Origin of the sequence: Salinicoccus halodurans, from assembly GCF_900114445.1 — a bacterium.
GTDB classification, from domain to species: domain Bacteria; phylum Bacillota; class Bacilli; order Staphylococcales; family Salinicoccaceae; genus Salinicoccus; species Salinicoccus halodurans.
In genome coordinates this window covers 1-114,219 of record NZ_FOTB01000002.1, presented here as the reverse complement: position 1 = coordinate 114,219, position 114,219 = coordinate 1, and the positions used below count along the sequence as shown (strand labels likewise).

Genomic DNA, 114,219 nt, shown 5'->3' with positions numbered 1-114,219 from the left:
GGTGGCAGCGAGCAAAGGGTATAAAGCAACGCTCGTCATGCCGGATACGATGAGTAAGGAACGCCGCAACCTGCTTAAGGCATACGGGGCGGAACTGATCCTTACACCGGGTGCCGAAGGCATGAAAGGTGCAATCAAAAAAGCGGAAGAGCTTGTTGAAAAGCACGGTTATTTCATGCCGCAGCAGTTTGAAAATCCTGCGAACCCTGAAATACATGCGAAAACGACAGGTAAGGAACTCGTAGAGCAGACTGAAGGACTTTCGGTTGACGGGTTTATATCCGGCATTGGTACAGGTGGAACGATTTCCGGTGCGGGCAGAGTCCTCAAAGAGGCGCATCCTGAAGTAAGAATATATGCCCTCGAACCTGAAGACTCAGCAATACTCAGCGGCGGTAAACCGGGGCCGCACAAACTGCAGGGGCTTGGTGCAGGATTTGTCCCTGGGACACTGGACACTGAAATCTATGACGAAGTCGTTACAGTAGGCAACGAAATCGCCATGGAAAGAGCGCGCGAAATGGCAGCCAAAGAAGGAATCCTCGGCGGAATTTCTTCCGGAGCGGCAGTCGAGGCAGCCATCCAGGTTGCTAAAAAGCTGGGTAAAGGGAAGAATGTCATTACAGTTCTGCCTTCCAACGGGGAAAGATATCTTTCCACGCCACTTTTCAACTTCGAAGATTAAAACCAATAAGAGCCGAAGCTTAAATACCATGTCCCACAGCGGGGTATGGTATTTTATTTTCTGTATCAGCCATTATAATTCACCCGCGAGTCGTGTTATAATATGTCTATTATTATGGAATAGAGGATGATAGTATGGAGCGGCTCAAAATAATGGGCATTCTGAATGTTACGCCGGATTCATTCAGTGATGGCGGGAAGTATAATTCTGTGGAGGACGCTGTACTTCACGCACGCCGAATGACGGATGAAGGTGTGGATATCATCGATGTCGGAGGCTATTCAACACGCCCTGGATATACGGAGATCACGGAAGCGGAAGAAATCGATCGTGTTGTGCCCGTGATAGAGGCAATCCGCGACTTCGGACCCGGAATTTCCATTGATACTTTCCGCGGCTCTGTTGCACGCAGGGCACTTGAAGCCGGTGCAACGATGATCAATGACCAATGGCGCGGGACATACGATGAAACCATCCTCGATGTTGCGCGAGACTTCGATGCACCGATCTTCCTGATGCACAATAATGACCATGCAAAATACGGTGATGTTGTGGAAGACATGATCCATGAGCTTTTGGAATCGGCTGAATTGGCTAAATCCCACGGTGTAAAAGAAGCGAACATCTGGCTCGATCCGGGGATAGGTTTTGTGAAATCCCGCGAAGAGGAGCTAGAGGTCATGAGGCGGCTCGATGAGCTGGTTGCTGTTGGCTACCCCGTACTGCTTGCGACAAGCCGTAAACGGATGATTAAAGAACTGATGGATGAACAACTGCCCCCAAGCGCACGTGATGAAGCGACAGCGGCAACAACTATCCATGGCATCGATAAAGGCGTTGCAGCTGTGCGTGTCCATAACGTTTCATTAAACCGCAGATTGTCGGATGCGTATGTCAGGCTGAAGGGGGACCTTGATGGATAATATTAAAATCAACGGCATCAAGACATATGCCTATCATGGTGTGTTTGATGCCGAACGACAGCTCGGACAGTTTTTCATTACCGATGTGGCCATGTATCTGGATCTGAAAGGTGCCTCGAAAACCGATGATCTGGAGCAGACTGTGCACTACGGGGAAGCCTATGCAATGATTGAAGGAATCATAAAGGGGGAATCAGTGGATCTGATTGAACATCTGGCAGAAAAAGTGTCGGAGGCGCTATTTGACCGATATGATAAAATAATAAAGACAGAAGTGACAATAACGAAACCGAACCCTCCGATCGAGGGTAATTATGATAATGTGAGCATTACACTGAATAGAAAGCGGGAAGAATAATGGCAGTTGCATATTTGGGTCTCGGGAGTAACCTGGGAAATCGCAGGGAGAACCTTGATTCTGCCGTCCGCAGGCTCGATGAACAAAATGAAATCAGTGTGACGAACCGTTCGTCACTGTATGAGACAGAGCCTTATGGAAAGACGGATCAGCCGGACTTTATCAACATGTGTCTAGAAATTGAGACACGTATTTCACCTCTGGAGCTTCTGGAGAATGTGCTTTCGATCGAACATGAACTCGGCCGGGTACGCACGGAGGTCTGGGGACCGCGCACGATAGATATTGATATTTTATTGTATGAAGACCTCGAACTTTCGCTGGATGATCTGAGCATCCCGCATTCGGAGATGCATAAGCGGGCATTCGTTCTGGATCCGTTGTCTGAAATTGCCGGCGGACGGGTGCATCCGGAGCTGAACAAGACGATACAGACTTTGAAGGAAGAATTGGAAGCCGGTGAAAAGAATGTTTAAAATCGGAGATGTGGAGATCGGGAACCGGGTTGTACTGGCACCTATGGCGGGTGTATGCAATGCGGCATTCAGATTGACTGTCAAAGAATTTGGCGCTGGTCTGGTATGTGCTGAAATGATCAGTGACAAGGCACTTTTGTTCGGCAATGAAAAAACGATGCGAATGCTGTATATCGATGAAAACGAGCGTCCCTTGTCTCTCCAGATATCCGGCGGAGAGAAGGATACTCTCGTTGAAGCTGCGAAATATGTCGACCGGAATACAACAGCGGACATCATCGACATCAATATGGGATGTCCGGTATCCAAAATTATCCGCTGTGAGGCCGGTGCACGATGGCTGCTTGATCCGGAGAAGATTTATGATATGGTCAGCGCCGTAGTCGAAAATGTCTCGAAGCCGGTAACGGTTAAAATGCGCATCGGCTGGGACAGCGCCCATATTTATGCTGTAGAGAATGCTAAGATGGCGGAGAAAGCCGGCGCTGCTGCCATCAGCATGCATGGCCGTACGAGAGAGCAGATGTATGAAGGCACAGCGGACTGGGATATAATCCGGCAGGTCAAAGAAGCGGTCAGTATCCCGGTCATCGGCAACGGGGATGTCACATCTCCTGAGCTTGCTGAAAAGATGCTTGAGGAAACAGGCGTTGACGCAGTCATGATCGGCCGTGAGGCGCTTGGCAACCCCTGGATGATCTACAGGACGGTACACTATCTTGAAACGGGCGACCTCGCGGGTGAACCCGAAGTGGAAGAGAAGATGGAAGTGCTCAAGCTTCACATGGACCGCCTGATTCATCTCAAAGGTGAGAAGGTGGCAGTCATGGAAATGCGCAAGCATGCTTCATGGTACTTAAAAGGCATCAAAGGCAATGGCAATATGCGCAAGGCTATCAACCAGGCGGAAACACGTGAAGCGCTTGCGGGCATCATCGATGGATTCATCGATGAGCATCAGGGAAATAATAAACAAATGACAGTATAGGAGAGAGATAAGTGAGTGAAGAACTGAATGACCAGATAGCGGTCAGACGTGAAAAGATGCAGCAGCTGATCGATCTTGGAATCGATCCATTTGGTGAAAAATTTGAACGGACAGCGTATACGGATCAGCTTAAAGAGGATTGGGACCAGTTTACGAAAGAGGAATTGGCTGAGAAGGAAGACGAATCCGGTACAGTGATTGCAGGCCGTCTAATGACAAAGCGCGGCAAAGGCAAGGCGGGATTCGCGCATATCCAGGACATCAAAGGGCAGATTCAGATTTATGTCCGAAAGGATCAGATCGGTGATGACGCTTTTGATATATGGAACCAGGCGGATCTCGGTGATATTGTCGGTGTCAAAGGTGTTATGTTCAAGACGAATACAGGAGAACTTTCTGTAAAAGCGAAAGAATTCAAATCACTTACCAAAGCCCTCCGACCACTGCCGGATAAATATCATGGTCTTAAAGATGTTGAGGAACGCTACCGCAAACGTTATTTGGATCTGATTACAAGCGGTGATTCCAAAGAGACCTTCATCAAGCGCAGCCTCATCATCCAGGAGATGCGCAATTATCTGAACCAGCGTGGTTTCCTGGAAGTGGAAACACCGATGATGCATACAATTGCAGGAGGTGCGCAGGCGCGTCCTTTCGTAACACACCATAATGCGCTCGACATGGAACTGTTCATGCGTATTGCGATAGAGCTACATTTGAAACGTCTGATTGTCGGCGGACTTGAAAAAGTATATGAAATCGGCCGTGTATTCAGAAATGAAGGAATCTCCACGCGCCACAATCCTGAATTTACAATGATCGAGCTTTATGAGGCATATGCGGACTTCCACGACATCATGGATCTTACAGAGGAAATGATTGCGCATATCGCCAATCATGTAACAGGATCGATGGCTGTTGAATATGACGGACAACAGATTGACCTGACGCCAAAATGGAAACGCGTGCACATGGTGGATGCTGTCAAAGAGAATACGGGTGTGGATTTCTATGAAGTGAAGACAGATGAAGAAGCGCATTCACTTGCCAAAGAGCATGGTGTAGAAGTGCAGCCGACTATGGTATACGGACACATCCTTAATGAATTCTTTGAGCAGAAAGTGGAAGAGACACTGATCCAGCCAACGTTTGTATTCGGGCATCCGATCGAAATCTCACCGCTTGCGAAACGAAACCCGGAAGACCCGAGATTTACGGACCGTTTTGAACTTTTCATTGTCGGCCGTGAGCATGCCAATGCATTTACAGAGCTCAACGATCCAATCGATCAGAGAAAACGTTTCGAGGCACAGGTTGCGGAAAAAGAAGCGGGCAACGATGAAGCCCATGAAATGGACGAAGACTTCCTGGAAGCATTGGAATACGGTATGCCGCCAACAGGCGGACTCGGTATCGGCATCGATCGTCTGGTCATGCTGCTGACGGACTCCGCATCCATCAGGGACGTACTGCTGTTCCCTTATATGAGAATGAAATAAAATCATTGAAGAAAAGGTGCCTGGTTTTGATTCAGGCACTTTTTTCTGATATGATATATAAAGATCGGGCGGATGAAAGCCGGTCCCCGGGTTGAAATATTACATCAATCTGAATTATTAGAGTGAATTTACTCTTTATATTAAAAATCTGTTAAGATTGTGTTGACTTTAACAGTGGATATAGTATATTATATAAAAGTCGACGTTATTAATAAGCCTTACAGGAGAATTAGCTCAGCTGGGAGAGCATCTGCCTTACAAGCAGAGGGTCGGCGGTTCGAACCCGTCATTCTCCACCATTAATAGTCGCCGGCCTAGCTCAATTGGTAGAGCAACTGACTTGTAATCAGTAGGTTGGGGGTTCAAGTCCTCTGGCCGGCACCATTACTATAATGCGGAAGTAGTTCAGTGGTAGAACATCACCTTGCCAAGGTGGGGGTCGCGGGTTCGAATCCCGTCTTCCGCTCCATTTTTTATTAAGCGGTCATTTGCCGTTTTATTTTTTTGCAAACAAACAATATTGATTATATATGCGCCCGTAGCTCAATTGGATAGAGCGTTTGACTACGGATCAAGAGGCTAGGGGTTCGACTCCTCTCGGGCGCGCTTGTACAGCCACGGGAAGTAGCTCAGCTTGGTAGAGCACTTGGTTTGGGACCAAGGGGTCGCAGGTTCGAATCCTGTCTTCCCGATTTTTATTATTACGCGGGTGTGGCGGAATTGGCAGACGCGCTAGAATCAGGATCTAGTGTCTTTATCGACGTGGGGGTTCGAGTCCCTTCACCCGCATTATCTTATGTTATCTTATACATTTCATGGGGGCTTAGCTCAGCTGGGAGAGCGCCTGCTTTGCACGCAGGAGGTCAGCGGTTCGATCCCGCTAGTCTCCACTTATTTTTTAATTTTGAATTACATATTGAGGGCCTATAGCTCAGCTGGTTAGAGCGCACGCCTGATAAGCGTGAGGTCGGTGGTTCGAGTCCACTTAGGCCCACTCAAAAAGCACAGAAATATCTGTGCTTTTTTATTTTGGGAAAATATCTTCCAGAAATGCCGCTAGTATCCCTTTGATTTCATGCACATCCTTTTCCCCGATTCCGACGAGTACCGTGTCAGCAAGGTTCCTCGTATGGGAATAGGTGTTGCCGTGGACCATACTGTGTTTTTCAGCAGCTCTGCTGAGATCCCTGTCCGGGACCCTTATCAGGAAATGCATGCCGGTGTGTTCACCATATACTTCGACTTCATCGAATTCAGAGTATATCCACTCCGTGATCGTCTCCATTTTTGTCCTATAGATCTTGCGTATCCGGTTGATGTGCCGGTTCAGATAGCCCCGTTCCATGAAAGACGCCACAATATGCTGCATCTGTCTGGACACATTGCAGGAAAGAGCTTTCTGATAATAAAGTTCGGCAAGCGGCTTCGGCAATACCATGCAGGAGAGTCTCAGAGAGGGATAGAGGGATTTTGAGAACGTGCTCATATAAATGGTCCTGTCGTTCTGATCCAGCCCCTGCAGCGAGGATAAAGGCCTTCCGGTGTATCTGAACTCACTGTCATAGTCATCTTCAATGATGTAACTGTCTGTGACACTTGCATGATTCAGTAATTGAATGCGTTTCTTTAAAGATAAAACCACGCCGCTTGGAAATTGATGTGAGGGGGTTACATGGACCACCGGGTTATTCAGTGCCCGCACGGCTTCAACATCCACGCCGTCTTCAAGAACCTCGGCAAAATCCACTTCACTCTCAAGGCGGTTCAGAACCTTTTTAATGACAGGATAGCCTGGGTCTTCAATTGTCATGCTGGGATATTTCAACAGATAAAGTACCTGCTCGAGCAGAAATTCAGTGGAGGGTCCTATAAAGATCTGATCGATCGCACATGTGACGCCGCGGTTGATATGCAGATAGTGTCTGATCTGTTCTTTGAGCTCCTTTTCCCCGCTCTCATCCCCGAGATTCAGCAGTTCATTATCTGAAAAGACTTCCCTGGCGATCTGTTTCAGCACATCACTCTGGACGATTGTCGTATCGATGGTACCGAGAGGGAGGGCGTATTTCTTTTTCTCTGCTCTTACTATATCCGGGCCGGGAGTTTTATTCCCAAGTTTGAGCTGCTCGGTCGGTGTGACGAAATAACCACTTTTTTCCCTGCTGTATATCAAATCTTCATCCGCGAGACGGCCATAGGCATTCTCAATCGTTGTCTGACTGATGGAGAGATCGCGCTGCAGCTGACGTTTACTGGGAAGTTTATCATCATTCACAAGTTCTCCATCGATGATCTGCTGCTTTATACTGTTATAAATCTGTTCGAATAAAGGGACATCCGAATGTTTATCCAAGCTGATTAGCATAATCTGACCTCCTCAATATTTTTCAAACTGATACTTTAGAGTATTCAGATTTCATTCTATACTATTTTAATATAATCGCAAACAGGAAAGGGAGTTGTATAGAATGCAACAGACAGGTACAGAAAGAGTCAAAAGAGGAATGGCGGAAATGCAGAAAGGCGGCGTAATCATGGATGTCGTCAATGCAGAGCAGGCAAAAGTCGCAGAAGCGGCGGGCGCAGTCGCTGTCATGGCGCTTGAACGTGTGCCTTCCGACATCCGGGCGGCAGGCGGTGTTGCGCGGGCATGTGATCCGCGGATCGTTGAAGAAGTTGTCAGCGCGGTATCCATTCCGGTAATGGCAAAATGCAGAATCGGTCATATTACAGAAGCGAGAGTATTAGAATCGCTCGGAGTGGACTATATAGATGAATCTGAAGTACTTACACCGGCAGATGAAGTATTCCATCTGAAGAAAGACGATTACACTGTCCCGTTCGTATGCGGATGCCGTAATATCGGTGAAGCGGCAAGGCGCATCGGGGAAGGTGCATCCATGCTGAGGACAAAAGGGGAGCCGGGTACAGGCAATATCGTCGAGGCAGTGAGGCACATGCGGATGGTGAATCAGGAAGTGCGTCAGATTTCAGTGATGAGTGATGATGAACTTATGACTGAAGCGAAAAACCAAGGAGCACCATACGATGTCTTACAGGAAATAAAAAGACTGGGCAAGCTTCCAGTAGTGAATTTTGCAGCAGGGGGTGTCGCAACACCGCAGGATGCGGCACTCATGATGGAACTTGGTGCAGACGGCGTGTTTGTCGGGTCCGGAGTATTCAAATCGGAAAACCCTGAAAAATTTGCCAAAGCAATTGTGGAAGCGACCACGCATTACCAGGACTATGAACTGATCGGAAGACTCGCAAAAGAACTCGGTTCTGCGATGAAAGGAATCGATATCAACCAGCTGTCTCTGGAAGAAAGAATGCAGGAACGCGGATGGTAATGCGGATCGGCATACTTGCACTGCAGGGGGCGGTAAGGGAGCATTTGAAACTCGTCGAGGCATGCGGACATGAAGCCCTGCCGATCAAAAGGGTGGATGAACTCGAGCAGATAGACGGGCTCATTCTTCCGGGAGGAGAGTCCACTGCAATGCGCCGCCTGATGGACCGCTACGGATTCACTGAAGCGCTCCGCGCGAGTGACCTGCCGATGTTCGGTACATGTGCCGGCCTGATACTGCTTGCTGAAAATGTCGTCGGGCTGGAAGAAGGGCATCTGGGCAAACTCAACATTACGGTCGAAAGAAATTCATTCGGCAGGCAGATCGACAGCTTTGAAGCGGAGCTCGATGTAGAAGGTATCGATGAAAAAGCGACTGCAATCTTCATCAGGGCGCCGCACATCGTCTCTGCCGATACGGGCGCAGAGGTGCTTTCCTGGGTTGATGATAAGATTGTTGCGGTACGGTCGGACAGGCATCTGGGTATTTCATTCCATCCCGAACTCACAGATTCAACGGTCTTTCATCAATTTTTTATAGATATGGTACAGAAATATGCGGAAGCAGGATTCTCAGTAGGAACATAAATGATAAGAGTGCCGCCCCGATTCAGGGAACGGCGCTCTTATCATTTCACGGATGGTTTAAAAAGTTGTCTGTCTTATCCGTTTGATGCTCCGGTGATGACAATGGTCAATCCACTGCGATTCTTCTTCACCATTATAGGCGACTCCATTTATATGGTTGGTCGCCTTTATTTCTCGATACAGGAGAGAATATTCTTAATCATGATCAACTGCATGTTCTGTGGCAATCTGATGAACAGCTTCAACAGATTTTTAAATCTCTGTATCTTACGCTTTGTATACATCCGGCAGACCGTTCAAAATTATACTCAGGTGGATTCTTTTGACTTTAAAACTTCTGATATGACCTTGCTCAGTATATAAAGTGACAATTGCGACTCTCTGGCATATTGACAATGTTTATAAAAGTCTTATAATTAATTCAGATATTTAACTGAATATGCCCCGGAAGAACCTTTTTGGATGAACAGGAAAATCAGAGAGCTGCTGGCAGGTGTAAAGCGGCCGAAGTTGATTCGAAATATCAATTCTTTTTCGGGTGAATTGCTGAAAGCGAGTAGGCGATTCCGTGTTGATGACACGTTATCAAAATCTATATTGAACGGTTCCTTTCAATGAATTGGGAATCGGAGATTATTAAAGGTGGTACCACGGTGATACAGCCGTCCTTTATTAAGGGTATTTTTTTTGTTGAGGAGGATTTTGATGAATCGTTTAGTATTGATATCGGGCCTGATGCTGTTTTCACTTTTCTTTGGTGCGGGAAACTTAATTTTCCCGCCGATGCTCGGCCATCTGGCAGGTGAGAAGATGTGGGTTGCGATGACAGGATTCGCAATCACCGGAGTGTTGCTGCCGTTTCTTACAGTGATAGTAGTCGCCTATTACGACGAAGGTGTCGAAAGGGTGGGTAAACCGGTGCATCCATTGTTCGGCCTGGTATTCGCTATTCTGATCTATATGTCCATCGGTGCATTTTATGGCATCCCGAGGGCTGCGAACGTCGCTTATGAGATTGGGACAAGGAATCTTCTGCCCGTACATAATTCTTTTACTTTGATTATATTTTCCATAATCTTTTTCATCGTTGTATACACCGTTGCGCTGAATCCCACGAAAATAGTGAATAACATAGGAAAGCTGCTGACACCTTTGCTGTTGATTGGGATTGCACTGCTGTCCATATACGCAATTTTCCGCCCGGAAGCGCCGCTCCAGGCCCCAGAGGGCAAGTACGTTGGGATACCTTTTATTTCGGGGGTCCTGGAAGGGTATTTCACGATGGATCTGGTTGCAGCACTGGCCTTTTCGATTGTGATTGTCAATGGTTTTAAATATGCAGGTATCACGAATAAGACCAAAATTATCTTTTCTGTAATAAAAGCCGGCATCCTTTCATCTGTCCTTCTGGTTACGGTTTACTTTTCCCTCGCCTATATCGGCGGGACAACGGGCAGGGATAGTTATCAGGATGGCACAGATATACTCACGTATAATTCTCTGCGTATTTTTGGCGGTTTTGGAGATCTGCTGTTCTCTTTCATTGTGGTTCTGGCATGCCTGACGACGTGCATCGGCTTGGTCAATGCGTGTGCGGAATTTGCCTGCAGGCACTACAATAAGGTGTCATACAAAATGTATGTCACGGCTTTTACTGCTGTAGGGTTTTTCTTTACAACACTTGGGCTGGAGACGATACTCAGTCTGGCGGTCCCTTTGCTTACGTTCCTTTATCCGCTGGCCATTGTGCTGGTTCTGGTTTCATTTATAAATATCTTCATCAGTTTCGAATTGAAATATGCGTATATCCTGCCGGTTATTGTGACGCTGGTGATCTCCGTACTGGAAATCATCTATACAAATAGTCTGCTTAACAGTGAACTCATAGCTGCTGTATATCTGATGATTCCATTATCAGGTGACGGGCTCGGCTGGCTGTTGCCTTTTATGCTGTTGACACTGGCCGGTCTGGTGACAGACCGATTGAACAAAAAAGAAAACGTCCAATCGCAGGAGCGGACGATCTGATGTATACGACAGGGGATTAAAAACCATAAGAAAGGCAGGATGTGAAATTTTCACATCCTGCCTTTCTTATAGTCTATTCATTTTCCAGTACTGCATCCAGAAATTCCGTATTGACGAGTCCTTCGATATCGTCTGATGGCGTATACTCCGCTTCACTGCTGATTGTTGCCATCTCCTGCAGGACTTCCTCATTGATTTCATATGTCGGGTTCAAGCGGTTGCTTGCCTCGAGGGTCTCTTCGAAATCAAGTTCCTGGCCGGAGATTTCCGCAATGTGATCGACGAATATCTGTACGGCATCTTCCTGATTTTGCTCGAAGAATTCAATTGCTTTCATATGAGCACGGATGTATGCCTCAGTCAGTTCCGGGTTACTGTCTGTAAATCCCTGACGGGCCGTTACAACTGTAGTCGTGGATTCAGTTCCCCATGCGAATTCTTCTTCATCGAGGAGGATATCTGCATTTGCCTGATTTTCCAGGAATACACCCCAAGGTTCCTGCGTAGCCGCTGCTTCAACATCTCCCTGGAGGAAGAGTGTGGAAGTGTCAGCAGGCGCCTGCGGCACCATTTCCACGTCTTCGGCTGTAAGGCCTGCGTCCTCAAGGACTTTGCGCAGCATGATGTCCTGCGTGGAACCGATTGTCGGGATGGCGACTCTTGCGCCTTTTAAATCTTCTGTATTTTCTATGCCGGAATTCTCAGCTGTCGCAAGGACGGCCCCTCCGTTTACAGCCCCTGCGATGATTTCATGGGCAGGGTTTCTTAAGTAAGTGTTTGTGGTAGGAGAGGGCCCTACTGTGCCGATGTCAAATTCATCGGTTGACATTGCTTCCATAAATGCACTGCCGTTGGGGAATGTCATCGTATCGATTGTAATATCTTCTCCGAATTCTTCCTGGAAATAGCCATTTTCAAGAGCGATGATGGTTGTAATATGTGTGAAGTTTGGGAAATAGCCGATGCGCACTTCTTCTGCAGCATCTTCTGAACCGCCGCCTCCGCATCCTGCAATGATAAGTGTCAGCATCATCAAAAAGCCGGTCAGTGTTTTTTTCATGTGATCTATCCTTTCCATTATGTTCTGAGTCCCCATTTTCTTGCAACGGAGCGTTCCATTCTAAGAAATACCTGGTTATCTATGATCGTACCGATGACACCGATGACAATCATGATTGAAAGGACGAGATCCATTGCCTGCGTAGAACGTCCGAGATCGAGCAGGTAACCGAGTCCACCGGCTGCCCCCAGCAGTTCACCGGCCATGATGGCACGCCATGCGAATGCCCAGGCCACCCGGAGACCGGAAATGATATGGGGGACTGAAGCGGGCAGTATGACGGTTTTCAGAAGATGGGAACCTGATGAACCGAGTGTTCTTGCCGCATTGATATAAATGTCCGGGACATTTTTAAACCCTGCACTGGAATTGACTGTCATCGTCCATGTGGCTCCAATGGCTACTATGAATAAAATCGCCGTGTTCCCGAGCCCGAACCACACGATTGCGAGCGGGAACCAGACGATGCTTGGAATGGACTGGAGGGCTGTTACGAAAAAGCCTAATGTATCATCCACCCATTTGTAGCGGGCGATCAGAAAACCAAATGTGAGTCCAAGCACCACTGCAATGAAAAAGCCTATGAGCAGACGGCTGAGTGTCACCCCTGTGGCAGCCAGTATCTGTCCGGAAAATATTCCGCCGATCAACGTTTTGAAAACTGTGACGCCGCCGGGGACGCTTGGAATGATCAAGGGCGGGAACATGAATGTCGGGAAAATCCCAAGCTTAGATATGACTTCCCATATCGCTATGATCACTGCTACGAACATGACTCTTCTCAAGATGGTAGTCATTGCCAAATTCCTCCTTCAGCACTTTTTCCATTTCTTCTTCCAATTCCTCCATCACACGCCGCTCCAGATCGACAATGTTGCTGTCGGATGGATCTCTGGGTCTTGCAGCCTGAACAGTGAACTCCTTCTTCACTGCACCGGGTCTTGTGCTCATGAGCAACACCCTGTCTGAAAGTGTCAGAGCTTCACGGATATTATGTGTGATGAATAGAATCGTCTTGCCTGTTTCCTGCCAGATTTTCTGGAGTTCTCTATGCAGAACAAGGCGGGTCTGTTCATCAAGTGCTGCGAACGGCTCATCCATCAGGAGGACATCCGGGTCCATGACCAGTGCACGTGCGATGGCTACACGCTGCTTCATACCGCCTGAGAGCTCGTGGGGATATGATTCTCTGAAGTTTATAAGATGAACCATTCTGAGACCGTCCATCGCTTTTTCTTCAGCTTCTTTTTTACTCATTTTCTTACGTAAAAGTCCATATGTAACATTTTCAAACACTGTCATCCAGGGAAATAAGCCGCCTTCCTGAAATACAACGACGCGGTCTGTACCGGGTCCTTTGACTTTATTGCCATTTACAAGCACTTCTCCTGAAGTGGGTGAATCCAGTCCGGCAATCAATTTCAATATTGTAGATTTACCGCAGCCCGAGGGACCGGCCAATGATACAAATTCACCTTCCTCGATATTGAAATCAATATCATTTAAAACTTTCAGCGTGTCGTCCTTCCCTTTTTGAAAGGATTTATTAACTTTTTTCAGACTTACTTTCATAGTGCACACCGCCCCTTCTAAATCCCACTAAACATATATGGATTATATGTTAGTTTTAAACGTTCTGTCAAGGAGGGTAATGGAGATTGATTGAAAATATGAAGATGAAAACCGGAACGATTAAGCAGGGCCAGACAAAAGCATGGTTAAAATAAAACAGTGTAACGGGGATTATGGACAGGAGACATGTAAAAAGATCACCTGGTTTGGGGACACCTTCACACACTACAGCTGAATTATCAAAGGCAGCGTCAATTGTCGGCACTCCGGTTCTAATTCATAAATTTCGATAATTTCGAACTGAGCAAAGAAAAAGATGAAGAAGCTGTAGATTTGGAAAGGCCTAAATTACTGTGGTTCAACTTTGCACTTACAATCGCTGTGGTTGTATTCCTTATGTGGGGCGTACTTCCGGCCGGACTCATATTCATGCTGGCTGTCAGTATCGCACTGCCGGTAAATTATACAAAGATGAATGTGCAGATGGACAGAATCAAGGGGGATGCTCCAAGCGCCCTGATGATGGCAGCCATCATTCTGTCTGCAGGTTCATTCCTGGGCATACTGGAAAACAGTGGCATGTTAAATTCACTTGCAGAAGATATTGTGGTAATATTACCTGCATTCCTGGTACCATATCTGCATTACATCATAGGTATTTTTAGAGCACCGCTCGAACTGGTGCTTAACACTGATGCATATTATTTTGCATTGCTTCCGGTTGTTGATCAGATTGTAACCCGCTATGGGATTGACAGCATCACAGCAGCATATGCAATTATGATCGGCAACATCATTGGAACATTCATCAGTCCGTTTTCACCGGTCCACTGGCTGGCTGTCGGACTTGCAGGCATTGAAATGGGCCGTTATATAAAGTATGCAATATTCTGGGTGTGGGGATTCAGTCTGCTCGCAATGGCAGCATTTGTAATGGGAATCATCTAATTTGAATATGATAAGAACTTCATCGAAATGCGCCGGGATGTGATTAAAGTAATGAAGAATACGGTAATCAACAAGGTGAAACACGCTATTTTAATGACCGATATTACATCGCCGTCGTAGTTCACGATGAGAAATGGGCTGAAATAATCATGGAATGTGAAAATGATGAAAACTTTCGTAATTCCGAAAAGCAGGAGAAAAGTAATGGTGGTGGATGTCTGGGACGCAGGGCCTTTAAATGCCTGCTGTCTGATGCCTTTATTCATCATGGGTATCATGAGAGCAATAAGCAACGGGAGTGCCAGTAGAAGCCATGACACTGTGAATGATCCCGCAATGAGCACACAGAGCGAATAGATGAAAGTATAATAGGCGAACAACATTCCAAAATCTTTCCAGTAGCGGCTTTTTCCTTTCTCCATGCTTGTGCCGAGCTCCAGTGCGTAATTTTCCGGCTGTTTTCCAAACAAGGATTTGAAGGATTCACCTTCTGATTCGTAAAGGTGCGTCATCATTTCATGCAGCACATCCCATTTGTCTTCAGTCCGGGAATGGTGGGAATCGATAATCCCTTCCAGTTCCTCGAAGAGCATCTGGTCTTCTTCGTCCAATGTCTGGTACATATACTTATATTCTTTTTCGAGCAGCTTCATCCTTACCCTCCCCAAAAATGTCATTTACAGCAATGTCCAACTGCTCCCAGTGCATCTGGAACTCTTTCAGATAAGCAGTCCCGGCTTCTGTGATTTTATAGTATTTCCTCATCGGACCCTCTGAAGATTTAACGCGTCTGCCTGTGATATATCCTGATTTTTGGAGTTTTAACAGCAAAGGATAGATGCTGCCTTCGCTCACCATGCCCAGGTTGAATTCCTGGAGACGGATGATGATGTCATAACCATACAGTGTCTCTCTGTCAATAAGTTTCAAAATACATCCTTCCAGTATCCCTTTGAGCATCTGAGATTTCATCTTCCCACTTCCTTGTCTCACAACTTAGTAACAGTATAGAATACATCCAATAGATTGTATAGCAAGTTACCAGATGAAAAAAAGACGAAAGGGTCTACAGCCTTTCGTCGTCCTCTGTGTCTGCGTCCTCTGACATTTCTTTTGCAGACTGGTTTCTGCCTTTCACCATCGGTATAGCGAGGAGGATGCCAAATATAATGCCGATTGGAATACCGACTGCCCATATATAGACATAATTTCCTGTCAGTATGGAAATCATCAGACCGAATACCAGACCGACTGGTATACCAATAACAAACGCAGTTACAATCGTTTTGAAATCAAATTTTCCACTCATCTTGATCTCCTTCCATCTTTTAAGATCTTCCGGCTCAACTCAAAGAAAACTGTACGCTGCTGGATAACAGGTCTGCCGTATGATTTTTGAATGTATTATTATTCTACCCGAATTCGAATTATCTATGCTTAATCAGACAGGAATAAGAAAATGGCCCGGGGTCGCAGTGAGGTGCCCCCGGGCCATTTCTATAAACGGATATTCTATTTTTTGTTCTGGAATCCCGGGAGATGATCCAGACGGTCCCCCCCTTTTGCCATTTACCACTCTTTGATTTCTCCGCGCACTTTATATGACAGGTTTTCCCCATGGCGTTCCTCCAATGTGGTTTCAACATCCTTCAGGGAAACCCCCTGATTTTTCAGGAGGACGAGAAGGTGATAGAGCAGGTCGCTTGTTTCATTGATAAGTTCTTTTTGATCATTATTTTTTGCTGCAATCACAACTTCGGTCGTCTCTTCCCCGCATTTTTTGAGTATTTTATCTATACCTTCATCTGTCAGGTATTTGGTATAGGACCCTTGCTGCGGATTTTCGATTTTCTGATCCACAATCTTTTCGAGCATCTGTAAATTGAAAAATTCATCCCCGAAACAGCTCTGTGTCCCCAAATGGCATGTGGGTCCTTTGGGATCGACCTGGATGAGGAGGGCATCCTGATCACAATCGAGTGCCATATCTTTCACAGCCTGGACATGGCCGCTTGTTTCCCCTTTTTTCCAAAGTCTCTCTTTCGTGCGGGAATAAAACCACACGACTTCGTTTTCGAGCGTCTTCAGGTAGGCTTCTTCATTCATGAAACCATTCATTAATACTTGCTTTGTCCTGTAATCCTGGAGGATGACGGATAATAGGCCGCCTCCTTTTTCAAAGTTCGGTTTCACGTAAGTCTCACCTCGAATCCTTCATCATGAAGCTTGTGCTTCAAATCTTCTATTTCCACTTCTTTGTTGTGGAATATGGAAGCTGCGAGTCCTGCGGAAACATCGGTTTCACGGAAGAGTTCAATGAAATGCCCTTCATTGCCGGCACCGCCGCTCGCGATGATCGGAATATCGACGAGAGCATTTGCCTTTGTCAGGAAATCGAGATCGAATCCCTGTTTTACACCGTCATGATCCATGCTTGTGATCAGGAGTTCTCCGGCACCAAGTTCCGCACATCGGACAATCCAGTCGTATGCACGGATTCCGGTGTCCTTTGAACCGCCGTGTGTGAATACGAAGCAGTCCTCTTTCGCGGGATCATATTTTACATCGATGGCAATGCATATGCATTGACTGCCGAATACTTCTGATGCCGTTTCAATCAGTCCCGGGTCCTTCAATGCAGCGGAATTGATGCTGATTTTATCCGCTCCCGCATTAAGCAGCTGGCGTATGTCACTGACGGATGATATTCCGCCGCCGATCGTCAGCGGAATGAAGAGCTCTTTTGCTGTATCCCTGATGATATCTATCATCAGGTCATGGCCGTTCTGTGTTTTTGATATATCCAGGAAGACGAGTTCATCTGCGCCTTCTTCGTTGTATCTTTTGGCGAGTTCGACCGGGTCACCGATATCTCTGAGACCTACGAAGTTCACTCCTTTTACGACACGTCCGTCTTTGACATCCAGACAGGGTATGATTCTTTTCTTGATCATTTGATATCCCTCCAAAATGAATCAGTGTGGCTGGCCTTACCGACAATCGCATCATTGATGCCCAGTGACTCAAGTTCATCCAGGTCGGCTTTGTTCCTGACACCGCCGCTTGCGATGACAGTATGGTGCGTCAATTTGTTTATACGCTGTGTATTTTCAAAGTTCGGTCCCTGGTTCATTCCATCTTTATTGATATCGGTATAGATGATGCCCGCGATATCCAGGACCTCGATTTCCTTAATGTATTCATCAATGGTAATGTTGCTGTTCTCAGTCCAGCCGTTGACATAAATATCATTTTCTTTAGCGTCTGTCCCCACAAATATGCGTCCGGGGAATTCCCGCACTGCTTCTTCCAGCCAACGGATATCCAGAATCGCTTTTGTACCGAGAATGAAATAATCAATGCCGATTGCATCATATTGACGTATCGTTTCGATGCTTCTCAGTCCGCCGCCGATCTGGAGGGGGAGGTCTGTCAGTGATTTGAGCTTCTCTATCACTGTCGATTCCTGGGCATCCTGTTTGAGGGCGCCCATGAGGTCGACGATATGGATGCGTTTGACCTGTTCAAAGCCGGAGTAGAACCGTATCGCTTCCTCTGGTGTGCGTTTCATGGATGTTTTCTGATCGTAGTCCCCCTGGGTCAGGCGGACGTTTTTACCGTCGATGATGTCGATGGCAGGGATGATGTTCATATTAAAATCCTCCTAGGATGGCCTGTTCCAATATTTTAAGTCCGGCATCTCCCGATTTTTCCGGATGGAACTGGATGCCGATGATATTATCTTTTTGAGCGACCGCAGGCACCTGGGGGCCATACTCGCTCGTTGCAACGATGTCTTTGGCGTCCTCCACCATATAATTGTGTATGAAATAAACATCTTTGCCTTCCAACGCTGCTTTGCTGCTCTCCAGTGTATTCCATCCGAGATGCGGAATAACATGGGGAGTATCAATCTTGCGGACATGGCCTTTCAGCAGTCCCAGACCTTTTGCATTTCCTTCCTCGCTGGATTCGAACAACAGCTGCATACCAAGGCAGATGCCGATGATGCGTTTGGAAGCGGCAATTTCAAGCAGCGCGTCCTTTATTCCAAGTGCATTGATGGTGCCGGCGGCACTTCCGAAATGACCGACGCCCGGCAGGATGATGACATCGCAGTCTCTGAGTTCAGCAGGGTTGCCGGACAGTATATAGGGAAACTCCAATTTTTCAAGTGCATTTTTGATATTCTGGATGTTTCCCAAAGAGTAATCGACGATGCCGATCATTCAATGACACCCTTGGATGAAGGAATGCCGGATCCGCCCGGCAGAAGTGCCGCTTTAAGACTTCTGGCGAACGCTTTGAAAACCGCTTCGATTTCGTGGTGGGTGTTCCCGCCTTTGAGCAGATCGATATGCAGAGTCATCCGGCTGTTCATGCTGAGTGCATTGAAAAATTCCATGACGAGTTCCGTATCGAATGATCCGACCTTCTCTTTGGAAAATTCAGCTTGGAAGTTCAGATGAGGCCGGCCGGACAGGTCCAGTACAACACGCGCCAGCGATTCATCCATCGGGATGTATGTCGTTCCGTAGCGTTGATAGGACTGCTTTTCTGCATAGAGTTCCCGGATCAGCTGACCGAGTATGATTCCCACATCTTCAACTGTATGGTGGTCGTCGACTTCATTGTCGCCATCGGCTTCTATTTCGAGGTAGAGCTCCGAGTGGAAGCTGAGAAGTGTCAGCATGTGATCGAAAAAGCCCACATTCGTAGAGATTTTTGATTCTTTGAATGATTTTTTATCATCGAGTGAAATTGAAATCCGTGTTTCCTGTGTCGATCTTTCTTTTCTGATCATATTGGTTGCTCCATTCATTGATTAGTTTTTGCAAGCCTGCGTAATCTTCAAGTTTGATGATAGAGTAGCGGACCACATCGTTTAGCGGATCAATATGATACATTCTCGGCTGATAGCCGTTGTCCCGCAAATATTGCCCGAGAGATCTTGCATTCTCTCCGTAGGTGAAGATGAAATTGGTACTGGATTCGATGATATTCACTTTATCACCGACCGTTTCAAAAACTGCTTCAAGCCGTCTTTTTGATTCGAGCTGATAATCTGTAAATTTTCCGAGTTCAGCCCGGTCCTCAAATATTCTGGATGCCAGATTTAAAGACAGCGAGTTTACAGGATACGGGTGGTTGAGCCTGGTTATTTTCCTGAATGTTTCCCCATCTGCAATCGCCACGCCGACTCTCAGGCCGGCAATGCCGAAAATTTTGCTCAGCGTCCGTATGATGACAACATGCTCTCCTTCCGGTCTCTTGTACCGGGGCGCAAATTCGGCGTAGGCTTCATCGAGCACCAGGTAGCCGCCGGCTGATTTCACCGCTTCTGAAAGGCGTTCCAGTTCTTCATCGTCAAACAGCTGCCCCGTTGGATTATGCGGCATGGAAATCAGGAATAAAGACGGCCTTTTCTCATTGATGGTTTTTATTACCCTGTCGAAATTGAACCTGAAATTTTCATCACAGGGGATGGTATCAAATGGAGTATCCGCCTGAGCGGAGTATTCCTCGTACATGACAAAGTCGGGGGAGAGGGCCATGACTCCATTTTGTCCAAGTGTCATGATCGTCTTTTGGATCCATTCATCAGACCCGTTGGCGACTTCCACCTGATCCGGACTGATATTATAATAATCGGCGTAGAGTCGCTTGAACCGTATGATTTCATCACTCGGGTATTCATACAGGACAGTATTTCGGACGACTTCCCCGACAGCCGCCTCAGACAGCGGGGAAATCGGGCTGGTATTCCGATCCATGTGAATCATCTGATCACTCCGTTCTAATTTTCAATGATTGATAATGTGCATCCAGCTGTTCGCGTCTTGCGACCGCCATCGCCGGTTCTGCAATATCGTCAAAAGTGCTTTCTTCAAGTGAAATGACCGCATGGCTCGTCAGGAAATCGTTGACATTTAACCCGTGGCTGAAACGTCCCGTACGGTCCGTCGGCAGCACGTGGGACGGCCCCGCTGCATAGTCGCCGATGGCTTCCGGAGAGTAGTAGCCCTCAAATACCGCGCCGGCGTATTTGATATTGCGGATGATCATTTCAGAATCTTTGTGCTGGATGGAGACGTGTTCCGGAGCGATATGATTTATCAGTTCAAGAAGTTGTTCGCGCGAATCCACGACTGCGTAGTGATTATTTTCCAGGGACTTCTTTATGATTTCAACGCGTGGCTGGCTGTCTATGAGCATATTAATCCTGCTTTTGATCGTGTCGATGATTTCCTGATTTTCACTGAGCAGGAATGTGCGGGCATTCGCATCATGCTCGGATTGTGCGAAAATGTCATACACGATTGCGTCTACATTGACGTCAGAATCGATATAGATCAGGATTTCACTCGGGCCGGCAATCATATCGATCCCCACTTCGCCGAATAAAAGCCGTTTGGCCAGCGCAACGTAGTAGTTGCCCGGTCCGACGATCTTATCCACTTTTGGAATGGATTCCGTACCATAGGCCAGGGCCGCAATGGCATGGGCGCCGCCGACGGTATAGACATTTTTGACACCGCATATATGGAGCGCTGCGAAAGTGATATTATTTTCTTCGAATGTCGGTGTCACTACATGGATTTCATCCACACCGGCAACAAGGGCAGGCACTACAGTCATGAGCACGCTGGATGGATAAAGCGCCGTTCCGCCGGGTACATAGACGCCCACCTTTTCCAGCGGATGATAGACATATTTGAATTCCCCGTCATCCCGGTTCTGGTATCTGATCGTTTTCTGGTAACTTTCAATTCTTTCCCTGATCTTTTCCAGTGCCTGTTTTTCCGCCTCCGGCAGCGCATTATAACTCTCTTCCAGATGTTCTGCCGGCACTTGGAATGAGGCAGGGGAACGTCCGTCAAACTTTTCAGTGTACTGTCTGAGTGCGGCATCTTTATTCTGCCTGACTTCTTCGATGATGGCCATGACATCACCCATGCCCTCAAATCCTGCTGTCTCTGTATTATTTTGAAACACTTCCCTGAATTCCGATGCTTTCATCAGACCACCCCGATTTCCTGTAGAAATTCATATATTTCGTCTTCTTTAGTATAGAACGTCCGTTTATTCGCAATGAGCCGGGCATGGATTTCCATGATCTTTTCATATTCGATCAGACCGTTGTCTTGCAGCGTGCCGCCGGTCTGTACAATATCAACGATCGCATCAGACAGTCCGAGAAGCGGAGCCAGCTCGACAGAACCGTTGAGATGGACGAGTGATACATCCTTCTTCTTATTTTTAAAGTGTTCAAAAGCGACATTCGTATATTTTGTTGCGATGGTATTGAATGATTCCTGGCCGGGCAGGGCGGCGACAGAGAAATGACAATCGCCGAACGGCAGCTGGGAGACGTTCAGAATATTGAATTCGTCCTCTGTAATGATATCCGATCCGACGATTCCGATATCCGCGACACCACTCTCGACGTATGTCGGTACATCCGGCCCTTTGGCGAAGATGAACTTCACATTATCCACGACTGTATAAAGTGAACGTGTTTCACCGGTCAGCGCCCCGATATAATCATTCAGGTTATTTTCTTCCATATATTTGATGAAGTCTTTGAAAAGACGACCTTTGGTCAGAGCGACAGTAATCATAGGAGACCTCCATTGGACAGATTCACTGCAATGCCGAATGCACTGCTGTTGTACTCCCCGCCGCTCAACAGCGGGTAATCATGGTTCAGGAAAACCTGGAAATAAAAGCCGTTATAGTATGACTGCGGCGAGCGGAATGACAGATCCAGAATGAATTTCATGTTGTATTTTTCAAGATATCCATTCAGATGATTGAGGAACTGCATGATGTCGGTCTTCCCGAATTCCTCATTCACCAGGTGGATCTGATCACTGACTTTGGCAGTCATCAGAATGTACAGCGGGTGCTCGCCGCCAAGTTTTTTACGCAGTTCAGACAGGTTCTTTTCATAAACGAGCCTGCGTACACCAGCGTCCAGTTCGTATTTTTCGATATAAAGATCCAGGAGCTTATCATCATTGACGACGATGGACCTGAATTCCCGTCCATTCCTTTCTTCGATGAATGATAGGTGCATGTCGATGCTTTTCAGCACTTCCGCCTCAGTCGGTCCGTAAAGCTCGACCCCCGCCTGATAGAATGTTTTATAGTTCCTCACCACAGGGCCGAAGTATCCGAAGAAACGATGGCTGAGATAGTAGTTCTCATTATAATTCAGTAATGATCTCGTCCAGTCACTGCGGATTGAGAAGAGCTGCTCATTCTTTTCAAAGATGATTGTGGAAGAATGATGCCGCTTATCATCTATTTGAAAAGGCTCGGCCATATTCATATCAATCAGCTGATATCCTTCCCGGTCAAGCAGCTGGGTATAATCCTGTGCAAATTTCAGACGGTTCATAATCAATTCGTTCTTCATAGAGTGCCTCCTTTAATACTTTAGTGTGATAAAGAATAATCAATAAATAAAATAGTAACAAATAAAATAAGCGGATGCAAGACATTTCAGACAATTGATTTAACACTTTAAATAGATAAAGTGTTTTGTTATGATGGTCGTATTACTGGAGGGGATCAATATGCAGATAGATAAGTTAAAAGGAACAGAACTCGATGACCTGTTCGAAGGGATACTGAAACTCGAAAACCTGGACGACTGTTATCATTTCTTCGACGATCTGTGTACAACAAATGAACTGGTATCCTTGAAACAGCGGTTCCAGGTGGCCAAGAGGATCAAAGAAGGGCAGACATATCAGAAAGTCCAGGATGAGACCGGCGCATCCAGCGCTACAGTCTCGAGAGTGAAACGGTGTCTGGATTACGGCAGCGACGGATATCACCGGATAATAGACCGGATGGAATAAAAAAACGCAGGCAGCCGGTGAATCAGCCGCACTGCGTATGTCCCATGACTGCAGGTCATATTTCCATCACCTGAAGCGTATTCTTCATCTCCGCTTTAATATCATCCGTCTGCCATTCCCGCGGATAGCCGAGACATGCGCAAATATACGTAAGCCCATTCTGCCTGAATTGATGGCGGAAATGGACGTGCCCCATGATGCTGTATTTTATGGGGTATTTTTTATACAGCGCATCAAAGTCGGAAGTTCCGATGAATGCATTGAAATAATCAAAAAGACGATGGGGCATGGGAACCGCATATCTTTTATGTGTGACGACATGGGTCATCAGAATGATATTCCTGCCCTCTACTTTTTCCATGTCATCTTCCACTTTTTCTGCGAATATTCTGGACAGTTCCCTGTCTTGGAGTTGCCAGTCTATCTTCAGCTTATCCTGCCATGTCCCGCCGTAGAATTTACCTCTTTCGAGCTTCTCCATACTGAAACGTTCGTCTGCATAAGTATAGTCATACCAGCCGCTGTGTCCGACAATCGCCCAGTCGTCATTAATGATGTAGGGTGTTTCCAGAAGACTGCCCGGCATATTTTTGTAGAATTCATAAACTTCTCTCGTCGTTTTTTCGTCCTCTTCCCTGAGCCAGTAGTCATGGTTTCCCGGTACAAACAGGATTTCAACGTTTGTAAGATTGGTCATGTTCTTTAAAAAATCTGCCGTCATCTTATAGTGGCTCGAGACATCTCCAGCAATAAGAAGCAGGTCCAGTTTCTGTGACTTCACTTCTTTTGCGAGCACTTCTTCGTATGTGTTTTTGCCAATATTTCCCCGATCGATGTGCAGATCGGAAATAATGCCTATTTTCATAATGAATCTCTCCGTCTTCCTATTATTAACCTTAATATTATCATTCTGAGCTTCAAATGCCATTTCGGACAGTTCTGTTGACGATGTAAAGAGCTGTCGTTATACTGATAACCATTCCTATTGTCGAGGTATGAATTGGATGGCTTATATAAAAAATTATTTTCAGGAGGTGCAGCATGTCAGAAGATATTATCAGAGTGGCGGTAAAAGAAGATGCGGAGGAATTCCTGACTCTGATGCAGTCAGCATTTAAACCGCTCAAAGACCTGGGGATTGAATGGCCGTCTGTGAATGTCGGATTGAAAGAGGTCACTGACAACATAATGAATTCGACCGCCTATGTTCTGGAGCGTGACGGTGAACTCATTTCTACGATAACGATACGTTTCCCGTGGGATGGAGATATAAATGTTTCAGGATATCCTTTTCTCTGGTGGTTTGCGACCAAACCGGAATACAAGGGGCAGGGTAAAGGAGATAAACTGCTTACTTATGTTGAAGAGGCAATTTTAAGGGATACTGTAAAAGCGCCTGCTGTTGTGCTCGGAACTTCGCTGAAGTTCCATCCATGGCTGAGGGGCATCTATGAAAGAAGAGGATACGAACTCTATTTTGAACATGAGCAGGAATATGGAGACATAGATGGTTTGATGCATAAAGTACTCATTCCTGAGCGATTCGATAAGAGGGTCCTGGGCGTACCCATATTGGATGAGGAATAGAAAAATGCCCGGGATCATTACCATCCCGGGCATTTTTGATGAATTTTATCGGATTATTTATGCAAAGAAACCGACAATTGTCGCTGTAAGCAGACTTACAAGGGAAGCACCATAGACGAGTTTCAGGCCGAATTTTGCAACTTTGTCTCCGCTTTCGTTATGGAGGCCTTTAACAGAACCTGCAATGATGCCGATACTTGAGAAGTTGGCGAATGAAACAAGGAATACGGAGATCATTGCCTGTGTCTTCTCACTGAACTGATCTGCGACCGTTGTATAATCGAGCATCGCAACGAATTCATTTGTAATAAGCTTTGTTGCCATAAGAGCTCCGGCCTGCTGTGCTTCAGACCAGGGAATTCCGATGAGGAATGCAATCGGCATGAAGATATAGCCGAGAACATCCTGGAATGTAATGCTCATTCCAGGGATGAGCAGGAATGCCTGGTTCAAAATTGCAATCAGGGCGATGTAACCGATCAGCATTGCTGCAACAGTCATTGCCACTTTGGCGCCGTCCATGATGTAGTCGCCGAGGATCTGGAAGAAAGATTTGCCATCATCCGGGCTTTCTCCGATATCAGTGGCTTCTTCCTCCTCCTCAGTCAGTGTATAAGGGTTGATGACGTGAACGATGACATAGGCACCGAACAGGTTGAGCACAATCGCTGCCACCACATACTGCGGTTCCAGCATCGTCATATATGCTCCGACGATGGATAATGAAACAGAACCCATGGATTGTGCGGAAAGTGTGTACAATCTGTGGGTTGTAAGTTTCGGAAGCTGGTTTTTCAGGGAAATGAATACTTCGGATTGCCCAAGAATCATGGAAGCTGCACCGTTGTAGGATTCAAGATAACCCATGCCTGTGATTTTGGTCAGCAGGATTCCCATTCCGCGGATGACCAGCGGAAGAATCTTTGTAAACTGCAGAATCCCGATCAATGCTGAAATTACAATGATAGGTAAAAGGACATTAAAGAAGAATACATTTGCGGGACTGCCGTCCTCAAGGGTTGTCAGATCCCCCATTACGAATGCGACTCCTTCTGCTGCGAAGCCGAGCAGAACATTAAATCCATCAGCAAGAACGCCGATGACTGCCTGTCCTGCACCTGTGGAAAGCAGCAGGAAGGCGAATAACAGCTGAATGACGAGAAGAACGAGAATGTTTTTCCAGTTTTTGAAGGCAAGTCTACGGTTGCTGCTGGCGAGCCATGCTAAAAACAGTGTAAAAGCAATACCGATAATGCCCAGTAGAATACTCAATACGGTCACCTCATAGTTTTTTATTTACATATGTATCATGTCTATTATGTGCGTTTTTTGTCTGGTTGTAAAATGCTCCCTAGTTATTATAATGCGAACGTTTACAGAAATAAAGGGAGAATTTATAAAACTTTCCATTTGCCTTATTTTAAATGAGATTATATAATTATAGTCAAAGAAGGTCAAAAGAGGTGATGAAATGCGTAACATGTCGGACATCATCGAACAATATTTGAAACAGCTGATCCAGGATTCCGGCGGTGAAGTTGTTGAGATAAAAAGGGCACATATTGCAGAAAAATTTGATTGCGTTCCTTCTCAGCTGAACTATGTCATCAAGACACGCTTTACTAATGAGCATGGTTACACCGTAGAAAGCAAGCGCGGCGGCGGAGGGTATATAAGGATTACCAAGGTGGAAACGCATTCCAAGACGGAATATCTTGCTCATTTAAAGAAACTCATCGGTGATGGTGTATCAGAACAAAATGCAAACCGTCTTGTACAGTCGATGTTTGAAAATGAAGTCATTACTATAAAAGAAGCAAAAATCATAAATGCTGCAGTGGAGCGGGAAACACTGATGCTGGAGCTTCCGTTTCGTGATACATTAAGAGCGAGTATTCTCAGAAGAATCATAGACGTTATTCTATACAGCGAGGAGTGAGCGGATGAAATGCGAATCTTGCAACGTGCGTGAAGCGACGATTCATATTACTAAAGGCAGCGGGTTGGATAAATCGGAGAAGTTCTTGTGTGAGCAATGTGCAAATGCCTCATTTGAGAGTGACTTCAGTTATCCGGATGATTCATTTAACATCCATCAATTGCTGAAATCACTTTCCCAGCAGCAGTCGATGCATCAACAGCAGGGAAAGCAAAAAGAATGTGAGACGTGCGGTTCGACTATTGATACAATTGTGAAGAACGGAAAATTCGGTTGTCCGGACTGCTATACTACATTTGATAGACAGGTGCCTGAAATCATCGCGCGTGTCCAGGCGCACCAGACAGAGCATATCGGCAAAGTGCCGAAAAAGTCCCGTTCACAGATAAAGGTCAAGAAACAGATTGAAACGTTGAAAATGAAACTGTCGGAACTCATAGAATCCCAGGAGTTCGAAGAAGCGGCAGTGATCCGTGATGAAATAAGAGAATTGGAAAAGGCAGGTGGAATGGATGGCGCAGAATAATGTGAGTCCCTGGATTGAAAATGCCGCCGAGGCCCCTGTTGAAATGTCTGCAAGAATAAGGCTTGCGAGAAACATCAGACACATTCCTTTTCCACACATGGTGAGGGATGGTGATGCGCTGGACGAAGTGCTTGAAAAGTTGGGTGCGGCATTTGATGAGTATCAGAAAGTCTCCATGAATATGCTTAAGTTTGAAGACAAGGCGCTGCTTGTAGAAAAGCATCTGATCAGCCCGCTTTTTACGAGACAGGGACTTCACAGTTACATCAACGAAGAGGAATCAGTTTCCATCATGGTCAATGAAGAGGATCACATCCGCATCCAGACGATGGGCGCGGGAATCCCCATACAGGATCTGTACAGAGAAGCTGAAGCGATAGATGAATCTCTGGAAGATGTGGTGGATTATGCGTTTGATGAAAACTTTGGATATTTGACTGCATGCCCGACCAATGTGGGCACAGGAATGCGAGCATCCATCATGCTTCACCTGCCGGCTTTGACACTCGGGAGGAAAATTGAACGCCTTTCAGGCAATTTAAACCGTTTTGGATTCACGTTAAGAGGTATATATGGAGAAGGGTCCGTCCCTCTCGGCCAGATATATCAATTGTCGAATCAGCTCACACTGGGACAGACGGAAGAGGAAATCATCCAGAACCTGGATGAGCTGAAATCGCAGATCATCGAAGAGGAACTCGAGATGCGCTCGCGCTTACAAAGCGAACATCTTCTTGAAGTAAAAGATTCAGTACACCGTTCGTACGGGATATTGAAGCATGCATATAAAATGTCTTTAAAAGAAGCTGCCAAATGCCTGAGTGATGTCAAACTGGGCATTGACCTGGGAGTTTTGGAACAGAAGAATTTCAAATTCCAGAAATGGATCCAGCTGATCCAGCCGGCTTTTCTGAAAATGAGACTTAATGAACAGCATAAACACTATACATCTCTTGAACAGGCGGTTGATGAAGAACGTGCAACGCTTATGAGAGAGTTATCAGGAGGGAAATAATATGCTATTTGGCAGATTGACAGAACGTGCACAAAAAGTCCTTGCATACGCGCAGGAAGAAGCGATTAGCCTAAAACATTCGAACATTGGTACGGAGCACCTGCTCCTGGGTCTTGTTAAAGAAAACGAAGGTATAGCAGCAAAAGTCCTGGAATCATTCAATATTACAGAAGACAAGGTGAAAGAAGAGGTATTCAACCTTATAAATGAGGGATCCGAGTCCTCTTCTTCCATCCATTACACGCCAAGGGCAAAGAAAGTCATCGAACTTTCAATGGACGAAGCAAGAAAACTGCATCATAATTTTGTCGGCACTGAACATCTGCTTCTGGGACTGATCCGTGAAAGTGAAGGCGTCGCTGCGCGTGTATTATCAAACTTGGATCTGAATATTACCAAAGCACGTGCTGCAGTGATCAAGATGCTTGGAAATCCGGATTCACTGCAACAAAAAGACAATATGAAAAAAGACCATAATACACCAACGCTGGATTCGCTGGCGCGTGATCTGACACAGATTGCACGCGATGACATGCTGGATCCTGTAATAGGACGTTCCAGCGAAATCACACGTGTAATTGAAGTGCTGAGCAGAAGAACGAAAAACAACCCGGTATTGATCGGTGAACCAGGTGTCGGTAAAACGGCCATCGCCGAAGGGCTGGCACAGCAGATCGTTAAAAATGAAGTGCCTGAAACACTCAAAGATAAGCGTGTCATGTCGCTGGATATGGGTACCGTGGTTGCAGGTACCAAATACCGCGGTGAATTTGAAGAGCGCATGAAAAAAGTTATGGAAGAAATCCACAAAGCAGGCAACGTAGTGCTGTTCATCGACGAGCTGCACACACTTATCGGTGCCGGCGGCGCTGAAGGTGCAATCGATGCGTCCAACATCCTTAAACCGGCGCTCGCCCGCGGTGAAATGCAGTGTATCGGCGCGACGACACTGGAAGAGTACCGCAAGCATATCGAGAAGGATGCAGCACTGGAACGCCGTTTCCAGCCGGTGCAGGTCGACGAGCCTAATGTGGAAGACGCAATGCTTATCCTTAAAGGACTTCGTGACCGTTATGAAGCACACCACAGAATAACAATCACCGACGAAGCGGTGGAGGCTGCTGTAACAATGAGTGACCGTTATGTACAGGACAGGTTCCTGCCGGACAAAGCAATCGATCTCATAGACGAGGCGTCCTCCAAAGTAAGGCTGAGAAGCTATACTTCCCCGCCCGATTTGAAAGATCTTGAAAACAAACTTGAGGAAATTAAAAAAGAGAAGAACGCCGCGGTTCAGAGCCAGGAGTTTGAAGCAGCGGCGAATTTCCGTGATCAGCAGACAAAGCTTGAAAAAGAGCTCGAAGACCGTGAAAACAATTGGAAGAAAGAGCAGGGCCAATCTTCACAATCTGTGACCAGAAGTGACATTGAACTTGTCATCAGCAGCATAACGGGCATACCATTGTCCAAGATTGCTGAAGAGGAGTCGGAAAAACTGCTGAATCTTGAATCTCTCCTTCACAACAGGGTGATTGGTCAAAAGGATGCGATTGGATCCATCTCCAAAGCGGTCAGGCGTGCACGCGCAGGTCTTAAAAATCCTAAACGCCCAATAGGAAGCTTCATCTTCCTGGGGCCTACAGGCGTTGGTAAAACCGAGCTTGCCAGAGCGCTGAGTGAAGCGATGTTCGGTGAAGAAGACGCAATGATCCGCGTTGATATGAGTGAGTATATGGAAAAACATTCCGTGTCGAGACTTGTCGGTTCCCCTCCGGGTTATGTAGGTTATGATGACGGCGGACAGCTTACTGAAAAAGTGAGAAGAAAACCTTATTCACTCATCCTGTTCGACGAGATTGAAAAAGCACATCCTGATGTATTCAACATGCTGCTGCAGGTGCTTGATGACGGACGTCTGACAGATTCCAACGGACGTACTGTGGACTTCCGCAATACGATCATCGTCATGACATCCAACATAGGTGCTCAGGAACTAAAAGATCAGAAATTCGCAGGGTTCGGTACGACAGAAAATGTGAGGGATTATGATACCGTCAGAAATACAATGATGAAAGAACTGAAAAACACATTCCGCCCGGAATTCATCAACCGTGTTGACGACATCATTGTTTTCCACAGCCTTGAAAAAGAGCATCTGAAAGAGATCGTATCACTCATGATCGATCAGCTTAAAACGAGACTTGGTGAGCAGGAAATCCATCTTGAAGTGACGGAAGCGGCAAAAGAAAAAATTGCTGACGACGGTTATGATCCAGAGTACGGCGCAAGGCCGCTCGCACGTTCCATCCAGCGTCATATCGAAGACAGATTGAGTGAGTCACTCCTGTCCGGGGAACAGCTGGAAGAAAGAGTTGTAACGATCGACTACAAAGATGATGAATTTGCTATTCGGACTGAAGAGAAAGAAGCAATTGAAAAATAAATAAAAAGCGGGTTCCGATTTTTCGGAATCCGCTTTTTATTCGGGTTTGAACAATTGATGAAAATCAGTTTGGTTTCTTTGAGAACGGTTCTAATCCGTATCCTTTCCAAGCCTGACGAATCGGACGTGCTCGAGAAGAGTGGTCTGGATATTGCCATCCCTGTCTTTTTCGAGCAGTCTGAGCTCCTGGCTGAAGGTGCCGCCGACAGGAATGATCATTTTTCCTTCCGGAGCAAGCTGAGAGATGAGGGTTTCTGGTAATTTCTCTGCAGCCGCTGTGACCATGATCCTGTCATAAGGAGCATTTTCTTCCCAGCCCTGGCTGCCGTCCCCCAGATGAAAATGGATGTTGGTATATCCTTCCTTATCAAGTCTTTCCCTGGCTTTATTGTGAAGGGTTTCGATCCTTTCGACTGTATAGACGTTTTTTGAGAATTTTGCCAGAAGAGCGGTCTGAAAGCCGGATCCTGTACCGATTTCCAGCACTTTGCTGTCATTTTCAAGATCCAGATGCAGTGTCATATTCAACACGAGTGAAGGTTGGGAGATGGTCTGACCATGTCCGATCGGAAACGGTCTGTCCATGTTTGCTGCATCTTTATAGTCGTCCATGTATCTTCCCCGGTCCAAGCTGCGGAAAAATGCAGTGATTTCCTCTTTTGAATATTTCATGAAAACTCACCTGCCTTTTTATGCAAGTACCCGGAATGATATAAAATAATACACCGTTTGAGAGTAGTATGGGGTATCTGGTGACCGTCCTGCGTTCACTTATATCGGACAATGCTGCTGAATCCCCCGTTTTCATGAAATATTCCAGCCATATGAATAGTGCATGCTTTAAAATCATGCTGAATAGTAATACAATAGTAATAATAAACAAAAATAAAATTGGAGGAATTGTGCCTGATGGCTAAAGCAAAAAACGTATTCGAATGTATGGCCTGCGGTTATGAATCACCGAAATGGGCAGGGAAATGTCCCAACTGCGGCGCCTGGAACCAGATGGAAGAAAAACTGGTCCATAAAGAGACCACTGGCAGGGGAACATTCGGTAAACCTGAACAGCAGGAGCGGCAGCGCAGCCGGAAGCTCGACCGTGTCAAACAGAGTCATACGCCAAGGACACTTACCCAGAGCGGCGAGTTCGACCGTGTGCTTGGCGGCGGTATTGTGGACGGTTCACTGATACTCATCGGCGGAGACCCCGGCATTGGTAAATCTACAATTTTACTGCAGACTGCTTTGAAATTATCTGAAGAACATGAAGTGCTTTATGTTTCTGGTGAGGAATCACTCGAGCAGATAAAATTACGGGCTGACCGTCTGCTTGAAGCAAGTGATAATCTTAATGTATACAGTGAAACGAACCTCTTCCATATCCACGATGAAATCAAAAATACCAAACCCGATTTTCTCATCATTGACTCCATACAGACAATATTCCATCCGGATGTCACAAGTGCCCCGGGCAGTGTCTCCCAAGTCCGTGAATGTACACAAAGCCTTATGAATATCGCAAAGAGCGGCAATATTGCAACGTTCATCGTCGGCCATGTGACGAAGGAAGGTCAGATAGCCGGTCCGAGGATGCTGGAGCATATGGTGGACACAGTGCTCTATTTCGAAGGGGACCAGCATCATACCTATCGTATTCTAAGGGCAGTCAAAAACCGTTTCGGTTCAACGAACGAAATGGGCATGTTCGAAATGAAGAACGTCGGCCTTGCGGAAGTATTGAATCCGTCGGAAATCTTTTTGGAGGAGCGTTCCAAAAACGTACCGGGTTCAGCGATTGTTGCAACAATGGAAGGAACACGGGCGATGCTTGTGGAAGTGCAGGCCCTCGTCACACCCACGCATTTCCATAACCCGAGGCGGATGGCGACGGGGATAGATCACAACCGGCTGTCGCTTCTCATGGCGGTGCTGGAGAAAAGCGAAGGGCTGCTCATGCAGCAGCACGATGCCTATATCAAAGTTGCCGGCGGTGGGAAGCTGGAAGAGCCGGCGGTGGACTTGAGCATCATTGTCAGCATCGCATCGAGCTTCAAAGGTGCAGCCGTACGCGGCGACGACTGTTTCATCGGTGAAGTCGGACTGACCGGTGAGGTAAGAAGAGTAACGAAAATTGACCAGAGATTGATCGAAGCGGCGAAACTCGGATTTAAACGCGCAATCATTCCGTCTTCGAATATGAAGGGGCTGGATGTCCCTGATGGGATTGAAGTCATCGGTGCGCGCACGTTGAAGGATGCCTTGAAAGCGGCAGTGAAATAAAATCATAAGGAGGTGAAGTCAGTATGCTGAAATATCTGTTATATGTACTTTATTTTCTTATAGGGATTTCACTCGGAGTCTGGCTGTTCCCGGAACTGGTTCAGGTACTCCCGTTGGCTGTGCCCGCGATAATAGGCAATGTTCTTGTGTATGGCATCGTCGGAGGCCTGCTTTTCCTGCTGCTGTTCCTTTGGACAGTGCCGAAATTTGAATCGCTCATAAGAAAAGGCGAAGGGCTGATCATGAACCGCAACCTTTCGGAAATCGTATTTGCCACTTTGGGAATGGTCATAGGACTTTTAATTGCCGTCTTAATTTCATTGTTGATAAACACTATGGACATCCCGATTTTTGGTGATATCATTCCGTTCGTCCTTGCTGTCGTCCTGGGCTATCTCGGTTTTCAGATCGGTCTTAAGAAAATCAGTGAAGTGCTCGATCTTTTCCCGAGAGGCAATGCCGGAAAAGAGACCGGCGAAGCGTTCCGGGGCCAGAAGAAATTTCTTGATACGAGCGCGATTATAGATGGTAGAATAGTGGATGTGATGAAAACAGGATTTGTTGAAGGCGAGCTTGTCATCCCGCAGTTCGTGCTGGATGAACTTCAGCTCATTGCAGATGCAACAGATCCGATAAAGCGTGATAAGGGTCAGCGTGGACTCGATATGCTCAATGCTTTGCAGGATTTGAGCAAAAACGTTAATATCATGCCCGTTACCTATGAAAAACTGGATGTGGACCATCAGTTGATAGAACTGGCAAAAGCGGAAAAAGGCGCCATCATCACGACAGACTACAATCTCAACAAGATCTGCCAGCTTCATCAGATCAAAGTACTCAACGTCAATGAACTTTCAGACGCGATTAAAATGGTCGTCATACAGGGTGACTCGTTCAATCTGCTTGTATCAAAAGCGGGTAAAGAGGAAAATCAGGGCGTTGGTTATCTGAAAGATGGTACAATGGTTGTTGTAGAAGAAGGGAAATCATTGATTAACCAGACGGTCACCATTGAAGTGACAAGCGTGCTTCAAACAAATTCAGGTCGAATTATTTTTGCTAAGAAAGCGAGAAAGAAATGAAATATACAGCAATAATTCCAGCTGCGGGAATGGGCAGTCGTATGGGAATTAATTTTAATAAAATATTCATCAAAATCGGAGAGACACCGATTATTCGTATGACTGTCGAGAAGTTTCAAAATGACCCCAACTGTGAAGCGGTTCATCTCGCTGGAAGAGAAGGTGAAATTGACAGCCTTCATGAAATGCTGGCCGGTCTTTCCAAAGTGAAAGGGATTCATATCGGCGGAGCAGAACGGCAGGACAGTATTTTTAATGCCCTGAAGGCGCTCTCCCCGACAGATTATGTATTTATCCATGATGGGGCACGGCCATTTGTCAGACAGGAAACGCTGAGTGCCCTGTCTGAGGCAGTCGTGAAAAATGATTCTGTAATCTGTGGTGTGAAACCGAAAGATACGCTCAAGATGATTTCAGACAATCAGGTGCAGGAGACGGTTGATAGGGAGAATGTAATAATCGTTCATACACCCCAGGCTTTCCGCTACGATCTGATCATGGACGCACATGAAAATGCTGCTGAACAGAATCTCGCAGTCACAGATGACTCGATGATGATGGAAGCGCTGGGTTACCGGGTGCATGTCGTTCCGTCAAGCTATGATAATATTAAGATAACTACAGAAGAAGATCTAAAAGTTGCTGAATCCATTCTGAAGAAAGAGAGTGAATTAGATGTTTAGAATTGGCCACGGTTTTGATGTCCACGCTTTCGCAGAGGGGAGGCCTCTTATCATCGGAGGGATTGAAATCCCGCATGAGCTTGGATTGAAAGGCCACTCGGATGCCGACGTTCTGCTGCATACAATGGCGGATGCCATCCTCGGTGCACTGGCGCTTGGGGACATCGGCAAGTTTTTCCCTGACACGGATGAGGCGTACAAGGATATGGATTCTAAAGTGCTGCTGTCTGAAGTTGTGGATATGATGGAACGAAAAGGATACAGGCTCGGTAACATTGATGCTGTGATCATGGCTGAAAAACCGAAGTTCAGACCTTATATAGATGAGATGCGGCAAGTCTCCGCTTCTCTTTTGAAGACGGATTTAAGCAATGTTAATATTAAGGCGACTACTACAGAAAAGCTTGGTTTTACCGGCAGAGGCGAAGGTATCGCATCTGAAGCGGTCGTCCTACTTGAAAAATGGAGGAATCATAATGGATAAAGTCAGAGTAAGATATGCGCCAAGTCCAACGGGATATCTGCACATCGGCAACGCGAGATCTGCACTGTTCAACTACTTATTTGCACGTCACCACGGCGGGGATTTCATCATCCGCATCGAGGACACTGACAAAGCGAGAAATGTGGAAACGGGAGAGGAATCCCAACTTCACTATTTGAAATGGCTTGGACTTGAATGGGACGAGGGTGTCGATCAGGATGGCGGTTACGGACCGTATCGCCAATCCGAACGCGGACATATTTATGATCCGCTCGTGCAGCAGCTACTGGATGAAGATAAAGCGTACCGCTGCTATATGACTTCTGAGGAACTGGAAGCTGAACGTGAAGCGCAGATCGCCCGTGGTGAGATGCCGCGTTACGGCGGACAACATGCCAATCTGAGTGCGGAAGAGGAGCAGGCGCTGATTGACGAAGGCAGGGAGCCGAGCATCAGGCTCCGTGTGCCGAAAGACAAGACCTACACATTCAATGATATTGTCAAAGGCGAGGTTTCGTTTGAATCCAATGGCATCGGTGACTGGGTCATCGTGAAAAAAGATGGTGTGCCGACTTACAACTTCGCGGTGGTTGTGGATGACCATTACATGGAAATCTCACATGTTCTTCGCGGGGATGATCATATTTCCAATACTCCCAAACAACAGATGGTCTATGAAGCTTTCGGCTGGGAAGAACCTAAGTTCGGCCATATGACGCTGATTGTCAACGAAGATAAGAAAAAGCTGTCGAAACGTGATGGTTCAATCATCCAGTTTATCGAGCAGTACAAAGATCTGGGTTATCTGCCTGAAGCGCTTTTCAACTTCATTGCGCTGCTCGGCTGGACGCCGGAAGGGGAAGAGGAAATCTTCTCCAAGGAAGAATTCATCGAGTTGTTTGATGAAAAACGTCTGTCCAAATCTCCTGCATTCTTCGATAAGCAGAAACTGACGTGGATCAACAACCAGTACATGAAAGAAAAGGATACCGAAACCGTATTTGAAATGGCGTTGCCACATCTGATAAAAGAAGGACTTATCGAGGAGAATGCATCTGAAGCTGAAATGGACTGGGCGCGTAAGCTTGTGGCGCTCTACCAGGAACAGATGAGTTTTGCCGGCGAAATCACAACACTTTCCGAGCAGTTCTTCAAAGAGGATATCGAGTTTGACGAAGCGGCAAATGCAGTGATCTCAGACGAGCACATACCGGAATTGATGACGGCACTCCATGCACGCTTCAGTGAACTGGAGGACTTCTCACCTGAACAGATCAAAGCTGCAATCAAAGATGTCCAGAAATCCACCGGGTATAAAGGCAAGAAGCTCTTCATGCCGATCCGTGTGGCTGTGACCGGCCAGACAAGAGGACCGGAACTTCCGGATACAATTTCCCTGATCGGCAAAGAGAAGACGCTCGAACGCATCGCAAAACTCAAGTGATCAGACAAACATCTTGCGGGCGGGATGCATATGGCTTATGATAAAGACGATATAGGGACCAGGAGTATGGTCATTGGCGGAAAACAGAGATTGTCCGGGTGCTGAAAGGATAACCGCTCACTGATCAGAATTGCACTCTATATATAATTTTATAATCTAAAGTGCAGATGGCTTTTCAGTTTGCAAACAGAGTGGAACCGTGCAGCTCGCGCCTCTGTCCTATCATTGGGACAGGGGCTTTTTATTTATATCAACAGACTTGGAGGGATGAGCAGTGTTTGGCAGAATAAAAGAAGATATCGACATGGTACTTGAAATGGATCCGGCGGCAAAGAATCGCTTTGAAGTATTCTTTACGTATTCCGGGCTTCATGCAGTGTGGTCGCATTTACTGGCGCACCGGCTCTATAAGAGGAATTTTACGACAAGTGCCCGGGTCATCTCGCAGGTGAGCCGCTTTATTACCGGGATTGAAATTCATCCTGGTGCTGAAATCGGCAAAAAGCTGTTCATAGACCATGGTATGGGGACAGTGATTGGCGAAACATGCCGGATTGGCAACAATGTGACGATCTACCAGGGAGTAACGCTCGGCGGTACGGGTAAAGAAGAAAAGAAAAGGCACCCGGATGTGGATGACAATGTGCTTGTCGCTGCAGGTGCCAAAGTGCTTGGTAACATCCGCATACATGAGAATTCAAAAGTAGGCGCCAACTCGGTGGTACTTCATGATGTGCCCCGCGATTCCACAGTTGTCGGTATTCCGGGACACGTGGTCAAACAGGCGGGAGAAAAAGTGAATAATGCACGGGATCTGAACCAGACTGATCTTCCTGATCCGATTCTGGACATGATCCTGGGAATAGAAGATGAAATCAAGGACTTTAGAAGTGAAGTCAGAAACGAGGTAGAAAATGGTTCGCATATTTAACTCTTTAACGAGACAAAAGGAAGACTTCGAGCCGCTCGAAGACGGCAAAGTGAAAATGTATGTATGTGGCCCTACGGTCTACAATTATATCCATATCGGCAATGCAAGACCCGCCATCGCGTTTGATACGGTGAGGCGTTATTTGGAGTATAAAGGATACACAGTGAACTACGTATCCAATTTCACGGATGTCGACGACAAACTGATCAAGGCTTCCATTGAGCTCAAGGAAGAGGTTCCGGTCATTGCAGACAGGTTCATAGATGCCTTTTTCGAAGATACCGGCGCACTCAATGTGAAACGGGCGACTGAGCATCCCAGGGTGATGGATCATATGGACGACATCATCAAATTCATCAAAGTGCTCGTTGACAAAGGCCATGCTTACGAGTCTGATGGGGACGTTTATTTTAAAACGCGCTCTTTTGATGAATATGGCAAACTCTCCCACCAGTCTGTAGATGATCTGAAGGTGGGCGCACGGATTGAATCCGGAGAGAAGAAAGAAGACCCGCTCGATTTCGTTTTATGGAAACAGGCCAAAGAAGGCGAAATTAAATGGGATTCTCCGTGGGGAGCGGGACGGCCGGGCTGGCACATCGAATGCAGCGTGATGGCGCGCCGCCACCTTGGAGATACAATCGACATCCATGCGGGCGGCCAGGATCTGACTTTCCCGCACCATGAGAATGAAATTGCACAAAGTGAATGCATGACGGATGCGACATTCGCGAACTACTGGATGCATAACGGCTATATCAACATCGATAATGAAAAGATGTCCAAATCCCTCGGGAACTTCATCCTTGTGCATGACATCATCAAAGAAATCGACCCGAACGTGCTCAGGTTTTTCATGATCAGCGTGCACTACCGCAACCCGATCAACTACAACCGTGAACTCGTGGAAGCGGCAGCGGCAGGGTTGGAACGCATCCAGTCGAGCTACCACCAGGCAAAAGAGCGTCTGGAAACGTCGGTAGGCAGCGGAGACGATGGTCTGTATCGAAGCATCATAGATGAGAAGATTGCAGCGTTCGAACGTCATATGGATGATGATTTCAACACAGCGAATGCGATTACCGTATGGCATGAACTGGCTACTGAGCTCAACAAATATATGCGTGGGGCAACTACAGACAAAGAAGTGCTTGAGGCTTTTGTAGATGCATTCGACATGTTCAGCGAGGTACTCGGAGTGAGGCTTGTCCGGGAGGAAATTCTGCTGGATGAAGAAATCGAGGCTTTGATTGAAGAACGTAACACTGCAAGGGCGAACCGGGACTTCGCACGCGCGGATGAAATCCGTGATTCATTGAAAGAGCAGGGCATTGTACTTGAAGATACTAAGGAAGGCGTGCGCTTCAGGCGTGGCTAGGTTTACTATGGACGATGTCCCGTCTTTGTCACTTGCATTTCTGGGAGATGCAGTATACGCCGTCTATATCCGCACATTCCTGATAAAAGAAAAACCATATTTAAAGCCGGAGCAGCTGCACAGGGAAGCGAATAAGCTTGTCAGTGCGCGCGCGCAATCGGAAGCATTGCTTTATTTGAAAAATGAAGGGATTTTATCGCCTGACGAATGGGATATCGCCAAGAAGGCGCGTAACAAATCCAGTGCGACACGGGCTAAAAATGCAACCATCAAAGAATACCGGAACGCTTCGGGGATAGAGGCGCTGATCGGCTGGCTGGAACTGCATGATGCGCAGGATCGTATAGACGTTCTGATGGAAAAAATTATAGAAAGAGGGAGGGATGACGATGAGTGATTCCGTGATTGCAGGACGCCACGCAGTAAAAGAGGCGCTCCAGAGCGGCGCTGACATCAATAAAGTGATGATACAGGATTCGATCAATAAAGGGCAGGTCAGGGAAATACTGGATATAGCCAAAAAGCGTAAGATTGTCGTCCAGGCAGTGCCGAAGAATAAAATTGATGGCTTGACGGATGAACGCCACCAGGGTGTAATCGCCCTTGCGAGTCCGCATGAATATATGCCGCTCGAAAGGCTGCTTGAAAACATCGAAGGCAGACGGGCGAATGTAGTCATTCTGGATGGGTTGGAGGATCCGCATAACCTGGGATCGATTTTAAGAACATGTGATGCCACAGGGTTCGACGGTGTAATCATCCCGAACCGCAGGTCGGTCCAGCTGACGGATACAGTTGCGAAGACTTCAACAGGGGCGATTGAGCATGTGCCTGTAGTCAGAGTGACGAATATCAATCAGACGATTGATACGTTGAAAGAAAAAGGGTTCTGGATCGCCGGCAGTGACGGTAAAGGGAAAATGGACTACCGCGAACTGGCAGCTGATGTCAATACTGCTCTGGTCATCGGCAGTGAAGGGAAGGGAATCAGCAGGAAGACATTGGAAAAATGCGATTTCATCGTCCGGATTCCGATGGTGGGCCATATCACGAGTCTGAATGCCTCGGTGTCTGCGGCACTTCTGATGTATGAAGTATACCGCAGGCAGAATCCCGCCGGAAGTGAATAGCCATGAAACGGAAGAAACGGCGTCTGCTCGTAGTGGATGGCTATAACCTGATTGGGGCGAATAAGGAGCTTCATCGTGAGTCTCTATATTCCATGGTTGTCCCCCGGGAAAAAGTGCTTGCTGCATTATCTGAATATCAGGCTGTTGCCACATATGAAATCATCTGTGTGTTTGATGCCTATGAAGTGAAGTCACAGGAGAGTGTGGCTGATTTCCACGGCGTGACGGTGGTATACACAAAAGAAAAAGAGACGGCGGATGAGTATATTGAAAGATTCGTCCATGATAATTACCATCCGCACCTGTGTGAAATCAGTGTGGTGACGAGTGACCTGACAGAGCAGAATGCGATATTCGCCCTCGGTGCCTATCGGATCTCTTCAAGGGAAATGTGGATTTCATTGTCGGAGGCTGAAAAAAATATCAGCAGAAAAGTGGACGCAATTAATGAAAAAATGCCAAAGCAGAAAATTGATATCGGCAAAGATGTTCAAGCAAAACTTGAAAAATGGCGGCGCGGCCGTTTTTGACATATTGAATTAAAAGGCAATCCCTCTTATCATTTGTTTAACACAGTATAGGAGGGGTTGTTTTGTACCGGATTACAAGCTTTTATTTTATTATAAAAGAAAGCATGGATGATGAACTGGACCACCTGGCTATTCAAGTCTACGATGGGAATATGGAGGCATTCAACGCGATAGACAGATATTTGCGCCCGCAGATCATCCGGATGAGCCATAAGTACGCCAATGCCTATAATGACAGGGAAGATGTTGAACAGGATATGATGGAGTCCGCGCTTCGGCTGTGCTACCGGTACGAGTATGAGCTGGGAAGATACCGGCATTATGTAATGCGTTCCATCCGTTTTGAGATGTTTGAACGTCTAAAAGAATACAGTGCCACGAGGACCAGGGAATACGTCCGCAGGGCTCAGACCATTAATTTTGAGGTGGGGGACTCCCGCGACACGACTGTGACAGATCCGATGGAGCTTTTGGTCAGGGAAGAGCAGCTTGAATATCTTCTCGGTGATAAAAGCGTATGTTCACCGTTCGAGCAGAGGATACTCAGGCTTTTCAGAAACGGCTGGACGATGGATGGCATTTCACGGCATCTGAAAGTTGACCGGAGGACTGTATCGAATAGTCTGTACCGGGTCAGGCGTAAAAAAGAACGCCTTGACCTTGACGTGGAGCCTGAAGGGTCATTTGACAACATGGCCTGAAATCGTTATAGTAAGTTAGAATTGAAATGAGGATTTTATGATGAAAGTGGCATTACTGTGCACTGAATGCGGGTCGCGTAACTATACGACACAAACTGAGCATAATGAACGGCTCGTGATTAAGAAACACTGCAAAACATGCAACCGGCATACGACTCATAAGAGTTCCATCTGATTACAGGAGGAAACAATCAATGTCTAATAATAAAAATTTCCTACAGAATGTCGTTAGCGAAATGAAAAAAGTAAGCTGGCCGACAGGTCAGGAGACGGTGCGTTACACTACGGTCGTCATGCTCACAGTGATATTCTTTCTGGCGTTTTTCTACGCGCTGGACCTGGGTATCTCCGCTATCATAGACTTAATGTAATAAAAGGAGAGATACTGCTATGTCAGGAGAAAAGAATTGGTATGCTGTCCATACTTATTCCGGATATGAAAACAAAGTAAGAAAAAATCTCGAGGCGCGCGTCGAGTCCATGAATATGCAGGACCAGATTTTCAGGGTGGTCATTCCCGAAGAGGAAGAGACAACTTTGAAGGACGGTAAACGTAAAACTGCAATGAAGAAAACATTCCCGGGTTACGTTCTTGTCGAACTCGTAATGACGGATGAATCCTGGTATGTTGTAAGGAATACTCCGGGTGTTACAGGATTTGTGGGATCCCAGGGAGCGGGAAGCAAACCGAATCCGCTGCTGCCTGAGGAAGCGAAATTCATCCTTAAATCCATGGGTATGGTTGAACGGACGGTCGACTTCGAAGTCGAAGTCGGTGAATCGGTAAGCATTATTGACGGACCGTTCAAAAACCAGGCGGGCCAAATCAGCTCGATTGATGAAGAACGTTATAAACTCACTGTGCTTGTAGAAATGTTCGGGCGTGAAACACCGGTTGAAGTCGAATTCGATCAGATTGAAAAATTGTAATAACTCACTTGTAATTCATGTCAAGAGATGGTATATTATTATGGTCGAATTTTTATTCGGCCATCTTTTTATGGATGCGAGTGGGAGGATGAAAACTATAACATCCTATGACCACATCACGATAACGAGGAGGTGCACATCGTGGCTAAAAAAGTAATCAACGTTGTGAAATTGCAGATTCCTGCAGGTAAGGCTAACCCAGCACCACCGGTAGGTCCGGCGCTAGGTCAAGCAGGTGTAAACATCATGGGATTCTGTAAAGAATTCAATGCGCGTACACAAGAACAGGCTGGTCTCATCATTCCGGTTGAAATTTCCGTATTTGAGGACCGTTCTTTCACTTTCATTACAAAAACTCCACCGGCTGCTGTTCTGCTTAAGAAAGTGGCAAGTGTTGAAAAAGGTTCCGGCGAACCTAACAAGAACAAGGTGGCAACTGTAACTGAAGCGCAAGTACGTGAAATTGCAGAAACAAAAATGGAAGACCTTAACGCTGCAAGCGTGGAAGCGGCTATGCGCATGGTCGAAGGTACAGCAAGAAGCATGGGCTTCTCTGTAGAAAAGTAATTAAATCAAACTTTAATGAATAACGTATTAATACAAACGTGGGAGGATTACCCGCTATAACCACAAGGAGGAATAGTAATGGCTAAGAGAAGTAAAAAGTATCAGGCAGCTCTTGAAAAGTTTGACCAGTCTTCTGCATACTCAGTAGAAGAAGCAGTTAAACTTGCTCAGGAAACAAGCACTGTTAACTTCGACGCTTCTGTAGAAGTAGCATTCCGTCTCGGTATTGATACACGTAAAAATGACCAGCAGATCCGCGGAGCAATCGTACTGCCGCATGGTACTGGTAAGTCACAGCGTGTATTGGTATTCGCTAAAGGCGACAAAGCTAAAGAAGCAGAAGCTGCAGGAGCAGATTATGTAGGAGAAAAAGAATACATCGATAAAATCAACGGTGGATGGTTCGACTTCGATGTCATCGTGGCAACACCTGACATGATGGGTGAAGTTGGTAAACTGGGACGCGTACTTGGACCGAAAGGTCTTATGCCGAACCCGAAAACCGGTACCGTGACTATGGATGTAACTAAAGCTGTAGAAGAAATCAAAGCTGGTAAAGTTGAATACCGTGCTGAGAAATCCGGTATCGTCCATGCAGCTATCGGTAAAGTCTCCTTCGATGGAGAAAAACTTGCTGATAACTTCCAGACAATCTACGATGCACTTCAAAAAGCGAAGCCGGCATCTGCAAAAGGTGCTTACTTCAAATCTGTTGCAGTGTCTTCAACTATGGGTCCTGGAATCAAAGTTGACCTGAATGCTATCGAAGAAACTAAGTAATTGTATATTGACAACTGCAGCTCGGTTGTGTATAGTTGCAGTTGTATTTTAAATAATTACCTAAGACAGTAGGAGTACACAGTACTTAAAATATCATCCTGCCGAGGCAACGAAAACGACTTGAATCTTAATTTAAATGTTCAAGCACTTTTTGCCGTGGGTAAAAGGTGCTTTTTTTAATGCACCGGATACACAAAAATTATGGAGGTGTAACTATGTCAAACGTAATTGAAGCTAAATCACAACATGTCGATGCTATTTCCGAGCAGCTGAAAAACTCTGTGTCAACAATACTTGTTGATTACCGTGGGCTTTCAGTATCTGAAATGACTGAACTGCGTAAACAGCTTCGTGATGCTGGTGTGGAATTCAAAGTTTACAAAAACACGATGACTCGCCGTGCAGCTGAAAAAGCTGAACTTACAGAAATCAATGAGTTCCTGACTGGCCCGAATGCAATTGCATTTTCAAATGAAGACGTGATTGCGCCAGCGAAGATCATCAACGAATTTTCTAAAGGGCATGAAGCGCTTGAAATCAAAGCAGGCATCATCGAAGGTGCATTTACACCGGCTGAAGATGTTAAAGCAATTGCAACACTGCCGAACAAAGACGGTCTTGTTTCTATGCTGCTATCTGTACTTCAGGCACCGGTACGCAACTTCGCTTATGCAGTTAAAGCTGTCGGCGAACAGAAAGAGAACGAAGAAGCTTAATATCCTAACTAAAAAATTATTAACGGAGGAATTATAATGACTAACGAAAAAATCATTGAAGCGATTAAAGAAATGTCCGTTCTAGAACTTAACGACCTAGTTAAAGCGATTGAAGAAGAATTTGGCGTAACTGCAGCAGCTCCAGTAGCAGCGGCAGGAGCAGGTGCTGGAGAAGCAGCAGCTGAAGAGCAGACTGAATTCGATGTAGAACTTACTGATGCTGGATCTTCCAAGATCAAAGTCATCAAAGCTGTACGTGAAGCAACTGGTCTTGGCTTGAAAGACGCTAAAGAACTTGTTGACGGCGCTCCTAAAGTTGTTAAAGAAGCTGCTTCCAAAGAAGAGGCTGAAGAACTTAAAGCTAAACTTGAAGAAGTTGGCGCAAGCGTAGAACTTAAATAATTTTTGTGTAAACCAGAAGGCTCATGTTAAACATCATGTTTAAATGGGCCTTTTTTTAATTATTAAAACATTGATGACTTTTTAGGAGTGATTGAATGGCGCATTATTTTACAAATGATGATACTGAGCATGATTTCAAGGAGATAGAATTCCAACGCGCGGGAAAGACATATCATTTCATCACCGACCGGGGCGTGTTCTCACGCGAGCGCATCGACTTTGGTTCGAAGGTGTTGATTGACGCTGTAATCGCCGATTTTCATGGGGCGGGGAATTCTTTGTTCATTGACATGGGAGCGGGATATGGACCCATCGGAATTGTCGTCGGAGATGCACTCGGCATGCAGCCGATCATGGTAGAAGTGAATGAGGATGCAATTGAAATCTGCCGGCAAAATGCGGAGAAGAATGATGTTGATGCCAATGTCTTAAACCGGTCTGAATATGATGCTGACAAGAGCACTTCAAATGCTGATCTGTATATTACAAACCCTCCATTCCGTGCTGGGAAACCGGTGATTCTATCCATCATCGAAGATGCGGCCGACAGATTGTCTGCCGGCGGAGTTTTCTACATGGTAGTCCAGAAAAAACAGGGGATGCCGTCGTATAAGAAAGCTATTGAAGCATCTTTTGGGAATGCGGAATCAATCACGAACGAAAAAGGCTATCATGTTCTAAAAGGTGTCAAGAATTATTAATTATAAAATTTGACTTGACAAATGTACTGTGATATAGTTATAGAATGTAAAAATATAATGTCAATAAGTATGCACTTTTGTTTACTGTTGATAGGAGCGTATTAAATATAGTTAATGAATATAAATAGGAAATGGGGTTGTGAAGCGATTCCGTTTTCTTTTTGTCTTATTGACTGTTTAACTGCTTCGGTGAATGTTTTACGTAATTTTTAATAGGGGTGAATCTGTCGATGAGTCAACTGATTCAATATGGAAGACACGCTAAACGCAGAAGCTATGCACGTATCGAAGAGAAATTGGATCTGCCTAACCTGATCGAAATCCAGACAAAGTCTTATGAGTGGTTCCTGAAGACCGGTCTAATTGAGATGTTTAAAGACATCTCGCCTGTAGAAGACTTTACTGGCAATATGTCACTTGAGTTTGTGGACTACAAACTGGGTGAACCGAAATATGATGAGGATGAAGCAAAGAACCATGATGCAACATATTCTGCACCGCTGCGTGTTAAAGTACGTCTCGTCATCAAGGAAACTGGAGAGGTCAAAGAACAGGAAGTGTTCATGGGCGACTTCCCACTGATGACAGATACAGGTACTTTCATTATCAATGGTGCTGAACGTGTTATCGTATCTCAGCTTGTTCGCAGCCCATCTGTCTATTATTCAGAGAAGCTCGACAAAAACGGAAAGACAAGCTTTGGGGCTACGGTAATTCCAAACCGTGGTGCATGGCTCGAATACGAAATCGACGCTAAAGATATCGTATATGTAAGGATTGACCGTACTCGCAAACTGCCTATGACAGTATTGCTCAGAGCTCTCGGCTTTTCTACTGACCAGGAGATCGTAGAACTCCTTGGTGACAATGAACATATCAGAAACACACTGGAAAAAGATACGACAGAAACAGTAGACCAGGCGCTCCTAGAAATCTACGAACGACTTCGCCCGGGCGAACCGCCTACAGTTGAGAATGCAAGAAACCTGCTGTATTCAAGGTTCTTCGATCCGAAGCGTTATGATCTTGCAAACGTCGGCCGCTACAAGATGAATAAAAAACTTCACCTTAAGAACCGCCTGTTCAACCAAGTGCTCGCGGAACCTATCGTTGATAAAGAAACCGGAGAGATCGTGGCAGAGACTGGCACAACAATTGACCGCCGCACTCTGGACAGCATTCTTGAAGTGCTTGAATCCAATGCCAACCTTGAAACCTATCACCTGGAAAACGGTCTGCTTGATGAGCCTGTAGAAGTACAGTCCATCAAAGTGGAAGCCCCGAGCCAGGAGGAGGGGACAACTACAATCATCGGAAATGCTTTCCCTGATGTAGAGGTCAAGTCCATTACGCCGTCCGATATCATTGCATCAATGAGCTATTTCTTTAACCTGCTCCATGGCGTAGGCCATACAGATGATATCGACCACCTGGGGAACCGTCGTCTGCGTTCTGTGGGTGAATTGCTGCAGAACCAGTTCAGAATCGGTGTCTCCCGCATGGAACGTGTTGTAAGAGAACGCATGTCCATCCAGGATACTGAGTCCATTACTCCGCAGCAGCTGATCAACATCAGACCTGTGATTGCGTCCATTAAAGAGTTCTTCGGAAGCTCGCAGCTTTCCCAGTTCATGGACCAGACAAACCCGCTTGCAGAATTGACGCATAAACGTCGTCTGTCAGCCCTCGGACCCGGTGGTCTCACACGTGAGCGTGCCGGCATGGAAGTGCGTGACGTACACTATTCCCACTACGGCCGTATGTGTCCGATTGAAACGCCTGAGGGACCGAACATAGGTCTGATCAACTCACTGTCAAGCTATGCCCGTGTAAACGAGTTCGGCTTCATTGAGACGCCTTACCGCCGGGTAGACCCGGAAACAAATAAGGTAACGGGCCATATCGACTACCTTACTGCTGATGAAGAGGACAACTATGTGGTCGCACAGGCGAACGCCGCGCTTGAAGAAGACGGTTCATTCATCAATGAAGAGATCCTCTGCCGTTTCCGTGGTAACAACACTAAGATGGACAGAGAACGCATGGACTACATGGACGTTTCACCGAAACAGGTAGTATCCGCAGCGACAGCATGTATTCCGTTCCTTGAGAACGATGACTCCAACCGTGCCTTGATGGGTGCGAACATGCAGCGTCAGGCGGTACCTCTCCTGATTCCTGAATCTCCGCATATCGGTACCGGTATGGAACACGTCGCAGCACGTGATTCCGGAGCGGCGATTGTATCCCGCTATAAAGGCCGTGTCGAACATGTGGCAGCGAATGAAGTGCATGTGCGCCGTATTGAAGAAGAGAACGGCAAAGAAATAGAAACTGAAAAAGATATCTATAACCTGTCTAAATTCATCCGTTCCAACTCAGGGACATGCTATAACCAGAAACCTATCGTCGCAGCCGGAGACGTTGTTTCCAAAGGAGAAATCCTTGCTGACGGACCTTCGATGGACAGTGGTGAGATGGCTCTTGGAAGAAACGTTGTAGTCGGCTTCATGACATGGGACGGTTATAACTATGAGGATGCTGTCATCATGAGTGAACGTCTCGTGAAGGAAGATGTATATACATCCATCCATATTGAGGAATATGAATCCGAGTCCCGTGATACTAAACTCGGACCTGAAGAAATTACACGCGATATTCCCAACGTATCCGACAACGCGCTCAAGAAACTTGATGACAGAGGCATTGTGCATATCGGTGCCGAAGTTAAGGACGGCGATATCCTCGTTGGTAAAGTGACGCCTAAAGGGGTTACGGAACTTACAGCGGAAGAACGTCTCCTGCATGCAATATTCGGTGAGAAAGCAAGAGAAGTCCGTGATACTTCCCTTCGCGTGCCACACGGTGCAGGTGGCATCGTCCTTGATGTCAAAGTGTTCAACCGTGCAGATGGAGATGAACTTTCTCCTGGAGTTAACCAGCTCGTCCGTGTTTACATCGTACAGAAGAGAAAAATCAGCGTAGGCGATAAAATGTGTGGCCGTCACGGTAACAAAGGTGTAATTTCCAGAATACTTCCGGAAGAAGACATGCCATATCTGCCGGATGGTACACCGATTGACATCATGCTTAACCCGCTTGGGGTACCATCCCGTATGAATATCGGACAGGTACTTGAACTTCATCTGGGTATGGCAGCAAGAGCCATGGGTCTTAAAATGGCGTCACCGGTCTTTGATGGTGCCAATGAAGAAGACGTATGGGGCACAATGGAAGAAGCAGGACTTGCCCGAGATGGTAAGACAGTTCTTTATGACGGCCGGACAGGCGAACCATTCGAGAACCGTATTTCCGTCGGTGTAATGTACATGCTGAAACTTGCACACATGGTAGATGATAAGCTGCATGCCAGAAGTACCGGGCCATACTCACTTGTTACGCAGCAGCCGCTCGGCGGTAAAGCGCAGTTCGGTGGACAGCGCTTTGGTGAGATGGAAGTGTGGGCACTTGAAGCCTACGGTGCCGCATATACCCTGCAGGAAATCCTGACAGTCAAATCCGATGATACAGTCGGACGTGTGAAAACATATGAAGCGATTGTCAAAGGAGAAAACGTCCCTAAACCTGGTGTGCCTGAGTCATTCCGCGTATTGATGAAGGAACTTCAAAGTCTTGGTCTTGATGTCAACATCCTCGATGAGAACGATGAAGAGATTGAAATGAGAGATACCGAAGAGGATGAAGCATCCAATCAGGTTAACTTGAGTGAGAACACTGATACTAAAACTGAAGATGTAACTGAGTGATGACTGAGCTTGATAAAACTTTAGGGAGGAAAGCTCATTGATAGATGTTAATAGATTCCAATATATGAAAATAGGTTTAGCTTCATCTGAAAAGATCCGTTCCTGGTCTTTCGGGGAAGTTAAAAAACCGGAAACAATCAACTACAGGACGCTTAAACCTGAGCGTGACGGTCTGTTTTGCGAGAAGATTTTCGGTCCGACAAAGGACTGGGAGTGCAGCTGTGGTAAGTATAAGCGTGTAAGATATAAAGGCATGGTCTGTGACCGCTGCGGCGTTGAAGTAACCCGTGCCAAAGTAAGACGTGAGAGAATGGGGCACATCGAACTGGCTGCCCCAGTTTCCCATATCTGGTATTTCAAGGGCATCCCGTCCCGTATGGGGCTGCTTTTGGATATGTCACCACGTTCACTTGAAGAAGTAATTTATTTTGCTTCATACGCAGTAATCAAACCGGGATCTACCGGCCTTGAACCAAAGCAGCTGCTGACGGAGCGTGAATATCGTGAATACTACGATAAGCACGGCAACACTTTCACTGCAAAAATGGGTGCCGAGGCAATCAGGGATCTGCTTGATGATGTGAAGCTTGAAGAAGAGCTCGAAATGCTCAGAAAAGAACTTGAAACGGCAACAGGACAGCGCCTGACAAGAGCAATCAAACGCCTTGAAGTTGTAGAATCATTCCGCAGTTCAGGAAATAATCCTGCATGGATGATCCTGGATGTACTGCCGATCATACCGCCGGAAATCCGTCCGATGGTCCAGCTTGACGGCGGACGTTTTGCAACGAGTGATCTTAACGACCTTTACCGTCGTGTGATCAACCGCAACAACCGTCTGAAACGTCTTCTTGACCTTGGTGCGCCGGGCATCATTGTGCAAAATGAGAAGCGTATGCTGCAGGAAGCCGTGGATGCTCTGATTGATAACGGACGCCGTGGCCGTCCTGTGACAGGGCCGGGTAACCGTCCGCTTAAATCACTGTCCCACATGCTCAAAGGTAAACAGGGACGTTTCCGTCAGAACCTGCTCGGTAAGCGTGTCGACTATTCAGGCCGTTCCGTTATCGTTGTAGGTCCGTCCCTGAAAATGTACCAGTGTGGACTCCCGAGAGAAATGGCACTGGAACTCTTCAAGCCTTTCGTAATGAAAGAACTTGTCGAGCGTGAAATGGCAACAAACATCAAAAATGCCAAAGGCAAGATTGAGCGTATGGAAAATGAAGTCTGGGATGTACTCGAAGATGTCATAAAAGAGCACCCGGTGCTCCTGAACCGTGCGCCAACGCTTCACCGTCTGGGTATCCAGGCGTTCGAAGCGACATTGATCGAAGGCCGTGCAATCCGTCTTCACCCGCTTGTAACGACAGCGTATAACGCCGACTTTGATGGTGACCAGATGGCGGTTCACGTACCTCTTTCAAAAGAGGCCCAGGCGGAAGCGCGCATGCTGATGCTTGCTGCACAGAACATTCTTAACCCGAAAGATGGTAAGCCGGTTGTTACACCATCACAGGATATGGTATTGGGTAACTACTACCTGACGCTTGAGAGGGAAAATGAAGCACGCGAAGGTCACATTTTCAAAGATGCGAATGAAGTGGTCATGGCATACCAGAACGGTTATGTAGGCCTCCACACTCGTATCGGTGTGCATACAAATGCTTATGAAGTTGAAAAAGTGTCTGAAGAAAATGAAGGCAAGATCCTGATGACGACGACAGGTAAAGTTATTTTCAACCAGATCATGCCGCCATCCTTCCCTTATATCAATGAACCGACGAGAGAAAACCTGGAGTTCAAAACGCCGGACCGCTACTTTGTCAAGGCATCGGAACTGGGAGAAGCCGGACTCGGAGCCAAGTTTGAAGAAACGCCGATCGGCGATCCATTCAACAAGAAATTCCTTGGTCAGATCATCGCTGAAGTATTTAACAAATTCCACATTACAGAAACTTCCGTAATGCTGGACTTGATGAAAGACCTCGGATTCAAATATTCTTCCAAAGCGGGTATCACGGTAGGTGTATCCGACATCGTGGTACTTCCTGATAAACAGGAAATCATTAATGAAACGGAAGAAAAAGTGGAAAAAGTTCAAAAACAGTTTACACGCGGTCTCATTACAGAAGAAGAACGCTATGGAGCTGTAATTGAACTTTGGACCAAGGCGAAAGACGTTATTCAGGCACGGCTGATGGAATCACTGGACCGACTGAACCCTATCTTCATGATGAGTGACTCCGGTGCCCGTGGTAACGCATCTAACTTTACGCAGCTTGCCGGCATGCGCGGTCTGATGGCCAACCCGTCCGGACAGATCATTGAACTTCCGATCAAATCAAGCTTCCGTGAAGGACTGACAGTACTCGAGTACTTCATTTCGACTCACGGTGCACGTAAAGGTCTTGCGGATACAGCACTTAAGACTGCGGACTCAGGTTATCTGACACGCCGTCTTGTTGATGTTGCACAGGATGTCATCGTCCGTGAAGAAGATTGCGGTACAGACAAGGGACTGCTTGTTTCGGCCCTCACAGAAGGTTCCGAACTGATCGAACCGCTGATCGACCGCCTTGAAGGCCGTTACTCGAAAGAGACGGTAAGACATCCGGAAACTGACGAAATCCTTGTTCAATCAAACGAACTGATTACAGCAGAGCTTGCCAAAGAGATCGTATCAAGCGGCATAGAAGAGATGTATATCCGCTCTGCGTTTACCTGCAACACGCGTCATGGTGTATGTGAACGCTGTTATGGTAAAAACCTTGCAACTGGTGAAAAAGTCGAGGCCGGTGAAGCGGTTGGTACAATCGCTGCACAATCCATCGGTGAACCGGGTACACAGCTTACAATGCGTACATTCCACACAGGTGGTGTAGCAGGAAGCGACATCACTCAGGGTCTGCCGCGTATCCAGGAGCTGTTTGAAGCCCGTAACCCGAAAGGACAGGCTGTCGTCTCTGAAATCCGCGGTGCTGTCACCGATATCGAAATTGTGAAAGACCGTCAGCAGGAGGTCAAGATCAAGGGCGAACAGGAAACGAAATCGTACACTGTACCTGCCACTGCCAGATTGATAGTGGATATCGGCGACGCGATCGAACCGGGACAGCCGCTCAACGAAGGTTCAATCGAACCTAAAGAACTCCTGACGATTGCAGGCTTGAACCGCACTCAGGAATATCTGCTCAAAGAAGTCCAGAAAGTGTACCGCATGCAGGGTGTTGAAATCGATGATAAACACGTCGAAGTCATGGTAAGACAGATGCTCAGAAAAGTGAGGATCATCGACGCAGGAGAAACCAAACTTCTTCCAGGTGCTTTAGTGGACATCCACCACTTCACGGATGCCAATAAAGATATCTTTAAGAAACGTAAACGTCCTGCAACAGCAAAACCTGTACTTCTCGGTATCACAAAAGCTTCCCTTGAAACAGAAAGCTTCCTTTCTGCAGCCAGCTTCCAGGAAACAACAAGAGTACTTACGGATGCTGCAATCAAAGGCAAGCGTGATGAACTTCTCGGTCTTAAAGAGAACGTCATCATCGGTAAGCTGATTCCTGCCGGTACCGGTATGCCGAAATACCGTGATGTTGAGATAGATGTTGAATCAAAACCTGTTGAAACGAAACAGGAAGAAGTATTGGTCGAAGAATAATACTTCAGTAATAAACAATTTGACCGGGATGGATAATCCCGGTCTTCATTATAAAAAACCTTAAAGAAGAATAAAATTTGAAAATGATAGTTCTTGACTTTGCAAAGTTCGGATGATACTATAATTAAGGTTACTCTATATGGGGGCTTTATGCCTTTCTCTAGAGATACAAAATGTTGAAATGTAAGAATTTTTTCTTACACATTTTTTATACCCAAAAAATGAACCACCTGGATGTGTGGGATTAAGAAAAGAGAGGAGGAATAACATGCCAACTATTAACCAGCTCGTTAGAAAATCTCGTCAGTCTAAATCAAAATCATCAGACTCACCAGCTCTGAACAGAGGATTCAACAGTCTTAAGAAGCGTGTCACAAACGAAACAGCTCCACAAAAACGTGGTGTCTGCACTCGTGTGGGTACGATGACTCCTAAGAAACCGAACTCTGCTCTACGTAAATATGCCCGTGTGAGACTTTCAAATAATATCGAAGTGAATGCATACATTCCCGGTATCGGACACAACCTCCAGGAACACAGTGTAGTACTGATCCGCGGCGGACGTGTAAAAGACCTGCCAGGTGTACGTTACCATGTCGTACGCGGTGCGCTTGACACTTCCGGTGTCGACACTCGCAGACAGGGACGCTCCCTATACGGTACTAAGAAACCTAAAGCGAAAAAATAATGAACCGTATTTTACGGAAGCATTCTAAATCAACTATTTGAAAGGAGGCTAACTATGCCACGTAAAGGACCAGTTGCCAAAAGAGACGTATTGCCGGATCCGATTCACAACTCCAAGCTTGTGACAAAACTCATCAACAAAATGATGGTTGACGGAAAGCGCGGTACTTCCCAAAGAATTCTCTATTCTGCATTTAATCTTGTACAGGAACGTTCAGGCAGAGATGCTATGGAAGTGTTCGATGAAGCAATCGATAACATCATGCCGGTACTTGAAGTTAAAGCTCGCCGTGTTGGTGGATCCAACTACCAGGTGCCAGTTGAGGTACGTGCAGAACGCCGTACGACTCTCGGACTTCGTTGGCTTGTGAACTACGCACGTCTGCGTGGGGAAAAGACAATGGAAGAACGTCTTGCAAATGAAATTCTTGACGCTGCCAACAACACAGGCGGTGCTGTCAAGAAACGCGAAGAAACACACAAAATGGCAGAGGCTAACAGAGCATTCGCACACTACCGTTGGTAGTAGGCGGGTAAATACAGCCTTAAAATTTCAACCCATTTCCTGGAAGGAGAAAAGAATACCAATGGCAAGAGAATTCTCTTTAGAAAAAACTCGTAACCTCGGTATCATGGCACACATCGATGCTGGTAAGACTACGACAACTGAACGTATTCTTTATTACACAGGCCGTATCCACAAACTTGGTGAAACTCACGAAGGGGCATCCCAGATGGACTGGATGGAGCAGGAGCAGGAACGTGGAATCACGATCACTTCAGCTGCCACTACAGCTCAGTGGGATGGCCACCGTGTAAACATCATCGATACACCAGGACACGTAGACTTCACTGTTGAAGTTGAACGTTCCCTCCGTGTACTTGATGGTGCGGTAACTGTACTCGATGCACAGTCCGGTGTTGAGCCGCAGACTGAAACTGTTTGGAGACAGGCAACAACTTACGGCGTTCCACGCGTTGTTTTCGTCAACAAGATGGACAAAGTAGGAGCTGACTTCGAATATTCTGTAGGTACTATCAGAGAGCGCCTTCAGGCGAATGCACATCCGATTCAATACCCAATCGGTGCTGAAGATAACTTCACAGGCATCATTGACCTGATCGACATGAAAGCCTATAACTATGGTAACGACCTAGGTACAGAAATTGAAGAAATCGAAATTCCTGACGAATATAAAGACAAAGCCCAAGAACTCAAAGAGTCCCTTATTGAAGGACTTGCTGATGTGAATGAAGATATCATGGAGAAATATCTTGGTGGAGAAGATATCTCCAGGGATGAGCTGATGGCAGCAATCCGCCAGGCTACTTGTGATGTTGAATTCTACCCGGTTATGTGTGGTACAGCATTCAAAAACAAAGGGGTCCAGCTGCTTCTAAACGCAGTTATCGACTACCTTCCTTCACCACTTGATGTCAAGCCGATCGTTGGTCATAAGAAAGACAACGAAGATGAGGAAATCATTGCTAAACCAGATGATTCCGCCCCGTTTGCGGCCCTTGCCTTCAAAGTCATGACAGATCCGTTCGTAGGTAAACTGACTTTCTTCCGTGTGTACTCCGGTACTTTGGATTCCGGATCATACATCAGAAACACATCTAAGGACAAGCGTGAACGCGTAGGGCGTATCCTGCAAATGCACGCGAACTCCCGTGAAGAGATTTCCTCTGTTCACGCAGGCGACATCGCTGCAGCGGTCGGTCTTAAAGATACAGGTACAGGGGATACACTCTGTGATGAGAAAAACCAGGTTATTCTGGAATCAATGGAATTCCCTGAACCGGTTATCCACCTGTCTGTAGAGCCTAAGTCCAAAGCGGACCAGGACAAAATGACAACAGCGCTTGTGAAACTGCAGGAAGAGGATCCTACATTCACGGCACGTACGGATAACGAAACAGGACAGGTCATCATCGGCGGTATGGGTGAGCTTCACCTTGACGTTCTTGTAGACCGTATGAAACGCGAATTCAAAGTTGAATGTAACGTTGGAGCCCCAATGGTATCCTACCGTGAAACATTCAAAACTGGAGCTTCCGTACAAGGGAAATTCTCCCGTCAGTCCGGTGGACGCGGTCAGTATGGTGACGTACACATCGAGTTCACACCGAACGAGCAGGGCGCCGGATTTGAATTCATCGACAATATCGTTGGTGGTGTGGTTCCGCGCGAATACATTCCATCCGTTGAAGCGGGTCTTAGAGACTCACTCGACAATGGTGTGCTTGCAGGATACCCGCTTGTTGACATCAAAGCGAGACTTTTCGATGGTTCATACCACGACGTCGACTCCTCTGAGATGGCGTTTAAAGTCGCAGCTTCATTAGCTCTTAAAGAAGCCGCAAAAGTATGTCAGCCGGTTCTCCTTGAACCGATGATGAAAGTGGAAATCGTAATGCCTGAAGAGTACATGGGTGATATCATGGGTGACGTAACGAGCCGTCGTGGACGTGTTGAAGGTATGGCTGCCCGCGGTAACGCACAAGTAGTCAATGCTTTCGTTCCACTGTCCGAAATGTTCGGTTACGCTACAAGCCTGCGTTCAAATACGCAGGGACGTGGTACTTACACTATGGCGTTCGACCATTACGAAGAAGTTCCTAAATCTGTCTCTGAAGAAATCATCAAGAAAAACAAAGGTGAATAATCAGCTGGCTTGATTTTTACACCTAAATCATTTATAAGTGATTTAGAAACACCTTGAGGCGGGGCTCCCCCGCCCCGAGTTTCAAATAAAAAAACTTATTTTAAGGAGAGGTATAACAAAATGGCTAAAGAAAAATTTGACCGTTCCAAAACACATGCCAATATTGGTACAATTGGTCACGTTGACCACGGTAAAACAACTCTAACAGCTGCTATCGCAACTGTTCTCGCTAAAAGAGGTTCTGGTGAAGCTCAGAGCTACGCTCAGATCGACAACGCACCGGAAGAAAAAGAACGTGGTATCACAATCAACACGTCTCATATCGAGTATGAAACAGAAACTCGTCACTATGCGCACGTTGACTGCCCAGGTCACGCTGACTACGTTAAAAACATGATCACTGGTGCTGCTCAAATGGACGGCGGTATTCTTGTAGTATCTGCTGCAGACGGCCCAATGCCACAAACTCGTGAGCACATCCTGCTTTCACGTAACGTTGGTGTACCAGCACTTGTTGTATTCCTTAACAAAGTTGACATGGTAGACGACGAAGAGCTTCTTGAACTTGTTGAAATGGAAGTTCGTGAACTTCTTTCTGAATACGACTTCCCTGGCGACGACATCCCTGTAATTGCTGGTTCAGCTCTTAAAGCTCTTGAAGGCGTTGAAGAATACGAAAACAAAATCCTGGAATTGATGGAAGCTGTAGACACTTACATTCCAACTCCAGAGCGTGACTCTGACAAACCATTCATGATGCCAGTTGAGGACGTGTTCTCAATCACTGGTCGTGGTACAGTTGCAACTGGCCGTGTTGACCGTGGACAAATCAAAGTCGGTGACGAAGTTGAAATCATCGGTCTTACTGAAGAATCCGGTAAAACAACAGTTACAGGTGTTGAAATGTTCCGTAAGCTTCTTGACTACGCAGAAGCTGGCGACAACATCGGTGCTTTGCTCCGTGGTGTAGCACGTGAAGACATCCAGCGTGGACAAGTACTTGCTAAACCTGGATCCATCACTCCACACACAAACTTCAAAGCTGAAGTTTATGTTCTTTCAAAAGAAGAAGGTGGACGTCACACTCCATTCTTCAACAACTACCGTCCTCAGTTCTACTTCCGTACAACTGACGTAACTGGTGTTGTTAACCTCCCAGAAGGAACTGAAATGGTTATGCCTGGCGACAACGTTGAAATGACAGTTGAACTCATTTCTCCAATCGCTATCGAAGATGGTACGCGTTTCTCTATCCGTGAGGGTGGACGTACTGTTGGATCAGGCGTTGTAACTGACATCATCAAATAATTTCAGTATAAAAAGCTGAAGCCTGGACATTTTGTCCAGGCTTCTTTTTTATGCAATGAAAAACCGGAGTGCAATGCGCACTCCGGTAAATTACTTATCTTTAAATCCCAACACTATTTTAAGCAGTGTTTCCACACCGGCTTTCATTCCTGTTTCATCAATATCGAATTTTGGATGATGATGAGGATAGTCGGCTTTAATGCCGCTGTTCCGGACACCTGTGTAAACATAGGCACCGGGTTTATTCTGCAGGAAATATGCAAAGTCTTCTCCGCCCATGGACGGCAGGTTTTCCTCTGTGATTTTTACATATTCAGCGTCTTTCATGACATCGACCACATGATCAACATGGTCATTGTCATTAAGAAGAGCAGGATAGCCATCTGCATATTCCACCGTGCATTGTACATCAAAACTGGATTCGATTCCTCTCGCAATGCCTTCGATGCGGTGCTGCACTTTTTCTTTTACTTCTCTTTCGAAAGTGCGTACAGTTCCGCGGATTTCTGCTGTATCCGGAATGACGTTGAATACTGTGCCGCTGTTGAATGTACCGACGGTCACTACTGCGGATTTCAATGGATCGGTTGTGCGTGAAACGATGGATTGCAACTGCTGGATCAATGAAGCAGTTGCAACGACAGGGTCTACAGCCTCATGAGGTTCCGCCCCGTGGCCGCCTTGCCCCTGGACTTTGATTGTAAAGGAATCCGCACTGGCGTAAGCATAGTCATATGTATATGACAGTGTCCCCACTGGGTAGTTGCTGGATACATGCTGGCCGAATACATAATCTACACCATCAAGTGCGCCGGCTTCAACCATGGATTTTGCACCGCCGGGCAGTACTTCCTCGGCATGCTGGTGTATGAAGACCACATTGACCGGAAGCTGGTCTTTGTGTTCGGAGAGGATGCGCGCAGCTGTAATCAGCATTGCGGTATGGGCGTCATGCCCACATGCATGCATCGCTCCTTCAACCTGTGATTTATAGGGTACATCCTTTTCGTCATGGATAGGGAGGGCATCGAAGTCGGCACGCAGTCCGATAGTTTTAAAGCTGTCATCCACATGAAGCCTTGCAACAATGCCGTTGCCGCCGACATCCCTTCTGATATCAAAGCCGAAGTCTTTGATCTGGTCAAATATATATTGTTTCGTATTTTCTTCCTGAAATGAAACCTCAGGATTCATGTGCATGTGGCGCCTGATTGCGACCATATCCTCATAACGGGATTCTATTTCTCTGGTAATGTCCATCATTGTTTCGTCTCCTTCTCAAAAAACTTAAATACGGATTTAAGCATAACGGATACAGCGTTTACCAATCCTTTTTCATCAATATCAAATTTGGCATGATGATGCGGATAATCCGCTTTGAAATTCGGATTGCGTGTTCCTGTGTAATAAAAAGTCCCGGGAACCCGCTGCAGATAATAGGAGAAGTCTTCCCCGCCCAAATCAGGTTCCAGTTCCTCTGTCTCTTTGACGGTTGAAATCTCTTTTGCGGATTCAAGTATAATATCTGTTATATCTTTATCGTTTACGACCGGTGGATAGCCTTTCATGTAGTCCAGATCATATGAAATGCCGGTGGTGGTCACAAGGCCTTCCAGGCATTTTTTCAGCTCAGTGATCATCAGATTCTGGGCTTCCGGTGTGAAAGTACGGATTGTTCCGCCGACTGTGACTACATCAGGTATCACGTTGTGCTGGTGGCCGCCATTGAACATCGTAATCGACAGGACGACAGGTTCCATCGGCTTTGATTTTCTTGTCACCACATACTGCAGCTGGTTACAGAATGAAATAGCGGCTGCCACCGGATCGATTGCGACATGTGGTTTTGATGCGTGTGCTCCGCGTCCGTGAATCTTGACTGTAAAGTCATCCGGCATGCCTGTCGCTATACCGTATTTGTACCCAATCGTTCCGACATCGAGGCTGCTCGTGACATGCTGTCCGAATATCGCATCGACACCATCCAGACAGCCATCAGCAATCATCTGGATTGCACCGCCCGGATCAACTTCTTCCGCATGCTGGAAGATGAAGACGACATTTCCCGAGAGATCCTCTTTATGCTGCGCGAGGATGCGGGCGGTTGTCAGCACCACGGCAGTATGCGCGTCATGGCCGCAGGCGTGCATGACACCCGGCACCGTCGATTTATAGGGGACGTCTTTTGCATCCTGGATGGGGAGGGCATCAAAGTCGGCGCGGAGTGCCACCGTCGGCAGTGCATCATCGACCCGCAGGCGTCCGACAACACCGCGTCCGCCAATGCCTTCCTGCACTTCAAGCCCGAGTTCTCTCAAATACTCCGCAATGTATGCAGGAGTCTGGACTTCCTGGAATGAAAGTTCCGGATACATGTGGAAATGCCTGCGGAGCCTGACCAGCTCGTTGTAGTTTTCCTGTGTCAGTTTTTCAATGATGCTTGTTTCCATTCAATCACCTGCTCGATTTCCAGTATTTTCATAAACATGGACAGACCGCTGACCATCGCATCTTCATCCATATCAAACTTAGGATGGTGATGTACAAAATCGCTCAGCTTTTCATGATTGCCGGAGCCTGTGAAGAAAAATGCACCGGGACGCTCGTTTATGAAGTATGAGAAGTCTTCCCCGATCATCAGTGGTTTTGATTCTTCGAACTCGATGCCAGCGCCATCCGCTGCCTGACGGATGACTTCGGCTTCCGCTTCATGGTTGATGACTGCCGGATAACCGAAATTGTATAGGACATCCGCTGTTGCTCCCCGTTTTTCAGCGGTGAGCGTCGCTTCCCTGTGGAAGATGTCGTGGATCATCTGCTTCGTTTCCTGTTTGAATGTACGGACCGTGCCGGTGATGGTCGCTGTATCAGGAATGACATTGAAAGCATCCCCGGAGCGCACTTTGCCTACAGTGACGACTGCATTATCAAGCGGGGAAACCTGTCTGGCAACGGTTGCCTGCAGGCTTGTGATGAGTTCCGAGACAATGACAATCGGATCGACGGCATCGTGAGGATGGGCAGCATGACCGCCTTTGCCCTGGATGGTGATCTCAAAATAATCGGGACTTGCCACAAGCGGACCCGGTTTCGTTTTGATGAGTCCCGTTGGATACTGGCTCCAGTAGTGCTGACCGTACACTTTGTCGATGCCGTCAAGTACGCCGTCCCTTACCATGGAAATCGCACCGCCCGGCTGCACTTCTTCCGCAAACTGGAAGAGGAAGGAGACTCTGCCGTTCAGATTATGCCTATTGTTGTAGACGGTATCCACAAGGGCAAGCAGAGTGCTTGTATGTGCATCGTGCCCGCATGCATGCATAACACCATCCACAGTGGATTTATAAGGCACATCCTTCTCATCCTGGATTGGAAGGGCGTCGAAGTCTGCCCGCACCGCAATATGGGGGTGCGACTCATTGCCGATTGTAGCGAGCAGCCCGCCACCGCCGACATTTTCTTTTATGGACAGGTCCGGGTACTCTCTCAAACGTTCCAGTATGTATTTATATGTTTCCTTTTCATGAAAAGAAACTTCAGGATGCATATGCATATAGCGTCTTGTTTCAATCATTTTCGGCAGAATGGCTTCTGCAATTTCTTTAATTTCCATGACTTTCGCCTCCATAAATTGTATTAGATAATTTTATCAAATTTTCGGAGTTTTATAAACATTATAGATCGCTGTATTTCGATTCTAAGTCAGTATTCACTTGTGATATGATAAAGAAAAGAGGAGGAGATTTGGGATGTCTAAAATTTTGGACGAATATCTTGCGGAGAACCTGCAGGAGTTAAAGGACAATGGACTGTACAATGAGATCAATGTAGTGGAAGGCGCAAATGGCCCTGAAATTACAATCGAAGGTAAAAAACTGATCAATCTGTCTTCCAACAACTACCTGGGTCTGGCGACAGATGAGACGCTGAAAAAAGTGGCAAAAGAGGCGATTGATTCTCATGGAGTCGGTGCAGGGGCGGTCCGTACAATCAACGGTACACTTGATCTTCATGTTGAACTGGAGGGTAAGCTTGCTGAATTCAAGGGGACGGAAGCGGCGGTTGCATTCCAATCCGGTTTCAACTGTAATATGGCAGCTATACAGGCGGTGATGAACAAGGAAGACGCGATTCTGTCCGATGAGCTGAATCATGCTTCCATCATTGACGGATGCCGTCTTTCCCGTGCGAAAATCATCCGTGTGAACCACTCGGATATGGACGACCTCAGAAAGAAAGCGAAAGAGGCGGTCGAGTCAGGGCTGTATAAAAAAGTGATGTACATCACAGATGGTGTATTCTCAATGGACGGCGATGTTGCGCTGCTGCCGGAGATTGTTGAAATCGCCAAGGAATTCGATCTGATCACTTATGTGGATGATGCACATGGATCAGGAGTGATGGGCAAAGGGGCAGGTACCGTGAAGCATTTCGGTCTGCAGAATGATATCGATCTCCAGATGGGTACTTTATCCAAAGCGATCGGTGTGGTAGGCGGATATGTCGCAGGTTCACAGGATCTGATCGATTATCTGAAAGTGGCTGCGCGTCCGTTCCTCTTCTCGACATCATTGACACCGGGGGACACACGTGCGATCACAGAAGCGGTCCAGATGCTGATGGATTCCACAGAACTGCACGACAGACTCTGGGAAAATGGGGACTATCTCAAAAAAGGTCTCAAGGAACTCGGATTTGATATCGGCAATTCTGAAACACCGATTACACCTTGCATGATCGGCGATGAAAAAACGACACAGGAATTTTCAAAGCGTCTTATGGAAGAAGGCGTATATGCAAAATCCATCGTCTTCCCTACAGTACCGAAAGGCACGGGTCGTGTGAGAAATATGCCGACCGCAGCACATACGAAAGAGATGCTCGATGAAGCACTCCGCATCTACGAAAAAGTCGGCAGGGAACTCAATGTAATCTCATAAAACGAAGGAGTACACAATGGAACGAATTATAATAACAGGGGCTCTCGGTCAGATTGGTACGGAACTTACTTTAAAACTGAGAGAGAGGTATGGCGAAGAGAATGTTTTGCCAACGGATATAAAAGAGCCGGAAGATGAACAGCTCAAAGGGAAGCCATTTGAAATACTGGATGTGCGTGATATGGACCGGCTGAAAGAGATTGCTGCAACTTTCAAACCGGACACGATCATGCATATGGCAGCGCTGCTCAGTGCGACGTGCGAGAAGGATCCCCAGCTTGCATGGGACATCAACATGGGCGGCCTTGTAAATGCACTGGAACTCTCAAGAGAGTTCAGCCTGCAGTTCTTCACACCAAGTTCAATAGGCGCTTTCGGTCCGTCCACGCCTAAGGAGAACACGCCACAGGTCACTGTACAGCGTCCGACGACAATGTACGGCGTGAACAAGGTCGCAGGAGAATTATTATGCGACTACTACTTTGAAAAATTTGGTGTGGACACCCGTGGTCTCAGATTCCCCGGCCTCATTTCACATGTGAAAGAACCGGGCGGCGGGACAACGGATTACGCGGTGGAAATTTATTTTGAAGCGATAAGAACCGGAAGATATACTTCATATATTGATAAAGATACGAATATGGATATGATGTATATGGACGATGCAATCGATGCAACCATCAAACTGATGGAGGCAGACGCATCGAGGCTTGAAGACCGTAATGCATTCAATGTGACTGCGATGAGCATCAATCCGGAAATGGTTGCGAATGAAATCAGAAAGCATATCCCGGCATTTGAAGTGGATTACGATGTCGATCCTGTGCGTCAGGGCATTGCAGAGAGCTGGCCAAATGTGATTGATGCAAGTCATGCAGTCCGCCAGTGGGACTTCGAACCCAAATATAATCTCGCCAAAATGACAGAAATCATGTTGGAAGCGATACGAAATAAATGATAAGGAGGCTCTAAGCCTTCTTATTTTTCTAAATTTAGGAGGCAAAATGACGCGTGTAATTTTATTTGATAAAGATGGAACGCTGCTGAACTATCAAAAAATCTGGACGCCGTATGCCAAACGTGTCATCCAGGCGTTTGCAGAGGAATTCGACAGACATGACATCAAAGACCAGCTCGCCTATGAGCTTGGTCTTATAGACGGAGAGATTGCCCCGAACTCGATACTTGCGAGCGGGACGGGGGAGATGATCCAAAATCATTTCGAAAACTATGAATCCGGTGCAGCCGCCTGGATGCGGAAACATTATGAAGACAGCCTGAAAGAGATACTGGAAAGTATGGAACTCATAGAGGGTTCCCGGGAAGTGCTGGAGAAATTCCAGGATGACGGTTTCGAGAATGTGATTGTAACCAGCGACAGCAGGGAAAGTACAGAATATTTCATTGCAAAGTTCGATTTGGGGCCGCTGATCACAGATATTGTAGCAGGGGATGACAGTCCTTACCATAAACCGGATATCCGCATGCTTGAACCTTTGATGGAACGTCGGGGCTACACGCTCCTGGACATGGTGATGGTCGGCGATAACAGGTCCGACACTATGCTCGGATCGGAAGAGGGGCTCCGGACTGTCGGTGTGCTCAGCGGGACATGCCGGGAGCAGGATCTTGAGGGTGCCGATATCATCATCGAGAGTGTAGTGGATCTGTACAGCAACGGCGAATTCATCCTGGAGGAAGGCTGTAAATAAAATGCATGAAGAATTCATGAAGCACGCGATGGAAGAAGCGAAAAAAGCGGAAGCGATCGGTGAAGTGCCGATCGGCGCCATCATTGTACATGATGGAAAAATCATCGCCCGCGGTCATAACAGACGGGAAACGACACAGAATCCGCTGACGCATGCAGAAATCATGGCAATCGGTGAAGCCAGTGAAAAAATCGGGTCGTGGCGTCTGGAAGACTGTACGCTGTATGTCACTTTGGAGCCATGTGTAATGTGCTCTGGAGCAATTGTGATGAGCCGTATACCACACGTCGTCTATGGAGCTGAAGATCCAAAAGGTGGCACCGTGGACAGCCTCATGAATCTGCTCGGTGAACCGCGTTTCAACCATCGCGCCACTGTCACCGGCGGCGTACTCGAGAAGGAATGCAGCAGCATGCTCACTTTATTCTTCAAAAAATTAAGGGAAGCGCGTAAAAGAAGAGCGGATAATTAAATTTTCTGATAAAATGAAGTTAAAACAGTATAAGGGAGTTTTAGAAAGCTTATGGTCAAATTGATCGCATTGGATATGGATGGAACCTTGCTGACCCCGAATCATGATATCAGCGGGCGGACAAGAGAAGCGATACAAAAGGCAATGGACAGAGGGATACAGGTGGTAATCGCCACTGGCCGTGCATTTTATGAAGCACATGGCATCATCAGTAAATTGGATATGAAAGTACCTTACATTTGTCTTAACGGTGCAGAAGTCCGCAATGAATCCAGCGAGATTCTGTCGACTTCAGCTTTGAATTCAGAACTTATCGATGAAGTATCTGATGTGTTCAGGGCCGAGGGGATATTCTACCAGATCTATACAGATCGGGCGATATATACAACAAGCATTGAAAGGGATATAGAAGTGTTCATCGATCTGTCCGAACAGATGGGACAGGAAGCGAATGAAACACGCATCCGGAAGTTCATGGAAGAACGGCTGGAGCGCGGCACACTTGTTGAAGTGGATGATTACAAAGGAATATTCGAAAGAGGGGACGAGAACGTCCTCAAGTTCCTGGCAACATCATCAAGCAGGGCAAAACTGGTAAGGGCAAAGAATGAGCTCAATGAAATCGGCAATCTGGCCGTATCTTCATCATCAGCAGGCAACATCGAGCTCACCCATGAAAATGCCCAGAAGGGGATTGCACTTGAACATATTGCAGAAGTCATGGAAATTGATATGAAAGATGTCATGGCAGTCGGGGATAATCTCAATGACATCTCGATGCTCAAGCGTGTAGGCCATTCTGTTGCCATGGGCAACGCCGCTTCAGAGGTCAAAGGCATTGCAGACAAAACGACCAGGACCAACATGGAAGACGGTGTGGCCATCGCCATCGAAGAAGCATTGGCAGAGATGGACCGCGAAGAAGCGGCTGCTGCATCGGCCTCGGATTCCGAGAACGGGACGGGCGCTTAAAAAATATTACAGACTGTGAAACGGACGGCCCCCTTGTGGATATTGGGGAGTCGGTCCGTTTTTTTGTGTTGTGGCGGGCCGTGCCGTCTCTTCGATTGGCGATCGTACATCTCAAAGAGGCTAATCACGTCTGCGAATAAAACCCGTATACCAAATCAGCACAAACAACAAACAAAGCTTCAGGCAGACCGTAGATAACAGTCTGTCTGAAGCAATTTTTATATTCATGGGGGGAATATCTGGTTTAGGCTGTCTTACGTTCAGGACGGCGGTGGCTGAAGATACGGAATGTACCTTTTTCCAGCGCGGGTTTGATGAAGCGGTCGACTCCCAGGCTGCCGGCTTTGTACCCTGCGGCAATGATGATGACTCCAAGCAGGATGTAGAGCGGGTTTACTGATACTGTGCCTGCAAACAGGAATGAGAAGTTCATGAGCAGTCCGAAGAAAGCGGCATAGGCTGTGAATCCACCGATGATCAGGCCGAGTCCCACGAGCAGTTCAGCCCATGGAATCATCACATTTATCACAGGCGTCATTGATAGAAAGACGTTTTCAATCAGGAATGTGTACCACGGATAGACAGGGTTTCCATCCGGGCCGAGCACCGGATTCTGTACAGCATTTTGCAGGAAACCGGAAGCATCGAATCCTCCTCCCATCACTTTTCCAAGGCCACTGGTGAACCAGCCTACTCCGAGATACACCCGCAGGACAAGCATTACGTACTCACTGATTATGTGCGACAATAATTTTTTAATCATCTGATTATCTCCTTTTGGATTTTCTGTCCGTTTCTTTGATTTTATTATATGTGAAAAAAATCACTAAGTCAATATAATTTGTGAAATAAATAACAATAATTATGTATGAATTATGAACACCGCTAATATCATAAAATCTGCAAATAAAAAGACAGATTTCCAATTGGAATCTGTCTCGCAGGCAAGCATATTTTATTTCTGGTATTTCATTCTGCTGAAAGCATCATGCTGATGGATGCTTTCTTCGTTGCGGCATTCGAGTTCGAAGCCGCTGACCCAGTCGAGTTCCACTAGATCGTATGCAATGAGACGGATCAGATCTTCTACGAAGCGCGGGTTTTCGTATGCGCGCTCTGTGACCATCTTTTCGTCCGTGCGCTTCAAAATCGGGTAGAGCTGGGAGGAAGCATTGATCTCCAATACTTCATACAGCTGTTCTTTATGGTTTTCAGGGAGTTCTGCATCCGGGTCGATGTCGAGCAGGGCTTTCACATAACCGCGCTGGTTATGTGCACTGTATTCACTGATTTCTTTAGAACATGGGCAAAGGGTCGTAACCATTGCCGTCATGCCGAGCTGTTTGCGTGTCGTACCTGACTCTCCCATTTCCAATGAATATTTCACATCTGCGTGCGCCATTCCGGAAAGCTGTGTATGCGGACTCGGCTTTGAGAAATACCATTTGCCGTCTGCAGTAACTTCTGCGGATTCCTGGTGCATGCGGTCCCTGAGTGTCCCGAGGACACTTTCCAGGGTTGTGAAATCAAGTTTGATACCGCCGTTATTTTTAGTCTCGAGAGATTCCAGAATACGGCTCATGTTGATGCCTTTCTCATTCCTTCTCAGGCTTGTTGCAAGTTCAAAGTTTCCGACTGACTGGAAATCTCCAATCACTACAGGATAGCTCAGGTTATTGATTCCTACTGAATCCACTTCGAATAAAAAATCTTTCTTCGAGCTCTGCAGGTCGACCATGAGCTCTTTCTCGATTGGCTTGGTTCCTTCAATCGGATCTGTGGAACCGAAATGTTTAAAACGTCCTTCTCGTGTCGTAAGGTCCAGTTCTTCCATGCTTCTACTCCTTAATCTATATCGTAACTGTAGAATGTTTCGTATTTCATCCACATGTCTCGTGCTTCCTGGCCTTCCTGCGTATCCGCTGCAAGAGATTTGAGGAGCGGGCCTGTCTGTGATTCATGGGCAGCCATGATCTTTTCTTTGCGTTCCTGATAGCCGTCTATATCTACAATGATATCCGGTTCGCCGAGATCATTCAATGTGTTATTGCTGAAAGCTACGAGCTGCAGCTCGGGACGTGCGTCGCCCGGCATCTCTCTTATCGCGTCAATGACAGCTTCCGCCGTCGCTTCATGGTCGGGATGGACAGAGTATCCAGGATAAAAGGTGATGATCCTGCTCGGATCGAGTTCGTCGATCAGCTCTTTCATAACGCCTTTCAAGTGGCCGGGTTCTTCAAATTCCAGCGTCTTGTCACGATAGCCGAGCAGTCTCAGATCAGTCAGACCGATCAGACGGGCGCTTTCCTCGACTTCTTTTTTACGGATTTCGTGCAATGATTCTCTCGTTGCAAACGGAGGATAGCCGAGATTGCGTCCCATATCGCCGAATGTCAGGCATGCATAAGTGACCGGCACACCCATATCCACATACTGGCTCATCGTTCCGCTGACACCGAAAGCTTCATCATCCGGATGTGGAAATACGACGAGAACTTGTCTTTCCTTTTCCATAGCGTGTCCTCCTATTTAAAGAATTCTTTAGTTGAGATTTCAAGTGCACTGGCGAGTTTGCCGTCGTAGTTGAAGCCGTGCATGATGAATTCACCATTATCGTTCACTTCAAAATGAGTGAGTCCGAGGACATAGATCCAACCGCCGTTATCCAATTTCAGCCCGACACGGAATTCACCGTTATCACCGCCGCGGATCGCCCCCTGGGTGAATACGACTTGGACATTCCTTAGAAACATACCCGAGTTGAATACCCGTTCATCCATATGTGATGCATACATGCCGCTCGTCACTTCAACGTGGACGTACACTTTTTCATCTTGATAATCATTCAATAAAGTCTGTACTGTTTCGCGATTGATCTTTTCCATATAAGCTGACCGCTCCTTAAAATGGTCCATAGAAAAAAGATAGGCACGCCTATCTCTTTTCTATATCGTTTCGTCCTTCACGTCGATTTTCTCTACACTGTTATAGGCACCGTGACGGACGACGCCGACATGCTCATTCATCTTCCATCCGTTCTTGATGGCGGAGGTGACGAACGCTTTAGCATTCTGGATCGCTTCGAGCGGCGTGAGGCCGTTCGCAAGATTTGCCGTAATGGCGGCTGCGAATGTACAGCCTGCACCGTGGTTGTATGAGGCATCGATCTTGTCACTTGTCAGCATGTGGAATTCACTGCCGTCATAGTATACATCGGCTGCTTTGTCGCCTTCAATTTCAGAGCCGCCCTTGATGATGACATGCTGTGCGCCTTTTTCATGGATGACTTCTGCACATTTTTTCGCATCGTCCAGCGTTTTTGGAGTTTTGTATCCGGCAAGCTGTCCGGCTTCGAAGAGGTTCGGTGTCACAACCGTTGCGTGTGGGAGGAGATGTTCAACCATCGCATCCACAAGACCGGGATTCAGCACTTCATCGTCTCCTTTGCAGACCATGACCGGGTCGATGACGAAATGCTTCGCATTGCTGTTCAAATATGCATTCTTACTGCGTTCGATGACCTCTTCAGAAGGGAGCATGCCCGTCTTGATGGCGTCGGGTGAGATGGACAATGCCGTCTCCAGCTGTGCATCGACAACTTCCAGAGGTATCGGATTCACGCCATGGGACCATGTTTCCGGATCCATGGTTACGATTGTAGTGAGTGCTGTCATACCATAAGTTTCATGTTCCTGAAACGTTTTCAGATCTGCTGCGATACCAGCACCGCCGCTAGTGTCAGAGCCGGCAATTGTTAGGGTCTTCTTAAGTGCCATAGGAAATTTCCTCCAATATTATTAATACTGATATTCTACTATAATAAGCATCGTATTTCTAGAGACATGCCTGATAGAATGGTATAATCGAACTTTAAATAGAGGTGATATAAAATGGAATGGAAAGGTGTCTTTAATTCTATAAAAGAAGAAAATGATTTCAGCGGACTGGAAGCGGAACTTGAAGAAAGATATTCAAATGGGAAAGTGTTCCCGCCGAGAGATCAGATATATACAGCCTTTGATCTTACACCATTTGAGAATGTCCGTGTCGTGATACTCGGCCAGGACCCCTATCATGGTGAACATCAGTCGCATGGACTGGCGTTTTCTGTGAACGAGGGTGTAAAGATTCCACCATCCCTTAGAAATATCTATAAAGAGCTTAAAAGCGATCTTGGCATCGTGAGGGAAGGCGGCAGCCTGAAAGACTGGGCGACGGAGGGAGTCCTGTTGCTTAATACTGTACTGACAGTGGATGCCCACGAAGCAAATTCCCACAGGAAACTGGGGTGGCAGCCGTTCACAGATGGTATCATCAGACATGTTTCAGATGATTTGGAAAATGTCGTGTTCATCCTTTGGGGCAAACCGGCCCAGCAGAAGGAAAAGCTTATAGACACGGATAAGCACCTTGTCATCAAATCGGTACATCCAAGTCCCCTGTCTGCAAGCCGTGGGTTTTTCGGTACGAAACCATTCAGCCGGACGAATGATTATCTGGTGGAAAACGGCCGGAAACCTGTCGACTGGAGTGAACAGAAATGAAGCAGCAGATCATAGCGGAATTGAAGCAGGAACTCCACCGCATGGAAGTATCCAGCCAGCCGCATGAATTTGAAAAGCATCTGTATGCCATGGAACGGCTGATCGGGCTGCTGAAGCAGGATACCGGCAGTGCTTCCGGCATCTCTGTATCCGGGGAAAAGGAAAAACCTTCATCCGGAATGAGTGTACAGGACAGGGAAATGCTCAGGATGATGGGCGGCAGAGCCGGAAAACAGCAAGATGCCCCGCGGCAGGCGGACCAGCTTCCGGCAGAAACGCTTGATACGGATGACGGGTTCGGCAACGGCGATTCACTTTTTGAATTTTAAAATCTGTCCGAATGGATATAAGGAGAAAAAGAATGAAATTATTTATAATATTCGGTGCAGTGAATGCACTGATATCCGTAGCGCTCGGTGCTTTCGGCGCGCATGGTCTGGAAGGTAAAATCAGTGAACATTACATGGGAGTCTGGGAAAAAGCGGTACAGTATCAGATGTACCACGCCCTCGGCCTTCTCGCAGTCGGAATTCTGATGCAGGTGACCAATGCTCCGCTGCTCGGTGCAGCAGGATGGCTGATGCTGCTGGGCATCATCTTCTTCAGCGGATCGCTGTATATACTTGCAGTAAGCGGCATTTCGATCCTGGGGGCAATCACCCCGATTGGCGGTGTGCTGTTCCTTGCAGGATGGGTATGCCTGATCATTGGCATCGTAAAACTATAATGCGTCAGATGGTGGTGCTGTTATTTCAAAAAATAAAAGCTTCAAACACTATATGATGGTATTCCTGCTTTTCATGGCCGTCTTTGCAGCGGGCAGCGGAATCATCAATCTGATGACGACGAAAACAATCAGCATCGGCGAAATCCTGGCGATTCTGGGACTGCTTGCCGCCCTCGCGATATATATGAACAACAGTCTGAAAAAGAAAAAAATACAGAAAAACAGAAAATGATTTATATAATTAAACCCTGCTGCGGCAGGGTTTTTTGCATTTCATTTAAAACATATAAAAGAGAGGTGTTTACAATTTCCACTCTAGTGATATATACTTATATACATAACTATATAACTAAGTGAGAGGGCGTGGTGATTTGAGTGGCCAGCTGAATGATCGCAAACCGATTTTTGAACAGATCAAAGACTGGATCAGCGACCAGATCATTAGTGAGACATTGAAGGCACACGACAGAATCCCTTCTACGAATGAGATTGTGCAGTTCTACAAAGTCAACCATCTGACTGTGGCAAAAGGTGTGAACCAGTTGGTGGATCAGGGCATAATTTATAAGAAAAGAGGTGTCGGTATGTTCGTTGCACCGGATGCGAAGGAGAAATTGATGGGAGAACGGAAACAGAATTTTCTGATTGAATACTTGAAGCCGATGATGGAAGAGGCGGGAAAACTCGGGTTGAGCGATGAAGAAATCGGCAGGCTGATCGAGGAAGTGAAAGGAAGTGACGGGAATGAGTAAGACACTGCAGCTGGACAAAGTATCATTGAACATCAAAAAAGATAGAATACTGGAAGACATCACCATTAAGATGGAAACGGGAAAGGTATATGGGCTCATCGGAAGGAATGGAGCAGGCAAGACATCGATTCTGTCACTGATTGCCTCATTCAGAAAACCCTCATCCGGCACACTGGCCATTGATGGTGTGGACCTTTATGAAAATGCAGATCTGATGGACAAAGTCGATTTCCTGTACGAAGTGGATTATTCCGATGAATATGATTCACCAAGAAAAATGTTTGAAATGACAAAGAGGTATAAAGAAGGTTTCGATATGGATTATGCACTGGAACTGATGGAAGGTTTTGGTGCGGATGCCGACAAGCCGCTCCACAAAATGTCGAAGGGTCAGCAGGCAGCAACAAATGCAAGCATAGGCCTTGCTTCCAATTCGCCAATCACCATCTTCGATGAAGTGACAAACGGCATGGATGCCCCCTCAAGGGAATATTTCTATAAACAAGTGCTTGCAGCAAGGGAAAAGATGACGAGGATATTCATACTCTCCACACATATTGTTTCCGAAATGGACTATCTTTTCGATGAAGTGATTATGATCCACCAGGGCAGGGTCAAGCTGCAGGAACCGCTTGATGTCTTGCTTGAACGTGGATTCAGGGTAAGCGGACCGGAAGAAAAAGTGGCACAGTTCACAGATGGAATGGATCTGCTGTCTACAGAACGCCTTGGACCGATCAGATCGGATATGGTACTGGGAAGACTGAGCGAGGAGCAATTGAAAGAAATAGACAGACTGTACCTCGATATCAGTACAGTGAAGCTGCAGGATCTGTTCATCAGACTGACAGAAGAAAAGGAGGAGGAGAGAGGATGAGCCGAAAATTAAGACTCGCCACAATGGATTATACAAAGGAATTCATCAGATGGAGTCTGTGGTATATACCGATATTTGCTCTTGTCTATATCGTTCTGAATGTATTCCTCAGGGAACCGGAGCTAAACGAAATGTCATTCTTTTCCATGGCATTATCAGCAAACAGGATCTACATGCTTGTATTGGGAATCCTTGCAGTATATACCTTTTTGGAATGGTCGGTCAATCTCGGGCTTACAAGGAAAATATTTTTTCATGCGATGACAACTGCAGGAATCCTGACTACGTTATTCATTACGGCAGCTACAGCGGCGGTATCATTTCTGCTCGGGTTCATGCCGTGGTTCGGGACAGGCATTCCGGAGGTCTCAGGCGGAGTGGAGACACTCGTGTATGTAGGTGGATATCTCCTGTCGACACTGCTCTATTTCCTTGGCGGATTCCTGATCAGCGCCGGGTTCTACCGTGGATTCGTACCGGGAATGACGATGGTTCTGCTCAATATCGTCATAATGATGGGTACGGATATTATATGGCCGAGGGAGAGCGGTACGATAGGACTTGAAGCTCTCAGTTTTGATACGTCGACGGGCGTCGCCATGATGGTACTCATTACCATTGTGTGCCTTGCATTGATATATGCAATACTCAGATACATGATCCGGGACATTGCAGTAAAAATCAAATAAGCATAAAAATCCCCCGGCTCTTCTGAACCGGGGGATCATTTATGAAGCGCGGATTATTTGCGGCCGCCGCCTTTTTTACGATTTCTTATTTTTCTGATCAAAAATGGCAGTGCCATATAGATGATCCTTCTGATCAATCGGCCCATCATGATTCCTCCCGCTCTGGTTTTCTTTACATATAACCGAATGTGGAAGGCTTAAAACCACCGGAATTACATAAAGAATGCCGGAAGCTCTTCAGCCGGCAGGTTTACACCTACAAAGAAATCTCCAAATTCGCCATAGCGTGCAGATACTTCATCAAATCTCATTTCATAGATCAGTTTCTTGAACTGGATCATATCATCTGAGAATAAAGTCACTCCCCATTCGTATTCATCGAGACCTACTGAACCTGTGATGAACTGCCTGACCTTGCCTGCATAACCGCGACCGATCATACCATGTGAGTACATTAGTTCACGGCGTTTTTCCATATCGAGCATGTACCAGTTGTCGTTGCCTTCGCGGCGCTTGTCCATCGGATAGAAACAGATGTAGCGCGATTTAGGCACTTCAGGGTAGAGACGTTTTCTTACATGTTCGTTCTGGTATGGATCTTCATCGGAATCCTTCGCAAGATAGTTGCTGAGTTCGATGACGGAAACATATGAATAAGATGGAATCAGGAAGTCGCTGATTGCGAGTTTGTTGAATTCCAGTTCCAGTGTATTGAGCTCGTCGATTGTCGGACGGAGCATCCAAAGGATCAAGTCAGCTTTTTGGCCCGTTATGTTGTAGAAAGAATAACTGCCTTCGTTTTTCTGATGAACCTCTTCCTGGCGTTCGAGGAAACTTTGCAGTTCTGTGACCATCTTGTTCACTTCTTCTGATTCGAGAAGGCGGAGTGATGACCAGTCTACATTATAGAGAAGGTGGAGACTATACCAACCATCGAGTGTTTGTGCTGCTTCATTCATTCAAAATCTCTCCTTTTATATTGTCATATTCAATTCTACTACTAAAGAAAACGTTTTAAAAGCGGATAGGGATGAAATAATGTGACGAAAAGAGTATAATACTGCTTGTGTACAGGCTAACCAAGGAGGATATTATGAGTAACTTTTTAAACAATCTCAAATCTAACCTGGAAGGTAAAAATGTAAAAATCGTTTTCCCTGAAGGTACGGACCCAAGAATTTTGACAGCAGCTGTTGAACTCGCAACAACAACATATGTAGATCCGATTGTACTCGGAGACAAAGAAGAAATCCAGAAATTAGCAGGGGAGGAAAACCTCGACCTCAGCAGTCTGGAACTGATTGACCCGAAAGTTTGTGAATATAAAGGAGAACTTGCGGAGTCCTTCGTTGAACGCCGCAAGGGCAAAGTCACGCATGAGCAGGCAGATGATATTCTAAATGATGTAAACTACTTCGGTACGATGCTGGTTTACACCGGCCGTGCAGCCGGCCTTGTTTCAGGCGCGGTGCATTCCACACCGGATACAGTGCGTCCGGCGCTTCAGATCATCAAGACAAAACCCGGCGTCTCCCGCACGAGCGGCGTGTTCTTCATGCTCCGCGAAGACGAACTCTATGTGATGGGGGACTGCGCAATCAACCCTGAACTTAATGCGGATGAACTGGCAGAAGTTGCAGTGGAGACTGCCAAAACTGCAGAAAGTTTTGACATGGAGCCGCGTGTGGCACTGCTCAGCTTCTCGACGAGAGGTTCAGCTAAAACTGAAGAAACGGAAAAAGTGAAACTTGCGACACAGTATGCAAAAGAAAAACTGCCTGATACACCGATTGATGGTGAACTTCAGTTTGATGCTGCTTTCGTACCGGGTGTGGCTGAAAAGAAAGCACCCGGTTCTGAACTGGAAGGCCGCGCAAACGTATTCGTATTCCCTTCACTTGAAGCAGGCAACATCGGTTACAAAATTGCCCAGCGGCTGGGCGGTTTTGAAGCATACGGCCCAATCCTGCAGGGTCTGAACCAGCCGGTGAACGACCTGTCCCGCGGCTGTTCAAAAGATGAAGTGTTCAATCTTGCACTGTTTACGGCAACACAGGCACTGACCCAGAACAATGGATAATCTGTTTGACAGGCATTGGCAGTATATACCGGCCGAAGCGGTGAATCATCCGTATCAGTCATTTGCAATGGATGATCTGCTTCAGGAAATGGTGACAGCCGACGGCATTCCGAAAATACGCGCATGGGTACATGACCCGTATATCATTCTCGGACTGCATGACGCGAGACTGCCTAATCTGAATGACGGACTGAAATTTCTGGAAGATTCAGGATACGATTATATTCTGAGGAACAGCGGCGGTCTCGGGGTAGTACTGGATGACGGTGTACTGAATATATCGCTCATTCTGCCGAAGTCCGCCGCACCGCAGATCGATGATGGCTATGACCTCATGCTGGCAATGGTGCGGTCGGCATTCCCGCACGCTCCGGTGGAGGCATATGAAATTGTACACAGCTATTGCCCCGGCAGCTATGATCTGAGCATCGGCGGCCGGAAGTTCGCCGGCATCTCCCAGCGGAGAATCCGCCAGGGTATTGCTGTACAGATATACCTGTGTGTGACCGGAAGCGGCAGCCTGCGCGCGGAAATCATGCGTGATTTCTATCATTACAGCAAGTCTGACGACATCACAAGGTTCAAGTATCCCGAAGTCCATCCGGAAGATATGGCATCTTTGAATGAACTGCTGGGTGAAAACTACAGGGTGGAGGATGTGCTCCGCAGGATGATCGATGTCATCGAAGCATCCGGCGGCACTTTGGAGGACCTCCCGGGGCTCTCAGAAGAACAGCAGGAAAGATACGATGGATTTTTGAAACGGATGAAACAGCGGAATGAAAAAATCAGGATGGAAAAAGACAATGAACTCTTTTCCGGACTGTAGTCTTATCGGACCGGCTTCCTGAGGGAAGCCGGTTTTTGGCATGTTTATGATTTTCTCAATAAGAATGTTAATTTGTGGGCTTCGCCCCATCGTTTTAGAGTCCTCAAGGTGAGAGGATATCCTCCATATCAGTGATCTTTATTCTGATGAGATGAGCGGGCATCTGACACACCATTGTTTTATGCCGTTCAGGTCAGCTTTCTTTGTCATCCGTCTGAAACCGTTAATAAGACTGCCATTTCCTTTGGTTTAACCTCTCTTTGTGCGGGAATATACAAAAGAAAAAGGGGCTGAAATGCATGGCTGATGAAAAAAGAGATAGAATGACGACAGAAGAAGAGGAAAAGAAACTGGAGCGTCGCAAAGATGAAGCGGGTCCGCACGGTGAAGTGAAAGAGGATGTACCGCCGGACAGCCCGGCCACAGAAAGAGACAAAGAAGAGGCGCAGCGTGAGCGTGATGTGCGGAATCAGCGTTCTGACAAGACACAGCTGGGCGATGAAGCGGATTCCTATGACGAAGATGATAAATAGTATCTGAAATATAATGATTGGATTGTATATTTTCGACTGGCTGTCTTTTTGGGACAGCCGGTTTTTATATGAAGGGAAAAACACTTGATTCATCCGCCCTGCAGTACGGTCGGGTTTGATGACAACCATGTTTTCAAATGATATTATGACAGTATGAGGAGGGCAGTGGGATGACGATAAGTGAATACAGCAGTAAACAACTGGTAGAGGAAAAAGTTTTTAAAGATCCGGTGCATCGGTACATTCATGTGCGCGATCAGGTGATCTGGGACTTGATAAAAACAAAGGAGTTTCAGCGGCTGAGACGGATCAAACAGCTCGGTACGCTGTATCTGGCATTCCATTCTGCAGAACATTCGAGATTCAACCATTCCCTCGGGGTGTATGAAATTGTACGCCGGATGGTCGTGAACTTCCAGGAGTTCGAGGAATGGAACAACGATGACCGTCTGCTTGCGCTCTGTGCAGCGCTTCTGCACGATCTCGGACATGGTCCGTTTTCCCACTGTTTCGAAACGATTTTCGACACGGATCACGAGGAATTCACCCGCAAAATCATACTGGGCAACACTGAAGTGAATGCTGTGCTTAAAAAAGTGAGCATCGATTTTCCGCTGGAAGTTGCACAGGTCATCGATAAGACACATGAAAACAAGCTGGTCATCAGCATGATTTCCTCCCAGATAGATGCAGACCGCATGGATTACCTCCAACGCGATTCATACTATACGGGTGTCAGTTACGGCAATTTCGACATGGAGCGCATACTCCGGGTGATGCGGCCGTCCAAAGACGAAGTCATCATCAAGGACAGCGGAATGCATGCGGTGGAGGACTATCTGATGAGCCGTTATCAGATGTACTGGCAGATTTATTTCCATCCGGTTTCAAGAGGCGGGGAAGTGCTTCTGAACCTGGCGCTCCGGCGTGCAAAATACCTTTATGAAGACGGTTATGTATTCAAGCAGGCACCTAAGTATTTTATTCCTTTCTTCGATGGTACACTGACGGTCTATGATTACTTAAGGCTTGATGAAATGGTGGTCAACTTCTATCTTCAGGAATGGATACATGAAGATGACGCTGTGCTGTCCGATCTGTCGCACCGGTTTGTAAACAGGGATCTGTTCAAATATCTGCCGTTTGACGGCTCGATCATCACAATCACCGAAATCGAAGAGCTGTTCAGAAAAGGCGGTGTGGACCCTGAATATTATTTCTTCAGCGACTCCTACTCGGATCTGCCCTACGATTATGACAGACCGGGATCGAAAAGTAACCGCAAACCGATCCATCTCCAGAAAAAGAACGGTGATCTCAAAGAGATCAGCAGCCAGTCGGCAATCATACACAGTATCACAGGAATGCACCGTATGGACTCGAAACTTTATTATCCGAAAGAGAAGATACTGCAGATTGAAGACCCTGAAGTGAAGGGGCAGATCATCAATCTGCTGAATGAATTGGCATAGGAGCATGATAATATGACAAATGAATCTGAAAATAAAAAACCGGGGTTCCAGTTCAATATCATAAAAGATGATCCGCTTACCGGCCATAAGGGGCAAAATATCGGAGCGATCAGTCTGGAGAATATCGCACCGGTCTATATAGATATGGAAACTCAGGAAACATTTATCGACATGGCGGGGCTTCACGCCCGGGCCGAAGTAGAAAAACGTGTGAAATGGGTAACGGAAAAGTCAGAAGTTGAAGGTGAAGGCCAGAAGGAATACTGGATTGTCTGGGTGGCTGTGGAACGCATGAACATCGGCCCGGTTTATGCCGGTGTCGCTGCCTGCTATCAGATGGTCAACAAAGAGAGACGCCGCGGATATAAACTGATGCATGAACATGTCAATATGCTGGATCATGCAATGAAAGGCAAAATCTCGATAGAGGATATGGATGATGCAAGTAAAAGTTCACTGAAAAAATTCCTGCAGAACCACAATCAGGAAATTTGGGATAATTCAGAGGATCTGAAAAAAATGTTGGAAAATCATTAATTGTGACGTTATTGTGTCAAAGTCATAAAAACATTGCAGATTTTTACATTGAAATATAAAATAAAATATAGTTATACATCTGTGTAACTAGGACACTGTGGGCAGGAGAAATCCTGTCCACTTTTTTTATTAGATGAAATGAACACATGAAATCAGGGTATGGGACCTATAGCATCATTTTGGCTGTGGAGGAGGTCTATCATGATTAATGTGAAACCAAAAGTGAGTCAGGAAACGGTGGATACCTTCAGAAATCTACTTGACGCAGAGAAGAAAGAAGAATTCCGCAGCGGTTTCCTCAAACTTCATAAAAATGATCAGTTCAATATTATCAGGCGTCTTGGAACGAAAGCCCGAACGGAGATGACCGGCATCCTGTCTCCTGAAGAATTTGCCATGATATTCAAATGGTTCGACAGGGATGAGCAGCTGGAGCTGTTTGATGAAATGGATAAGGCTTACGGTATCCGGATGCTGGAGCGGATGTCGACTGATAATGTGCGGCATTTCATGGAGCCGCTCAAAGCGTCTGTACAAAAAGAACTGCTGGACGGGCTGAGTGCGGAAAAAGCGGCCCACATCCATGAACTGCTGACTTATAAGAAGGGCAGCGCCGGCAGTATCATGCGCAAGGAGTTTATCAGCGGGTTTCCGGATGATACAGCGAGTGCAATGATTGAAAAGCTCAAGAGTGATACAACAACTTACGAAGCGGTACATTATATATATATTGCCGACGAATATCAGAAATTTATAGGCCTCGTCTCTCTGCGTGATCTGCTTATGGCAGAAGATGAAAATCTTCTCAGCAGCATATGTGATACTGGAATCAGAACGGTAATGCCGGATATGGATCAGGAACATGTCGCCCGGATCATGCAGGACTATGATGTTGTTGATATTCCGGTCGTTAGTGTGGACAGGGAATTGGTCGGCAGTATCACCATCGATGATATCATTGATGTCATCGAATTCGAAATGACTGAAGATGTCGGAGAGTTGTCTGCTTCCAGAGGGACGACGGATGTAAGTGTTTCACCGCTCACAGCGGCAAAGAAACGTGCACCCTGGATTCTCATCCTCATGTTCCTGGGGCTGATTACCGCCAATGTCATCGGTGCATTCGAAGAGACGCTTGAAGCGGTGGTACTGCTTTCTTTCTTCATCCCGTTGGTAATGGATGCCGCAGGGAACACGGGCACGCAGTCACTCGCAGTGATGGTAAGGACAATTTCGACCGGCGCATATGAAAAGAATGGCATCTGGCATACGATGAAACGGGAGCTCGGGACAGGCATACTGATGGGAATCGTGAGCGGCGTCACCATCGCACTGCTGATCTCAGTTTTCTACCAGGATATGAGGATCGGTCTGATTGTCGGCAGTGCACTGCTGCTGACACTCAGTGTATCCACGGTCGTCGGCAGCATCGTGCCGGTCATGATCAGCAAGCTGAATATAGATCCTGCTGTCGCCAGCGGACCGTTCATCACGACATTGAACGATGTCATCGGGCTTTTGATCTACTTCACGATAGCCACTGCCATGCTCCAGATATGATGTCGGAAAGTGGGTGTCCGGGCGTGTCCTATATGTTATAATTTAGCTTACTTGAAGGTGATTATATGGATAAACAGCATTCACAATTTAAACTCCGGCAAAATGTGAAAATGAACGGGGAAACGAAACATTTCAAACAGGATCTGGATGTCGAAGTAATCGAGCGGAAAGACAGGTATTACAGGTATACTGAGAAGCTCGATGAACATGATATCGATGTCGTACTCCGCGCAGGTGACGGATTCGTCAAGATTCAGCGGCGCGGTGTGATCAACATGAATTTTTATTTTGAAGAGGGCAGGACGACGGATACTTTTTATGAATCTCCGGCAGGGAAGCATCTCTTCCGTATTCATACGACCAGGCTGGACCTGAACGGGTCATCGGTTGAGATTGAATACGAACTGATCGAAGACGATGCAGTCATTGGAAATTATCATTATAAATTAGAGAGAGTGGGATAGGCGATGGATTTGAAACAAAATTTGAAAACATCAATTGAAGCAGCGGTTAAAAACACCGGCCTTGTCGAAGAAGTGCCGCCGGTAAAAGTGGAGGTGCCAAAGGACAGGACGAACGGCGACTTTTCCACCAATATCGCCATGGTTTTGACGAAACAGGCGAAGCGCAATCCAAGAGAGATTGCCCAGGCAGTCATCGATAACCTGGATTATGACCAAGCGCAGGTGAAATCGGTGGATATTGCAGGTCCGGGATTCATCAATTTCAAGATGGAAGAGTCCTCACTCACGGGTGTCATCTCTAAAGTGCTGGAAGAAAAAGAACGTTTCGGCAGAACGGAACGTGAAAGTGCAGAAAAGATACTGATCGAGTTCGTGAGTGCGAATCCGACGGGGGATCTGCACATCGGACACGCACGTAATGCCAGTGTCGGGGATACGCTTGCGAATGTAATGGATTTCGCCGGCTATGATGTTGAACGTGAATATTATATCAACGATGCCGGCAATCAGATCCACAACCTCGCTCTGTCCATAGAAGCCCGTTATCTCGAGGCACTCGGAAATGAACTTAATATGCCGGAAGATGGGTATAACGGCAAGGATATTAAAGTGATCGGTGAAAAACTTGCCAAAGAATCTCCCGGGTTTGCCGATAAACCGCACGAGGAGCGTGTGGCGAAATTCCGCCAGCTCGGCGTGGACTATGAGATGAAGAAGCTCCGTCAGGACCTTTCCGACTTCAACGTCCATTTTGACAGCTGGTTCAGCGAGACCTCCCTTTATGAAAAGGGTGAAGTGGATGCAGCCTTGAAAAAGATGACTGACAACGGCTATACATTTGAAGAAGATGGGGCACTGTGGCTCAGAACAACCGATTTCGGTGATGATAAAGACCGTGTGCTCCGTAAGAGTGACGGCACCTATACGTACCTCATGCCGGATATTGCATACCATTATGATAAAGTGGAGCGTGGATTCGATAAACTCATCAACCTGTTCGGAGCGGACCACCATGGTTACATCAAGCGTCTGAAAGGTTCACTCGGGGCACTGGGTGAAAATCCTGAACGCCTTGAAATTCAGATTATGCAGATGGTGCGTCTGATTGAAAACGGTGAAGAAGTGAAGATGTCGAAGCGTACAGGCAAGGCGATCACTCTGCGCGACATCATTGAAATGATCGGTGTGGATGCGAGCCGCTACTTCCTGGCGATGAGGAGCCCGGATACACACTTCGATTTTGACCTGGAACTGGCCAAATCGGAATCCAGTGACAATCCTGTCTATTATGCGCAGTATGCACATGCGCGTATCTGTTCAATACTGCGTCAGGCAAAAGAGAATGGATATGATGTGGATGGGAACGTCAATCTGGATGTCATTGTGAATGAACAGGCGCTGGAACTCCTTAAAAAGCTCGGGGATTTCCCGAACATGGTGAAAGGTGCTGCCGACAGCCGTGCAACACACCGCATACCGAACTACATTCAGGATCTTGCGGGGCTTTTCCATAAATTTTATAATGCAGATAAAGTGCTCACTGACGACAAAGAAAAGACACTCGCCTATCTGGCGATGATTGAAGCGGTGAGACAGACTCTGGAAAATGCGCTCGGTCTGATCGGTGTTTCCGCACCGGAAAGAATGTAGCGTCCATCCCCCGCTTCGTGCGGGGGTTTATTTTTAAAAAAAGGGAGTGGAATGGATGAAAAGGATAAAGGGGATGCTGATATTCACAATAGTGCTTATGATGGCTGCCTGCGGTACACCGGAAGGAGAGGGGGAGCCGCGCATCGTCTCGCTTATGCCGAGCAATACTGAAATCATTGCAGAACTTGGGCTCTCAGAACAGCTTGTGGCCGTCACGACTGAAGATGATTACCCCGAGTCTGTCGCTGAAGACGAAAGTCTGGTGGAACTGAATACTTTCGAACTGGATGAGGAGCAGCTGATTGAACTCGATCCGTCGCATATCGTTGCTCACGCATCAACCCGGTCAATGCATGGGGCCATGCTGGACCGTGTGGCGGAAACGACAGGTGCGGATGTATTGGTCGTGGATGAGGCAGCGGATATAGAAGGCATCTATGATTCGATAAGACAGATCGGTGCTTTTTTCGAAGTGCATAAAGAAGCTGAGGAAGTGATCAGCGGCATCGCAGAAGAGATGGGGGATCTCAGGGGCCGGTACAGTGACGAGGATACCCGGGATGCATTCATACATATTTCAGACCAGCCTGAAATATATACGGCCGGAGAAGGGACATTCATCGAAGATGCTCTCTCCTGGGTCAATGTCGGAAATGCATTTGGCGATATGGAAGGCTATCCGGGTGTAAGTGCGGAAGAGGTCGTGGAAAGAGATCCGGATGTGGTGGTTTCCATGATGGGGCTTGAAGACAAGGCGTTGCAGCAGTCCATCAGTAGTACACCCGGTTTTGACGGTCTGGATATCAGTGATCCGGAAAACCAGTGTAATATCGATCCCGACCTGATTACCCGCCCGGGACCGAGGATCGCTGAAGGCCTGGAAAAAGTGGGCCAGTGCGTCTATGATTAGACACGTGCTTATCCTTTCAGCTGTCATTTTCATGACGGCGACGGCAAGTGTCTTTACCGGCTCGGCGGTTCTGCATGAACTGGATGCTGAACAGCTTGCCAGCATCATTTTGGGCATCAGGGTGCCGCGTGTACTGTTTGCGATCTTCATCGGTGCAGCTCTCGCCATGAGCGGGGCGGTATTCCAGATTGTCCTGAGAAATCCGATGGCGGACAGCTTCACCCTGGGAATGGCAAACGGGGCGGTACTCGGGAGTGCGCTGGTGGTAGTGCTTGCACTTCCGTTCTATCTGCAGCCGGTGCTGAGTATTCTGAGCGGCCTGGCGGGGCTTGCCATCGTGCTTTCAGCCGCCCGCAGGATGGACACGCAGTACCGTCCGGAAACATTGATTGTGACGGGTGTGCTGCTCGGGGCGATGCTGAGCGGAGTGCTGTATATCCTTGTGCTCCTCCAGCCCGATCAGACAGAATCGATCGCAAGGTATATGTTCGGCTCCCTGTCCGGGGCGTCATACGATAATGTGATCATCACAGGAGCACTTACAGCCGGCGCTGCATTCATTATTTATAAATACGGCAGACAGCTCGACCTGCTCAACCTCGGGGATGTCCGGGCATTCAGTCTCGGTATTAAGACAGGGCACCTGCGCCTGCTGCTGCTCGTCACCGCATCGATCCCGCCGCTTGTCGCCATCAGTTTCAGCGGTATCATTGCGCTGGTCGGAATTATCGTTCCGCAGATGATCCTCTATTTCAGGCCATTGCTTTTCAGGCCGCTGATGATCCTGTCTTCTCTATACGGGGCACTCTATGTACTGCTCATCGATACGGTCGGCAGAACAGTCCTCGCCCCTGTACAAATCCCGACAGGCGTCATGGTAATGATCTCCGCAGTCCCCCTCTTCATATTTTTAATGCAGAGACGGGTGCTGACGGGGAGGACGTAGTGTGATTATTGGGAAAATTGAATGCCTGCATGGTAAAATGGAAGAAAAGACTGATGATATCAGTCTTTTCTTAATTTAGGGGGATGAATGATGAAGAACAAAGTGAAAATCGAAGATATCTACACGATTAGATCAGTATCATCACCGTCGGTAGTGCCGGGAACAGATGCAGTAACGTATTTAGAAACTTCCATAGATGAAGAGAAGAATGATTATCGGACGAACCTGTGCCGCTGTCAGGACGGGGAAGCGCAGCAGCTTACATATCAGCATGAGCGCATTTCCAATGTGAGGCATTCACCGGACGGAAAACGGACTTTATTCCTTGCCAAAACAGAAGACAGGAAACAGGTGTTCATGCTGAGATCTGACGGCGGGGAGCGCGAACAGCTGACTGAAGAAGAAGATGATGTGAACAGTGCTGAATTCTCAAAAGACGGACAATCTGTCTATTTTCATGTCTCAATCGAAAAAGGGAAAGCCGAAAAGGAGGATGAGGAGAAGGATGGAAAAGATGAAAGACCGGAACCAGTAGTCATAGACCGGATGAAATATAAGGCGGACAGTCTCGGATTGCTCAAGGAAAAATACCAGTCGGTTAAGACGATCGATATAAAATCCAGAGCAGTAGAAACACTGCTGTCCGGTGAAGAGAATTTCTCGCTGATGGAGACCATCGGCGACGATACAATCGTCTATACTACAGATCACAGCGATGAACCGGATTTTAATTTCAGTCAGAAATTGTATATCAGGCATGGAGAAAATGAGGCGGAAGAAATTAAGTTTGGAGAAGGCGGTGTGATGGATGCGGCAGTATCGCCCGACGGTACCAAACTGCTCATAACCGTTATGGGACGGGAGTTCGAGAATGCAACGCATGGCGTTATAATGCTATACGATACAGCATCGGGGACACTGGAGAATCTGACTGGAAAACTTGATAAGCCCGTCGGTGACTACATGGCTGCCGATACGCAGCAGTCGGTGGAAACGACCCCGGTAAAATGGATTTCCAATGAAAGATTCGTGTTTGTCCTTTCTGAAAATGGCAGTGTGAACCTTTACGGCGGAAATACAAAAGGGGAAGTGACATCACTGCTTTCGGGCAGGCATCATGTTTTTGGCATGGATGCGACAGAAGACTATGCGGTACTGGCAATTTCTGCGCATGACTCACCGGGCGAACTGTATAAATTCGATTTTGATTCGGGCACTCTGGAAGCACTGACTGATATCAATAAAGAATATGTTGAAAAGACACTGCTCGTCGATCCCGAAGACGTTCGATTCGAAAGCCGGGACGGCACAGAGGTTCATGGCTGGTTTATGAAACCGGCAGGTTTTGAGGATGGCGGGAAATATCCGATGATTACGAATATCCACGGCGGGCCGCATGCATTTTACGGTAATACATTCTTCCATGAGATGCAGGTGCTGGCGTCACTCGGTTATGCAGTGCTGTTTGTAAACCCGAGGGGATCACACAGCTATTCACAGGCATTTGTGGATGCTGTGCGTGGCAACTACGGGGGCATCGACTATGAGGACATCATGGCCGGCGTGGACTATATTACGGATAAATACGATTGGATCGACCGTGACAACCTGGGTGTAACGGGCGGATCGTACGGCGGCTTCATGACCAACTGGATCGTCGGTCATACAGACCGCTTCAAAGCGGCAGTGACCCAGCGCAGCATCTGCAACTGGGTGAGTTTCCGCGGGGTGTCCGATATCGGCTACTATTTCAGTGACTGGCAGATCAAAGCGGACTTCAACGATATTGAAACAATGTGGCACCACTCACCGATCAAATATGTGGATGACATCCATACGCCGCTCCTCATCCTCCACAGCGAACGGGACTTCAGATGTCCGATTGAGCAGGCGGAACAGCTTTATATCGCATTGAAGTATCAGAAAAAAGAAACACAGTTTGTGCGCTTCCCGGACGCCGATCACAATTTATCAAGGACAGGGAAACCGAATCTTAGAGTGGAAAGACTGAACCATCTGGCAGGATGGTTCGCCCGCCATCTTGACTGACCCCGGCGGGATTTCCCGGGAAATAAATGAATGGATATGAGGTGTTGATGTGTCTGAAAAAGAAAAGATGCTGAACGGGGAATATTACGATCCGGAGGATCTTACACTAAAGCATTTGAGAGAGAATGCTGAGAAGCTGATGGATGAATATAACAGGCCTGGACAAAAGAATGAAGCGCAGATACTGGAGATGCTGATGGGATACAGAGCGGAAGGCATAAGCATCAGAAAGCCTTTCTACTGTGACTACGGCATCAATATCAGAGTGGGACGCAACTTCTATGCCAATTATAACTGTGTCTTTTTGGACGTGGGACCGATTACCATTGGTGACGATGTATTTCTGGGTCCCGGCGTGTCTCTGATTACTGTGAATCATCCACTCGACCCTGAAGAACGCAGAGCGGGAAAAGAATACGCCAGACCCATCAATATCGGTAATAATGTCTGGCTGGGAGCGGACGTAACAGTCAATCCAGGAGTCACCATCGGAGCGAACGCAGTAATCGGATCCGGTTCAGTGGTCGTCAAGGATATTCCGGCCGGTATGGTTGCGGCGGGTAATCCCTGCAGACCCGTTAAAAGGGTGGATGCATGAAAGAGAGCCGGAGCGACTGCTCCAGCATCTATCTGGTCTAAGGTGTCCACATACTTAAGATATCCACAGCGCCCCAGAGTCTGAACAATAGGAAGGAAATCAGATGGATGCCGGTGATATACAGCACGAACGGCCAGAAAATATCAATTGGACGGTGGCGGATGGCCAGAAAGAAAAGATATCCCGGGTATAGATTGAGGATTGTAAAGATGATGACAAGCGTAGCCCCGAACACTATGAAGATAGCGTGGCTGGATACTCCAAAGAAATAATAGAGTCCGAGTACCACTGTAAAAAGCATCAGGCTGATGCAAAATACGACTGTGGTGACGATAGCGTAATAGGACAGCAGTACAGGGATCCTTACCCGTTCTTTCCGGAACCAGAGGATCATCAAGTATAGAAAAGCGATGTTTAAGATGATATACAGGATGAGGATGATGATCCGGAAGGCAAAGCTGTCAAACAGCAGTTCAAAAGGCTGGTATGCAGTTGAAAACAGATCCATGCCGATCAGGTGGCCGAAAATACCTGAGATAAGGGTATAAAGGATCAGCAGTGAAATCGTTATGAATGGCGGAATCTCAAGTCCGGTATTTAAATTTCTGTGAATATCTTTAAGGTAAGCGACTAGTTTTGACATGCACAGGCCTCCATGTTTCATTAGTGACATATTAGCACAAGTCCCCACAAATTAATAACGATGGAATTTATGATATATTGGGACAAAGAGCATTGAAAGGGATGGTTACCATCACTGAAAAATATGAAAAAAGAGTGGAAAAACTGACAGAGGCGCTCGATGTGGACGCGGTTGTAATTACCGATCCGATAAATGTGTTCTACTTTACGGGCTGTTTCATAGAGCCGCATGAAAGATTGCTCGCCCTGCTCATTGATGTGAAAACGAAAGATACTGCGCTGATGTATCCGGCGCTGGATCAGGAAATCGTGAATGAGAATGCCACCGTGACAAATCAGCTGCCACATAACGACGGGGAAGATCCGTTTGACAGATTGTTCGAGCATCTGGATCAGTTCCAATCAGAGGATATCGGCATTGAAGGCGGGCATATGACATATGACCGGTACCAGCGCCTCCTCGGCAACTATACAGCAGACCAGATCGATTCAGTGGATAAAGCGATCAATGTACTGCGCGGCAGGAAAGATGAGAATGACAAAGAGAAGCTTCAGGAAGCGGTTGATATTACCGAAAAAGCACTCGCTGACCTGGTCAACGGACCAGTATCCGGCAAGACTGAAAAAGAGATTGCCGACTTCCTGCTGCAGAAAGTGAAGGAATATGGGGCTGTCGACGTATCGTTCGGACCGCTTGTGCTCGCAGGAGAAAACTCTGCGCTGCCACATGGTGAATCCGGAGATACTGCAGTAGAACCGGGGGATTTTCTGCTCATCGATTTCGGGGTTGTCACAAAAGACCGCTATGTCTCTGATATGACGCGTACTTTTATCATCGGGGAACCGACAGAGGAACAGGAAGCGATCTACAAAGCAGTGCTGAAAGCGAATGAAGCGGGAATAAAACAATCCCGTATCGGGGAGCAGATGAATACTCTGGATGAAGTGGCACGTGCTGAAATCATGGACGACGGTTATGGCGAGTATTTCACACACCGCATTGGACATGGACTCGGGATCGGTTTGCATGAGCAGCCTTCACTAGATGCCCAGAATACAGATAAGCTTGAGAAAGGGCATGTCATAACAATAGAACCCGGTGTCTATAAAGCGGGCTTCGGCGGCGTCCGTATTGAAGATATGCTCTATATCGGCGATACGACGGATGTGTTGACCTCGTTCCCGAAAGATCTTGAGAGCATCACGATAGAGGTATAAACAAGATCCGTCCGGAAACCCGGACGGATCTTTTTCGTGAGCAGCCGAGACGAAAGCGCATTGGCTATTTCCTATAATGGAAATAACCGATGATTCAAGGAGAGAGAATATGCATAAACTTGACGGACATAACGGATTTAAGCAAGCTTTCGGATCAAGGAAGATGACATTAGGACTTTCTTTTCCGCTTGAAGGATACGAAAGAAGCATCCCGGAAATGGATATGGATACACAGATTAAAAGGGCAAAACTGGCTGAATCAGAAGGGTTCTCAGCTTTATGGGCGAGGGATATTCCATTGAATGATACCATCAGTTTCGGCGATGCGGGTCAGATGTACGATCCCTGGATATTCCTGTCCTATATCGCGGCGCATACTGAAAAGATTGCGCTTGGAACCGGCAGCGTCATCACTACATTCCGGCATCCGATCGACATTGCCAAATCAGCGGTTTCCCTGGATAGAATATCAAAGGAAAGACTGCTGCTTGGACTGGCCACCGGGGACCGGCCGATAGAATTCGATGCATATAAAGCAAGCCTGGAAGAAGGCGGGGATTTATTCAGGGAAGCATTTGAAGTCATCAAACGGCTTTGGTCGGCTGACGACCCAGAGATTTTCACCCAGCGACTAGCAATGAGCAAAGGTGATCTGCTGCCTAAAGCGGCACTGAGGGATATACCCACGTTTGTGACGGGGAACAGCGGCCAGGATTTCGAGTGGATTGCAGAAAACGGGGACGGCTGGATGACGTATCCAAGAGCTCTGGAGATGCAGGAGATCTTCATCCGGAAATGGAGAGGGCACACCAAAACTTTCAAGCCTTTCATACAATCCATAGCGATAGACCTGACTGAAGATCCGGACTTTGAACCCCGCCAGATCCATCTTGGATACAGGCTTGGCGTCAATCATCTTAAAAAGTACTTACAGCAGCTGGAAGGCATCGGGGTCGATCATGTCATCATCGGCTCCAAATTTTCCAAACGGCCTGTGGACGAAGTGATTCAGGAAATAGGAGAGGAAATCGTACAGGGAAAAGCACCCTGAAAAGGGTGTTTCCTGCGTTGACCCGTCTAAACTTCAATGCTGACCCGGCGCTTCCTTGACTGAAGCACAAGCAGCGCAATTCCCATGAGCAGCATGATCAGGCCGGCCCAGGACCACATATCAAGAATTTCACCGACGAGGAATACGCCAAGCAGGGAAGCGGTCAACGGTTCAGCCAGGGATAGCGTCACGGCAGTGGAGGATTTGACATTTTTCAATCCGGATGCGAATAAATAATAGGCGAGTCCTGTGGCAAGCACACCGATATGGAGCGCGACAAATAAGCCGTCAAACTCGAGCAGCCATGAGCTGTCGTATATGAATATGAAAGGGGATAGCATGAGTGCGCTGACCGAGAATATGACTGCGGCACTCGCAATCGGATGATGGCTTCTGACCAATTGCGAATTCAATATTGTAAAGCCAGCGAATGAAATCCCGGCGCCAAGAGCCGACAGGATGCCCAATGGATCGACCGTAACAGCGCTGGAGTTGAACATCAGTATGATACAGCCCGCAACCGCAAGAAGTGTGGAAACCCACCAGATGCCCGCGGGCTTTGTTTTGAAAATGACCCACTCTATCATGCCGGAGAAAACCGGGGCACTGCCGATTGCCGTAACTGTCCCTACAGCAACACCCGTCAGACTGACTGCGTTAAAGAAGAATGGCTGGAATAATGCCATGGAAAGAGCGGCCAGCAGCACTGTTTTCAGCGGCCATCCTTTCAAAGTCATCTTGCCCATCAACCCGGCGACAATCAGCAGTACCAGGCCGCCGACCAGAAGCCGCATGGCGCCGATCGATATGCTGTCGACCCCGGGTGGGGCAAAAGTTTTTGCTGTCCCGACAGTCCCCCAAAGCATCGCAGCGATCAAAATCATAATTGGTGCCAATCCCGTTCTCACGTATACACACCCCCATCAATTATTTGAAAATTAATATTATAGATAATATACCTCATTTGCGGGTATAATTTCTATATGAATGAATTACAGAAACGAAAGGAAATTTTAAATGGTTGAACTCTTTATGGAACTTGCACCCTGGCAGCAGGCTCTGGCTGCCACACTGTTTACCTGGTGTATGACAGGGCTGGGCGCGGCGTTCGTCTTCCTCACCAGGGAAGTCAATGAACGATTCCTCGATATAATGCTTGGCTTCGCCGGCGGTGTGATGATTGCAGCGAGTTTCTGGTCACTTCTGTCACCGGCGATTGAAAACAGCCAGGGGCATTTCATAGGAGAATGGTTCCCGGCGGCCGTAGGATTCCTTCTTGGCGGACTGTTCATCTACGGCTTTGACAAACTCATTCCGCATACGCACAGGAACGCACCGGATGACAGGACTGAAGGTCTCGGGGCAGGGGGCAGAAGACGTAGTACCCTGCTTGTATTCTCGCTGACGCTGCATAACATTCCGGAAGGGATGGCCATCGGTATCGCATTCGGAGCGGTCGCTGCGAATGCAGATCCGGCGACTCTCGCAGCAGGGGCAGCCACACTGGCGCTCGGCATCGGCATCCAGAATATCCCGGAAGGAATGGCAGTATCCATGCCGCTCAGAGGGGATGGGATGTCCAGGACGAAAAGCTTCTTCTTCGGCTGGATGTCTGCAGTCGTTGAACCAATGGCGGCAATGGTCGGGGTGCTTGCGGTATCACTGATGGCACCGGTTCTGCCATATGCGCTGAGCCTTGCCGCCGGGGCAATGATATTCGTCGTCGTGGAAGAAGTCATCCCGAGTACTCAGAAAAACGGACACTCCGATATTGCGGCAATGAGCCTTATGATCGGTTTTACACTCATGATGATTTTGGATGTGGCGCTCGGATAATGTTTAATTCCCCGGTCGAAATTGGTATATAGGAATATATACAAAAATGGAGGGATTTATTGATGAGAGTTCTTGTAGTTGGAGCGAATGGACAGATTGGACATCAAGTTGCAGAGAAGCTGAAAAACAAAGGCCATGATCCCGTTGCTATGGTACGCAAAGAAGAACAGGTTTCCCAATTTAAGGATAAGGGCATCGAAACGGTACTCGGTGACCTGGAGAAAGATTTCTCCCATGCATTTGAAAATGTGGATTCCGTAGTATTCGCGGCAGGTTCCGGCGGCAGTACAGGCGCTGATAAAACAATCATCATCGATCAGGAAGGTGCAATCGAGACAGTTGATAACGCTAAAAGAGCCGGCGTGAAACATTTTGTGATCATAAGCTCCATCGGTGCAGACGATCCGAAAAATGCAGATCAGATCAAACATTATCTGTATGCCAAACGCCGCGCCGACGAGCATTTAAAAGCATCCGGACTGGATTATACAATCATCCGGCCGGGTATGCTGCAGAATGAAGCGGGTACCGGAAAAGTGAAAGTCTTTGAAGGCGAACCGGAAATGGGCGAAATTCCACGTGAGGACGTTGCAGCTGTGATTGCCCATGCGGTGGATAAAAACCAGCCGGCCAATAAAATCTATAATCTCATCGAAGGCGACACGCCTGTTGAAGACAGCATATAAAAAAATGGCATCTTCCCAAGTCAGGGGAAGATGCCATTAATATTTATACAGCTTCTGCTGCTTCCTCGTCTTTAACATTACTGTAATGCTTTTTGATGAATGCTTCCTTTTCCTCGTCTGTAATCTTCTGTATGCCGATGCCTGTGGCTGCCAGAATCAAAGCAATCACGGGAACTGTAAAGTTCAGGATCGCATAAGGGGCATATTCCCATGCAGCGACACCGAGCACGCCGTATATATATACGCCGCAAGTGTTCCATGGAATGAATACAGAAGTCAGCGTTCCGCCATCCTCAAGTGAGCGGGAAAGGTTTTTGGAATGCAGATTCTTTTCGATATAGGTTCGGAGGAACATCCGTGAAGGCACAACAATCGAAATGTACTGTTCGGAACAAGTTGCGTTTGTAGTAAATGCAGCAACAATTGTAGAAGCCACAACTCCGAATGTGCCTCTGGCAACTTTGATGATCTGCTGCATGATCGATTTCAGCATTCCGCTGTATTCCAGGATTCCTGCAAAAGTCATCGCAACGATTGTCATAGAAACAGTGAACATCATGCCCTGAAGTCCGCCGTTGTTGAACAGATCATTGATCATCTGGTTGTTCGTCTCGATTACATATCCGCTCTGCAGTGCACCAACCGCGGCACCAAGATCTCCGCCCTGTACCAATAAATGGCAAAGAAAACCAAGGACAATTCCGATGATCAGCGCTGGTATCGCTGACATTTTAAAAATCACTATGCAAAGGATCATGACCACAGGAACCAGCAGCAGCCACGGAGAAATGACAAAGTTCTCCTGTAAGGCAGTCATCATGTCGGTCACTTCTGTCTGTGATGCTGCATCGCCTCCGCCAAATTGCCGTCCCAGAAAAAAGAAAATAATGAGCGCAATGATGATTCCCGGAATTGTCGTGTAGAACATATGCTTGATATGTACGAATAGATCTGTGTTTGTCAGACCTGATGCCAGGTTTGTCGTTTCAGACATCGGACTCATCTTATCGCCGAAGTATGAACCCGAAATGACGGCACCGGCAATCATTGCAGCCGGTATCTCCATGCTCAGGCCGATACCCATCCCCGCAACACCGACAGTCGCCATGGTAGACCAGGAACTGCCGATGGACAGAGAAACGATTGCACATAAAAGGACGATTGTTACCAGGAATAATGCGGGGCTGATCAGAGCCAGTCCGTAATATATCATTGTCGCAACGATGCCGCCGCCGATCCATGATCCGATGATCAGGCCGACGAGCATAATAATGACTACAGCCGGAAGGGCGAGTCTGATCCCTTTGAACATCATCTGTTCTATATCATCCCACTTGTAACCGTGGGTCATTGCAACAACCGCTGCAGAAGCGGTTCCGAAAATCAAAGGTATATGAGGATCCTGTCCTAGCCAGACGACTGTTATCCCCATTGCTGCAATCATCAGTACAAGCGGTAATAATGCAGTAAAAAAGCTGAATTCCTGTTTTTCCTGTTTCGCATTTTCGTTAGTATTATTCATATTTCCCACCTCGGAACGATTATACAACAGTAGTCAGCAAGCGGAAAGAAATTTCTGAAAATTTAAAACTGAACTTTTTGCTGGAATCGCATATTTATTTATTTCTGTCTGTGAGATAGAGTATTAGAAATGTTATTGAGAGGATGGCAGGTGAACAAAAGCAGCCATCTTCCCATAAAATCAGATGGCTGGTGTAAAAACTGCCGAATATTACTTTTAACAGATAGAAAAATGACGAGTGCAACAGCAAAAAACATCAGATTTGTCATGAGCTGAAAACACCTTAATCATCCGTTCCCTTGTATAACAAATCTCCATAATAGGAAACTGAGTATGAAGATTACCGGGAAAACCAGAAAATAACCGGTAAAATACTGTATTTCCTTTTTCATCACGAACAACCTTTTAAGAAATGTTATAAAGCAGAGTCAGACCTAAGATTGAAATGGCAAAGACGGCCAGATTGATAAGCAGTAATTTATAGGCATTGACGCTGCGAAGTTCCCATAGATTCAAGAGTTTTAAAAGGGCCATGACGGAAGTGAAGCCGAGCAGGAATAGTGAGAATCCAAAGACGACGTACAGAATCATTATTATTATATCCATGATACGGGAGCAACCTCCGATTCATATAAACTTTGATGGTTCAGAATAACATATTATAAATTTAATTTATATATGAAAAAGCATGTATCCTGATTATCCAGAATACATGCCTGTGAGACTATCCCATTAAACTGAGTCCCAGATGCTGCCAGAATACATAGTACGTAACGACCATCAATAGGATATAGAGCGGCATCAGCCACATACTGACTTTGACGAGGTCTCGCGTGGTGAACGGCCTGTCGTCTTCCTCGTAAAATATCAGCAGTGCCTTTGAACTGACAGGCAGTGTGACGCAGTAGTTTATGCCGATCAGTGCGATGAATACGACTGCAGACGGATTCAGAGTGAACATATCTGCGAATATCAGCAATACAGGTATGAATACGACTGCCCGCGTCGTATGGCTTGTGATATATAAATGGGAAGTGACACTGATCAGAGCGATGAGCATCAGCATAATAAACTCATTTGTGACATCAAGTGTGCTGAAGATGCTTAAAAATCTTTCCTGGAAGTAGTCTGTGACTTTATATGTCACGAGTAATTCTCCTAAAGCCGTGGCGCCTGCGACAAAGAATATCAGACTCCATGATACATTCTGCAACCCCTCTTTCCAGCTGATCAGACCGGCCTGAGGCAGCATCATGATCATACTCATCAGCATGGTGACGAATGCGATATCGAACCCGTGAAACGCTTCTGTCAGCCAGAGGGCGAGTGTAATGCCTATCAGCCACAGTGCTTTTTTCTCGTGGTTGGAAAGAGGTTCACTTTCTTCTTCTGCACCCTGTGCCTGAACTTCCGGGAATTCCATATTCTTCAAATACCATTTTGACAATAGGTAAAGGGAAATCCCGCCGATCAGAAGACCGAACGGCATACCGTAGATCAGGAAAGACATGTAACTGATTGTCCGGTCTGTCTGTGCTTCCAGTATGCCGATTCCAATGATATGACTGCCTGCACCAATCAGAGTCGTATTTGCAGCCATCAATATCAGGACAGGAATCGCCAGCCCGAAGAATTTTTTATTCCTGCCGAACTGACTGCCGAATGCCCTGTAGATGGGAAGGAGGGCGGATGCCCGGCCGGATGTCGAAGGGATCACGACAGAAAGTATCTGTACAAGAACAAACGTGAATAAAGTGACCCGTCCCCTGGAATAGCAATTCTTTTGCACCCATCTGATCAGCCGCTTCAGCAGACCGCTTTTTTCCAACACTGCAGCAATGATGAAGGCACCGATCATCAGCCAGACGACATGTGTGTTGAAGGAAGTGAACAGGATTTCCTGCGGCAGCCCGAGTACAACGCCCGCACTCAGGCACAACCAGGCGACAAGACCTGCCGGGATACTTGAAAATATGAACATTCCCAGAGATAGTGTAAATATGACAAGACTTAATTTCCCCGAATACTCAAGATCGCCGGCAAAAAATACTGCGGCTGCAAACCCTGTAAACAAACCCAGCAGTATAATATTCCTGATGGACATTATACTCCGGCCTTTTTAGTTTTTTTGTCTTTCTTTTTAATTGCCTCTGCGAGGGTAATGCCGATTGCCAGATGTCTGAAGGCACTTTCTGTACATCTCTGCAGCCATTTGGAGGCATCCGTCATGGATTTCTCAAGTGTGGCGGGTTTAGGGATGATGCTTGTGAAGGCATCGATGCCATTCTCATAGTTGATTTCTGCTTTCTTGCCGATTGTACCGGCAAAAGCGATGACCGGTTTATCATATTTCTTGGCAATGCGGGCAACTTCTGACGGTATCTTATCATTCGGCGTCTGGAAATCGATGCATCCTTCTGCGGTGATGACCAGATCTGCGTTTTGGATTGCATCAGAAAATTCAACGTATTTTCTGATGATGTCGAACCTCGGATGAAGAACTGCGCCTGTAAATCCTACAAGGCCTGCACCGAGTCCGCCGGATGCACCGCTGCCATTTGCTTTTGAAAGATCTTCGCCGGTCATTTTGAAAATCAGATCTGCAAGATGGTCCAGGTTGTCTGAAAGTTTTTCGACGTCAGCAGGCGAAGCTCCTTTCTGAGGACCGAATACATGAGCCACTCCTTTTTTGCCGCAGAGCACATTTTTCCAGTTGACAGCCACGTCAATATCCGTAGCAAGGACCCGCGGGTCGACACCTGACATATCCACGGAATGGGCTCTGTCGATTTCGCCGCCGCCCTCGATGAAGATTTTATTATTTCGGGCATCCTTGAACTGAACACCGACAGCCTGTGCCATTCCGACGCCGCCATCTGATGTACCAGAGTCGCCACACCCAATCAGGATGCGTTCTGCGCCATGATCCAACGCTTTGATAATCGTCGCTCCCACACCATATGTGGTTGTTTTCAGCGGATTTCTTTTATTTTTAGGCACATGACGCAACCCGGCAATCGCTGCCATCTCGATTACTGCAGTTTTCACGCCGTTTTCGGTGAACATACCAAAGAAGGAATCGATCCGTTCTCCAACCGGTCCGGCAACTTCCGTACGTATGACGTGTCCTTCTTTCAGTTTCACAATCGTTTCTACAAATCCTTCACCGCCATCCACCATTGGAATGACAGTTACTTTATGGTCTTCATTCACACGTCTGATCCCCTTTTTAATCGCTTTTCCTACTTCTTCTGAACTGAGACTCTCTTTAAATCCTGAAGGTACTACGACTACTTTCATGATTTATTCCTCCTGCCTGTAATGTTTGATGGTTCTTAATTTACACAGGATTAGTTTAAGAAGGCTTAGAGAAAAGTTAATAATTGATTAAATTTTAGTGTGGCGCTTTCATAATAGGGAATAAAATCTATTATAATAAATAAACTCTCCTATTCAAGGAGAGTTCAATGTTCCATGAATTCATCAAGGTACAACTCATGGATCGTATCTTTGATCAGTCTTTTTCTGGCATAGTAACTTCGCCCGTGTGGTTTGAGTCTGATCTCTTTGCCGGCATGCATATACATACCATCATACCTTTCTTTATTCCTGACGGCGAGCACAGTCGATTCTGCGCCTTCTGCAGGGGATAAAAAGAAAGGTCTGAGTGCACCATAGACCAGGTTGCCGAATTTTTCATTCTGCTTCGTCCTGCCGAGATTTGTAGAGACTGCTCCCGGGTGCACGGCGGTGACCCTCACCCCCTGGTCACTGAACTGTTCATGAAGTTCCTGCATGAAGTACAGCACAGCCAGTTTTGAGCGGCCGTACAGATTCATTACGTTGCCTTTTCCTTTGAAGTAATCAGACTTGAGTGTGGTGAAGCCGTAGGCATTCGATGAAACGATCACAATCTGCGGTGCTTCGCTCTTCATCAGGATGGGCATCAGATAATGAGTAAGCAGATAGTGGCCGAGGTAATTGGTGCCCATCATGAGTTCATGCCCATCCGCTGTTTCCTGTCTTGATAATGAAACCACACCTGCGTTGTTGATCAGACAGTCTATTTTTTCATAGTTTTCCTGGGTATGCAGTGCAGCCTTTTCGACGCTGATCAGACTGGCAAGATTACATTCGATGACTTTCACTTTCAGTGCACGGTTCATTTCCTTTAATTCTTTCTTTAGAATTTCCGCTTTCACTTCGTTTCTGGCAAGGAGGATGATTTCATCGAAATCATCCGCAAGCTCCTGTACCGTTGCTCTGCCGATTCCGGAAGTGGCCCCTGTAATTGCGAGTGTTTTATGTGCCATGTTATTTTTCATCCACTTTGATCTGTTCGTATTTCAAGAACCATTCCGGGAAAACTTTCTTGAAGGCAACCGGCCTGAATTCACCATTCACTTTCTTTACGACGATGTGTGTTGTAGTGCCGTATGTGCACACTTCGCCGTCCCCGTTGACGATTTCAAATCCATAATCCGTCCGCATGCCGGTATTTTTGGCCACCCATGTCCTTACAAATGCACGGTCGCCGTATTTAAGTGATTTCTTATAAGTGACGTTGATATTATAGACCGGTGCATAATATCCGGAGCGCTCCATGGCGACATAGTCATAGCCGATGTCTTCAATCAGCTGCATGCGGCCGACTTCCAGCCACTTGATATAGCTGCCGTGGTAGATGACCCCCATCATATCGGTATCTGCATACATGACCTGTATCTCTTTTTCTGCAATGTATCCTTTTTCCATTGTTTAGACCTCTCATTTCTTAAAATATATATGCCCACATTATAACATTTCATAAATCCCCGCATGTTGTACATATGGCCGTTATTGAAATATACTCATAATGAAGGAATAAAATGCCGATAATGTTATAATATCAGTACAAGTATTTACTCATCGTACAAACAAGAGGGATAGACTATGACGAATGAAGATATTAAAAGTTCTGCATATCATCTCCAGGCTCTGGAAAAGGGCTGAAGGTCATCGCTGCAATCAATTGTTCGACCTACTCATCTCAGATGACGCGTGAGGAGATGGAAAAGGATTATCTTGCACTTCTCCTTGAAACGGTGGAACAGATCAGCAGAAATAAGGAAATAGAACTGCCATTTTAAAAGTGTGTTCCGGAGCCCTTCGTTATCGAAGGGTTCTTTTTATTGACCGGCTGTTTAGGAATCTTATGTCAAAGAGTGATAAAATTATATTAAATAAAATTTTGGAGTCGAGTGAAATGGAGTACATAGAGCAGGGGACACCCCAATTCAGAAAAACAACATTCGCTTTTTTCGCCGCAGGATTCAACACATTTGCAATCCTTTATACCGCACAGCCCCTCATGCCGATATTCACTGAAGAATTCGGAGTCAGTGCGACGCTTTCGAGTCTGTCGATGACTATAACTACTCTGACCCTGGCACTCAGCATGCTGGTTTTCGGCTCAATCTCAGAATCACTGGGGCGGAAGAACATCATGGTGGTTTCCATGTTTGCCGCATCCCTTTTGTGCATCCTCACAGCACTCAGCCCCAACTTTTACGTTCTGATTGCACTCCGTGCCCTCCAGGGTGTGGTATTGGCCGGTGTACCGTCGATTGCGATGGCCTATATCAGTGAAGAAATCCATCCGAGAAGCCTTGCAGGCGCAATGGGGCTGTATATCAGCGGAAACGCACTCGGTGCCGTATTCGGCCGTGTATTCTCAGGGGTTGCTGCGGATTATATCGGATGGCACGGTGCCATGCTCGGCATCGGAATCATCAGTATCATTGCGACAGTCATCTTCTGGAAAAGCCTGAGGCCGCCGAGGAACTTTGTTGCACAAAATTTCAACTTCATGCAGCTGACCCGGTCGCTGCTGCATCATATGAAGAATCCGGTACTGGTATGCTTCTTCTTTGTCGGTTTTCTATTACTGGGTGCAAACCTGTCCATCTACAGTTATGTCACTTTCGTATTTCTGGATGTCCCCTATTCACTCAGCCAGTCGATTGTCAGCTGGATCTTCCTGATTTTCATCATCGGGATTTTCAGTTCGATGATCACGGGAAGGTTTGTTGCCAAGTTCGGTAAAGTGAAATTCATCTATATCGCCCTTGGCATCACATTGCTTGGCGTCTTCCTGTTATTCATACCGAATCTATTGATCATGGTCCTGGGACTCAGCTTGTTCACATACGGATTCTTCGCCTCGCATTCAGTCGTCAGCGGGCTGGTGGGGGAGAATGCTGTGTCCAATAAAGCCCAGGCATCCTCCCTGTATCTTTTCTTTTATTACACAGGATCCAGTATCGGCGGAACGGCCGCTGGTATCTTCTGGGACGACTTCGGCTGGAATGGTGTCGTGGTGATGAATGTGGCATTCATTGCACTGTGTTTTGTGCTTGTATCGATAGCGATCAGGATGAAGCGGAGAAACGTTGCAGAAAATTAAAGAGGTTGGACAGCAGATCTGCTGTCCAACCTCTTTTCAAGATTTACTCCACATTATCCAACATCATTATATATATATTGAAATCGGTGTCATGGACATCACACCAGCTGTGCTGATATTCACACCGATATTCCTGCCGGAACTGTTCGGACTGACCCAGTAGAGATATAAATGATTGATAAAGATTTCCTGCTCACGACAGACACCGCGAAATGGCTGTTCCACGATGTAGCTGCGGATATGCCGATTGTCGATTATCACAATCACCTCAATCCGAGGGACAATATCATCATGGCGACGATGGCCGGCAACTTCCAGTCGGGCGGCGTCCCCGGTAAAGTGCAGTTCGGCACAGCGTGGTGGTTCAACGATAACTACGACGGCATGATGGATCAGATGAAGACGCTGGCAAATGCGGGGGCATTCAAAACATTCATTGGAATGCTGACGGATTCAAGGAGCATGCTGAGTTTCACGCGTCATGAGTATTTCAGAAGGATACTCTGTGAGCTGCTCGGACAGTGGGCGGAGCAGGGCATGATTCCGGATGACCGGGATTTATTGAAAGAGTATGTAGAGTATATTTGCTATAACAACGCAAAATATTACTTTGGTTTGGAAAACTGATCGAAGAGGAGAGATTCAGATGGAAATGAGTTTTAGATGGTATGGCACCGGGGATCCGGTGACGCTTGAGAATATCAGGCAGATTCCGCAGATGAAGGGGATTGTGTCTGCAATCTACGATATTCCAGCAGGGGAAGTGTGGCCGTATGACCGTATCGTGGAACTGCGGGATCAGGTTGCCACGCACGGAATGAGATTGAATGTAATCGAATCCGTGCCGGTGCATGAGGACATCAAGATGGGACGCGGCCGCCGTGGAGCATCTTCGGTCTGCCCCGCATCATCACGGGGGCTGCGGCATTGCGCAAATTATTCGAAGCGGTGCCGAGCGTGAATAACGGTATCACATTCTGCGCAAGTTCCTACGGTTCCAGCCCGGACAACGATCTGTTTGAAATCATCGATGTGGCAAAGGAGCGCATTCACTTCGTACACGCAAGGAACATGAAATGGACAGGCGAACTTTCATTCCAGGAAGTATCGCACTCCGTCCATGATGATTCACTCGATATGGTGAGCATTATTGATAAACTCGTCGCATCAGGCGTCGACGTCCCAATTCGCCCGGACCACGGGCGCATGATCTGGGGCGAAACGGGCCGCCCCGGCTACGGACTGTACGACCGCGCCCTCGCTGCGACCTATCTGAACGGTATTTTGGACACTTTGAAGAAATAGGATGTAGAAGATGGGGCCCCCGCCTTCGTTTTGAAATCGATGATGTGACAGGTGGGGCATCACCTCATCGTTCCCCGATCGACGATGAGAAAAGGCGATGTCCTGCCTTCGTTTTGGAATCGACGATGTGAGAGGGGGCGCCTCACCTTATCGTTTTCCGAACGATGATGAGAAAAGTTCGAAGAAGTGCCCTTCATCCTCCAAACAAAAATACCTCTCTGCAAACGCAGAGAGGTACCTGTATTAATGAGTATAATGATATTCATTCAAATCCAGATGGTTGATGTCCAAAAATCTTGCGAGCGGGACGATGGCAGCACCGAGGGCGCTGGAACGGTCACCGAGTGACGAGATGACGATTTCTTCATAGTCTATGAATGAAGATGACAGCTTCGGTTTCAAGTCTTCAATAAGCTCTGGGTATTTAGTGAAAATGCTGCTGTTGATGACAAGCTTTTTCGGATTGAAGATGTTGATGATGTTGTTCAGGCCGACAGCCAGAAACGAGATGTAGGCGTCAAAGACCTCTTTCGCTTTCGCATTCTCCTTCAACGATTCATAAGTCGGATAATCGTACAGTTCTATGTTATTTTCCGACAGGGACTGCTTCAGGACTTCATCGGAAGCGTAACGCTCGAAACATCCCTGGTTGCCGCATCTGCACTGGATGCCATTCTGTTTGATGATCATATGTCCGACTTCGCCGGCGTAGCCGGTGAATCCGCGGAACACTTCATTATTGAGCAGGATGCCGAGGCCGATGCCGCTGGATAACGTCACGCAGTAGAGGTTTGACTGATATTCAGTGAAGGCCTGCTCGGCACGGACTGCCATGTTGGCATTGTTGTCTGTGTAAACGGGTACTTTAAAAGTATCTTCGAGTTTGGTGAGCAGCGGCTGGATATGAATCTGGTCAGGCGGGGAATAAATTAATTCCCTGTACTCGGTGACGATGCCGTGGAGACTGATTCCGATGCCCACGAGTTTGTTGGGACTATAAACCTCATCATATTGGCTGATGACCGGCTGCAGCAGGTCCGGCAGGATTTCGACAAGCTGCTCGGTGCGCCTGATATCAAAGTCGTGCATGTTGTTGTATACAGTCATGCCCTTGAGATTGACGACGACGATTCTGATATGGGCACGGTCGATATCGATGCCGATCGTGTATGTGCTCATCGGGTTCAGTTCCAGGTTGATCGGACGGCGTCCGGGAGACTGGTAGTTTTCCACGGGTTTTTCGATTACGAGGGACTGTTCGATCAGCTCGGTCACCTGGGAGGAGACCGTCGCTTTATTGAGCCCGGTCCGTTTGGAGATATTCACTCTGGAAATGGATTTGTTCCGGATGATATCCTCGAGCACAAGTCGGCGGTTCATGGTTTTGATGTAATTCGCATCACCGGTAAGCATAAAATTCCCATCCTCATCTTTGTTTACTTATTAAACTGATTTTAACAAAATATAGGAACATCAGCAATTCAGCATTAAATTATCAGGAGGAAACGATATGAATAAAACAGATCTTTCAGGAAAAGTTGCACTCGTCACCGGCGGAGGCGGCGTACTGGGTTCCCATTTTTCAGAGCGCTGGCCGGGGCAGGAGCGAAAGTCGCAATTTTAGGCCGCACTTTGGAGAACTGTGAAGCGATCGCAGAAGAAATCAACAAAGCAGGCGGTGAAGCGGCCAGGGCAAAAATCAATGAAACTTTCGGTGCATGCGACATTCTGGTGAACGGGTCGGGCGGCAATAACCCGACGGCGTCCACCGACGATGAATACCTCAATCCCGACAAATTGGATGATCCGAATGTTAAGGACTTTTTTGCATTGGATACGGACGGTATCGATTTTGTGTTCAAACTCAACTTCCTCGGCACTCTGATCCCTTAGATTTTTGGGAAAGACATGGCGCCGAAGGAGCATGCAACGGTCATCAACATCTCATCCATGAACGCATACACACCGCTGACAAAAATTCCGGCGTACAGCGGTGCGAAGTCCTCGGTGACGAATTTCACCCAATGGCTGAGCGTATACCTGTCCAAAACCGGCGTCAGGGTCAACGGCATTGCACCGGGCTTCCTGGTCACCAGGCAGAATAAAGATCTCTTGTTCGACGGTGACGGCAATCTGACGGACAGGAGCCATAAGATCATCAGTGCAACTCCGATGGGGAGATTCGGTGAACCCCAGGAGCTTCTCGGCACGCTGCTCTATCTGGCGGATCATGAAGCATCCGGCTTTGTCACAGGTATCACGATTCCTGTAGACGGCGGATTCTCGGCATATTCGGGAGTATAAAATAAAATCGAGCTGTCCGCGCATGAGGACAGCTCGATTTTTATCTTTTCACTTCTTTTGTCGCGTCCAGCACACTGCTCATCGTGGAAATGTTTTCAGTCAGAAAGTCCCCGCTGATGGTGTGTTTATAAAGCATGTTGCCAAGTGCGTTATGCAGTGTGTCTTCGTAGCCCAGCTGGTTATCCATCAGGCCGTGGATCACTCCTGCAGTAAATGCGTCTCCGGTACCGATGCGGTCCAGGATTTCCACTTCGTATGAATCCGTTTCATGGATCCGGTCTTTCGTGGAAATCATCGCTTTGATGACGTTTTTATTAGAATGGATGACTGTACGCTGCGTGAATGCAATGTGCGATACGCCGTATTCCTTATGGATCCTGTCCAGAATCGGTTTCAGTGTATCGGCATCCGGATTGCGTTCGAGACCGTCCTTGATCTCCCTGCCGTCTTCGATCAGTTCAAGGGGTTCGTACCCGAAGATGACGTCACAGTATTTGATGAATCTAGTCATCGTCTCCCTTGCTTCTTCAAAACTCCAGAGGTTGCCCCGGAAGTTCAGGTCCGCGCTGATTTTCATGCCGCGTGCTTTTGCGGCTTCGAGTGCGTCCATGAGGACATCCTGGAGTCCGGAATTAAGAGCGGGTGTGATGCCGCTGAAGTGGAACCAGTCATAATTCTCGAATGCACTGTCGAAATCATAGTCGGCCCTGGTGGACTGTTCGAAGCTTGAATATTTACGGTCATAAATGACGGAAGATCCCCGGACATTGAATCCCTGTTCGAGGAAGTAAGTGCCCATTCTCCGTCCGGTCAGGTTGATGTGCCTGGTCTCTATATCATTGCTTTTGAGCAGGGAGACGGTACGCTGGCCAAATCCGTTATCAGGCAGGGAAGTCATCATCGCGACATCCACGCCGGAAGCGGCAAGGCTCATTGCGACATTCATCTCGCTGCCGCCGATGTTGATGTTGAACTGGTTTGCAGTTTTGAAAGTGGATGCGGCTTCTGTGCTGAGCCGCATCATGATTTCTCCGAAAGTGATGAATCTCATTATTTTTCTCCTTTCACTGCTGCTTCATATACAGAAACGAAGCTCTCTGTATTCTCTCTGACGACTTCAGGGTTGGAACCGTCGTATCCTTTGGCAAGGGCGCTGCCGATACCGATCGCAAAAGCGCCGTTTTCTATCCATTCGGCCATGTTGTCTTTATTGACTCCGCCGGATGGCATGAGATTCACATGAGGGATCGGCCCCTTGATGTCCTTGATGAAGGAAGCGCCGAGTACGCCGCCCGGGAATACTTTCAAGACATCGACACCGGACTTCATTGCAGTGACGATTTCAGTTGCAGTCGCACATCCCGGCAGATAGGGGATCTGGTTCAGGTTGCACAGCTCGGAAACTGCCGCGTCAAAATGCGGGCTGACGATGTACTCGGCACCGCGGCGTATTGCTTCATCCGCAGTCTCACTGGACATGACCGTTCCTGCACCGACACAGATATCTTCGCGGTCGGCGAAATGCTCGATCAGCTCACTCGCTCCCGGTGTAGTGTAGGTGATTTCGATATTTTTGATGCCGCCTTCTGTGATGCTTTCGATCATTTTCACTGTATCGTCGAACCCTTTGCCGCGCACGACGGCGATCAGGTAGTTCTCGCGGATTTTATTCAAAATGCTGAATTTCTTCATGATCTTCACTCCCAAGTGGATATTTTCTTGACTGCATGCTACGTTAAATGTAGATTGGAAATAATAATAAAGCGCTTTACTAAAACGTTTTAGTCTTAGGAGCATTATAACATGAAAAGGATAACAATTAAAGATGTGGCCGAACGCTCGGGGGTCTCGGTCAGCACCGTTTCCCAGTATCTCAACGGGCGGTATAACTATATGGGGGAAGACACCAGAAACAGGATAAAAGAAGCGGTGGTGGAGCTCGGATACCGTCCCAATTTCATGGCCAGGAATCTGAAGAACAGGTCGACAAAGACGGTGGGCATCATCGTGTCGAATATCCTGCATCATTTTGCCGTTTCACTCACCAGGAAAATTGAAGATTACTGTGATGAAAACAACTATAACCTGATCATATGCAATGCCGACGATGACCCCGGGAAAGAGGAGAAATACATCAACAGCCTGATTGAAAAGCAGGTTGACGGCATGATCATCATGCCGACCACTGCGAATGATGCGCTCTATAAGAGCCTCGCCAATCAGAATTTTCCGGTGGTGTTTGTGGACAGGTTCATGGAGCATGTGGATATACCATCCTTCAAATTGGATAACCATCATGCAGTGGGAATGGCATTTGGGCATCTGCAGAATAAAAAGATCGAAAACCTCTATTACGTCGGTACTTCAGATGAAATGGACATTACCCCGAGAGTGGAGCGGCTGGCCCGATTTATGAAACTGGCGCCGGGACAGAAAGCCATAACAGGGGAAAATGATGCGCTCTACTCACGCATAGAAGCGGAATTTAAAAATGAGGGCTCGAACGGCATTATACTCGCCAATGACTTTGCACTCATGGCGTTCCTGGAATTTGCGAATAAAATGGACCTGGATCTGGAAAAGAACCATCTGATTGCGATAGATGATGTGCCGCTTGCGGATGTATACCGCCCCCGGATCTCGACGATTGCACAGCCGGTCGAAGAGATCGCGAAAAATGCCTATCTGGCTCTCATGGAAAAAGTCGAGGGCGGAGCAGAGCCGGACAAATTGGTAAACAGCTATAAGGGGAAGCTCATAGAGAGATGACCGGAACCGGACAAAGGGAAACCCAAATGAATGGGTTTCCCTTTGCTTTATACGATATTCTGAATCACCATTTAACGCAGCTTAATAATACAGCCTCTCCCTGAAACGATTCGATTTTACCGGCCTCTGACTGGACGCGGAATTTCTGTTTCACACTTTCTTCAGCTTCAAGCATTATGCTGGTCAGTGTGTTCTTCTCTTCATCCGTCAAATGCATCCGGGTGCACCAATCTTCGAATTCAAAGTGTTTTTCAAAGCGGTGCATTTCGACAATCTCGAAAGCGGCATGTTCAAGCATGCGCAGCCATTCCGTCTTTTTCCATGCACGGTAATGACTGTAGTCGCGTATTTTTTCTATTTTATTATAGAAATCATCGAAAGCATCCTCTTCCGGGGCAACATTATCATCCAGCAGGAAACGGCCGCCGGGTTTCAGTACACGGTAAACCTCTTTTATGAAATCCTCGATATCCGGGAAATGATGGGGCGCAATCCGGCAGGTGATAATGTCGAATGATCCATCCTCAAACGGCATCTTTTCGGCATCACCCTCAACAAACTCTACATTGGTGTGCCCATTCCCCTTAATGAATTCCTCAGCATTCTCAAGCATTTTAGGCGTGATATCCATCGCTGTCACCTTTTTGACGAGCGGAGCGAGGGCATTCGCTGTATGTCCGCCGCCTGTGGCTACGTCGAGCGCATATTCTGTTTCTTTTGTATGTGCCATCTCTATCAATGTATTCAGATCTCCGCCGTTACGATGTATCTTGCTGCTTACATAGAAATCAGCACTGCGTCCAAATTGGTTTTTGACGTCCTGCTTAATATCCATACCATTCTACCCCTTTGCATCAGTATTAACTGAATATTTAAATACTCAACCGTACAATCACTTTATCACACAGCTATTAATAAGTTAAATCTATTATTATTATATAAATACATAAGCATAACTTATTATTAATTGCGAATGATTTTTATTTTACGAGCATTCTTTCTAAATATTGACTAGTTTAGTTCTATACTTTATAATTAGTTAGTCTAACTAACCAAAGAGGTGTTTTTATGCGTATAGAACAGGAATTTTTTGATGCATATGTTGCTTTATACAGACCTTATATCAATAGAGCGAACAGTATTTTGACGACTTACAGCCTCTACAGCTCCCAATGGCTGATTTTAAAAGATATTGCCAAACACGGCACGACGACTTTAGTGGATGTGAGCAGGCGGCGGCAGATTGAAAAATCGACCGCGAATAAAGTGATCAAGCATCTGTTGGAGCTTGGCCTCATACAATCCGAGCAGGGTGAAGACCGCCGGGTCAAGAACCTGACGATGACGGAAGAAGGTGCGCATCTTTTTGACGAAGTGAGCAAACGGATGCATGAGATGCAGCGCGAAGTACTGCAGAATGTGGATCAGGAACAGTTGGAAGAGATGATCATCACGTTTGAAAAAATGAAAATATAGAAAGGATCCTCGGAATGGGAAAAGCTAGAAATTTAAGTGAAAAGATATGGACAAAGGAGTTCATCATCATTTTCTTCTATCATTTCATCGTAATGTTTTCGATGTATGTATCGATCGTTACGATCGGAAATTTTGCGATTGAAAATTTTAACGCTAGCGCAAGCACTGCCGGACTGGTGGCAAGTATATTTATCGTCGGAGTGCTTGCGGGAAGAGCGATATCGGGGTACCAGGTGAATCGTCTGGGTGCGCGGAAAATCATGTATATCGGGACAGTTCTATTCTTCCTGACTTACGGGTTGTATTTCATCGATGGCGGTCTGGTCCTGCTGATTGCTGCACGTTTCCTCAACGGCTTTGCAACAGGGCTGATCAGTACGGCGCTCAACACACTTGCGACGATTTCAGTACCTGAAAACAGAAGGGGGGAAGGGATCAGCTATTTCAGTTTAAGCTTCGTACTTGGATCGGCAGTAGGACCTTTCCTGGGATTCCTGCTCCTTGAAATCATGAGTTTCAATACAATGCTCATTCTTGTGCTCATTGCAGTATTCATTGTTGCACTCATGACACCGATGGTGAGGCTCAATAATATTACAAGGGATTATAAACCTGAAGCCGGCAAGTTCAGAATGATAGACCGTGATGCACTGCCGATGGGCTTTTCAGTTCTGTTCATGGGTCTCGCATACGCATCCATATTGTCATTTTTGAACCTGTATGCAATTGAAGTCAACCTCGTTACAGCAGCAAGCTTCTTCTTCCTGGTCTATTCCGCAGTCGTGATGCTCACAAGGCCGCTGACAGGGAAGATGATGGACCAAAAAGGAGCAAACATTGTTTTATATCCGACATTCATCTTCATGGCAATCGGATTCTATGTCCTTGGCAACTCCACAACAGGATTCATCATGCTGCTGGCAGGCGCATTGATTGGACTCGGGTTCGGTAACTTCCAGTCCATCGCCCAGACGGTATGTGTAAACCTGGCAGACAGGGACAACGTAGGGCTCGCTACGTCCACTTACTTCATCATGCTGGAAGTAGGACTCGGCTTCGGACCATTCTTCCTCGGCTTCCTCGTGCCGTCACTCGGCTACGGCGGACTGTATCAGTCCCTCGTAATATCGATACTCGTAGGACTGGTGATCTTCTACTTTGTATACGGAAGACATGAAAGCAGGAATAGAAGAGTAGAGAATTTGGAATAGATTCATATATAAATAAAACCGTACGTTCACTTTCCTGGGGCATAGCGTGAGCCTGTAGTCTCACGCTGATGCTATTCCCCTGGGAGTCTCACGTACGGTTTTTTATTTATAATTTTATCTATCCCATGGGCCATACTGTTTTTTCGCAATGATCATTCAAAAATCGAACAAACATACTATTTAAAACCCGGATTTATAGTACAATAGAAGGAACTTCCAATATTTATAAGTGAGGGTTGTTTTATGGGATATCAGAGCGAAGCGGCACTTGAAAATCAAGTGATGGGTCAGCTGGGGCGACAGGGATTTGAAAATGTTAAGTTGCGTTCTATAGATGCACTTATAAATAATTTCAGAGAAATATTAAATGAACGACATACAGAAAAATTGAATGGCAAACCGCTGACAGACAGTGAGTTTGACCGCCTGATGACACAGATCAGCGGTAAGAATGTATTTACAAGCGCACAGATATTAAGAGATAAGTTTGTCCTTCGACGAGATGATGAGACGGAACTTTACCTCGAATTTTTCAACAAAGATTCATGGCGCAAAAATACATTCCAAGTAACGAACCAAGTGGCAGTGAGTGACAAGTATGAAGGAAGATACGATGTCACCATTCTGATTAATGGACTGCCGGTCACACAAATTGAATTGAAACGTAGCGGTGTAGCCATCAATGAGGCATTCAATCAGATTGAGCGTTATCGCAGAGACAACTTCAGAGGTCTGTTCAAGTATACTCAGCTGTTCATAGTGAGCAACAGTCAGAACACAAGATATTTTGCAAACAGTGATAAGCAGATATATAAGAGCAGTATGTTCTACTGGTCGGATGAACATAATCAGACGATAAATAACTTGTCTGAATTCCTGGCTGATTTCTGTACGCCATGCCGTCTGTCGAAAATGATCAGCCATTACATGATAATGAATGAAACTGACCACAACTTGATGATAATGAGGCCATACCAAGTTTATGCCACAGAAGCATTGATTGAACAGGCGCTTGAGACGAATAATAATGGCTACATTTGGCACACGACGGGAAGCGGCAAAACCTTAACTTCGTTTAAAGCGAGCCAGCTCCTGGCTGAACAATCTGAAATCAACAAGGTAATCTTCCTTGTAGACAGGAAAGATCTGGATGCTCAAACGATGGCGGAGTTCAACAAGTTCCAGAAAGACTCCGTGGATTTAACAGACAGCACAGCAAAGCTCGAAAAACAGCTTGCAGATAAGTCGCAGCCGATGATTGTTACGACAATACAGAAATTGAATAACGCCGTAAAAAGAAACAACGAGGTAATGGAGCGCTATAAAACGGATAAGGTAATATTCATTATCGACGAATGCCACCGTTCGCAATTTGGTGACATGCATACACAAATCGCAAAACACTTTACGAACGCTCAATTCTTCGGCTTTACAGGGACTCCGAGATTCGAGGAAAACCGCAGCCAGGATGGGCGGGCAACTGCAGATATTTTCGGTAAATGTCTGCATTACTACTTGATCAAAGATGCGATTCGTGATGGCAACGTATTGGGGTTCAGTGTGGAATATGTGAACACATTCAAAGGAGAAAATCCTTTTCTGGCCGATGGATACGTGAGGGGAATAGAAGCAAATAAAGTATGGCTTGCTGATGACCGTATAGATCTGGTTGCAGACTATATCTATGACATCCATTCCAAGAAAACAGTTAAGAAAGAATACTCAGCTATTTTTGCGGTTCAGAGTATAGAAATGGCCATGAAGTACTATGATGCTTTTAAAGAACGTGAAGTGGATAAAGGTGATAAAGCGTTAAAAGTTGCAACGATATTCACGTATGAAGCGAACCAGGACTCACGTGATGGTGAGATTAAAGAATCAGCAAAGGACCAGCTTGCAAGAGTGATAGCAGACTATAACAAAATGTATGACACTAATTTCTCTCTGGATTCCTATGATGGGTATTTCAATGACATTTCAAAAAGAGTCAAAAAAGGGATTAAAGGTGAAAAGATAGATGTGCTGATTGTTGTTGGGATGTTCTTAACAGGGTTCGACAGCAAGAAGTTAAATACATTATATGTTGATAAAAATTTAAAACATCACGATCTGATCCAGGCATATTCAAGAACGAACCGTGTTGAGAAACTGAATAAACCATACGGCAACATCGTTAATTTCAGAAACCTGAAGAAAGAAACCGATGATGCGATAAAATTGTTCTCACAAACAGAAGATACTGATACAGTGATTCAGAAGTCTTATGATGAATATTTAAAAGAATTCAAGAAAGCTTTATATTCATTGAAAGCCATAGCGCCATCACCTGCCGACGCAAATGATATAGAAAGAGAAGAAGATATTAAATCATTTGTTGAGGCATTCAGAAGGGTGAGCAGAGTGCTGCTCAAATTAAAAACATTCATCGAATTTGAATTTACTGTGGATGAACTTGGAATAGGCGAACAGGAGCATCAGAATTACCGAAGTCATTATTTGGATCTTTATGAAGAGCATATTAAAAAGCCAGACCCTGAAAAAGCGTCAATACTTGAAGATATTGATTTTGAGATTGAAATCATTCGAAATGATAATATCACTGTCAGTTACATCATAAATCTCATTAATGATATCGATCTGGTTAATAAAAATAATCAGAAGCGGGAAATAGAATCCATTAGAAATATTCTGGACGGAGCGGATGACGAACAGCTTCGTTTGAAATCAGAATTAATCAAAGAGTTCCTGGACACTGTGGTTCCGACACTTGGCAAGGGTGCAAATGTGGCAGCCGAGTATTTGGATTTTGAAGAAGAGCAAAAGATTCGTGAACTCAGAGAGTTTGCTGAAGAGAACGATTACTCGCAAGAGCAATTGAATAAACTGCTTTCTGAATATCAATACAGCGGGCAGGTCTTCCGAAAGGATATTGAACAAGGAATTGAGGGTTCATTCTTAACAAGACGGAAAAAAATAGATTTAATTCAAGGATATATCAAAGAAGTGACAGCGAAATACGGAGTGTAAACAAAACTCTCAAGTATTACTTGAGGGTTTATATATAGTTTCACAGGAGGAACAATTATTATGATGACAGTTACAGAAAAACAGAGGCAGCAGCAGGCTGAGCTGCAGAAAAAATTATGGAGTATTGCGAATGATCTGCGTGGAAACATGGATGCGAGTGAATTCCGTAATTATATATTGGGCTTGATCTTCTACCGTTTCCTTTCAGAGAAAACAGAAGAAGAAGTGGAAGACATGCTAAGAGAAGATGATATTTCATTTAATGAAGCCTGGAAAGATGAGGAATTAAAAGAAGCATTGTCAGAAGAATTGATAAAGCGTATTGGTTATGTCATTGAGCCGGAATTTTTGTTTAGCAGTTTAGTACAAGATATTGAAGCGGGTAAATTTGATATAGAAGATTTGTCCAAAGCGATTAATAAGGTGGAGGAATCTACTTTAGGAACAAAGAGTGAAGATGACTTTGTTCATTTATTCTCTGACATGGATTTAACGTCCAACCGTCTAGGAAATAATGTAGCGAACCGTACGAAGCTGATTTCCAAAGTTATGATGAATTTGGATACATTGCCGTTTGTACATAGTGAAATGGAAATTGACATGCTCGGGGATGCTTATGAGTATATGATTGGTCAGTTTGCAGCAACTGCCGGTAAAAAAGCAGGAGAGTTCTATACGCCGCAGCAGGTTTCTAAAATCCTTGCTGAGATTGTTACAACTGATAAAGCAAACTTACGCAGTGTTTATGACCCGACATGTGGGTCGGGATCATTACTGCTTCGTGTAGGACGGTTGGCTCATGTCAGACATTATTATGGACAGGAGTATAACAGCACGACTTATAACCTGGCTCGAATGAATATGCTGCTTCACGATGTGAACTTCAAAGCATTTTCCATAGAAAATGGAGATACGTTGGAAGAACCGGCTTTTATAGGTCAGAAGTTTGAAGCGATTGTAGCGAATCCACCGTACAGTGCAAAATGGAGCGCAGACCCATCATTCTTGGAAGATGAACGTTTCAGCAATTATGGGAAGCTGGCACCTAAATCTAAAGCTGATTTTGCATTTGTTCAACACATGGTTCATCATCTCGATGATAACGGCACAATGGCGGTTGTTCTACCACACGGTGTACTGTTCAGGGGTGCAGCCGAAGGCGTTATCCGTAAGTATCTCATGGAAGAAAAGAACTACTTGGATGCAATCATCGGTTTACCGGCGAATATTTTCTTTGGTACAAGTATTCCAACGACAGTTTTAGTGTTCAAAAAATCAAGAGCAACAGACGATGTGCTATTCATCGATGCATCCCAATCATTTGAAAAAGGGAAGAACCAGAACCATCTAACAGACGAAGATGTGAAGAAAATCGTTGAGACCTACAGAAAACGTGAAGAAATAGAAAAGTACAGCCACGTAGCTTCAATGGAAGAGATAGAAGAGAATGAGTACAACCTTAATATCCCGAGATATGTAGACACATTCGAGGAAGAAGAACCTATAGACATCAAAGCTCTGCACAAAGAGATCAAAACCATCAACCAGGAGATAAAAGAATCTGAAGAAAGTTTACTCAAAATGTTGGATGATCTGGAAGGCGATGAAGAAGGAATGGCTCTGATAGAAGCTACAAAAGAGGTGTTTCGCCGATGAGCAAAGAAGAAAGAAGAGTCCCAGAACTCCGGTTTAAAGGGTTTTTTGAGGATTGGGAACAGCGTAAGTT

117 protein-coding genes, 8 tRNA genes, 2 pseudogenes and 1 other annotated feature (1 of these 128 only partly in view) are annotated in these 114,219 nt (G+C 46.5%); of the genes and pseudogenes, 87 read left to right on the top strand and 40 right to left on the bottom strand.

What is annotated here, in order from left to right; all coding sequences use genetic code 11:
* The 14 genes from cysK to BM271_RS04820 form a co-directional block, all read left to right on the top strand.
* On the top strand, positions 1–685 hold the 3' portion of the coding sequence (gene cysK / locus BM271_RS04885) for a cysteine synthase A (protein ID WP_046791310.1). 245 nt of this gene lie to the left of the window's left edge; only the last 685 of its 930 coding nucleotides appear in the window; the start codon falls outside the window, past its left edge; the stop codon is at positions 683–685.
* A 134-nt stretch (positions 686–819) separates the two neighbouring features.
* Positions 820–1,608 carry a dihydropteroate synthase gene (gene folP / locus BM271_RS04880; protein WP_046791309.1) on the top strand — a complete coding sequence of 263 codons (789 nt, stop codon included), beginning with the start codon at positions 820–822 and terminating at the stop codon, positions 1,606–1,608.
* Positions 1,601–1,966 (top strand): dihydroneopterin aldolase, encoded by a 366-nt coding sequence (gene folB / locus BM271_RS04875; protein WP_052749921.1) that lies wholly within the window; start codon positions 1,601–1,603, stop codon positions 1,964–1,966. The genes folP and folB overlap by 8 nt, the downstream gene beginning before the upstream one ends.
* The gene (gene folK, locus BM271_RS04870) at positions 1,966–2,442 is read left to right on the top strand and encodes a 2-amino-4-hydroxy-6-hydroxymethyldihydropteridine diphosphokinase (RefSeq protein WP_046791307.1); all 477 of its coding nucleotides are present in this window, start codon (positions 1,966–1,968) and stop codon (positions 2,440–2,442) included. Before folB ends, folK begins: the two co-directional genes overlap by 1 nt.
* Positions 2,435–3,430 (top strand): tRNA dihydrouridine synthase DusB, encoded by a 996-nt coding sequence (gene dusB / locus BM271_RS04865; protein WP_046791306.1) that lies wholly within the window; start codon positions 2,435–2,437, stop codon positions 3,428–3,430. The genes folK and dusB overlap by 8 nt, the downstream gene beginning before the upstream one ends.
* A gap of 11 nt (positions 3,431–3,441) precedes the next feature.
* Positions 3,442–4,929, top strand: a complete 1,488-nt coding sequence (gene lysS, locus BM271_RS04860) for a lysine--tRNA ligase (RefSeq protein WP_046791305.1) — start codon at positions 3,442–3,444, stop codon at positions 4,927–4,929.
* A 223-nt stretch (positions 4,930–5,152) separates the two neighbouring features.
* Positions 5,153–5,228, top strand: a tRNA-Val gene (locus BM271_RS04855).
* A gap of 9 nt (positions 5,229–5,237) precedes the next feature.
* A tRNA-Thr gene (locus BM271_RS04850) sits at positions 5,238–5,313 on the top strand.
* Positions 5,314–5,323: 10 nt separating this feature from the next.
* Positions 5,324–5,398, top strand: a tRNA-Gly gene (locus BM271_RS04845).
* 63 nt (positions 5,399–5,461) lie between these two features.
* A tRNA-Arg gene (locus BM271_RS04840) sits at positions 5,462–5,535 on the top strand.
* Positions 5,536–5,547: 12 nt separating this feature from the next.
* Positions 5,548–5,621: transfer RNA gene (locus BM271_RS04835), tRNA-Pro, on the top strand.
* 13 nt (positions 5,622–5,634) lie between these two features.
* Positions 5,635–5,718: transfer RNA gene (locus tag BM271_RS04830), tRNA-Leu, on the top strand.
* A gap of 28 nt (positions 5,719–5,746) precedes the next feature.
* Positions 5,747–5,819, top strand: a tRNA-Ala gene (locus BM271_RS04825).
* A gap of 30 nt (positions 5,820–5,849) precedes the next feature.
* Positions 5,850–5,923: transfer RNA gene (locus BM271_RS04820), tRNA-Ile, on the top strand.
* A 30-nt stretch (positions 5,924–5,953) separates the two neighbouring features.
* Here BM271_RS04820 and pdxR read toward each other — a convergent pair.
* Positions 5,954–7,294 carry a MocR-like pyridoxine biosynthesis transcription factor PdxR gene (gene pdxR / locus BM271_RS04815; protein WP_046791304.1) on the bottom strand — a complete coding sequence of 447 codons (1,341 nt, stop codon included), beginning with the start codon at positions 7,292–7,294 and terminating at the stop codon, positions 5,954–5,956.
* Positions 7,295–7,397: 103 nt separating this feature from the next.
* On the opposite strand from pdxR, the gene pdxS reads away from it, so the two are divergent.
* From pdxS to brnQ, 3 genes are all read left to right on the top strand, one after another.
* Complete coding sequence (gene pdxS / locus BM271_RS04810; protein WP_046791303.1) at positions 7,398–8,282, top strand: pyridoxal 5'-phosphate synthase lyase subunit PdxS; 885 nt, start codon at positions 7,398–7,400, stop codon at positions 8,280–8,282.
* Positions 8,282–8,869, top strand: coding sequence for a pyridoxal 5'-phosphate synthase glutaminase subunit PdxT (pdxT, locus tag BM271_RS04805; protein WP_046791302.1), 588 nt, complete (start codon positions 8,282–8,284; stop codon positions 8,867–8,869). Before pdxS ends, pdxT begins: the two co-directional genes overlap by 1 nt.
* Before the next feature lie 705 nt (positions 8,870–9,574).
* Positions 9,575–10,897: a branched-chain amino acid transport system II carrier protein gene (gene brnQ, locus BM271_RS04795; RefSeq protein WP_046791301.1), complete on the top strand. Its 1,323-nt coding sequence runs from the start codon at positions 9,575–9,577 to the stop codon at positions 10,895–10,897.
* A 73-nt stretch (positions 10,898–10,970) separates the two neighbouring features.
* On the opposite strand, the gene BM271_RS04790 is transcribed toward brnQ, so the two are convergent.
* From BM271_RS04790 to BM271_RS04780, 3 genes are read right to left on the bottom strand one after another with little or no spacing between them, the layout of a single operon-like run.
* A complete protein-coding gene (locus BM271_RS04790; RefSeq protein ID WP_046791601.1) occupies positions 10,971–11,957 on the bottom strand; it encodes an ABC transporter substrate-binding protein in 987 nt (328 codons plus the stop codon).
* A 17-nt stretch (positions 11,958–11,974) separates the two neighbouring features.
* Positions 11,975–12,754: an ABC transporter permease gene (locus BM271_RS04785; RefSeq protein ID WP_046791300.1), complete on the bottom strand. Its 780-nt coding sequence runs from the start codon at positions 12,752–12,754 to the stop codon at positions 11,975–11,977.
* Positions 12,687–13,529: an ABC transporter ATP-binding protein gene (locus BM271_RS04780; protein ID WP_046791299.1), complete on the bottom strand. Its 843-nt coding sequence runs from the start codon at positions 13,527–13,529 to the stop codon at positions 12,687–12,689. Before BM271_RS04780 ends, BM271_RS04785 begins: the two co-directional genes overlap by 68 nt.
* A gap of 333 nt (positions 13,530–13,862) precedes the next feature.
* Between BM271_RS04780 and BM271_RS04775 the strand changes: the two genes are divergently transcribed.
* Positions 13,863–14,477: an SLC13 family permease gene (locus BM271_RS04775; RefSeq protein ID WP_234960437.1), complete on the top strand. Its 615-nt coding sequence runs from the start codon at positions 13,863–13,865 to the stop codon at positions 14,475–14,477.
* Here BM271_RS04775 and BM271_RS04770 read toward each other — a convergent pair.
* The 12 genes from BM271_RS04770 to BM271_RS04715 all read right to left on the bottom strand — a co-directional run bounded on the left by BM271_RS04770 (position 14,474) and on the right by BM271_RS04715 (position 22,899).
* Positions 14,474–15,130: a hypothetical protein gene (locus BM271_RS04770; RefSeq protein WP_052749920.1), complete on the bottom strand. Its 657-nt coding sequence runs from the start codon at positions 15,128–15,130 to the stop codon at positions 14,474–14,476. The two genes, BM271_RS04775 and BM271_RS04770, sit on opposite strands and share 4 nt — an antisense overlap.
* A complete protein-coding gene (locus BM271_RS04765) occupies positions 15,105–15,449 on the bottom strand; it encodes a PadR family transcriptional regulator (RefSeq protein WP_046791297.1) in 345 nt (114 codons plus the stop codon). The genes BM271_RS04770 and BM271_RS04765 overlap by 26 nt, the downstream gene beginning before the upstream one ends.
* A 94-nt stretch (positions 15,450–15,543) precedes the next feature.
* The gene (locus BM271_RS04760; RefSeq protein WP_046791296.1) at positions 15,544–15,786 is read right to left on the bottom strand and encodes a hypothetical protein; all 243 of its coding nucleotides are present in this window, start codon (positions 15,784–15,786) and stop codon (positions 15,544–15,546) included.
* 260 nt (positions 15,787–16,046) lie between these two features.
* Entirely contained in the window at positions 16,047–16,670 is a 624-nt protein-coding gene (gene hisIE, locus BM271_RS04755) for a bifunctional phosphoribosyl-AMP cyclohydrolase/phosphoribosyl-ATP diphosphatase HisIE (protein WP_046791295.1), read from the bottom strand.
* Positions 16,667–17,431 (bottom strand): imidazole glycerol phosphate synthase subunit HisF, encoded by a 765-nt coding sequence (gene hisF, locus BM271_RS04750; RefSeq protein WP_046791294.1) that lies wholly within the window; start codon positions 17,429–17,431, stop codon positions 16,667–16,669. Before hisF ends, hisIE begins: the two co-directional genes overlap by 4 nt.
* Positions 17,428–18,129, bottom strand: coding sequence for a 1-(5-phosphoribosyl)-5-[(5-phosphoribosylamino)methylideneamino]imidazole-4-carboxamide isomerase (hisA, locus tag BM271_RS04745; RefSeq protein ID WP_046791293.1), 702 nt, complete (start codon positions 18,127–18,129; stop codon positions 17,428–17,430). Before hisA ends, hisF begins: the two co-directional genes overlap by 4 nt.
* A 1-nt stretch (position 18,130) precedes the next feature.
* Positions 18,131–18,706, bottom strand: a complete 576-nt coding sequence (hisH, locus tag BM271_RS04740) for an imidazole glycerol phosphate synthase subunit HisH (protein WP_046791292.1) — start codon at positions 18,704–18,706, stop codon at positions 18,131–18,133.
* On the bottom strand, positions 18,703–19,281 hold the full coding sequence (gene hisB / locus BM271_RS04735) for an imidazoleglycerol-phosphate dehydratase HisB (protein ID WP_046791291.1): 579 nt from the start codon (positions 19,279–19,281) through the stop codon (positions 18,703–18,705). Before hisB ends, hisH begins: the two co-directional genes overlap by 4 nt.
* On the bottom strand, positions 19,226–20,260 hold the full coding sequence (locus BM271_RS04730; protein ID WP_046791290.1) for a pyridoxal phosphate-dependent aminotransferase: 1,035 nt from the start codon (positions 20,258–20,260) through the stop codon (positions 19,226–19,228). Before BM271_RS04730 ends, hisB begins: the two co-directional genes overlap by 56 nt.
* 4 nt (positions 20,261–20,264) lie before the next feature.
* Positions 20,265–21,497 carry a histidinol dehydrogenase gene (hisD, locus tag BM271_RS04725; protein ID WP_046791289.1) on the bottom strand — a complete coding sequence of 411 codons (1,233 nt, stop codon included), beginning with the start codon at positions 21,495–21,497 and terminating at the stop codon, positions 20,265–20,267.
* A complete protein-coding gene (gene hisG / locus BM271_RS04720) occupies positions 21,497–22,099 on the bottom strand; it encodes an ATP phosphoribosyltransferase (protein WP_046791288.1) in 603 nt (200 codons plus the stop codon). Before hisG ends, hisD begins: the two co-directional genes overlap by 1 nt.
* Positions 22,096–22,899 carry an ATP phosphoribosyltransferase regulatory subunit gene (locus tag BM271_RS04715; RefSeq protein WP_046791287.1) on the bottom strand — a complete coding sequence of 268 codons (804 nt, stop codon included), beginning with the start codon at positions 22,897–22,899 and terminating at the stop codon, positions 22,096–22,098. Before BM271_RS04715 ends, hisG begins: the two co-directional genes overlap by 4 nt.
* A 160-nt stretch (positions 22,900–23,059) precedes the next feature.
* On the opposite strand from BM271_RS04715, the gene BM271_RS04710 reads away from it, so the two are divergent.
* A complete protein-coding gene (locus tag BM271_RS04710; protein WP_046791286.1) occupies positions 23,060–23,347 on the top strand; it encodes a YerC/YecD family TrpR-related protein in 288 nt (95 codons plus the stop codon).
* A 55-nt stretch (positions 23,348–23,402) separates the two neighbouring features.
* Here the strand turns inward: BM271_RS04710 and BM271_RS04705 are convergent, their stop codons facing one another.
* On the bottom strand, positions 23,403–24,212 hold the full coding sequence (locus BM271_RS04705; protein ID WP_046791285.1) for a metallophosphoesterase: 810 nt from the start codon (positions 24,210–24,212) through the stop codon (positions 23,403–23,405).
* Between the two features lie 176 nt (positions 24,213–24,388).
* Between BM271_RS04705 and BM271_RS04700 the strand changes: the two genes are divergently transcribed.
* Complete coding sequence (locus tag BM271_RS04700; RefSeq protein WP_046791284.1) at positions 24,389–24,934, top strand: GNAT family N-acetyltransferase; 546 nt, start codon at positions 24,389–24,391, stop codon at positions 24,932–24,934.
* A 57-nt stretch (positions 24,935–24,991) separates the two neighbouring features.
* Here the strand turns inward: BM271_RS04700 and BM271_RS04695 are convergent, their stop codons facing one another.
* Entirely contained in the window at positions 24,992–26,206 is a 1,215-nt protein-coding gene (locus tag BM271_RS04695; RefSeq protein WP_046791283.1) for a NupC/NupG family nucleoside CNT transporter, read from the bottom strand.
* Between the two features lie 199 nt (positions 26,207–26,405).
* On the opposite strand from BM271_RS04695, the gene BM271_RS04690 reads away from it, so the two are divergent.
* From BM271_RS04690 to BM271_RS04675, 4 genes are read left to right on the top strand one after another with little or no spacing between them, the layout of a single operon-like run.
* Positions 26,406–26,873, top strand: coding sequence for a CtsR family transcriptional regulator (locus BM271_RS04690; protein ID WP_046791282.1), 468 nt, complete (start codon positions 26,406–26,408; stop codon positions 26,871–26,873).
* 4 nt (positions 26,874–26,877) lie between these two features.
* On the top strand, positions 26,878–27,399 hold the full coding sequence (locus tag BM271_RS04685; RefSeq protein ID WP_046791281.1) for a UvrB/UvrC motif-containing protein: 522 nt from the start codon (positions 26,878–26,880) through the stop codon (positions 27,397–27,399).
* Positions 27,386–28,414, top strand: a complete 1,029-nt coding sequence (locus BM271_RS04680) for a protein arginine kinase (protein ID WP_046791280.1) — start codon at positions 27,386–27,388, stop codon at positions 28,412–28,414. The genes BM271_RS04685 and BM271_RS04680 overlap by 14 nt, the downstream gene beginning before the upstream one ends.
* Position 28,415: 1 nt before the next feature.
* Positions 28,416–30,857, top strand: coding sequence for an ATP-dependent Clp protease ATP-binding subunit (locus BM271_RS04675; RefSeq protein WP_046791279.1), 2,442 nt, complete (start codon positions 28,416–28,418; stop codon positions 30,855–30,857).
* A gap of 90 nt (positions 30,858–30,947) precedes the next feature.
* On the opposite strand, the gene BM271_RS04670 is transcribed toward BM271_RS04675, so the two are convergent.
* The gene (locus BM271_RS04670) at positions 30,948–31,529 is read right to left on the bottom strand and encodes a protein-L-isoaspartate(D-aspartate) O-methyltransferase (protein ID WP_074924540.1); all 582 of its coding nucleotides are present in this window, start codon (positions 31,527–31,529) and stop codon (positions 30,948–30,950) included.
* A 237-nt stretch (positions 31,530–31,766) separates the two neighbouring features.
* Here BM271_RS04670 and radA point away from each other — a divergent pair, with 237 nt between their 5' ends.
* The 25 genes from radA to tuf all read left to right on the top strand — a co-directional run bounded on the left by radA (position 31,767) and on the right by tuf (position 57,688).
* On the top strand, positions 31,767–33,137 hold the full coding sequence (gene radA / locus BM271_RS04665; protein WP_046791278.1) for a DNA repair protein RadA: 1,371 nt from the start codon (positions 31,767–31,769) through the stop codon (positions 33,135–33,137).
* Between the two features lie 23 nt (positions 33,138–33,160).
* The gene (locus BM271_RS04660) at positions 33,161–34,219 is read left to right on the top strand and encodes a PIN/TRAM domain-containing protein (RefSeq protein ID WP_046791277.1); all 1,059 of its coding nucleotides are present in this window, start codon (positions 33,161–33,163) and stop codon (positions 34,217–34,219) included.
* Positions 34,216–34,902, top strand: coding sequence for a 2-C-methyl-D-erythritol 4-phosphate cytidylyltransferase (ispD, locus tag BM271_RS04655; RefSeq protein WP_046791276.1), 687 nt, complete (start codon positions 34,216–34,218; stop codon positions 34,900–34,902). The genes BM271_RS04660 and ispD overlap by 4 nt, the downstream gene beginning before the upstream one ends.
* Positions 34,895–35,386 carry a 2-C-methyl-D-erythritol 2,4-cyclodiphosphate synthase gene (gene ispF / locus BM271_RS04650; protein WP_046791275.1) on the top strand — a complete coding sequence of 164 codons (492 nt, stop codon included), beginning with the start codon at positions 34,895–34,897 and terminating at the stop codon, positions 35,384–35,386. The genes ispD and ispF overlap by 8 nt, the downstream gene beginning before the upstream one ends.
* A complete protein-coding gene (gene gltX, locus BM271_RS04645; protein WP_046791274.1) occupies positions 35,379–36,830 on the top strand; it encodes a glutamate--tRNA ligase in 1,452 nt (483 codons plus the stop codon). Before ispF ends, gltX begins: the two co-directional genes overlap by 8 nt.
* A 274-nt stretch (positions 36,831–37,104) precedes the next feature.
* On the top strand, positions 37,105–37,761 hold the full coding sequence (cysE, locus tag BM271_RS04640; RefSeq protein WP_046791273.1) for a serine O-acetyltransferase: 657 nt from the start codon (positions 37,105–37,107) through the stop codon (positions 37,759–37,761).
* The gene (cysS, locus tag BM271_RS04635) at positions 37,745–39,139 is read left to right on the top strand and encodes a cysteine--tRNA ligase (protein ID WP_046791272.1); all 1,395 of its coding nucleotides are present in this window, start codon (positions 37,745–37,747) and stop codon (positions 39,137–39,139) included. Before cysE ends, cysS begins: the two co-directional genes overlap by 17 nt.
* On the top strand, positions 39,132–39,536 hold the full coding sequence (locus tag BM271_RS04630) for a Mini-ribonuclease 3 (RefSeq protein ID WP_234960433.1): 405 nt from the start codon (positions 39,132–39,134) through the stop codon (positions 39,534–39,536). The genes cysS and BM271_RS04630 overlap by 8 nt, the downstream gene beginning before the upstream one ends.
* Positions 39,529–40,269: a 23S rRNA (guanosine(2251)-2'-O)-methyltransferase RlmB gene (gene rlmB, locus BM271_RS04625; protein ID WP_046791270.1), complete on the top strand. Its 741-nt coding sequence runs from the start codon at positions 39,529–39,531 to the stop codon at positions 40,267–40,269. Before BM271_RS04630 ends, rlmB begins: the two co-directional genes overlap by 8 nt.
* Before the next feature lie 2 nt (positions 40,270–40,271).
* Positions 40,272–40,799, top strand: coding sequence for an NYN domain-containing protein (locus tag BM271_RS04620; RefSeq protein ID WP_046791269.1), 528 nt, complete (start codon positions 40,272–40,274; stop codon positions 40,797–40,799).
* Between the two features lie 104 nt (positions 40,800–40,903).
* Positions 40,904–41,500 carry a sigma-70 family RNA polymerase sigma factor gene (locus BM271_RS04615; protein ID WP_143544904.1) on the top strand — a complete coding sequence of 199 codons (597 nt, stop codon included), beginning with the start codon at positions 40,904–40,906 and terminating at the stop codon, positions 41,498–41,500.
* A gap of 37 nt (positions 41,501–41,537) precedes the next feature.
* Positions 41,538–41,675: a 50S ribosomal protein L33 gene (rpmG, locus tag BM271_RS04610; protein ID WP_074924539.1), complete on the top strand. Its 138-nt coding sequence runs from the start codon at positions 41,538–41,540 to the stop codon at positions 41,673–41,675.
* A gap of 19 nt (positions 41,676–41,694) precedes the next feature.
* Positions 41,695–41,871, top strand: a complete 177-nt coding sequence (gene secE, locus BM271_RS04605) for a preprotein translocase subunit SecE (protein ID WP_046791267.1) — start codon at positions 41,695–41,697, stop codon at positions 41,869–41,871.
* A gap of 19 nt (positions 41,872–41,890) precedes the next feature.
* The gene (gene nusG, locus BM271_RS04600; RefSeq protein ID WP_046791266.1) at positions 41,891–42,430 is read left to right on the top strand and encodes a transcription termination/antitermination protein NusG; all 540 of its coding nucleotides are present in this window, start codon (positions 41,891–41,893) and stop codon (positions 42,428–42,430) included.
* A gap of 141 nt (positions 42,431–42,571) precedes the next feature.
* Entirely contained in the window at positions 42,572–42,997 is a 426-nt protein-coding gene (gene rplK / locus BM271_RS04595) for a 50S ribosomal protein L11 (RefSeq protein WP_046791265.1), read from the top strand.
* A gap of 78 nt (positions 42,998–43,075) precedes the next feature.
* Positions 43,076–43,777 (top strand): 50S ribosomal protein L1, encoded by a 702-nt coding sequence (rplA, locus tag BM271_RS04590; protein ID WP_046791264.1) that lies wholly within the window; start codon positions 43,076–43,078, stop codon positions 43,775–43,777.
* Positions 43,778–43,818: 41 nt separating this feature from the next.
* Positions 43,819–43,963 (top strand) — a sequence feature (ribosomal protein L10 leader region).
* Positions 43,964–43,992: 29 nt separating this feature from the next.
* The gene (gene rplJ, locus BM271_RS04585) at positions 43,993–44,493 is read left to right on the top strand and encodes a 50S ribosomal protein L10 (protein WP_046791263.1); all 501 of its coding nucleotides are present in this window, start codon (positions 43,993–43,995) and stop codon (positions 44,491–44,493) included.
* A gap of 36 nt (positions 44,494–44,529) precedes the next feature.
* A complete protein-coding gene (rplL, locus tag BM271_RS04580; RefSeq protein ID WP_046791262.1) occupies positions 44,530–44,895 on the top strand; it encodes a 50S ribosomal protein L7/L12 in 366 nt (121 codons plus the stop codon).
* 95 nt (positions 44,896–44,990) lie between these two features.
* Positions 44,991–45,596 (top strand): class I SAM-dependent methyltransferase, encoded by a 606-nt coding sequence (locus BM271_RS04575; RefSeq protein WP_046791261.1) that lies wholly within the window; start codon positions 44,991–44,993, stop codon positions 45,594–45,596.
* Between the two features lie 230 nt (positions 45,597–45,826).
* A complete protein-coding gene (rpoB, locus tag BM271_RS04570; RefSeq protein WP_046791260.1) occupies positions 45,827–49,363 on the top strand; it encodes a DNA-directed RNA polymerase subunit beta in 3,537 nt (1,178 codons plus the stop codon).
* A 37-nt stretch (positions 49,364–49,400) separates the two neighbouring features.
* Positions 49,401–53,024, top strand: coding sequence for a DNA-directed RNA polymerase subunit beta' (gene rpoC / locus BM271_RS04565; RefSeq protein WP_046791259.1), 3,624 nt, complete (start codon positions 49,401–49,403; stop codon positions 53,022–53,024).
* 268 nt (positions 53,025–53,292) lie between these two features.
* The gene (rpsL, locus tag BM271_RS04560; protein ID WP_046791258.1) at positions 53,293–53,712 is read left to right on the top strand and encodes a 30S ribosomal protein S12; all 420 of its coding nucleotides are present in this window, start codon (positions 53,293–53,295) and stop codon (positions 53,710–53,712) included.
* Positions 53,713–53,766: 54 nt separating this feature from the next.
* A complete protein-coding gene (gene rpsG, locus BM271_RS04555) occupies positions 53,767–54,237 on the top strand; it encodes a 30S ribosomal protein S7 (protein ID WP_046791257.1) in 471 nt (156 codons plus the stop codon).
* Between the two features lie 61 nt (positions 54,238–54,298).
* The gene (gene fusA / locus BM271_RS04550) at positions 54,299–56,380 is read left to right on the top strand and encodes an elongation factor G (RefSeq protein WP_046791256.1); all 2,082 of its coding nucleotides are present in this window, start codon (positions 54,299–54,301) and stop codon (positions 56,378–56,380) included.
* Between the two features lie 120 nt (positions 56,381–56,500).
* Positions 56,501–57,688: an elongation factor Tu gene (gene tuf, locus BM271_RS04545; protein ID WP_046791255.1), complete on the top strand. Its 1,188-nt coding sequence runs from the start codon at positions 56,501–56,503 to the stop codon at positions 57,686–57,688.
* 90 nt (positions 57,689–57,778) lie between these two features.
* Here tuf and BM271_RS04540 read toward each other — a convergent pair whose 3' ends face one another.
* From BM271_RS04540 to BM271_RS04530, 3 genes are read right to left on the bottom strand one after another with little or no spacing between them, the layout of a single operon-like run.
* Entirely contained in the window at positions 57,779–58,951 is a 1,173-nt protein-coding gene (locus BM271_RS04540; RefSeq protein WP_052749919.1) for a M20 metallopeptidase family protein, read from the bottom strand.
* Positions 58,948–60,138, bottom strand: a complete 1,191-nt coding sequence (locus BM271_RS04535; protein ID WP_046791254.1) for an amidohydrolase — start codon at positions 60,136–60,138, stop codon at positions 58,948–58,950. The genes BM271_RS04540 and BM271_RS04535 overlap by 4 nt, the downstream gene beginning before the upstream one ends.
* Positions 60,111–61,301: an amidohydrolase gene (locus tag BM271_RS04530; protein ID WP_046791253.1), complete on the bottom strand. Its 1,191-nt coding sequence runs from the start codon at positions 61,299–61,301 to the stop codon at positions 60,111–60,113. Before BM271_RS04530 ends, BM271_RS04535 begins: the two co-directional genes overlap by 28 nt.
* Before the next feature lie 136 nt (positions 61,302–61,437).
* On the opposite strand from BM271_RS04530, the gene BM271_RS04525 reads away from it, so the two are divergent.
* Genes BM271_RS04525 through BM271_RS04505 form a run of 5 tightly spaced genes read left to right on the top strand, consistent with a single transcriptional unit; the run spans position 61,438 to position 65,784 of the window.
* Positions 61,438–62,628, top strand: a complete 1,191-nt coding sequence (locus BM271_RS04525; RefSeq protein ID WP_046791252.1) for a glycine C-acetyltransferase — start codon at positions 61,438–61,440, stop codon at positions 62,626–62,628.
* Between the two features lie 16 nt (positions 62,629–62,644).
* The gene (locus tag BM271_RS04520) at positions 62,645–63,586 is read left to right on the top strand and encodes an L-threonine 3-dehydrogenase (RefSeq protein WP_046791251.1); all 942 of its coding nucleotides are present in this window, start codon (positions 62,645–62,647) and stop codon (positions 63,584–63,586) included.
* A gap of 46 nt (positions 63,587–63,632) precedes the next feature.
* The gene (locus BM271_RS04515; RefSeq protein ID WP_046791250.1) at positions 63,633–64,340 is read left to right on the top strand and encodes an HAD family hydrolase; all 708 of its coding nucleotides are present in this window, start codon (positions 63,633–63,635) and stop codon (positions 64,338–64,340) included.
* Between the two features lies 1 nt (position 64,341).
* Positions 64,342–64,812: a tRNA adenosine(34) deaminase TadA gene (gene tadA, locus BM271_RS04510; protein WP_046791249.1), complete on the top strand. Its 471-nt coding sequence runs from the start codon at positions 64,342–64,344 to the stop codon at positions 64,810–64,812.
* Positions 64,813–64,863: 51 nt separating this feature from the next.
* A complete protein-coding gene (locus tag BM271_RS04505; RefSeq protein WP_046791248.1) occupies positions 64,864–65,784 on the top strand; it encodes a Cof-type HAD-IIB family hydrolase in 921 nt (306 codons plus the stop codon).
* Between the two features lie 244 nt (positions 65,785–66,028).
* On the opposite strand, the gene BM271_RS04500 is transcribed toward BM271_RS04505, so the two are convergent.
* The 5 genes from BM271_RS04500 to thiD all read right to left on the bottom strand — a co-directional run bounded on the left by BM271_RS04500 (position 66,029) and on the right by thiD (position 69,560).
* Positions 66,029–66,547: a DoxX family protein gene (locus BM271_RS04500; RefSeq protein ID WP_046791247.1), complete on the bottom strand. Its 519-nt coding sequence runs from the start codon at positions 66,545–66,547 to the stop codon at positions 66,029–66,031.
* A gap of 192 nt (positions 66,548–66,739) precedes the next feature.
* Complete coding sequence (gene folE2, locus BM271_RS04495) at positions 66,740–67,618, bottom strand: GTP cyclohydrolase FolE2 (RefSeq protein ID WP_046791246.1); 879 nt, start codon at positions 67,616–67,618, stop codon at positions 66,740–66,742.
* Between the two features lie 11 nt (positions 67,619–67,629).
* Positions 67,630–68,298 carry a bacillithiol biosynthesis deacetylase BshB2 gene (gene bshB2 / locus BM271_RS04490; protein ID WP_046791245.1) on the bottom strand — a complete coding sequence of 223 codons (669 nt, stop codon included), beginning with the start codon at positions 68,296–68,298 and terminating at the stop codon, positions 67,630–67,632.
* 11 nt (positions 68,299–68,309) lie between these two features.
* Positions 68,310–68,669 (bottom strand): DUF1806 family protein, encoded by a 360-nt coding sequence (locus BM271_RS04485; RefSeq protein WP_046791244.1) that lies wholly within the window; start codon positions 68,667–68,669, stop codon positions 68,310–68,312.
* A 60-nt stretch (positions 68,670–68,729) separates the two neighbouring features.
* The gene (gene thiD / locus BM271_RS04480) at positions 68,730–69,560 is read right to left on the bottom strand and encodes a bifunctional hydroxymethylpyrimidine kinase/phosphomethylpyrimidine kinase (RefSeq protein ID WP_046791243.1); all 831 of its coding nucleotides are present in this window, start codon (positions 69,558–69,560) and stop codon (positions 68,730–68,732) included.
* 114 nt (positions 69,561–69,674) lie between these two features.
* Here thiD and BM271_RS04475 point away from each other — a divergent pair, with 114 nt between their 5' ends.
* The 7 genes from BM271_RS04475 (at position 69,675) to BM271_RS04445 (ending at position 73,373) form a co-directional block, all read left to right on the top strand.
* Positions 69,675–70,328 carry a uracil-DNA glycosylase gene (locus tag BM271_RS04475; RefSeq protein ID WP_046791242.1) on the top strand — a complete coding sequence of 218 codons (654 nt, stop codon included), beginning with the start codon at positions 69,675–69,677 and terminating at the stop codon, positions 70,326–70,328.
* On the top strand, positions 70,325–70,657 hold the full coding sequence (locus BM271_RS04470) for a DUF5327 family protein (RefSeq protein WP_046791241.1): 333 nt from the start codon (positions 70,325–70,327) through the stop codon (positions 70,655–70,657). Before BM271_RS04475 ends, BM271_RS04470 begins: the two co-directional genes overlap by 4 nt.
* Positions 70,658–70,689: 32 nt before the next feature.
* A complete protein-coding gene (locus tag BM271_RS04465) occupies positions 70,690–71,055 on the top strand; it encodes a DUF423 domain-containing protein (RefSeq protein WP_046791240.1) in 366 nt (121 codons plus the stop codon).
* A 52-nt stretch (positions 71,056–71,107) separates the two neighbouring features.
* The gene (locus BM271_RS04460) at positions 71,108–71,287 is read left to right on the top strand and encodes a hypothetical protein (protein ID WP_046791239.1); all 180 of its coding nucleotides are present in this window, start codon (positions 71,108–71,110) and stop codon (positions 71,285–71,287) included.
* A gap of 139 nt (positions 71,288–71,426) precedes the next feature.
* Positions 71,427–71,807, top strand: coding sequence for a GntR family transcriptional regulator (locus BM271_RS04455; protein WP_046791238.1), 381 nt, complete (start codon positions 71,427–71,429; stop codon positions 71,805–71,807).
* Positions 71,800–72,684, top strand: a complete 885-nt coding sequence (locus BM271_RS04450; protein ID WP_046791237.1) for an ATP-binding cassette domain-containing protein — start codon at positions 71,800–71,802, stop codon at positions 72,682–72,684. The genes BM271_RS04455 and BM271_RS04450 overlap by 8 nt, the downstream gene beginning before the upstream one ends.
* On the top strand, positions 72,681–73,373 hold the full coding sequence (locus tag BM271_RS04445) for a hypothetical protein (protein WP_046791236.1): 693 nt from the start codon (positions 72,681–72,683) through the stop codon (positions 73,371–73,373). Before BM271_RS04450 ends, BM271_RS04445 begins: the two co-directional genes overlap by 4 nt.
* Positions 73,374–73,585: 212 nt before the next feature.
* On the opposite strand, the gene hemQ is transcribed toward BM271_RS04445, so the two are convergent.
* Positions 73,586–74,332 carry a hydrogen peroxide-dependent heme synthase gene (gene hemQ / locus BM271_RS04440; protein WP_046791235.1) on the bottom strand — a complete coding sequence of 249 codons (747 nt, stop codon included), beginning with the start codon at positions 74,330–74,332 and terminating at the stop codon, positions 73,586–73,588.
* Positions 74,333–74,466: 134 nt separating this feature from the next.
* Between hemQ and pta the strand changes: the two genes are divergently transcribed.
* From pta to BM271_RS04380, 12 genes are all read left to right on the top strand, one after another.
* Positions 74,467–75,453 (top strand): phosphate acetyltransferase, encoded by a 987-nt coding sequence (gene pta, locus BM271_RS04435; RefSeq protein ID WP_046791234.1) that lies wholly within the window; start codon positions 74,467–74,469, stop codon positions 75,451–75,453.
* Positions 75,446–76,282 (top strand): lipoate--protein ligase family protein, encoded by an 837-nt coding sequence (locus BM271_RS04430; RefSeq protein WP_046791233.1) that lies wholly within the window; start codon positions 75,446–75,448, stop codon positions 76,280–76,282. The genes pta and BM271_RS04430 overlap by 8 nt, the downstream gene beginning before the upstream one ends.
* Positions 76,283–76,581: 299 nt before the next feature.
* On the top strand, positions 76,582–76,815 hold the full coding sequence (locus tag BM271_RS04425; RefSeq protein WP_046791232.1) for a hypothetical protein: 234 nt from the start codon (positions 76,582–76,584) through the stop codon (positions 76,813–76,815).
* Positions 76,816–76,985: 170 nt separating this feature from the next.
* Positions 76,986–78,287 carry an HD domain-containing protein gene (locus BM271_RS04420; RefSeq protein ID WP_046791231.1) on the top strand — a complete coding sequence of 434 codons (1,302 nt, stop codon included), beginning with the start codon at positions 76,986–76,988 and terminating at the stop codon, positions 78,285–78,287.
* Between the two features lie 12 nt (positions 78,288–78,299).
* Entirely contained in the window at positions 78,300–78,824 is a 525-nt protein-coding gene (locus BM271_RS04415) for a YwhD family protein (protein ID WP_046791230.1), read from the top strand.
* Positions 78,825–79,025: 201 nt separating this feature from the next.
* Positions 79,026–80,384: a magnesium transporter gene (mgtE, locus tag BM271_RS04410; protein ID WP_046791229.1), complete on the top strand. Its 1,359-nt coding sequence runs from the start codon at positions 79,026–79,028 to the stop codon at positions 80,382–80,384.
* A 65-nt stretch (positions 80,385–80,449) separates the two neighbouring features.
* Positions 80,450–80,848, top strand: a complete 399-nt coding sequence (locus BM271_RS04405; protein ID WP_046791228.1) for a YwiB family protein — start codon at positions 80,450–80,452, stop codon at positions 80,846–80,848.
* A gap of 3 nt (positions 80,849–80,851) precedes the next feature.
* Positions 80,852–82,498, top strand: a complete 1,647-nt coding sequence (argS, locus tag BM271_RS04400) for an arginine--tRNA ligase (protein ID WP_046791227.1) — start codon at positions 80,852–80,854, stop codon at positions 82,496–82,498.
* Between the two features lie 55 nt (positions 82,499–82,553).
* A complete protein-coding gene (locus tag BM271_RS04395; RefSeq protein ID WP_046791226.1) occupies positions 82,554–83,408 on the top strand; it encodes an ABC transporter substrate-binding protein in 855 nt (284 codons plus the stop codon).
* Positions 83,401–84,354: a FecCD family ABC transporter permease gene (locus BM271_RS04390; RefSeq protein ID WP_046791225.1), complete on the top strand. Its 954-nt coding sequence runs from the start codon at positions 83,401–83,403 to the stop codon at positions 84,352–84,354. The genes BM271_RS04395 and BM271_RS04390 overlap by 8 nt, the downstream gene beginning before the upstream one ends.
* A 90-nt stretch (positions 84,355–84,444) precedes the next feature.
* A complete protein-coding gene (locus BM271_RS04385; protein ID WP_052749918.1) occupies positions 84,445–86,403 on the top strand; it encodes a S9 family peptidase in 1,959 nt (652 codons plus the stop codon).
* 49 nt (positions 86,404–86,452) lie between these two features.
* Entirely contained in the window at positions 86,453–87,001 is a 549-nt protein-coding gene (locus BM271_RS04380) for a sugar O-acetyltransferase (RefSeq protein WP_200795317.1), read from the top strand.
* 37 nt (positions 87,002–87,038) lie between these two features.
* Here BM271_RS04380 and BM271_RS04375 read toward each other — a convergent pair whose 3' ends face one another.
* Positions 87,039–87,644, bottom strand: a complete 606-nt coding sequence (locus tag BM271_RS04375; RefSeq protein ID WP_046791223.1) for a hypothetical protein — start codon at positions 87,642–87,644, stop codon at positions 87,039–87,041.
* A gap of 77 nt (positions 87,645–87,721) precedes the next feature.
* Between BM271_RS04375 and BM271_RS04370 the strand changes: the two genes are divergently transcribed.
* Together BM271_RS04370 and BM271_RS04365 are read left to right on the top strand one after the other, a co-directional pair.
* Complete coding sequence (locus BM271_RS04370; protein ID WP_234960431.1) at positions 87,722–88,861, top strand: M24 family metallopeptidase; 1,140 nt, start codon at positions 87,722–87,724, stop codon at positions 88,859–88,861.
* A 109-nt stretch (positions 88,862–88,970) separates the two neighbouring features.
* Positions 88,971–89,912 carry an LLM class oxidoreductase gene (locus tag BM271_RS04365; RefSeq protein ID WP_046791221.1) on the top strand — a complete coding sequence of 314 codons (942 nt, stop codon included), beginning with the start codon at positions 88,971–88,973 and terminating at the stop codon, positions 89,910–89,912.
* 26 nt (positions 89,913–89,938) lie between these two features.
* On the opposite strand, the gene BM271_RS04360 is transcribed toward BM271_RS04365, so the two are convergent.
* Complete coding sequence (locus BM271_RS04360) at positions 89,939–90,796, bottom strand: EamA family transporter (protein ID WP_200795324.1); 858 nt, start codon at positions 90,794–90,796, stop codon at positions 89,939–89,941.
* A 133-nt stretch (positions 90,797–90,929) separates the two neighbouring features.
* On the opposite strand from BM271_RS04360, the gene BM271_RS04355 reads away from it, so the two are divergent.
* Together BM271_RS04355 and BM271_RS04350 are read left to right on the top strand one after the other, a co-directional pair.
* Positions 90,930–91,748, top strand: a complete 819-nt coding sequence (locus tag BM271_RS04355; RefSeq protein ID WP_046791219.1) for a ZIP family metal transporter — start codon at positions 90,930–90,932, stop codon at positions 91,746–91,748.
* 62 nt (positions 91,749–91,810) lie between these two features.
* Entirely contained in the window at positions 91,811–92,434 is a 624-nt protein-coding gene (locus BM271_RS04350) for an SDR family oxidoreductase (protein ID WP_046791218.1), read from the top strand.
* 43 nt (positions 92,435–92,477) lie between these two features.
* On the opposite strand, the gene nhaC is transcribed toward BM271_RS04350, so the two are convergent.
* The 6 genes from nhaC to BM271_RS04320 form a co-directional block, all read right to left on the bottom strand.
* The gene (gene nhaC / locus BM271_RS04345; protein ID WP_046791217.1) at positions 92,478–93,956 is read right to left on the bottom strand and encodes a Na+/H+ antiporter NhaC; all 1,479 of its coding nucleotides are present in this window, start codon (positions 93,954–93,956) and stop codon (positions 92,478–92,480) included.
* Positions 93,957–94,361: 405 nt separating this feature from the next.
* Positions 94,362–94,562, bottom strand: a complete 201-nt coding sequence (locus BM271_RS04340) for a hypothetical protein (RefSeq protein WP_046791216.1) — start codon at positions 94,560–94,562, stop codon at positions 94,362–94,364.
* A 118-nt stretch (positions 94,563–94,680) separates the two neighbouring features.
* Positions 94,681–96,060 (bottom strand): SLC13 family permease, encoded by a 1,380-nt coding sequence (locus tag BM271_RS04335; protein ID WP_046791215.1) that lies wholly within the window; start codon positions 96,058–96,060, stop codon positions 94,681–94,683.
* On the bottom strand, positions 96,060–97,256 hold the full coding sequence (locus BM271_RS04330) for a glycerate kinase family protein (protein ID WP_046791214.1): 1,197 nt from the start codon (positions 97,254–97,256) through the stop codon (positions 96,060–96,062). Before BM271_RS04330 ends, BM271_RS04335 begins: the two co-directional genes overlap by 1 nt.
* Positions 97,257–97,420: 164 nt before the next feature.
* Positions 97,421–98,269 carry an SDR family NAD(P)-dependent oxidoreductase gene (locus tag BM271_RS04325; protein ID WP_046791213.1) on the bottom strand — a complete coding sequence of 283 codons (849 nt, stop codon included), beginning with the start codon at positions 98,267–98,269 and terminating at the stop codon, positions 97,421–97,423.
* Position 98,270: 1 nt separating this feature from the next.
* On the bottom strand, positions 98,271–98,711 hold the full coding sequence (locus BM271_RS04320; RefSeq protein ID WP_046791212.1) for an acyl-CoA thioesterase: 441 nt from the start codon (positions 98,709–98,711) through the stop codon (positions 98,271–98,273).
* A 490-nt stretch (positions 98,712–99,201) separates the two neighbouring features.
* Between BM271_RS04320 and BM271_RS04310 the strand changes: the two genes are divergently transcribed.
* From BM271_RS04310 to BM271_RS04300, 4 genes and pseudogenes are all read left to right on the top strand, one after another.
* Positions 99,202–100,401 (top strand): MFS transporter, encoded by a 1,200-nt coding sequence (locus BM271_RS04310; protein ID WP_046791211.1) that lies wholly within the window; start codon positions 99,202–99,204, stop codon positions 100,399–100,401.
* Positions 100,388–100,564 carry a hypothetical protein gene (locus BM271_RS14265; protein ID WP_158462241.1) on the top strand — a complete coding sequence of 59 codons (177 nt, stop codon included), beginning with the start codon at positions 100,388–100,390 and terminating at the stop codon, positions 100,562–100,564. The genes BM271_RS04310 and BM271_RS14265 overlap by 14 nt, the downstream gene beginning before the upstream one ends.
* Before the next feature lie 8 nt (positions 100,565–100,572).
* The gene (locus BM271_RS04305; RefSeq protein ID WP_046791210.1) at positions 100,573–101,028 is read left to right on the top strand and encodes a glucuronate isomerase; all 456 of its coding nucleotides are present in this window, start codon (positions 100,573–100,575) and stop codon (positions 101,026–101,028) included.
* Positions 101,029–101,047: 19 nt separating this feature from the next.
* Positions 101,048–101,706, top strand: a pseudogene (locus tag BM271_RS04300) (mannonate dehydratase).
* Positions 101,707–101,949: 243 nt separating this feature from the next.
* Here BM271_RS04300 and BM271_RS04295 read toward each other — a convergent pair.
* On the bottom strand, positions 101,950–103,119 hold the full coding sequence (locus BM271_RS04295; RefSeq protein WP_046791209.1) for an ROK family transcriptional regulator: 1,170 nt from the start codon (positions 103,117–103,119) through the stop codon (positions 101,950–101,952).
* Positions 103,120–103,216: 97 nt separating this feature from the next.
* On the opposite strand from BM271_RS04295, the pseudogene BM271_RS04290 reads away from it, so the two are divergent.
* Positions 103,217–104,010, top strand: a pseudogene (locus BM271_RS04290) (SDR family oxidoreductase).
* A 40-nt stretch (positions 104,011–104,050) separates the two neighbouring features.
* Here the strand turns inward: BM271_RS04290 and BM271_RS04285 are convergent.
* Positions 104,051–105,061, bottom strand: coding sequence for a sugar kinase (locus BM271_RS04285; protein WP_046791208.1), 1,011 nt, complete (start codon positions 105,059–105,061; stop codon positions 104,051–104,053).
* Positions 105,061–105,702, bottom strand: a complete 642-nt coding sequence (locus BM271_RS04280; RefSeq protein ID WP_046791207.1) for a bifunctional 2-keto-4-hydroxyglutarate aldolase/2-keto-3-deoxy-6-phosphogluconate aldolase — start codon at positions 105,700–105,702, stop codon at positions 105,061–105,063. Before BM271_RS04280 ends, BM271_RS04285 begins: the two co-directional genes overlap by 1 nt.
* 111 nt (positions 105,703–105,813) lie before the next feature.
* Between BM271_RS04280 and BM271_RS04275 the strand changes: the two genes are divergently transcribed.
* Positions 105,814–106,779, top strand: coding sequence for a LacI family DNA-binding transcriptional regulator (locus BM271_RS04275; protein WP_046791206.1), 966 nt, complete (start codon positions 105,814–105,816; stop codon positions 106,777–106,779).
* A gap of 64 nt (positions 106,780–106,843) precedes the next feature.
* Here BM271_RS04275 and BM271_RS04270 read toward each other — a convergent pair whose 3' ends face one another.
* On the bottom strand, positions 106,844–107,614 hold the full coding sequence (locus tag BM271_RS04270) for a class I SAM-dependent methyltransferase (protein ID WP_046791205.1): 771 nt from the start codon (positions 107,612–107,614) through the stop codon (positions 106,844–106,846).
* Positions 107,615–107,847: 233 nt separating this feature from the next.
* Here BM271_RS04270 and BM271_RS04265 point away from each other — a divergent pair, with 233 nt between their 5' ends.
* The 4 genes from BM271_RS04265 (at position 107,848) to BM271_RS04250 (ending at position 114,149) form a co-directional block, all read left to right on the top strand.
* Positions 107,848–108,255: a MarR family winged helix-turn-helix transcriptional regulator gene (locus BM271_RS04265; RefSeq protein ID WP_046791204.1), complete on the top strand. Its 408-nt coding sequence runs from the start codon at positions 107,848–107,850 to the stop codon at positions 108,253–108,255.
* A gap of 14 nt (positions 108,256–108,269) precedes the next feature.
* Positions 108,270–109,466, top strand: a complete 1,197-nt coding sequence (locus tag BM271_RS04260) for an MFS transporter (protein WP_046791203.1) — start codon at positions 108,270–108,272, stop codon at positions 109,464–109,466.
* A gap of 243 nt (positions 109,467–109,709) precedes the next feature.
* Positions 109,710–112,493, top strand: coding sequence for a type I restriction endonuclease subunit R (locus BM271_RS04255; protein WP_046791202.1), 2,784 nt, complete (start codon positions 109,710–109,712; stop codon positions 112,491–112,493).
* A gap of 63 nt (positions 112,494–112,556) precedes the next feature.
* Positions 112,557–114,149, top strand: coding sequence for a type I restriction-modification system subunit M (locus BM271_RS04250; RefSeq protein ID WP_046791596.1), 1,593 nt, complete (start codon positions 112,557–112,559; stop codon positions 114,147–114,149).
* The last annotated feature ends 70 nt before the right edge of the window (positions 114,150–114,219 follow it).

Excerpts from the sequence above, each read along its gene's own strand:
- BM271_RS04360 (WP_200795324.1), bottom strand. The coding sequence starts at position 90,796 with ATGATTTTGATCGCTGCGATGCTTTGGGGGACTGTCGGGACAGCAAAA.
- BM271_RS04340 (WP_046791216.1), bottom strand. The coding sequence starts at position 94,562 with ATGGATATAATAATAATGATTCTGTACGTCGTCTTTGGATTCTCACTA.
- hemQ (WP_046791235.1), bottom strand. The coding sequence starts at position 74,332 with ATGAATGAAGCAGCACAAACACTCGATGGTTGGTATAGTCTCCACCTT.
- BM271_RS04770 (WP_052749920.1), bottom strand. The coding sequence starts at position 15,130 with ATGAAGCTGCTCGAAAAAGAATATAAGTATATGTACCAGACATTGGAC.
- BM271_RS04280 (WP_046791207.1), bottom strand. The coding sequence starts at position 105,702 with ATGAAGAAATTCAGCATTTTGAATAAAATCCGCGAGAACTACCTGATC.
- BM271_RS04685 (WP_046791281.1), top strand. The coding sequence starts at position 26,878 with ATGAAATGCGAATCTTGCAACGTGCGTGAAGCGACGATTCATATTACT.
- nhaC (WP_046791217.1), bottom strand. The coding sequence starts at position 93,956 with ATGAATAATACTAACGAAAATGCGAAACAGGAAAAACAGGAATTCAGC.
- BM271_RS04785 (WP_046791300.1), bottom strand. The coding sequence starts at position 12,754 with ATGACTACCATCTTGAGAAGAGTCATGTTCGTAGCAGTGATCATAGCG.
- BM271_RS04420 (WP_046791231.1), top strand. The coding sequence starts at position 76,986 with ATGACGATAAGTGAATACAGCAGTAAACAACTGGTAGAGGAAAAAGTT.
- BM271_RS04710 (WP_046791286.1), top strand. The coding sequence starts at position 23,060 with ATGCAGATAGATAAGTTAAAAGGAACAGAACTCGATGACCTGTTCGAA.
- BM271_RS04375 (WP_046791223.1), bottom strand. The coding sequence starts at position 87,644 with ATGTCAAAACTAGTCGCTTACCTTAAAGATATTCACAGAAATTTAAAT.
- BM271_RS04535 (WP_046791254.1), bottom strand. The coding sequence starts at position 60,138 with ATGGAAACAAGCATCATTGAAAAACTGACACAGGAAAACTACAACGAG.
- BM271_RS04260 (WP_046791203.1), top strand. The coding sequence starts at position 108,270 with ATGGGAAAAGCTAGAAATTTAAGTGAAAAGATATGGACAAAGGAGTTC.
- BM271_RS04320 (WP_046791212.1), bottom strand. The coding sequence starts at position 98,711 with ATGGAAAAAGGATACATTGCAGAAAAAGAGATACAGGTCATGTATGCA.
- tuf (WP_046791255.1), top strand. The coding sequence starts at position 56,501 with ATGGCTAAAGAAAAATTTGACCGTTCCAAAACACATGCCAATATTGGT.
- BM271_RS04445 (WP_046791236.1), top strand. The coding sequence starts at position 72,681 with ATGAGCCGAAAATTAAGACTCGCCACAATGGATTATACAAAGGAATTC.
- BM271_RS04485 (WP_046791244.1), bottom strand. The coding sequence starts at position 68,669 with ATGGAAAAGATCAATCGCGAAACAGTACAGACTTTATTGAATGATTAT.
- BM271_RS04465 (WP_046791240.1), top strand. The coding sequence starts at position 70,690 with ATGAAATTATTTATAATATTCGGTGCAGTGAATGCACTGATATCCGTA.
- BM271_RS04275 (WP_046791206.1), top strand. The coding sequence starts at position 105,814 with ATGAAAAGGATAACAATTAAAGATGTGGCCGAACGCTCGGGGGTCTCG.
- rpsL (WP_046791258.1), top strand. The coding sequence starts at position 53,293 with ATGCCAACTATTAACCAGCTCGTTAGAAAATCTCGTCAGTCTAAATCA.
- radA (WP_046791278.1), top strand. The coding sequence starts at position 31,767 with ATGGCTAAAGCAAAAAACGTATTCGAATGTATGGCCTGCGGTTATGAA.
- rpoB (WP_046791260.1), top strand. The coding sequence starts at position 45,827 with ATGAGTCAACTGATTCAATATGGAAGACACGCTAAACGCAGAAGCTAT.
- BM271_RS04780 (WP_046791299.1), bottom strand. The coding sequence starts at position 13,529 with ATGAAAGTAAGTCTGAAAAAAGTTAATAAATCCTTTCAAAAAGGGAAG.
- BM271_RS04470 (WP_046791241.1), top strand. The coding sequence starts at position 70,325 with ATGAAGCAGCAGATCATAGCGGAATTGAAGCAGGAACTCCACCGCATG.
- BM271_RS04330 (WP_046791214.1), bottom strand. The coding sequence starts at position 97,256 with ATGAAAGTAGTCGTAGTACCTTCAGGATTTAAAGAGAGTCTCAGTTCA.
- pdxR (WP_046791304.1), bottom strand. The coding sequence starts at position 7,294 with ATGCTAATCAGCTTGGATAAACATTCGGATGTCCCTTTATTCGAACAG.
- BM271_RS04285 (WP_046791208.1), bottom strand. The coding sequence starts at position 105,061 with ATGAGATTCATCACTTTCGGAGAAATCATGATGCGGCTCAGCACAGAA.
- BM271_RS04355 (WP_046791219.1), top strand. The coding sequence starts at position 90,930 with ATGGTTGAACTCTTTATGGAACTTGCACCCTGGCAGCAGGCTCTGGCT.
- hisB (WP_046791291.1), bottom strand. The coding sequence starts at position 19,281 with ATGATCAGAAAAGAAAGATCGACACAGGAAACACGGATTTCAATTTCA.
- BM271_RS04530 (WP_046791253.1), bottom strand. The coding sequence starts at position 61,301 with ATGGAAATTAAAGAAATTGCAGAAGCCATTCTGCCGAAAATGATTGAA.
- BM271_RS04310 (WP_046791211.1), top strand. The coding sequence starts at position 99,202 with ATGGAGTACATAGAGCAGGGGACACCCCAATTCAGAAAAACAACATTC.
- rplL (WP_046791262.1), top strand. The coding sequence starts at position 44,530 with ATGACTAACGAAAAAATCATTGAAGCGATTAAAGAAATGTCCGTTCTA.
- nusG (WP_046791266.1), top strand. The coding sequence starts at position 41,891 with ATGTCAGGAGAAAAGAATTGGTATGCTGTCCATACTTATTCCGGATAT.
- folP (WP_046791309.1), top strand. The coding sequence starts at position 820 with ATGGAGCGGCTCAAAATAATGGGCATTCTGAATGTTACGCCGGATTCA.
- BM271_RS04515 (WP_046791250.1), top strand. The coding sequence starts at position 63,633 with ATGACGCGTGTAATTTTATTTGATAAAGATGGAACGCTGCTGAACTAT.
- BM271_RS04675 (WP_046791279.1), top strand. The coding sequence starts at position 28,416 with ATGCTATTTGGCAGATTGACAGAACGTGCACAAAAAGTCCTTGCATAC.
- BM271_RS04305 (WP_046791210.1), top strand. The coding sequence starts at position 100,573 with ATGATTGATAAAGATTTCCTGCTCACGACAGACACCGCGAAATGGCTG.
- BM271_RS04390 (WP_046791225.1), top strand. The coding sequence starts at position 83,401 with ATGATTAGACACGTGCTTATCCTTTCAGCTGTCATTTTCATGACGGCG.
- BM271_RS04255 (WP_046791202.1), top strand. The coding sequence starts at position 109,710 with ATGGGATATCAGAGCGAAGCGGCACTTGAAAATCAAGTGATGGGTCAG.
- dusB (WP_046791306.1), top strand. The coding sequence starts at position 2,435 with ATGTTTAAAATCGGAGATGTGGAGATCGGGAACCGGGTTGTACTGGCA.
- BM271_RS04615 (WP_143544904.1), top strand. The coding sequence starts at position 40,904 with ATGGATGATGAACTGGACCACCTGGCTATTCAAGTCTACGATGGGAAT.
- BM271_RS04690 (WP_046791282.1), top strand. The coding sequence starts at position 26,406 with ATGCGTAACATGTCGGACATCATCGAACAATATTTGAAACAGCTGATC.
- rlmB (WP_046791270.1), top strand. The coding sequence starts at position 39,529 with ATGAGTGATTCCGTGATTGCAGGACGCCACGCAGTAAAAGAGGCGCTC.
- folK (WP_046791307.1), top strand. The coding sequence starts at position 1,966 with ATGGCAGTTGCATATTTGGGTCTCGGGAGTAACCTGGGAAATCGCAGG.
- BM271_RS04475 (WP_046791242.1), top strand. The coding sequence starts at position 69,675 with ATGGAATGGAAAGGTGTCTTTAATTCTATAAAAGAAGAAAATGATTTC.
- folE2 (WP_046791246.1), bottom strand. The coding sequence starts at position 67,618 with ATGGAAGAACTGGACCTTACGACACGAGAAGGACGTTTTAAACATTTC.
- BM271_RS04715 (WP_046791287.1), bottom strand. The coding sequence starts at position 22,899 with ATGAAGAACGAATTGATTATGAACCGTCTGAAATTTGCACAGGATTAT.
- hisA (WP_046791293.1), bottom strand. The coding sequence starts at position 18,129 with ATGAACATCATCCCTGCCATCGACATCATCGACGGTAAAAACGTCCGC.
- BM271_RS04660 (WP_046791277.1), top strand. The coding sequence starts at position 33,161 with ATGCTGAAATATCTGTTATATGTACTTTATTTTCTTATAGGGATTTCA.
- BM271_RS04450 (WP_046791237.1), top strand. The coding sequence starts at position 71,800 with ATGAGTAAGACACTGCAGCTGGACAAAGTATCATTGAACATCAAAAAA.
- BM271_RS04790 (WP_046791601.1), bottom strand. The coding sequence starts at position 11,957 with ATGAAAAAAACACTGACCGGCTTTTTGATGATGCTGACACTTATCATT.
- BM271_RS04425 (WP_046791232.1), top strand. The coding sequence starts at position 76,582 with ATGGCTGATGAAAAAAGAGATAGAATGACGACAGAAGAAGAGGAAAAG.
- rplA (WP_046791264.1), top strand. The coding sequence starts at position 43,076 with ATGGCTAAGAGAAGTAAAAAGTATCAGGCAGCTCTTGAAAAGTTTGAC.
- BM271_RS04430 (WP_046791233.1), top strand. The coding sequence starts at position 75,446 with ATGGATAATCTGTTTGACAGGCATTGGCAGTATATACCGGCCGAAGCG.
- BM271_RS04520 (WP_046791251.1), top strand. The coding sequence starts at position 62,645 with ATGGAACGAATTATAATAACAGGGGCTCTCGGTCAGATTGGTACGGAA.
- BM271_RS04730 (WP_046791290.1), bottom strand. The coding sequence starts at position 20,260 with ATGATTCACATGGATCGGAATACCAGCCCGATTTCCCCGCTGTCTGAG.
- BM271_RS04460 (WP_046791239.1), top strand. The coding sequence starts at position 71,108 with ATGATGGTATTCCTGCTTTTCATGGCCGTCTTTGCAGCGGGCAGCGGA.
- pdxS (WP_046791303.1), top strand. The coding sequence starts at position 7,398 with ATGCAACAGACAGGTACAGAAAGAGTCAAAAGAGGAATGGCGGAAATG.
- ispF (WP_046791275.1), top strand. The coding sequence starts at position 34,895 with ATGTTTAGAATTGGCCACGGTTTTGATGTCCACGCTTTCGCAGAGGGG.
- BM271_RS04365 (WP_046791221.1), top strand. The coding sequence starts at position 88,971 with ATGCATAAACTTGACGGACATAACGGATTTAAGCAAGCTTTCGGATCA.
- BM271_RS04405 (WP_046791228.1), top strand. The coding sequence starts at position 80,450 with ATGGATAAACAGCATTCACAATTTAAACTCCGGCAAAATGTGAAAATG.
- pdxT (WP_046791302.1), top strand. The coding sequence starts at position 8,282 with ATGCGGATCGGCATACTTGCACTGCAGGGGGCGGTAAGGGAGCATTTG.
- hisF (WP_046791294.1), bottom strand. The coding sequence starts at position 17,431 with ATGATCAAGAAAAGAATCATACCCTGTCTGGATGTCAAAGACGGACGT.
- BM271_RS04270 (WP_046791205.1), bottom strand. The coding sequence starts at position 107,614 with ATGGATATTAAGCAGGACGTCAAAAACCAATTTGGACGCAGTGCTGAT.
- BM271_RS04325 (WP_046791213.1), bottom strand. The coding sequence starts at position 98,269 with ATGGCACATAAAACACTCGCAATTACAGGGGCCACTTCCGGAATCGGC.
- BM271_RS04395 (WP_046791226.1), top strand. The coding sequence starts at position 82,554 with ATGAAAAGGATAAAGGGGATGCTGATATTCACAATAGTGCTTATGATG.
- BM271_RS04295 (WP_046791209.1), bottom strand. The coding sequence starts at position 103,119 with ATGCTTACCGGTGATGCGAATTACATCAAAACCATGAACCGCCGACTT.
- BM271_RS04415 (WP_046791230.1), top strand. The coding sequence starts at position 78,300 with ATGACAAATGAATCTGAAAATAAAAAACCGGGGTTCCAGTTCAATATC.
- ispD (WP_046791276.1), top strand. The coding sequence starts at position 34,216 with ATGAAATATACAGCAATAATTCCAGCTGCGGGAATGGGCAGTCGTATG.
- hisG (WP_046791288.1), bottom strand. The coding sequence starts at position 22,099 with ATGATTACTGTCGCTCTGACCAAAGGTCGTCTTTTCAAAGACTTCATC.
- pta (WP_046791234.1), top strand. The coding sequence starts at position 74,467 with ATGAGTAACTTTTTAAACAATCTCAAATCTAACCTGGAAGGTAAAAAT.
- BM271_RS04700 (WP_046791284.1), top strand. The coding sequence starts at position 24,389 with ATGTCAGAAGATATTATCAGAGTGGCGGTAAAAGAAGATGCGGAGGAA.
- argS (WP_046791227.1), top strand. The coding sequence starts at position 80,852 with ATGGATTTGAAACAAAATTTGAAAACATCAATTGAAGCAGCGGTTAAA.
- bshB2 (WP_046791245.1), bottom strand. The coding sequence starts at position 68,298 with ATGGAAAAGGAAAGACAAGTTCTCGTCGTATTTCCACATCCGGATGAT.
- thiD (WP_046791243.1), bottom strand. The coding sequence starts at position 69,560 with ATGGCACTTAAGAAGACCCTAACAATTGCCGGCTCTGACACTAGCGGC.
- folB (WP_052749921.1), top strand. The coding sequence starts at position 1,601 with ATGGATAATATTAAAATCAACGGCATCAAGACATATGCCTATCATGGT.
- BM271_RS04670 (WP_074924540.1), bottom strand. The coding sequence starts at position 31,529 with ATGAAATATTCAAAAGAGGAAATCACTGCATTTTTCCGCAGCTTGGAC.
- cysS (WP_046791272.1), top strand. The coding sequence starts at position 37,745 with ATGGTTCGCATATTTAACTCTTTAACGAGACAAAAGGAAGACTTCGAG.
- BM271_RS04705 (WP_046791285.1), bottom strand. The coding sequence starts at position 24,212 with ATGAAAATAGGCATTATTTCCGATCTGCACATCGATCGGGGAAATATT.
- rplJ (WP_046791263.1), top strand. The coding sequence starts at position 43,993 with ATGTCAAACGTAATTGAAGCTAAATCACAACATGTCGATGCTATTTCC.
- BM271_RS04250 (WP_046791596.1), top strand. The coding sequence starts at position 112,557 with ATGACAGTTACAGAAAAACAGAGGCAGCAGCAGGCTGAGCTGCAGAAA.
- BM271_RS04350 (WP_046791218.1), top strand. The coding sequence starts at position 91,811 with ATGAGAGTTCTTGTAGTTGGAGCGAATGGACAGATTGGACATCAAGTT.
- gltX (WP_046791274.1), top strand. The coding sequence starts at position 35,379 with ATGGATAAAGTCAGAGTAAGATATGCGCCAAGTCCAACGGGATATCTG.
- tadA (WP_046791249.1), top strand. The coding sequence starts at position 64,342 with ATGCATGAAGAATTCATGAAGCACGCGATGGAAGAAGCGAAAAAAGCG.
- rpmG (WP_074924539.1), top strand. The coding sequence starts at position 41,538 with ATGATGAAAGTGGCATTACTGTGCACTGAATGCGGGTCGCGTAACTAT.
- BM271_RS04680 (WP_046791280.1), top strand. The coding sequence starts at position 27,386 with ATGGCGCAGAATAATGTGAGTCCCTGGATTGAAAATGCCGCCGAGGCC.
- BM271_RS04575 (WP_046791261.1), top strand. The coding sequence starts at position 44,991 with ATGGCGCATTATTTTACAAATGATGATACTGAGCATGATTTCAAGGAG.
- brnQ (WP_046791301.1), top strand. The coding sequence starts at position 9,575 with ATGAATCGTTTAGTATTGATATCGGGCCTGATGCTGTTTTCACTTTTC.
- BM271_RS04765 (WP_046791297.1), bottom strand. The coding sequence starts at position 15,449 with ATGAAATCTCAGATGCTCAAAGGGATACTGGAAGGATGTATTTTGAAA.
- BM271_RS04540 (WP_052749919.1), bottom strand. The coding sequence starts at position 58,951 with ATGATGGACATTACCAGAGAAATAGAATCCCGTTATGAGGATATGGTC.
- fusA (WP_046791256.1), top strand. The coding sequence starts at position 54,299 with ATGGCAAGAGAATTCTCTTTAGAAAAAACTCGTAACCTCGGTATCATG.
- BM271_RS04620 (WP_046791269.1), top strand. The coding sequence starts at position 40,272 with ATGAAACGGAAGAAACGGCGTCTGCTCGTAGTGGATGGCTATAACCTG.
- rpsG (WP_046791257.1), top strand. The coding sequence starts at position 53,767 with ATGCCACGTAAAGGACCAGTTGCCAAAAGAGACGTATTGCCGGATCCG.
- hisH (WP_046791292.1), bottom strand. The coding sequence starts at position 18,706 with ATGATCGGCATCGTCGATTACTCTTTGGGAAACATCCAGAATATCAAA.
- mgtE (WP_046791229.1), top strand. The coding sequence starts at position 79,026 with ATGATTAATGTGAAACCAAAAGTGAGTCAGGAAACGGTGGATACCTTC.
- hisD (WP_046791289.1), bottom strand. The coding sequence starts at position 21,497 with ATGAAAGCATCGGAATTCAGGGAAGTGTTTCAAAATAATACAGAGACA.
- BM271_RS04335 (WP_046791215.1), bottom strand. The coding sequence starts at position 96,060 with ATGTCCATCAGGAATATTATACTGCTGGGTTTGTTTACAGGGTTTGCA.
- BM271_RS04760 (WP_046791296.1), bottom strand. The coding sequence starts at position 15,786 with ATGAGTGGAAAATTTGATTTCAAAACGATTGTAACTGCGTTTGTTATT.
- BM271_RS04505 (WP_046791248.1), top strand. The coding sequence starts at position 64,864 with ATGGTCAAATTGATCGCATTGGATATGGATGGAACCTTGCTGACCCCG.
- BM271_RS04525 (WP_046791252.1), top strand. The coding sequence starts at position 61,438 with ATGTCTAAAATTTTGGACGAATATCTTGCGGAGAACCTGCAGGAGTTA.
- secE (WP_046791267.1), top strand. The coding sequence starts at position 41,695 with ATGTCTAATAATAAAAATTTCCTACAGAATGTCGTTAGCGAAATGAAA.
- BM271_RS04385 (WP_052749918.1), top strand. The coding sequence starts at position 84,445 with ATGAAGAACAAAGTGAAAATCGAAGATATCTACACGATTAGATCAGTA.
- BM271_RS04265 (WP_046791204.1), top strand. The coding sequence starts at position 107,848 with ATGCGTATAGAACAGGAATTTTTTGATGCATATGTTGCTTTATACAGA.
- BM271_RS04500 (WP_046791247.1), bottom strand. The coding sequence starts at position 66,547 with ATGATTAAAAAATTATTGTCGCACATAATCAGTGAGTACGTAATGCTT.